113 protein-coding genes (1 of these 113 running past the window's edge) are annotated in these 114,032 nt (G+C 57.1%); 43 read left to right on the top strand and 70 right to left on the bottom strand.

Translation table 11 applies throughout. The annotated features are described in order from the left end of the window. Window positions 1–18 precede the first annotated feature (18 nt). Window positions 19–927, bottom strand: coding sequence for an amino acid kinase family protein (locus EDC23_RS09900; RefSeq protein ID WP_134084083.1), 909 nt, complete (start codon window positions 925–927; stop codon window positions 19–21). A gap of 90 nt (window positions 928–1,017) precedes the next feature. Here EDC23_RS09900 and EDC23_RS09905 point away from each other — a divergent pair, with 90 nt between their 5' ends. After that, window positions 1,018–1,224, top strand: a complete 207-nt coding sequence (locus EDC23_RS09905; protein ID WP_134084085.1) for a dodecin — start codon at window positions 1,018–1,020, stop codon at window positions 1,222–1,224. A gap of 105 nt (window positions 1,225–1,329) precedes the next feature. Here the strand turns inward: EDC23_RS09905 and EDC23_RS09910 are convergent, their stop codons facing one another. Genes EDC23_RS09910 through EDC23_RS09920 form a run of 3 tightly spaced genes read right to left on the bottom strand, consistent with a single transcriptional unit; the run spans window position 1,330 to window position 3,188 of the window. Further along, on the bottom strand, window positions 1,330–1,587 hold the full coding sequence (locus tag EDC23_RS09910; protein WP_134084087.1) for a hypothetical protein: 258 nt from the start codon (window positions 1,585–1,587) through the stop codon (window positions 1,330–1,332). A gap of 52 nt (window positions 1,588–1,639) precedes the next feature. Next, window positions 1,640–1,909 (bottom strand): RNA recognition motif domain-containing protein, encoded by a 270-nt coding sequence (locus EDC23_RS09915; RefSeq protein WP_134084089.1) that lies wholly within the window; start codon window positions 1,907–1,909, stop codon window positions 1,640–1,642. A gap of 16 nt (window positions 1,910–1,925) precedes the next feature. Beyond that, window positions 1,926–3,188, bottom strand: a complete 1,263-nt coding sequence (locus EDC23_RS09920) for a DEAD/DEAH box helicase (RefSeq protein WP_134084091.1) — start codon at window positions 3,186–3,188, stop codon at window positions 1,926–1,928. 401 nt (window positions 3,189–3,589) lie between these two features. Between EDC23_RS09920 and EDC23_RS09925 the strand changes: the two genes are divergently transcribed. The 6 genes from EDC23_RS09925 to EDC23_RS09950 all read left to right on the top strand — a co-directional run bounded on the left by EDC23_RS09925 (window position 3,590) and on the right by EDC23_RS09950 (window position 7,244). Next, window positions 3,590–3,793, top strand: a complete 204-nt coding sequence (locus tag EDC23_RS09925; RefSeq protein ID WP_134084093.1) for a cold-shock protein — start codon at window positions 3,590–3,592, stop codon at window positions 3,791–3,793. Between the two features lie 135 nt (window positions 3,794–3,928). Continuing rightward, window positions 3,929–4,585, top strand: coding sequence for a TetR family transcriptional regulator (locus tag EDC23_RS09930; RefSeq protein WP_134084095.1), 657 nt, complete (start codon window positions 3,929–3,931; stop codon window positions 4,583–4,585). A gap of 51 nt (window positions 4,586–4,636) precedes the next feature. Beyond that, window positions 4,637–5,446: an alpha/beta hydrolase gene (locus EDC23_RS09935; RefSeq protein ID WP_134084097.1), complete on the top strand. Its 810-nt coding sequence runs from the start codon at window positions 4,637–4,639 to the stop codon at window positions 5,444–5,446. Window positions 5,447–5,532: 86 nt separating this feature from the next. Next, the gene (locus EDC23_RS09940; protein WP_134084099.1) at window positions 5,533–6,084 is read left to right on the top strand and encodes a hypothetical protein; all 552 of its coding nucleotides are present in this window, start codon (window positions 5,533–5,535) and stop codon (window positions 6,082–6,084) included. After that, the gene (locus EDC23_RS09945; RefSeq protein WP_134084101.1) at window positions 6,066–6,599 is read left to right on the top strand and encodes a TlpA family protein disulfide reductase; all 534 of its coding nucleotides are present in this window, start codon (window positions 6,066–6,068) and stop codon (window positions 6,597–6,599) included. Before EDC23_RS09940 ends, EDC23_RS09945 begins: the two co-directional genes overlap by 19 nt. Window positions 6,600–6,734: 135 nt before the next feature. Beyond that, on the top strand, window positions 6,735–7,244 hold the full coding sequence (locus EDC23_RS09950; protein WP_134084103.1) for a GlcG/HbpS family heme-binding protein: 510 nt from the start codon (window positions 6,735–6,737) through the stop codon (window positions 7,242–7,244). A 34-nt stretch (window positions 7,245–7,278) separates the two neighbouring features. On the opposite strand, the gene EDC23_RS09955 is transcribed toward EDC23_RS09950, so the two are convergent. Together EDC23_RS09955 and EDC23_RS09960 are read right to left on the bottom strand one after the other, a co-directional pair. Then, complete coding sequence (locus EDC23_RS09955; RefSeq protein ID WP_134084105.1) at window positions 7,279–8,661, bottom strand: ATP-binding protein; 1,383 nt, start codon at window positions 8,659–8,661, stop codon at window positions 7,279–7,281. Continuing rightward, window positions 8,661–9,341 carry a response regulator transcription factor gene (locus EDC23_RS09960; RefSeq protein ID WP_134084107.1) on the bottom strand — a complete coding sequence of 227 codons (681 nt, stop codon included), beginning with the start codon at window positions 9,339–9,341 and terminating at the stop codon, window positions 8,661–8,663. Before EDC23_RS09960 ends, EDC23_RS09955 begins: the two co-directional genes overlap by 1 nt. 193 nt (window positions 9,342–9,534) lie before the next feature. Here EDC23_RS09960 and EDC23_RS09965 point away from each other — a divergent pair, with 193 nt between their 5' ends. Further along, window positions 9,535–9,996, top strand: coding sequence for a Spy/CpxP family protein refolding chaperone (locus EDC23_RS09965; RefSeq protein WP_134084109.1), 462 nt, complete (start codon window positions 9,535–9,537; stop codon window positions 9,994–9,996). A 352-nt stretch (window positions 9,997–10,348) separates the two neighbouring features. Here the strand turns inward: EDC23_RS09965 and EDC23_RS09970 are convergent, their stop codons facing one another. Then, on the bottom strand, window positions 10,349–10,969 hold the full coding sequence (locus tag EDC23_RS09970) for a cation transporter (RefSeq protein WP_134084111.1): 621 nt from the start codon (window positions 10,967–10,969) through the stop codon (window positions 10,349–10,351). A 189-nt stretch (window positions 10,970–11,158) separates the two neighbouring features. Between EDC23_RS09970 and EDC23_RS09975 the strand changes: the two genes are divergently transcribed. The 3 genes from EDC23_RS09975 (at window position 11,159) to EDC23_RS14415 (ending at window position 12,201) form a co-directional block, all read left to right on the top strand. After that, a complete protein-coding gene (locus EDC23_RS09975) occupies window positions 11,159–11,605 on the top strand; it encodes an Rrf2 family transcriptional regulator (protein ID WP_134084113.1) in 447 nt (148 codons plus the stop codon). Then, window positions 11,602–11,961: a CBS domain-containing protein gene (locus EDC23_RS09980; protein WP_134084116.1), complete on the top strand. Its 360-nt coding sequence runs from the start codon at window positions 11,602–11,604 to the stop codon at window positions 11,959–11,961. Before EDC23_RS09975 ends, EDC23_RS09980 begins: the two co-directional genes overlap by 4 nt. A 69-nt stretch (window positions 11,962–12,030) precedes the next feature. Further along, window positions 12,031–12,201 carry a CBS domain-containing protein gene (locus EDC23_RS14415; RefSeq protein ID WP_166668829.1) on the top strand — a complete coding sequence of 57 codons (171 nt, stop codon included), beginning with the start codon at window positions 12,031–12,033 and terminating at the stop codon, window positions 12,199–12,201. 237 nt (window positions 12,202–12,438) lie between these two features. Here EDC23_RS14415 and EDC23_RS09995 read toward each other — a convergent pair whose 3' ends face one another. The 3 genes from EDC23_RS09995 to EDC23_RS10005 form a co-directional block, all read right to left on the bottom strand. Continuing rightward, the gene (locus EDC23_RS09995) at window positions 12,439–12,936 is read right to left on the bottom strand and encodes a bacteriohemerythrin (protein WP_208321343.1); all 498 of its coding nucleotides are present in this window, start codon (window positions 12,934–12,936) and stop codon (window positions 12,439–12,441) included. A gap of 202 nt (window positions 12,937–13,138) precedes the next feature. Further along, window positions 13,139–15,220 (bottom strand): elongation factor G, encoded by a 2,082-nt coding sequence (fusA, locus tag EDC23_RS10000; RefSeq protein ID WP_134084120.1) that lies wholly within the window; start codon window positions 15,218–15,220, stop codon window positions 13,139–13,141. Window positions 15,221–15,704: 484 nt separating this feature from the next. Further along, window positions 15,705–16,565: a tetratricopeptide repeat protein gene (locus tag EDC23_RS10005; RefSeq protein WP_134084122.1), complete on the bottom strand. Its 861-nt coding sequence runs from the start codon at window positions 16,563–16,565 to the stop codon at window positions 15,705–15,707. A 314-nt stretch (window positions 16,566–16,879) separates the two neighbouring features. On the opposite strand from EDC23_RS10005, the gene cspE reads away from it, so the two are divergent. From cspE to EDC23_RS10025, 4 genes are all read left to right on the top strand, one after another. Further along, entirely contained in the window at window positions 16,880–17,083 is a 204-nt protein-coding gene (gene cspE / locus EDC23_RS10010) for a transcription antiterminator/RNA stability regulator CspE (RefSeq protein ID WP_134084124.1), read from the top strand. A gap of 211 nt (window positions 17,084–17,294) precedes the next feature. Next, window positions 17,295–18,239 carry an MBL fold metallo-hydrolase gene (locus EDC23_RS10015; RefSeq protein WP_134084126.1) on the top strand — a complete coding sequence of 315 codons (945 nt, stop codon included), beginning with the start codon at window positions 17,295–17,297 and terminating at the stop codon, window positions 18,237–18,239. A gap of 230 nt (window positions 18,240–18,469) precedes the next feature. After that, complete coding sequence (locus EDC23_RS10020) at window positions 18,470–19,021, top strand: cytochrome b (RefSeq protein WP_134084128.1); 552 nt, start codon at window positions 18,470–18,472, stop codon at window positions 19,019–19,021. A 14-nt stretch (window positions 19,022–19,035) separates the two neighbouring features. Further along, on the top strand, window positions 19,036–19,614 hold the full coding sequence (locus tag EDC23_RS10025) for a YceI family protein (RefSeq protein ID WP_134084130.1): 579 nt from the start codon (window positions 19,036–19,038) through the stop codon (window positions 19,612–19,614). Between the two features lie 57 nt (window positions 19,615–19,671). On the opposite strand, the gene EDC23_RS10030 is transcribed toward EDC23_RS10025, so the two are convergent. The 6 genes from EDC23_RS10030 to EDC23_RS10055 all read right to left on the bottom strand — a co-directional run bounded on the left by EDC23_RS10030 (window position 19,672) and on the right by EDC23_RS10055 (window position 25,609). After that, window positions 19,672–21,153, bottom strand: a complete 1,482-nt coding sequence (locus EDC23_RS10030) for an SLC13 family permease (protein WP_134084132.1) — start codon at window positions 21,151–21,153, stop codon at window positions 19,672–19,674. 168 nt (window positions 21,154–21,321) lie between these two features. After that, on the bottom strand, window positions 21,322–23,562 hold the full coding sequence (locus tag EDC23_RS10035; protein WP_134084134.1) for a TonB-dependent receptor family protein: 2,241 nt from the start codon (window positions 23,560–23,562) through the stop codon (window positions 21,322–21,324). Window positions 23,563–23,668: 106 nt separating this feature from the next. Then, the gene (gene hemP / locus EDC23_RS10040; RefSeq protein ID WP_134084136.1) at window positions 23,669–23,848 is read right to left on the bottom strand and encodes a hemin uptake protein HemP; all 180 of its coding nucleotides are present in this window, start codon (window positions 23,846–23,848) and stop codon (window positions 23,669–23,671) included. 11 nt (window positions 23,849–23,859) lie between these two features. Next, a complete protein-coding gene (locus tag EDC23_RS10045; protein ID WP_134084138.1) occupies window positions 23,860–24,270 on the bottom strand; it encodes an ExbD/TolR family protein in 411 nt (136 codons plus the stop codon). Beyond that, entirely contained in the window at window positions 24,270–24,983 is a 714-nt protein-coding gene (locus EDC23_RS10050; RefSeq protein WP_134084140.1) for a MotA/TolQ/ExbB proton channel family protein, read from the bottom strand. Before EDC23_RS10050 ends, EDC23_RS10045 begins: the two co-directional genes overlap by 1 nt. A gap of 5 nt (window positions 24,984–24,988) precedes the next feature. Then, the gene (locus EDC23_RS10055; protein ID WP_166668830.1) at window positions 24,989–25,609 is read right to left on the bottom strand and encodes an energy transducer TonB; all 621 of its coding nucleotides are present in this window, start codon (window positions 25,607–25,609) and stop codon (window positions 24,989–24,991) included. 432 nt (window positions 25,610–26,041) lie between these two features. Between EDC23_RS10055 and EDC23_RS10060 the strand changes: the two genes are divergently transcribed. After that, window positions 26,042–27,763 (top strand): sensor domain-containing diguanylate cyclase, encoded by a 1,722-nt coding sequence (locus EDC23_RS10060; RefSeq protein ID WP_243830766.1) that lies wholly within the window; start codon window positions 26,042–26,044, stop codon window positions 27,761–27,763. Window positions 27,764–28,275: 512 nt separating this feature from the next. On the opposite strand, the gene EDC23_RS10065 is transcribed toward EDC23_RS10060, so the two are convergent. From EDC23_RS10065 to aceA, 3 genes are all read right to left on the bottom strand, one after another. Next, window positions 28,276–28,530, bottom strand: a complete 255-nt coding sequence (locus tag EDC23_RS10065) for a hypothetical protein (protein ID WP_134084333.1) — start codon at window positions 28,528–28,530, stop codon at window positions 28,276–28,278. A 65-nt stretch (window positions 28,531–28,595) separates the two neighbouring features. Continuing rightward, complete coding sequence (aceK, locus tag EDC23_RS10070; RefSeq protein WP_134084144.1) at window positions 28,596–30,338, bottom strand: bifunctional isocitrate dehydrogenase kinase/phosphatase; 1,743 nt, start codon at window positions 30,336–30,338, stop codon at window positions 28,596–28,598. Window positions 30,339–30,342: 4 nt separating this feature from the next. Beyond that, window positions 30,343–31,674: an isocitrate lyase gene (aceA, locus tag EDC23_RS10075; protein WP_134084146.1), complete on the bottom strand. Its 1,332-nt coding sequence runs from the start codon at window positions 31,672–31,674 to the stop codon at window positions 30,343–30,345. A 383-nt stretch (window positions 31,675–32,057) separates the two neighbouring features. On the opposite strand from aceA, the gene EDC23_RS10080 reads away from it, so the two are divergent. Continuing rightward, entirely contained in the window at window positions 32,058–33,263 is a 1,206-nt protein-coding gene (locus tag EDC23_RS10080) for an HD-GYP domain-containing protein (RefSeq protein ID WP_134084148.1), read from the top strand. A 125-nt stretch (window positions 33,264–33,388) separates the two neighbouring features. On the opposite strand, the gene EDC23_RS10085 is transcribed toward EDC23_RS10080, so the two are convergent. Next, the gene (locus EDC23_RS10085) at window positions 33,389–34,717 is read right to left on the bottom strand and encodes a GspE/PulE family protein (protein ID WP_134084150.1); all 1,329 of its coding nucleotides are present in this window, start codon (window positions 34,715–34,717) and stop codon (window positions 33,389–33,391) included. A gap of 187 nt (window positions 34,718–34,904) precedes the next feature. Here EDC23_RS10085 and EDC23_RS10090 point away from each other — a divergent pair, with 187 nt between their 5' ends. Then, entirely contained in the window at window positions 34,905–35,747 is an 843-nt protein-coding gene (locus EDC23_RS10090) for an amidohydrolase family protein (protein WP_134084152.1), read from the top strand. Window positions 35,748–36,023: 276 nt separating this feature from the next. On the opposite strand, the gene EDC23_RS10095 is transcribed toward EDC23_RS10090, so the two are convergent. Continuing rightward, window positions 36,024–37,064, bottom strand: coding sequence for a class I fructose-bisphosphate aldolase (locus EDC23_RS10095; RefSeq protein ID WP_134084154.1), 1,041 nt, complete (start codon window positions 37,062–37,064; stop codon window positions 36,024–36,026). Window positions 37,065–37,480: 416 nt separating this feature from the next. Next, a complete protein-coding gene (locus tag EDC23_RS10100) occupies window positions 37,481–38,560 on the bottom strand; it encodes a porin (RefSeq protein ID WP_134084156.1) in 1,080 nt (359 codons plus the stop codon). 284 nt (window positions 38,561–38,844) lie between these two features. On the opposite strand from EDC23_RS10100, the gene EDC23_RS10105 reads away from it, so the two are divergent. Next, a complete protein-coding gene (locus tag EDC23_RS10105; RefSeq protein ID WP_134084158.1) occupies window positions 38,845–39,894 on the top strand; it encodes a class I fructose-bisphosphate aldolase in 1,050 nt (349 codons plus the stop codon). 25 nt (window positions 39,895–39,919) lie between these two features. Here the strand turns inward: EDC23_RS10105 and EDC23_RS10110 are convergent, their stop codons facing one another. The 4 genes from EDC23_RS10110 to EDC23_RS10125 form a co-directional block, all read right to left on the bottom strand. Further along, window positions 39,920–40,390 (bottom strand): hemerythrin domain-containing protein, encoded by a 471-nt coding sequence (locus EDC23_RS10110; RefSeq protein WP_134084160.1) that lies wholly within the window; start codon window positions 40,388–40,390, stop codon window positions 39,920–39,922. A gap of 25 nt (window positions 40,391–40,415) precedes the next feature. After that, the gene (locus EDC23_RS10115) at window positions 40,416–41,690 is read right to left on the bottom strand and encodes an NAD(P)/FAD-dependent oxidoreductase (RefSeq protein WP_134084162.1); all 1,275 of its coding nucleotides are present in this window, start codon (window positions 41,688–41,690) and stop codon (window positions 40,416–40,418) included. 107 nt (window positions 41,691–41,797) lie between these two features. After that, entirely contained in the window at window positions 41,798–42,418 is a 621-nt protein-coding gene (locus EDC23_RS10120) for a class I SAM-dependent methyltransferase (protein WP_134084164.1), read from the bottom strand. A gap of 160 nt (window positions 42,419–42,578) precedes the next feature. Then, window positions 42,579–43,454 carry an ion transporter gene (locus EDC23_RS10125; RefSeq protein WP_134084166.1) on the bottom strand — a complete coding sequence of 292 codons (876 nt, stop codon included), beginning with the start codon at window positions 43,452–43,454 and terminating at the stop codon, window positions 42,579–42,581. A gap of 198 nt (window positions 43,455–43,652) precedes the next feature. Between EDC23_RS10125 and EDC23_RS10130 the strand changes: the two genes are divergently transcribed. The 3 genes from EDC23_RS10130 to EDC23_RS10140 all read left to right on the top strand — a co-directional run bounded on the left by EDC23_RS10130 (window position 43,653) and on the right by EDC23_RS10140 (window position 45,473). After that, window positions 43,653–44,396 carry a sulfite exporter TauE/SafE family protein gene (locus EDC23_RS10130; RefSeq protein ID WP_134084168.1) on the top strand — a complete coding sequence of 248 codons (744 nt, stop codon included), beginning with the start codon at window positions 43,653–43,655 and terminating at the stop codon, window positions 44,394–44,396. A gap of 265 nt (window positions 44,397–44,661) precedes the next feature. Further along, window positions 44,662–44,958 (top strand): hypothetical protein, encoded by a 297-nt coding sequence (locus EDC23_RS10135; RefSeq protein WP_134084170.1) that lies wholly within the window; start codon window positions 44,662–44,664, stop codon window positions 44,956–44,958. A gap of 17 nt (window positions 44,959–44,975) precedes the next feature. Beyond that, window positions 44,976–45,473: a hypothetical protein gene (locus EDC23_RS10140; protein WP_134084173.1), complete on the top strand. Its 498-nt coding sequence runs from the start codon at window positions 44,976–44,978 to the stop codon at window positions 45,471–45,473. A gap of 161 nt (window positions 45,474–45,634) precedes the next feature. Here the strand turns inward: EDC23_RS10140 and EDC23_RS10145 are convergent, their stop codons facing one another. The 5 genes from EDC23_RS10145 to EDC23_RS10165 all read right to left on the bottom strand — a co-directional run bounded on the left by EDC23_RS10145 (window position 45,635) and on the right by EDC23_RS10165 (window position 53,158). Further along, window positions 45,635–46,597 (bottom strand): GGDEF domain-containing protein, encoded by a 963-nt coding sequence (locus EDC23_RS10145; RefSeq protein WP_134084175.1) that lies wholly within the window; start codon window positions 46,595–46,597, stop codon window positions 45,635–45,637. Between the two features lie 534 nt (window positions 46,598–47,131). After that, complete coding sequence (locus tag EDC23_RS10150; protein WP_134084177.1) at window positions 47,132–47,992, bottom strand: DMT family transporter; 861 nt, start codon at window positions 47,990–47,992, stop codon at window positions 47,132–47,134. A gap of 257 nt (window positions 47,993–48,249) precedes the next feature. Continuing rightward, a complete protein-coding gene (locus EDC23_RS10155; RefSeq protein ID WP_134084179.1) occupies window positions 48,250–51,192 on the bottom strand; it encodes a GAF domain-containing protein in 2,943 nt (980 codons plus the stop codon). A gap of 113 nt (window positions 51,193–51,305) precedes the next feature. Continuing rightward, window positions 51,306–52,400: an alkene reductase gene (locus tag EDC23_RS10160; RefSeq protein ID WP_134084181.1), complete on the bottom strand. Its 1,095-nt coding sequence runs from the start codon at window positions 52,398–52,400 to the stop codon at window positions 51,306–51,308. Window positions 52,401–52,600: 200 nt separating this feature from the next. After that, on the bottom strand, window positions 52,601–53,158 hold the full coding sequence (locus tag EDC23_RS10165; RefSeq protein ID WP_134084183.1) for a carboxymuconolactone decarboxylase family protein: 558 nt from the start codon (window positions 53,156–53,158) through the stop codon (window positions 52,601–52,603). A 253-nt stretch (window positions 53,159–53,411) separates the two neighbouring features. On the opposite strand from EDC23_RS10165, the gene EDC23_RS10170 reads away from it, so the two are divergent. After that, window positions 53,412–54,008 carry a TetR/AcrR family transcriptional regulator gene (locus EDC23_RS10170; RefSeq protein WP_134084185.1) on the top strand — a complete coding sequence of 199 codons (597 nt, stop codon included), beginning with the start codon at window positions 53,412–53,414 and terminating at the stop codon, window positions 54,006–54,008. A 110-nt stretch (window positions 54,009–54,118) separates the two neighbouring features. Here EDC23_RS10170 and EDC23_RS10175 read toward each other — a convergent pair whose 3' ends face one another. From EDC23_RS10175 to EDC23_RS10185, 3 genes are all read right to left on the bottom strand, one after another. Further along, window positions 54,119–54,859, bottom strand: coding sequence for a peroxiredoxin-like family protein (locus EDC23_RS10175; protein WP_134084187.1), 741 nt, complete (start codon window positions 54,857–54,859; stop codon window positions 54,119–54,121). 70 nt (window positions 54,860–54,929) lie between these two features. Next, entirely contained in the window at window positions 54,930–55,412 is a 483-nt protein-coding gene (gene dsrE2 / locus EDC23_RS10180) for a sulfur carrier protein DsrE2 (RefSeq protein ID WP_134084189.1), read from the bottom strand. A gap of 15 nt (window positions 55,413–55,427) precedes the next feature. Beyond that, window positions 55,428–55,652: a sulfurtransferase TusA family protein gene (locus EDC23_RS10185; protein WP_134084191.1), complete on the bottom strand. Its 225-nt coding sequence runs from the start codon at window positions 55,650–55,652 to the stop codon at window positions 55,428–55,430. A gap of 272 nt (window positions 55,653–55,924) precedes the next feature. Here EDC23_RS10185 and EDC23_RS10190 point away from each other — a divergent pair, with 272 nt between their 5' ends. Beyond that, entirely contained in the window at window positions 55,925–56,722 is a 798-nt protein-coding gene (locus tag EDC23_RS10190; RefSeq protein WP_134084193.1) for a transglutaminase domain-containing protein, read from the top strand. Between the two features lie 292 nt (window positions 56,723–57,014). On the opposite strand, the gene EDC23_RS10195 is transcribed toward EDC23_RS10190, so the two are convergent. The 3 genes from EDC23_RS10195 to EDC23_RS10205 form a co-directional block, all read right to left on the bottom strand. Continuing rightward, window positions 57,015–57,500: a ClpX C4-type zinc finger protein gene (locus tag EDC23_RS10195; RefSeq protein WP_134084195.1), complete on the bottom strand. Its 486-nt coding sequence runs from the start codon at window positions 57,498–57,500 to the stop codon at window positions 57,015–57,017. 243 nt (window positions 57,501–57,743) lie between these two features. Next, on the bottom strand, window positions 57,744–58,658 hold the full coding sequence (locus EDC23_RS10200) for a lipase family protein (protein ID WP_166668831.1): 915 nt from the start codon (window positions 58,656–58,658) through the stop codon (window positions 57,744–57,746). Window positions 58,659–58,714: 56 nt separating this feature from the next. Continuing rightward, complete coding sequence (locus EDC23_RS10205; RefSeq protein ID WP_134084199.1) at window positions 58,715–59,515, bottom strand: AsmA family protein; 801 nt, start codon at window positions 59,513–59,515, stop codon at window positions 58,715–58,717. Window positions 59,516–59,738: 223 nt separating this feature from the next. On the opposite strand from EDC23_RS10205, the gene EDC23_RS10210 reads away from it, so the two are divergent. Beyond that, window positions 59,739–61,433, top strand: coding sequence for a BCCT family transporter (locus EDC23_RS10210; protein ID WP_134084201.1), 1,695 nt, complete (start codon window positions 59,739–59,741; stop codon window positions 61,431–61,433). Between the two features lie 178 nt (window positions 61,434–61,611). Here EDC23_RS10210 and EDC23_RS10215 read toward each other — a convergent pair whose 3' ends face one another. From EDC23_RS10215 to EDC23_RS10225, 3 genes are all read right to left on the bottom strand, one after another. Beyond that, on the bottom strand, window positions 61,612–62,835 hold the full coding sequence (locus EDC23_RS10215) for an OmpP1/FadL family transporter (RefSeq protein ID WP_134084203.1): 1,224 nt from the start codon (window positions 62,833–62,835) through the stop codon (window positions 61,612–61,614). Between the two features lie 216 nt (window positions 62,836–63,051). After that, window positions 63,052–64,227 (bottom strand): MFS transporter, encoded by a 1,176-nt coding sequence (locus EDC23_RS10220; protein WP_134084205.1) that lies wholly within the window; start codon window positions 64,225–64,227, stop codon window positions 63,052–63,054. A gap of 167 nt (window positions 64,228–64,394) precedes the next feature. Next, window positions 64,395–65,210, bottom strand: a complete 816-nt coding sequence (locus EDC23_RS10225; protein WP_134084207.1) for a rhodanese-like domain-containing protein — start codon at window positions 65,208–65,210, stop codon at window positions 64,395–64,397. A gap of 622 nt (window positions 65,211–65,832) precedes the next feature. Between EDC23_RS10225 and EDC23_RS10230 the strand changes: the two genes are divergently transcribed. After that, entirely contained in the window at window positions 65,833–66,777 is a 945-nt protein-coding gene (locus tag EDC23_RS10230; RefSeq protein ID WP_134084209.1) for a PDC sensor domain-containing protein, read from the top strand. A gap of 40 nt (window positions 66,778–66,817) precedes the next feature. Here EDC23_RS10230 and EDC23_RS10235 read toward each other — a convergent pair whose 3' ends face one another. The 4 genes from EDC23_RS10235 to EDC23_RS10250 form a co-directional block, all read right to left on the bottom strand. Further along, complete coding sequence (locus EDC23_RS10235) at window positions 66,818–68,242, bottom strand: GGDEF domain-containing protein (protein ID WP_134084211.1); 1,425 nt, start codon at window positions 68,240–68,242, stop codon at window positions 66,818–66,820. A 222-nt stretch (window positions 68,243–68,464) separates the two neighbouring features. Next, window positions 68,465–68,842, bottom strand: a complete 378-nt coding sequence (locus EDC23_RS10240; RefSeq protein ID WP_134084213.1) for a TusE/DsrC/DsvC family sulfur relay protein — start codon at window positions 68,840–68,842, stop codon at window positions 68,465–68,467. Between the two features lie 404 nt (window positions 68,843–69,246). Further along, window positions 69,247–69,525 carry a hypothetical protein gene (locus EDC23_RS10245; RefSeq protein ID WP_134084215.1) on the bottom strand — a complete coding sequence of 93 codons (279 nt, stop codon included), beginning with the start codon at window positions 69,523–69,525 and terminating at the stop codon, window positions 69,247–69,249. A 30-nt stretch (window positions 69,526–69,555) separates the two neighbouring features. After that, on the bottom strand, window positions 69,556–70,380 hold the full coding sequence (locus tag EDC23_RS10250; protein WP_134084217.1) for a class I SAM-dependent methyltransferase: 825 nt from the start codon (window positions 70,378–70,380) through the stop codon (window positions 69,556–69,558). 192 nt (window positions 70,381–70,572) lie between these two features. Here EDC23_RS10250 and EDC23_RS10255 point away from each other — a divergent pair, with 192 nt between their 5' ends. After that, window positions 70,573–71,262, top strand: a complete 690-nt coding sequence (locus EDC23_RS10255) for a winged helix-turn-helix transcriptional regulator (protein WP_166668832.1) — start codon at window positions 70,573–70,575, stop codon at window positions 71,260–71,262. A gap of 57 nt (window positions 71,263–71,319) precedes the next feature. Here EDC23_RS10255 and EDC23_RS10260 read toward each other — a convergent pair whose 3' ends face one another. Beyond that, window positions 71,320–72,132: a sirohydrochlorin chelatase gene (locus EDC23_RS10260; RefSeq protein WP_134084221.1), complete on the bottom strand. Its 813-nt coding sequence runs from the start codon at window positions 72,130–72,132 to the stop codon at window positions 71,320–71,322. Window positions 72,133–72,280: 148 nt separating this feature from the next. Next, window positions 72,281–72,745 (bottom strand): hypothetical protein, encoded by a 465-nt coding sequence (locus tag EDC23_RS10265; RefSeq protein ID WP_134084223.1) that lies wholly within the window; start codon window positions 72,743–72,745, stop codon window positions 72,281–72,283. Between the two features lie 362 nt (window positions 72,746–73,107). Between EDC23_RS10265 and EDC23_RS10270 the strand changes: the two genes are divergently transcribed. The 5 genes from EDC23_RS10270 (at window position 73,108) to EDC23_RS10290 (ending at window position 78,794) form a co-directional block, all read left to right on the top strand. Further along, a complete protein-coding gene (locus EDC23_RS10270; protein ID WP_134084225.1) occupies window positions 73,108–73,686 on the top strand; it encodes a DedA family protein in 579 nt (192 codons plus the stop codon). Window positions 73,687–74,111: 425 nt separating this feature from the next. Further along, complete coding sequence (locus EDC23_RS10275) at window positions 74,112–74,864, top strand: TVP38/TMEM64 family protein (RefSeq protein WP_134084227.1); 753 nt, start codon at window positions 74,112–74,114, stop codon at window positions 74,862–74,864. Then, complete coding sequence (locus tag EDC23_RS10280; protein WP_134084229.1) at window positions 74,861–77,113, top strand: hypothetical protein; 2,253 nt, start codon at window positions 74,861–74,863, stop codon at window positions 77,111–77,113. Before EDC23_RS10275 ends, EDC23_RS10280 begins: the two co-directional genes overlap by 4 nt. Next, the gene (locus EDC23_RS10285; RefSeq protein ID WP_134084231.1) at window positions 77,110–78,402 is read left to right on the top strand and encodes a glycosyltransferase; all 1,293 of its coding nucleotides are present in this window, start codon (window positions 77,110–77,112) and stop codon (window positions 78,400–78,402) included. The genes EDC23_RS10280 and EDC23_RS10285 overlap by 4 nt, the downstream gene beginning before the upstream one ends. Window positions 78,403–78,413: 11 nt before the next feature. Further along, a complete protein-coding gene (locus tag EDC23_RS10290; RefSeq protein ID WP_166668833.1) occupies window positions 78,414–78,794 on the top strand; it encodes a cation:proton antiporter domain-containing protein in 381 nt (126 codons plus the stop codon). 190 nt (window positions 78,795–78,984) lie between these two features. On the opposite strand, the gene EDC23_RS10295 is transcribed toward EDC23_RS10290, so the two are convergent. The 9 genes from EDC23_RS10295 to EDC23_RS10335 all read right to left on the bottom strand — a co-directional run bounded on the left by EDC23_RS10295 (window position 78,985) and on the right by EDC23_RS10335 (window position 87,059). Next, a complete protein-coding gene (locus tag EDC23_RS10295; protein ID WP_134084235.1) occupies window positions 78,985–79,599 on the bottom strand; it encodes an ABC-type transport auxiliary lipoprotein family protein in 615 nt (204 codons plus the stop codon). Next, window positions 79,596–80,411 (bottom strand): MlaD family protein, encoded by an 816-nt coding sequence (locus tag EDC23_RS10300; RefSeq protein ID WP_134084237.1) that lies wholly within the window; start codon window positions 80,409–80,411, stop codon window positions 79,596–79,598. Before EDC23_RS10300 ends, EDC23_RS10295 begins: the two co-directional genes overlap by 4 nt. Then, window positions 80,412–81,221, bottom strand: a complete 810-nt coding sequence (locus tag EDC23_RS10305) for an ABC transporter ATP-binding protein (RefSeq protein WP_134084239.1) — start codon at window positions 81,219–81,221, stop codon at window positions 80,412–80,414. It abuts the gene before it with no gap. Beyond that, complete coding sequence (locus EDC23_RS10310) at window positions 81,218–82,354, bottom strand: ABC transporter permease (protein ID WP_134084241.1); 1,137 nt, start codon at window positions 82,352–82,354, stop codon at window positions 81,218–81,220. Before EDC23_RS10310 ends, EDC23_RS10305 begins: the two co-directional genes overlap by 4 nt. Window positions 82,355–82,828: 474 nt before the next feature. Next, complete coding sequence (locus EDC23_RS10315) at window positions 82,829–85,039, bottom strand: xanthine dehydrogenase family protein molybdopterin-binding subunit (RefSeq protein WP_166668834.1); 2,211 nt, start codon at window positions 85,037–85,039, stop codon at window positions 82,829–82,831. After that, window positions 85,036–85,503: a (2Fe-2S)-binding protein gene (locus tag EDC23_RS10320; protein ID WP_134084245.1), complete on the bottom strand. Its 468-nt coding sequence runs from the start codon at window positions 85,501–85,503 to the stop codon at window positions 85,036–85,038. The genes EDC23_RS10315 and EDC23_RS10320 overlap by 4 nt, the downstream gene beginning before the upstream one ends. A 534-nt stretch (window positions 85,504–86,037) precedes the next feature. Next, window positions 86,038–86,205 (bottom strand): hypothetical protein, encoded by a 168-nt coding sequence (locus tag EDC23_RS14135; RefSeq protein WP_166668835.1) that lies wholly within the window; start codon window positions 86,203–86,205, stop codon window positions 86,038–86,040. Then, entirely contained in the window at window positions 86,195–86,647 is a 453-nt protein-coding gene (locus tag EDC23_RS10330) for a nucleotidyl transferase AbiEii/AbiGii toxin family protein (RefSeq protein WP_208321345.1), read from the bottom strand. Before EDC23_RS10330 ends, EDC23_RS14135 begins: the two co-directional genes overlap by 11 nt. A gap of 100 nt (window positions 86,648–86,747) precedes the next feature. Then, window positions 86,748–87,059, bottom strand: coding sequence for an antibiotic biosynthesis monooxygenase family protein (locus EDC23_RS10335; protein WP_134084249.1), 312 nt, complete (start codon window positions 87,057–87,059; stop codon window positions 86,748–86,750). Window positions 87,060–87,439: 380 nt separating this feature from the next. Here EDC23_RS10335 and EDC23_RS10340 point away from each other — a divergent pair, with 380 nt between their 5' ends. The 5 genes from EDC23_RS10340 to EDC23_RS10360 all read left to right on the top strand — a co-directional run bounded on the left by EDC23_RS10340 (window position 87,440) and on the right by EDC23_RS10360 (window position 94,665). Further along, on the top strand, window positions 87,440–88,540 hold the full coding sequence (locus EDC23_RS10340; protein WP_134084251.1) for an acetate/propionate family kinase: 1,101 nt from the start codon (window positions 87,440–87,442) through the stop codon (window positions 88,538–88,540). Between the two features lie 122 nt (window positions 88,541–88,662). Further along, window positions 88,663–91,044 (top strand): phosphoketolase family protein, encoded by a 2,382-nt coding sequence (locus tag EDC23_RS10345; protein ID WP_134084253.1) that lies wholly within the window; start codon window positions 88,663–88,665, stop codon window positions 91,042–91,044. Window positions 91,045–91,277: 233 nt separating this feature from the next. Continuing rightward, the gene (locus EDC23_RS10350) at window positions 91,278–91,604 is read left to right on the top strand and encodes a hypothetical protein (RefSeq protein WP_134084255.1); all 327 of its coding nucleotides are present in this window, start codon (window positions 91,278–91,280) and stop codon (window positions 91,602–91,604) included. Window positions 91,605–91,655: 51 nt separating this feature from the next. After that, the gene (locus EDC23_RS10355) at window positions 91,656–93,389 is read left to right on the top strand and encodes a chloride channel protein (RefSeq protein ID WP_134084257.1); all 1,734 of its coding nucleotides are present in this window, start codon (window positions 91,656–91,658) and stop codon (window positions 93,387–93,389) included. A gap of 208 nt (window positions 93,390–93,597) precedes the next feature. Beyond that, window positions 93,598–94,665 carry a thioredoxin family protein gene (locus tag EDC23_RS10360; RefSeq protein ID WP_166668836.1) on the top strand — a complete coding sequence of 356 codons (1,068 nt, stop codon included), beginning with the start codon at window positions 93,598–93,600 and terminating at the stop codon, window positions 94,663–94,665. 62 nt (window positions 94,666–94,727) lie between these two features. Here the strand turns inward: EDC23_RS10360 and EDC23_RS10365 are convergent, their stop codons facing one another. The 7 genes from EDC23_RS10365 to EDC23_RS10395 all read right to left on the bottom strand — a co-directional run bounded on the left by EDC23_RS10365 (window position 94,728) and on the right by EDC23_RS10395 (window position 99,329). After that, window positions 94,728–94,961: a thioredoxin family protein gene (locus tag EDC23_RS10365; protein WP_134084261.1), complete on the bottom strand. Its 234-nt coding sequence runs from the start codon at window positions 94,959–94,961 to the stop codon at window positions 94,728–94,730. A 31-nt stretch (window positions 94,962–94,992) separates the two neighbouring features. After that, window positions 94,993–95,307, bottom strand: coding sequence for a hypothetical protein (locus tag EDC23_RS10370; RefSeq protein WP_134084263.1), 315 nt, complete (start codon window positions 95,305–95,307; stop codon window positions 94,993–94,995). Between the two features lie 72 nt (window positions 95,308–95,379). Beyond that, window positions 95,380–96,339: a permease gene (locus tag EDC23_RS10375; protein WP_134084265.1), complete on the bottom strand. Its 960-nt coding sequence runs from the start codon at window positions 96,337–96,339 to the stop codon at window positions 95,380–95,382. Between the two features lie 58 nt (window positions 96,340–96,397). Then, window positions 96,398–96,799, bottom strand: coding sequence for a DUF2703 domain-containing protein (locus EDC23_RS10380; RefSeq protein WP_134084267.1), 402 nt, complete (start codon window positions 96,797–96,799; stop codon window positions 96,398–96,400). Between the two features lie 280 nt (window positions 96,800–97,079). Next, window positions 97,080–97,430, bottom strand: a complete 351-nt coding sequence (locus EDC23_RS10385; protein ID WP_134084269.1) for a DUF3147 family protein — start codon at window positions 97,428–97,430, stop codon at window positions 97,080–97,082. Window positions 97,431–97,498: 68 nt separating this feature from the next. Further along, window positions 97,499–98,524, bottom strand: a complete 1,026-nt coding sequence (locus tag EDC23_RS10390) for a sodium:calcium antiporter (RefSeq protein ID WP_134084271.1) — start codon at window positions 98,522–98,524, stop codon at window positions 97,499–97,501. Between the two features lie 49 nt (window positions 98,525–98,573). Then, window positions 98,574–99,329 (bottom strand): SDR family oxidoreductase, encoded by a 756-nt coding sequence (locus EDC23_RS10395; protein ID WP_243830767.1) that lies wholly within the window; start codon window positions 99,327–99,329, stop codon window positions 98,574–98,576. Between the two features lie 136 nt (window positions 99,330–99,465). Between EDC23_RS10395 and EDC23_RS10400 the strand changes: the two genes are divergently transcribed. After that, window positions 99,466–100,392, top strand: coding sequence for a DMT family transporter (locus EDC23_RS10400; protein ID WP_134084275.1), 927 nt, complete (start codon window positions 99,466–99,468; stop codon window positions 100,390–100,392). A gap of 51 nt (window positions 100,393–100,443) precedes the next feature. On the opposite strand, the gene EDC23_RS10405 is transcribed toward EDC23_RS10400, so the two are convergent. From EDC23_RS10405 to EDC23_RS10415, 3 genes are read right to left on the bottom strand one after another with little or no spacing between them, the layout of a single operon-like run. Next, on the bottom strand, window positions 100,444–101,568 hold the full coding sequence (locus tag EDC23_RS10405; RefSeq protein WP_134084277.1) for an ABC transporter permease: 1,125 nt from the start codon (window positions 101,566–101,568) through the stop codon (window positions 100,444–100,446). Continuing rightward, window positions 101,569–104,352 carry a ribosome-associated ATPase/putative transporter RbbA gene (gene rbbA, locus EDC23_RS10410; RefSeq protein ID WP_134084279.1) on the bottom strand — a complete coding sequence of 928 codons (2,784 nt, stop codon included), beginning with the start codon at window positions 104,350–104,352 and terminating at the stop codon, window positions 101,569–101,571. Next, entirely contained in the window at window positions 104,349–105,422 is a 1,074-nt protein-coding gene (locus tag EDC23_RS10415; protein WP_134084281.1) for an HlyD family secretion protein, read from the bottom strand. Before EDC23_RS10415 ends, rbbA begins: the two co-directional genes overlap by 4 nt. A gap of 317 nt (window positions 105,423–105,739) precedes the next feature. Here EDC23_RS10415 and EDC23_RS10420 point away from each other — a divergent pair, with 317 nt between their 5' ends. Next, a complete protein-coding gene (locus EDC23_RS10420; protein ID WP_134084283.1) occupies window positions 105,740–106,579 on the top strand; it encodes a mechanosensitive ion channel family protein in 840 nt (279 codons plus the stop codon). 49 nt (window positions 106,580–106,628) lie between these two features. On the opposite strand, the gene EDC23_RS10425 is transcribed toward EDC23_RS10420, so the two are convergent. Beyond that, window positions 106,629–107,327 (bottom strand): PEP-CTERM sorting domain-containing protein, encoded by a 699-nt coding sequence (locus tag EDC23_RS10425; protein ID WP_134084285.1) that lies wholly within the window; start codon window positions 107,325–107,327, stop codon window positions 106,629–106,631. Between the two features lie 540 nt (window positions 107,328–107,867). Between EDC23_RS10425 and EDC23_RS10430 the strand changes: the two genes are divergently transcribed. Then, window positions 107,868–108,620: a Crp/Fnr family transcriptional regulator gene (locus tag EDC23_RS10430; protein ID WP_134084287.1), complete on the top strand. Its 753-nt coding sequence runs from the start codon at window positions 107,868–107,870 to the stop codon at window positions 108,618–108,620. Between the two features lie 200 nt (window positions 108,621–108,820). Then, a complete protein-coding gene (locus EDC23_RS14420; RefSeq protein WP_399359296.1) occupies window positions 108,821–109,054 on the top strand; it encodes a DUF6316 family protein in 234 nt (77 codons plus the stop codon). Window positions 109,055–109,073: 19 nt separating this feature from the next. On the opposite strand, the gene EDC23_RS10435 is transcribed toward EDC23_RS14420, so the two are convergent. The 3 genes from EDC23_RS10435 to EDC23_RS10445 form a co-directional block, all read right to left on the bottom strand. Continuing rightward, window positions 109,074–109,880, bottom strand: a complete 807-nt coding sequence (locus EDC23_RS10435) for a Crp/Fnr family transcriptional regulator (RefSeq protein ID WP_134084289.1) — start codon at window positions 109,878–109,880, stop codon at window positions 109,074–109,076. A 777-nt stretch (window positions 109,881–110,657) separates the two neighbouring features. Next, complete coding sequence (locus EDC23_RS10440) at window positions 110,658–111,185, bottom strand: hypothetical protein (RefSeq protein ID WP_134084291.1); 528 nt, start codon at window positions 111,183–111,185, stop codon at window positions 110,658–110,660. Then, window positions 111,178–111,381 (bottom strand): hypothetical protein, encoded by a 204-nt coding sequence (locus EDC23_RS10445; RefSeq protein ID WP_134084293.1) that lies wholly within the window; start codon window positions 111,379–111,381, stop codon window positions 111,178–111,180. The genes EDC23_RS10440 and EDC23_RS10445 overlap by 8 nt, the downstream gene beginning before the upstream one ends. Here EDC23_RS10445 and EDC23_RS10450 point away from each other — a divergent pair. Continuing rightward, window positions 111,381–112,514, top strand: coding sequence for an NAD(P)/FAD-dependent oxidoreductase (locus EDC23_RS10450; RefSeq protein ID WP_134084295.1), 1,134 nt, complete (start codon window positions 111,381–111,383; stop codon window positions 112,512–112,514). The two genes, EDC23_RS10445 and EDC23_RS10450, sit on opposite strands and share 1 nt — an antisense overlap. Before the next feature lie 56 nt (window positions 112,515–112,570). On the opposite strand, the gene EDC23_RS14330 is transcribed toward EDC23_RS10450, so the two are convergent. After that, window positions 112,571–112,705: a hypothetical protein gene (locus EDC23_RS14330; RefSeq protein ID WP_279585922.1), complete on the bottom strand. Its 135-nt coding sequence runs from the start codon at window positions 112,703–112,705 to the stop codon at window positions 112,571–112,573. A gap of 445 nt (window positions 112,706–113,150) precedes the next feature. Here EDC23_RS14330 and EDC23_RS14140 point away from each other — a divergent pair, with 445 nt between their 5' ends. Next, window positions 113,151–114,032, top strand: partial view of a lysophospholipid acyltransferase family protein gene (locus EDC23_RS14140; RefSeq protein ID WP_166668837.1) — the 5' portion only. It continues 36 nt past the right edge of the window; 882 of the gene's 918 nt are visible here — the first part of the coding sequence; the start codon lies at window positions 113,151–113,153; its stop codon lies off the right edge, out of view.

Below are 114,032 nucleotides of genomic sequence, written 5' to 3' on the forward strand. Positions count from 1 at the left end.
GGCGATATTCAAACAAAATCACCACCATTCGGCAGCCAGATTACCGGCGACAATCCGCGTCCCCTGCTCACCCTGCAAAATGGCGTGCGCTTCGGTCAACGGGCCAATCCCGGCAAAGCCACCCGTACTGCCAACAAAGCGGCAAGCTGCCTCGACCTTGGGCGCCATGGAGCCTTGCTGTAACCCCGCGCTTTTCAGACTCTGACAGCCGACCCGACGTATCGCCCGCGCGGAAGGCTTGCCCCAGTCATAATAGAGCGCCTCGACATTGGTTAATAATAGCAGCGCATCCAGCTCCAGTTCCGCCGCCAGCAGGGCACTGGTATGGTCCTTGTCGATGACCGCGCTGATACCCCGGTAGCGGTCGTGTTCTTTAACCACAGGGATACCACCACCGCCGGCGCAGATCACACTGTAACCCTGTTTCGACAGACTGGCGATGGCCCGGGCTTCCACAGCCCGGATCGGTTGTGGCGCCGCAACCACGCGGCGTCTTCCTCCCGCCACAGCTGTGAATTGCCAGCCTTGCTGACGCCCCAGTCGCCCGGCGCGTTCTTCTTCCAGCACCGGTCCGATCGGTTTGGTAGGGTTGCTGAACGCCGGATCCGCCGGGTCAACCTCAACCCGGGTCAATAGCGTGACAGTGCGTTCGGCCTGACGGCAATTATCCATGGCCTGCGCCAGTCGATAGCCGAGCAGACCTTCACTCTGGGCATCTAGCAGGTCCATGGACATATTCGCTTCCACTTCCTGCATGGCCAGCCAGCCCACCTGGGGCCCATTACCGTGGGTAATAACCAGGGTATGTTCCTGTTCCAGTTCGATCAATGTGCGGGCAACGGCATTCACCTTGCTCTGATCGATCTGTCCCTGTTGATTGTTACTGTCGGTCAGGGCATTACCACCAATGGCTACCAGTACTTTCATCACATGGATCCGTCTAAAAACCGCCGGTTTTCTTCCGATCACATTACTGCTATGTTTTCCACGGAACAAGACCCCGACAGGAGATTCGAAATGTCAGATCATGTTTACAAGGTGATTGAGCTTGTTGGCTCGTCCAGCAAGAGCAGCGATGACGCGATTCAACAGGCTATTGCCAAGGCAGGCACAAGTCTGCATAACCTCGACTGGTTTGAAGTGGTGGAAACCCGCGGCCATATTACGGAAGGGAAGGTCGGCCATTATCAGGTCAAGATCAAGGTGGGCTTTCGCCTGGACTGAGCAAGCGGAAGATCCGGCGGAACCGTCAAAGCCGGATAATGTATATCAACAACAGGCCCGTCACCGGGCCGGATTCAAAATAAGCCGGCCCGGGTCAGGTCGGCACTATTTCTTGTTACGCGAAGACCATTGCGATGGACCATTGCCACCGCTGCGGGAATTGACATCCTCGGCCAACTCCTCGGCATAACGGGTTACCTGATTCAGCGTCCCCTGACGCTGTCCAACCAGGGTCGAGCCGTTACGTTCCAGCACATAACGATACCAGTTATTGCCATCGCAACCGTCTGGCGTGGTCGTCTTCTCCACCGCCTTGACCATATAGCGTGCGTTCGTCAAATCGATCGTGTTGATGGTATCCATCCTGTTCACCTCGGTTGCCGACGGGTTGCTGGGCAACAACCCGCCGGAATTTCTAACGTCGGCCCCGCGTTTTGCCCTTCACTCGCTTGCGCTCTTCACTCACACGCAAGGCGTTGCCTTTAAAGTCACGACCATTCAGCCCGGACATCGCCGCCCGGGCCTCGTGCCCTTCCATGTCCACTGTAGCATGACCCCGACACTGACCACTGAAGACATCCATGGCAATCTTGACCCCGCGCACAGTGCCGAACTCGCCGAACAACTGTTCAATCTGACCGTCATCTGTATCGGGGGTCAAATTGGACACAAATAGGGTCTTCATAATCTCCCCCTGTATTTCAGGTATGCCGGTTCTGCGCTCTGGCAGGACGACGCTTGCCCCTGTCCGGCTGGCCGGCCGGTGGACCGCCACGACGGGCCCGGTTCTGGTTCGGTTTATTCGCCGGTCCGCGCTCATTGCCGCCGCTGCGTACCTGCGGTTCAAACCCGGTCATGGTCTTGCCGGGAATCTTGGTATTGAGCAGCCGCTGGATAGAGCTAACCCGCTGACGCTCGTCGGAACCGACCAGGGAGATCGCCGTGCCGGATTTACCGCCGCGACCGGTCCGACCGATGCGGTGCAGGTAATCTTCCGGATTGTCGGGCAGTTCAAAATTGATCACCAGCGGCAGGTGATCGATATCCAGTCCGCGTGCCGCCACATCGGTGGCAATCAGCGCCGTCACCTTGTGATGTTTGAAGTCACGCAACGCCCGGGTACGGGCATTCTGGGTCTTGTCGCCGTGGATGGCCGTGGCACGCACGCCGTCGGCCTGCAACTGTTTGGCCAGTTTGTCGGCACCCCGTTTGGTGCGGGTAAAGACCAGCAACTGCTGCCAGTCACCTCCGTCGATCATGTGCGAGAGCAGCTCACGCTTGCGCGGACCATCCACCCAGTAAAACGACTGGTCGATATTCAGTGCCGCGCTGTTGGCTTCGGCTACCTGGATATATTCCGGCTTGTTGAGAAAGCGTGCCGACATCTTCTTGATTGCCGCAGAGAAGGTCGCGGAAAACAACAGGGTCTGGCGATCATTGGGCACCAGCTTGAAGACCTGTTCGATCGCGGGCAGAAAACCCATGTCCAGCATGCGATCGGCCTCGTCCAGCACCACGGATTCCACGCCGGAGAGATCCACGGCACGCCGGTTGACCAGATCCAGCAGACGGCCCGGTGTCGCGATCAGAATATCGACACCGTCTTTCAACAGCTTCATTTGCTTGCCGATGTTCGTGCCGCCGTAGACCACGGTACTGCGCAAGGGCAGATGCTTGCCGTAGGTGCGCACGCTGTCGGCAACCTGCTGGGCCAGCTCCCGGGTCGGGGTGATCATCAGCGCCCGGATACGCCGGGGCGACGCCTCGTTCTGGCTCAAACGCTGCAATACCGGCAAGGTAAATGCCGCCGTTTTACCGGTCCCGGTCTGGGCGCCGGCAAGAATGTCCCGGCCCGCCAGTATCGCAGGCACAGCCTCGGTCTGGATCGCGGTCGGAGAAGAATAACCTTGATCTGCAATAGCAGAGAGTAGCTCGGTACGCAGACCGAGATCAGAAAACGACATAAATTTCGCCTTATTTGAAATGAAAAAGCCAAGCATCGAGCCTGGCAGAAAAATGCGTGACAGGACCGAAACGGTTGTGCGGGGAATGGCCCGAGAGGTCATACCACGGCAGGTTTGTGCCGATCCGGGTAGACTACACCGGCCGGCAACTGGATCCCGCCGATGGTTCATGAGCGAGAAGTCAGACAAACTAATAAATTTAAGTATACCACAACTCCCCGCATGGCGTCCCATCCGATCCGGATATTTACCCTGAAACGGTGGCAGGGCCCCGGAAAGTGTCGTACATTCAAAAAGGCGGCAGAAATGCCCGGGGTGTTTACCCGCCCCGAAGGCTCTCAAATTGCAGTGCCTGACAGCGGTGCCGCCGTATCCGGTTTGATTTGCAAAGGTCACGTATCATGGCGACAGGTAAAGTAAAGTGGTTTAACGAGCGCAAGGGGTATGGTTTCATCGCCCGGGATAGTGGCGAAGGCGATGTTTTCGTCCATTTTCGTGCCATTCAGGGTGAGGGTTTTCGGACGCTGGCGGAGGGGCAAAGTGTCAGCTTTGATGTGGAGGACGGCCCCAAGGGCCCCCAGGCGACCAACGTGGTCCCCCAGTAATTCCCCCGACAAAACCTCCGCAAGCCCACCCCGCCCCGGCGGGGATTTATCATGCGGCGATTCCATCAGCTGTCGCTTTGAAATCCGCCCCGCCTGTTGACTATGCTTGATCCCGGTCCATTCAGAGACACCCGCATGCCAAACCCGACTGCCGATACCCTTCTCGATACGGCCATGCGCCTGGCCAACGAGCGCTCCTGGGAAAAACTCTATCTACACCACATCGCCCGGGAGCTGGATGTCCCGCTGGAGGCGATCCACCAGCACTATCGACAAAAGGATGATCTGGTCGAGGCCTGGTATGACCGCGCCGATCAGGCCATGCTGAAAGCGGCCCGGGCGCCGGGGTTTACCGAACTCACCCTGCATGAACGGCTGCATCTGTTGATCATGCGCTGGCTGGACAGCCTGGCTGAATACAAGACCGTCTCCCGCGACATGTTGCTGTACAAACTGGAACCGGCGCACCTGCATCTGCAACTCCAGGGCTTGCTGCGCATCAGCCGCACGGTGCAATGGCTTCGCGAAGCGGCTCTGCGGGACAGTACTCATTTGCAGCGCATTATCGAGGAGCTCGGCCTGACCAGCCTGTATCTGCAGACCTTTCTTTACTGGATGGGAGACAGCTCCGCAGGGCAGAGCAAGACCCGGCGGTTTTTACAACGCCGGCTCAAACTGCTGGATCGCTGCGAACACACGCTGGAACGTTTCAAGAGCCGGCTACCCGGTTTCGGGCACCGCAAAGCGCCGCGTCCGGCAGCCAAAGCGGCCGACGTGGTCCCCCGGACATAAGCCGCCAGCTGTTTTCTGCGACATGCCCGCCATTTCGCCATGCCGCGCTTGATGATCTCATCGCTGCTGACGCTCCTCGCGGCATACCTGCTGTTGCTGGTCGGCATCTACTTTTATCAGCCGCATCTGCTGTTTCTGCCGGAGATTCCCTCGCGTCAGCTTGAGCGGACGCCGCAGGCGATCGGCCTGGCTTATGAGGATGTCCGGCTGACTGCCAGCGACGGCACAGAACTGCACGGCTGGTGGCTGGCACATCCCGAACCGGCGGGCAACGTGCTGTTTTTTCACGGCAATGCGGGCAATATCAGCCACCGTCTGCACACTCTGCGTCTGTTCCATGAGCTGGGGTATCAGAGCCTGATCATCGATTATCGCGGCTACGGGAAAAGCGGCGGCAAGCCCTCCGAAGCGGGACTGTATGCCGACGCCGAAGCGGCCTGGCGCTATCTGCGGGAGACGCGCCGGCTGCAGCCCGGGGAGATTGTGATCAGTGGCCGTTCCCTGGGGGCCGCGGTCGCCCTGTATCTGGCCCATCGACATCCACCGCGGGCGCTGATCCTGGAATCGCCGTTCACCTCGCTCCCCGACCTGGCCGCGGCGCATTATCGCTGGCTGCCGGCACGCTGGCTGACACGCTATGCCTTCGATAACCGCCAACGTATCCCGCAGCTCGACGCGCCGCTGCTGATCGTGCACAGCGAAGAGGACGAAATCACGCCCGCGCAACAGGCCCGGACACTCTACGCCCTGGCGCCCGAACCCAAACAGCAGCTGGTCCTGCAGGGCGGACACAATGACGCCCGCCTGGGGGATGAACAAACTTACACTGACGGCCTGCGCGCCTTTCTCGCGCGCCACTGAGCACCCCGGCGCCGCTATACCGGGCTCTGTCCCCCATGCTATTGTGCTGTCCGGCATTGACCCCGATGGTATTGATGATCTTGCGAATGAACAGTCTGCCTGCCGCCGGCCGGTCCGGGATCCTGCTTCTGCTGTTGCTCTGGCCCCTGTCGGCCATGACGGAGGAGCCGGCCTATGAGTCGGCTGAACTCGAGGTCAATCTCACCCCGCGCACCCCGCAGCAAATCGCCGCCTTTTACGAAGGCCGGGGGTTTTCCGAGCCGATGATCGCGATCTTGCGCGAGCAGTGTTTTATCACCGTGTTTATCCACAACAAAAGTGACGACATCATCTGGCTGGACCTGGCCGACTGGGAATTTGCCGACAGCGACGGACCGCTCCGCCGGCGCGATCGCGCCGACTGGAAAGCGCGCTGGCAGAAGCGCGATATCCCGCTGGCCCATCAGTCGACCTTTCGCTGGACCCTGCTGCCGGAGAAACTTGATTTTCTGCCCGGTGAGCGCAAAGGCGGCAATATCACCCTGCCGCGTCACAACCAGCCGTTCACCCTGCACGCCCGATTCGACACGGGCGAGGCGCGTGACGGCGATCCCATCGAGATCACCCTGGAGGAGCTGCAATGCGCCGACAATCCCTGACCCGTTGGCTCTTCTGGCCCGGGTTATTACTGATCGCTCTCTCCGCCAGCGCCCAGTCGCCCGAACTGCCCGCGGGGATCATTAAACACGATCCCTACCCGGCGCCACCGCTGGCCTTGCGCGATCTGGACGGGGAGCCCTATGCCCTGAAAAATCAGCGGGGAGCGCCCGTGTTTGTCCATTTCTGGGCCAGCTGGTGCGGCCCCTGCCGCGAGGAGATGCCCGCCATCCAGCGCATGTGGGATACCCTGGAGGAGGAAGGCCTGAAGATTGCGCTGGTCAACACCGCCGAGGACGAGGATACGGTCTTCAGCTTTCTCGCCGCTCATGCGCCAACGATTCGCCCCCTGATGGATCGCGACGGACAGGTGACCGAAGGCTGGGAACCGCGCGGCCTGCCCGCCACCTATCTGGTGGATGCGCAGGGCCAGGTGCAGTATCAGGCCATCGGCGGCCGCCCCTGGGACGAGCCGGCGTACCTCGATTTTCTCCGTTCTCTGATCAAAGCGCCCTGATCAAAAAGGCCGAATCACACTCCGGTGATTAACCCGAAACGGGTCGCACTTTTTTCACTGATAATGGTCTACAGTTTCACGTACGCACCAAGAATCGTTCACTCACAACCAATAATGCGACGAGGAGTTCTGTCAATGAAACTGAACATCAAACCCCTGTTTGCCACCCTGTTGGGCCTCTCCCTGCTGGGCCCGGCGGCCGTACAGGCCGAAAAGATGACCATCGGTATCAAGCAGCTGAAGATGCAGACCGCGCTCAAAATCGCCGAGGCGACCATTGAGCAGTGCCGCAAGGAAGGGGTTCAGATCGCCGTCACGGTGGTCGATCGGGGCGGTAATATCCAGGCCGTGCTGCGCGATGATCTGGCCATGGACATCACCCTTCCTATCAGCAAACAGAAAGCCCATACCGCCATGGCCTTCAACAGCCCGCTGTCCCAAATGGAAGGGCGTTTCGAAGGCGCCTATTCGGTGCCCAAGATTGACGGCCTGGTAATCAGTGCCGGCGGGATCCCGATCAACGTCGGCGGCAGCATCATGGGCGGCATCGGTGTCAGCGGCGCCCCCTCCGGCGAGATCGACGAGAAATGCGCTCAAGCCGGCCTCAAAGCAGTGGAAGCCGATCTGGAAATGGAAGGCATGTAACCCAAACGCCCCGACGGTGTGATGCCATCGTGCATCACGCTGTCGGACGTTTTCCTTTGTCCACACTGCTCGACAGCGGCAAATAGAGCGCAATACACAGGCCCCCCTCTTCCCGGTTACTCGCCGCCACCCGTCCGCCGTGGGCCATCACCGCCCGCTTGGCAATCGCCAGTCCCAGACCGTAACCGTCACGCCCGCCGGTCGCCCCCTCGCCCGCACGGACAAACGGTTCAAAAATCGTCGCCAGATCCGCCGACGCCACCCCCGGTCCCCGATCACAAACCCGAATCACCATCTCGGCCGCGTTCAGATCCGGTTTAACGCTCACCGACACGCTCGTCCCGGGCGCGGTATAGCGCACCGCGTTGCGAACCACATTCTCAAATGCCCGGCGCAGTAATTCCGGTTTACCGACCAGGCTCGCCTCGCCATCGAGGCTCAGCTTTACGCCGCGCCCGGCCGCCTCGGCTTCGAAACGGGCGTCTTCGACCACCGTCTCCAGCAACGCCGACACATCCACCGGCTCATCGTGCTCACTGTCCACATGGGCTTCCAGTCGCGACAGGGTCAACAGCTCACCGACCAGCTCATCCAGCCGCCCGGTCTCGTGCTCGATCCGCGCCAGCATCTCGGGCAGTTTATCCGGCTGCTGATGGCCCAGTCCGACCGCCACCTGCAGCCGCGCCAGCGGTGAACGCAATTCATGCGAGACGTCGTGCAGCAGCCGCTGTTGCGCCGAAACCAGCGCCTGCAATTGCGCCGCCATGTGGTCGAAATCCCGGCCCAGATCGGCAATCTCGTCGCGACGACCGCCGATCCGGGGCATTACCCGGGTCGCCAGTTCGCCCCGGGCCAGGCGGTTGGCGGCCGACTGCAGATGACGAACCGGGCGGGTCAGATACCAGGCCAGGACCGCACTGAACAACAGGCTGGCGATCAGCGCCGCTACCAGCTGGAAGCTCAGCGAGGTGGAACGCGAAGCTTGCTGGGCCTGCTCCTGCGCCTCGCGGTTGGGCTGGGGGATAAAAATGACATACTCATGGCCATTATGCCCCAGCACCCGGCGCACCCCGGACAACATCTGCGCGCCGCGCAACTGTTCCCGAGCCCGCTCCAGGGCCACCGACGGCACCGGCCGCTCGAAGATATCCTTACCCGCCTCATCCACGATCAGCACCAGCGGCAGACGCCGCCCCGGCCAGCTGCGAAACAGCGATTCCACCGACTCCGGCCCGCCCTGGGCCAGCGCCAGGGCGGTCGCGTTGACCACAAAGTTGGCTCGCGGTCCCGCCGCCAGATCGGTGATCGCCTCGATCCGGCTTTGATTATAAAAATGGACAGCCAGCCCCACCCCGATGGCGATCAACACCAGGGTCAGCCAGAAACCCAGAAAGATTTTCCAGAACAGGCGACCCATCAATCGTCCTGCAGTAATTGATAGCCAACGCCACGGACTGTCTGGATCGGTGAACGCCCGTCGGACAGGCTGCCCAGTTTGCGGCGCAGATTACTGACATGCATGTCCAGGCCGCGATCATAGCGTTCCAGCTCCCGGCCCAGCGCTTCATCGGAGAGATCCGCCTTGCTCACCACCTGCCCGGCGTGACGCATCAGGCTCTCAAGAATATTGAACTCGGTACTGGTCAGTTCGAGCCGTTGCTCTCCCCAGCAGGCCACCCGCCGGGCCGGGTCAAGCGTGATCCGGCCCACTGTGCGCTGTTCTCCGGCGTCGACCTCGTGCGTACGCCGCAAAATGGCCCGCAAACGGGCCGCCAGCTCGCGCGGATTGCAGGGTTTGGGCAGATAATCATCGGCGCCCAGCTCCAGGCCGACGATCCGATCCACATCATCGCCGCGGGCGGTCAGCATCAATACCGGGATACGCGACTGCTGGCGAATCTGGCGCAACACCTCGACACCGTTCAGCCGCGGCAGCATCACATCCAGCACCACCACATCGTATTGCGCCGTCAGGGCCGCGGCCACGCCGCTCTCGCCGTCGTACACGGCATCCACCGTAAAACCCTCGGCGCCGAGATAATCGCTCAGCATCCCGGTCAACTCGGTATCATCATCAATCAGCAGTATCCGGCTCATTCGTACAGGGGTTCCGTTATTAACAAGCGACGCTTATGTTGCCACAGACCCGCTTTCAGGATCAGGGATTTACCTACCTTTACATTGATTTACCCGCCCGTGACCCAAGCTTGCAATCAGTTTGCCCATACTCTGCACATCGGATGACGGCACAGCGCCCATCCGCAGAGGATGAATCTGCGAGGAACCGGTCATGAAAACGAAATCTTTTTTAGCTAACACTGTCATCGCACTCAGCCTGCTGGCCGGCAGCGTACCGGTGCTGGCCGGCGGCGGTGACGTCTGTGACAAAGACGCCAGACAGGCCGCCTCCAGTTCGCCCGGGCACGGCGAAAAGCCCCTGCGCCGGCTAATAGAGAGACTGGATCTGAGCCCGGCCCAGCGGGAACGGATCAACACTATTGTTGCCGGGCAACGCAACACGCTGCTGAACAAACGCCAGTCCCTGCGGGACATCCACCAGCAGCTGTATCGGGCCGCCAGCCACGAGGATTATGACGCCGCGCAGGTCGATCAGCTGCTTGAACAGCAATCCCGTCTTGCCGCGGAGATGACGGCTCAGCGGACTGATATGGTGCAAAAGATCTACCAGCAGATAACACCGCAACAACAGGCGACGTTTCAATCAATGCGTCATCGCCACCACAGAGGCTAACCACTTTCTTGTTCATGCTCTCTCTCCCCTGAGTGTGCTTTGCGGGCCATCTTTGGCCCGCTTTTTTTTGCCTGAATCACGCCACCCCGGTCAGGTATAACATCTCTCTCGTTTTGCCAGGCGCTTCTCACCGGCTTCAACCCGGCAATCAAACCCGCTGACCGATCTCCCGTTGTCCGCTCAGCATAGATAGGCATGAAGATGCTGTTACAGCCCCTCTCAACCGGTTGTCGCCGTTCACCGGGCAAACACCGCGACCTCTGCCCGTCTTTGGCAGGCAAGGCGTCCCGCCCGCGCATTGATAACACGAGCGCTTTGTATAACGACGAAGCGGGCGGTGGGCGGAGTTTTATTACCCTGTCCCGGCCTGCTGCAGCTCCCGCCAGGCCGAGCTAATCACCCGCCAGGCGGAGCGTAACAACAGGAGCACCAGCGCCAGTGCGACCACGATATCCGGCCAGCCCGAACCGGTCAGCCACACCCCGCCGGCGGCCAGGAACACCGAGATGTTGGCGGCAATATCGTTGCGCGAACACTCCCACACCGAGCTCATGTTCACATCCTCGTGCCGGTGTCGCCACAGCAGATACAGACAAAGGCTATTGGCCAGCAGCGCCAGCACGCTGAACAGCCCCATCAGTTCAAAGACCGGCACGCTGGGCACGCTCAGCCGGTAAATAATCTGGCCCGCTACCGCGCAGGCCGCCAGCAGAATCAGCACCCCCTTGAACAGGGCCACTTTGGCCTTGACCGTCGCCCCGCGTGACACGGCATAGAGACTCAGGGCATAGGTCAGCGCATCACCGAAGTTATCCAGACTGTCCGCCAGCAGGGCACTCGAACGGGCATACAGGGCCCCGATCACGATCACCACGAACATCACGGCATTGATCGCCAACACCGCCCGCAAGGTCGTCCGCTGGCGCTGTTGCACCGGTTGCAACCCACAGTCACTGTCACAACATCCGCTCATGCTCTCTCCTGTTATTGCGGGCCCGGTTTTGGCGCAGCGGCTTGTCCCGCTGTAAAACCATAAACTTTTAATTACTTTTAGCTGTCGGCTTTTATTCTACCCGCCGAATCCGGCGGCTGTCGTGGTGTGACTTTTGCGACTCTATGTAGTAAATTCAATACTAGATATACACCACAGTAGCCTGGAATCATGCACCTGAAACGGTTTACCGATTTTGCCCTGCGCGTTCTGATTTATCTGGCGTTGCACCCGGGAAAGACCATTTCGATCAACGAGATTGCCCGCGCCTTTGATATGTCCCGCAACCACCTGCTCAAGGTCATTAACGAGCTGGTGGCCAGCGAAATGATCACCACCTATCGCGGCAAAAGCGGGGGAATCCGGCTGGCCCGGGATCCGGCTGCTATCAATGTCGGTCATCTGGTCCGACGTCTGGAGGGTGAAACCCCGCTGATCAACTGTAACGAACCATTGTGTCCCATTCTGCCGGCCTGCACATTGAATCAGGCGCTGGATGAGGCGCAAAGTGCCTTTTTCGAGCAGCTGGAACGCTATACGCTCGCGGACCTGATTGGCAACAAACAGGGGAGACTGGTCAATCTACTGGCCCATGCCCAAGCCGGAGGCACCCCATGAGTCACTCCTCATCATCCCGCGATCTGCGCCGGGAGGATTTTCAAAAAGCCCTCAGGGATTTCGATACTTATATCGATATTACGCTGGAGGATCTGATGCAACTGGACAAGATGGCGCAAAAACACGCTCGCCTGCGCGAGACGGAAGGCCTTCCGCTGCGGGAAATCATGACAAGCGAGGTGATTACGGTTAACCCCGATACCCCCCTGTCGGATGCGGCCCGGATTCTGGTGGAACAACGGATTAGCGGCTTGCCGGTCACCGCGGATGACGGCAAGCTGATCGGCGTGGTAACCGAGGCGGATTTTCTCTGTGCCATGGGGATCCCCTGCCACCATCCGACACACAACGTCTAGCAAACGCTGGAGAATATGTTCCGCCATCCTCCCCGCACAACTGACATGCCCTCAAAAGTGGGCGATATCATGATTCAGCAGGTTGTCAGCATTAACGAGAACCGGCCCCTGCAGGACGTGATCGAACAGATGAAAAAACATCATATCAAACGGGTTATCGTAACCGGTGATCAGGGGCAGGTCAGCGGTATCGTCACCCGGTCCAATCTGGTCCAGATCCTGCTCCAGCAGATATTGTAGGACCTTGTCCGCCATGGAATGCAGATGGCTGCGTTGTTCCATGCGCTGCAGCCGTCCGCAAGACTCGCCGCGTCACTTTGCCGGGTTACCCCCCTGCCGTCCGGTTGGCTTTCAGGGCGGCGATGCGTTCGGCCAGGGAGGATGGGACATGAACAGACGCGAAAAGCCCTGCCCGATTCTGCCCGAAATTCCAAACGCCGCCAGCTCACCCGGTCCAATAGCCCGCCATGGCCTGTTCTATTTGTGTTGCAGGGAATTCCAGAACTTACCCACCCAGGAGCGTTTTTCATAACTTTGCTGGACGCCCCGGGAAATAAAGTGCGACGTATATTGCCGATCCTCCTCCATGATGTGCTTGGTCAGCCACATCTTGAGAAAATGGAGCAATTCAAAGTTGACCGACTTTTTACCTTCGGCCAGCTTCTGGCTCAAGGTATGGACCTCATTGAGCAATAACTCATGATGGTGCTTGTGCTCGTCATACTCGGGATAACCGAGAATTCGCATCAGGCTCTCTTCGACTGCAAAATGAATTCGGGTGTATTCCAGCAGCTCCGCCAGAATCCGTTGCGCCGCTTCGGAGCCGTGGTGCTCCACAATCGCCTTGTGTAGATCATTCAGCAAATCCACAAGAATTTTATGCTGATCATCGATCTCCTCGATACCGACACTCAGCTCATCGGACCACTCGACCAGTTTCTCTTCCGAACCCGTGTTCATGGCAGGTTGCGACATAATACTCTCTCCGAAAAAATGCCACGCCTTACGGCGTGACAAGGGGCTTGCGATGACTTGATTTGGCTAACGCGACTGATCATACCAAAGCCCATTGGACACATTCTGATCCAGATCAAACCCGACGCAATCAAGCCAATAATAAACAGGCACAAAAAAAGGGGCCCGAAGGCCCCTTTTTTACCACCGCATAACGCCCGCTTTATTTGGCGTTGCGCTCCTGGGCTTCCTTGATCACCTCGTCGGCGACATTCGCCGGACACGGCATGTAGTGCGAGAACTCCATGGAAAACTGGCCACGGCCGGAGGTCATGGTCCGCAGATCGCCAATGTAGCCGAACATTTCGCTCAGCGGGCAGTCAGCCTTCACGCGCACGCCGGTGGGACCCGGTTCCTGGGACTTGATCATGCCGCGGCGACGGTTGAGGTCACCGATGACATCACCCACGTTATCTTCGGGTGAGAACACGTCAACCTTCATCACCGGCTCCATCAACTGCGGACCGGCCTTGGGCATGGACTGACGATAGGCGGCATTGGCGGCCAGTTCATAGGCTACCGCGGAGGAGTCCACCGGGTGATAGCCACCATCGACCAGGGTCACTTTGAAGTCCAGGCAGGGGTAACCCGCCAGCACACCCTTGACCGAGCTCTTCTCAAAGCCCTTTTGCACGGCCGGCCAGAATTCACGCGGCACGTTACCGCCGGTCACCTGGGATTCGAATTCGAATCCGCTGCCCGGTTCGCCCGGCTCGATGGTGTAATCGATCTTGGCGAACTGTCCGGAACCGCCGGTCTGTTTCTTGTGGGTGTAGGTGTCTTCGATCTTCTGGGTAATGGTTTCGCGATAGGCCACCTGCGGCTTGCCGACCACGACTTCCACGTTATGGGTCCGCTTGAGGATGTCGACCTTGATATCCAGATGCAGCTCGCCCATGCCCTTGAGAATGGTCTCGCCACTGTCTTCGTCGGTTTCGACGCGGAACGAGGGATCCTCGGCCACCATCTTGCCGATGGCGATCCCCATCTTCTCGGCCGCCGCCTTGTCTTTCGGCGCGACCGCCACGGAGATGACCGGATCGGGGAAGACCATCGGTTCCAGGGTCGCCGGCTTGTTGGGATCGCACAGGGTATGACCGGTCTGGGTGTGCTTGAGGCCAATCAGAGCCACGATATCACCCGCATGGGCGGAGTCGCGCTCTTCGCGATCGTCGGCGCTCATTTCCACGATACGGCCGATACGTTCGGTCTTGCCGGTGGCGGTATTGAGGACGCTGTCACCTTTTTTGATCTTGCCCGAGTAAATCCGGGTAAAGGTGAGGGCGCCGTAACGGTCGTCCATGATCTTGAAGGCCAGCGCGCGGAAAGGCTTGTCGGTATCGACAATCGCATACTCGCCGGTTTCGTTGCCTTCCAGATCGACTTCCGGCTGCGGCGGGACCTGGGTCGGATCGGGCAGATAGTCCACGACCGCGTCCAGCACCAGCTGCATACCCTTGTTCTTGAAGGCTGAACCGCAATAGGTGGGGAAGAAGTCCAGATTGATGGTGCCCTTGCGGATACACCGCTTGAGGTCCTCGACTGACGGTTCCTCGCCATCCAGGTATTTTTCCATCAATTCGTCGTCCTGCTCGACGGCGGTTTCGATCATCTTTTCGCGCCATTCTTCGACCTGGTCGACCATGTCGGCCGGCACGTCCTGGAGTTCATAGTTTTCCGGCAGGCCGGTATCGTCCCAGACCCAGGCTTGACGGGTGAGCAGGTCCACCAGCCCGCTGAATTTGTCCTCGATACCGATGGGCAGCACCATCACCAGCGGCGTGGCGGCCAGCACTTTTTCCACCTGGGCGACCACCCGATAAAAATCGGCGCCGACGCGATCCAGCTTGTTGACGAAAATCAGGCGCGAAACAGCGGATTCGTTGGCATAACGCCAGTTGGTTTCCGACTGCGGTTCGACGCCGCCGGAGCCACAGAACACACCAATACCACCGTCCAGGACTTTCAGGGAACGGTACACCTCGATGGTGAAGTCCACGTGACCGGGGGTATCGATGATATTGAGGCGATGATCCTTCCAGGCACAGCTGGTGGCGGCGGACTGGATGGTAATCCCGCGCTCGGATTCCTGGTCCATGAAGTCCATGGTGGATTCGCCGTCATGCACCTCACCCAGCTTGTGGATTTTTCCACTCAGCTTGAGGATACGTTCGGTGGTGGTGGTTTTGCCGGCATCCACGTGCGCGAAAATGCCGATGTTTCTGTACTTGCTCAAATCAATCATGTTTCTACCTGTAATCAATTCAGTTGCCCGCGACTGTCAGCCGGGCCGGTTGTGATGGTATATAAAGCCTGGACCACCACCAGAAGTCTGCCTGTGCGGCTATAGCGCCAAAAACAGCCGCGCATTATACCCAAAGTGACAAAAAATGTGCATGACAATCGGGACCGGGAGAGCGATTTTACGGAAAAATCGCCGGGTTCGGGCGGGTAAAACGCCGACGCGGCGTTGTCAGCCCGATATGGGGCCGGAATCGACCGCTTCAAGTGTGCACCATTGAGTCAGCCGAATCAGGTTGTCTATATATAAAGTTGGCGTGCCTGCCGGCAATCCGGCGCCGGTAAAAGCCCCCCGACTGCCCTGAAATGCCCCGACAAGCCCGCATCAAGAGCCGGTGAACCGAGTTTTGTGTTTCCTGGTGTCATTGCGGTGAAACCGGTGAGCATTGCCCTATGGCGCTGTTCCCCGAACCGACCCGGCGGGCCTGTCACCGCAAGTGGCGACGATACGCCAGAACAAGCGGGTGCTCGTCGCCCAGCAGGTTGAATAGCCGCCGCATCGCCTGTGGGGCATAACCCGCATCAAATTCCGCCGCCTGCTCACGCAGTGTCGCCAGCTGTTGCAACGCCGGGGCGTAGTCTTCACTCACGACGTAGTGGGCGACCAGTTGCTGGCGGGGTTCCAGCGCGCCCGGATCGGCGGCCACCTGCGCCTCCAGGACAGCCGGATCCCGGGCCGGATCCCGGACCGCATAAAACGTCAGCAGATCATGCAAGTGACTGATTTCCGGATGCTCGGCCAGATGGGTCGGCAGGCTGTCGAGCACCTTCAGCGCTTCGGCATAGCGCTGCTCGTGCTTGAGCAATTTGCACAGGGTCAGCGGCAGGCGCGGATTGTCGTGATCGGCCGCGACCGCTTCGGCAATCTTCTCGTACGCGGCCTGCTGTTCGCCGCCGGCATACAGATCGACCGCGTCGGCCAGCGCCAGATCCGAATCGCGGGCCACGTATTGCTCCAGCAATTTGCGCAGCGCCGCTTCCGGCAGGTCGCCCTGGCGGGTCGCCACCACCTCGCCGCGGCGGAACAGTTTCAGGGTCGGGACGCGGCTCACAGCATAATGCCGGCAGAGATCCCGCTCGGCATCCGCATTGATATGGACCAACAGGGCACGACCGGCATACTGCTGAATCAGCTTCTCCAGCATCGGCGACAATCTTGCACACCTGTCCACTGCGGGCGAGCAGAAATTGACCAGCACCGGCCCCCGATGGGAGTTTTCCCGCACCCGCGGCGCGAAATTCTCGCCATCGGCGCTCAGGATGTAGGGGGAATCCGGCGTCTCATTCATCGTCCGCGGTACTGTCTCTGCAGGAATTGGGCCATCTACTGAAACATATCCCCCCACCCGGTTCAATTCCTCTCGCCCGCCGCGCCGGTCAGGGTGAATTTTTTGTTGTTGTACTGACTTGAAACGGGGTATGATGGATCCACTTTGAAAGAAGTCATGGCTGCGAAAGGCACCATGTTATTAACTGCATATTATTAAGGTTCTTCAAGAAATACCGGCGCGACCTCAGTTGTACCTTCCCGATTTTTCCTGAATTCTGCCTCAAATGATTTGCACGACCATTATTTACATATAGAAAGATTGAGGTATTTTCCATGGTTAACGGTACCGTTAAGTGGTTTAACGAATCCAAAGGTTTTGGCTTTATCACTCCGGAAGACGGCGGCAAAGACGTCTTCGTTCATTTCTCCGCCATTGTCGGTGATGGCTTCCGGACCCTGGCTGAAGGCCAACAGGTCAGCTTTGAAGTCGAAAACGGCCCCAAGGGCCCGCAGGCAGCACGCGTTACCGCCGCCTGAGCCGGATTTCCAATCCGCACCCCGAAACGGCAGCCCCAGGGCTGCCGTTTCTTTTTTCCCCTCCCGAAAATTTTCAGCCCCGTCCAGACCTTCCCCTGCGAAATTCGACGTCAGCCAATACAGCTGGGCCGCACTTGCCCGCCCACGACGGCTTGATAAAATGCTCCTGTCAGCATTGGCTGAACGACTGCCCCCACAAGGACCCGTTGCGATGGTTCACTTTATCCTGCGCGTTATAGCTGTCATCACCTTGTTATACGCCTCCACGGCACAGGCGGAACCCCGGTTTTCGATGCAGCCGGAACAGGTCGCCTCCGGTATTTACGCGGTTATCCCGCCGACAAGAGAGCTCCCCAATCCCCAAAATCGTGGCTGGAATTCGAACAGTGCCTTTATCGTTACCGGCGACGGGGTGCTGGTGGTGGATACCGGCAGTTCCACCGAAATCGGCGAGTCCTTGAAAACGGCGATTGCCGGGGTCACCGATCAGCCGGTCCGCTGGATTCTCAACACCCATGCCCACGGCGATCACTGGCTGGGCAACGCGGCATTCGAGAACAGTGTGGAAAAAATCTATGCCACCCCCCCGGTTATCGATCAGATCCGCTCACAGGGAGAGAACTGGGTCGCCAATTTCAAGCGCCTGACCGACGGTGCCACAGGCAACTCCCGGATTGTCCCGCCGGACACCCCCATTGATTCACGCCAGGAACTGCAACTGGGTAACAAAGCGATCGTGCTGTTTCCCTCCGGCGACAGCCACTCCCCCGGGGATCTGCTGCTCTGGTTGCCGGATGACAAAGTGTTGATCAGCGGCGATGTCATCTACTCGGATCGCATGCCCTCGACCAACAATTCAAACCTGCAGCAGTGGATCAAGCTCCTGCCCGAGCTGGAACAATTGCAGCCCGAAGTGGTCATACCGGGACACGGCAGCATCACGGATGTGCGAGGCATTGAACAACTGCATAAACTGCTCACTGCACTGTGGCAGAGCGTGGAAGAGGGTTATCACGCCGGGCTGGCCGCTTATGAAACCGTGCCACTGGTCCGCGAGCGGCTGGCCGACTTTGCCGAAACCTACCCCGGGATGGACGAAAAACTGCCCCGGGATGTGCCGCGGGTCTATTTACAGGTTGAGGCCGCGACTTTTTAACACGCATGCCAAATACCAGGCGTAGGTCAGGTTGCGCACAGCGCTACCTGACATTCTCCGTATCGCAGGATGTCACACAGGCTAACGCCAGCGTGACCTACAGGACTAGCCAGAATATAAAGTGTGCATAAATTTTGAATAGTTGTTAAGAATAATCGATCACGAACAAAAACATGGAGTTATCACCACTGATGACACTCTCCCTCACTCGACTGGAGTCATAGAAACACATGCGCCTGGGTAACAGTACAACCTGTTACGGTCCCGTTGCGATACTTTTCCACTGGTTGACGGCACTGGGAGTCATCGGGCTGTTCGGCCTGGGGCTGTGGATGGTGGAACTGACCTACTACGATAACTGGTACAATGAAGCGCCTGCCATTCACCGTTCGGTCGGGATATTGCTGTTCGCGCTGGTCGCCCTGCGGCTGCTCTGGCGGCTTATCAACCCCCATCCTGAACCTCTTGGCCAGCCACTGGAGAAACGGCTGGCTATCGGGATGCACTGGTTGCTCTACCTGTTCCTGTTTGCAGTCCTGATCAGTGGCTATTTTATCTCCTCTGCCAAGGGGAGACCGGTTGGAGTATTTGACTGGTTTTCGGTGCCGGCGACCCTGCACGACCTGCCCAATCAGGAAGATATTGCCGGCGTGATTCACCTGTGGCTGGCCTGGGGGCTGATTATCCTGAGTAGCGGCCACACCCTGGCGGCACTCAAGCACCACTTAATCGACCGCGACGCCAGCCTGCGTCGCATTTTACGTTTCACTAATGATAAATAACCAAGGAGTTCAACATGTCACGTACGCGCATCACCTCATTTCTGATCGGTCTGCTATTGCTTGCCAGTGGCCCGCTCATGGCCGCCGAGTACAAACTCGATACCGAGGGGCAGCACGCCTTTATCCAGTTCCGCATCCAGCACCTGGGTTACAGCTGGCTGTACGGACGGTTTAACGATTTCGACGGCAGTTTTACCTACGATGCCGACAACCCGGACAAATCCGAGGTCGAAATCACAATCGATATGGCCAGCATCGACTCCAATCACGCCGAACGTGACAAACATCTGCGTGAAGAAGACTTCTTTCATGTCAAAAAATATCCCGAGGCCCGCTTTGTCAGCACCTCCTTCGAGGAACATGACGATGATACCGCCACGCTCAAGGGTGATCTGACTATCAAGGATGTAACCCGCAATGTAACCATTGATGTGGAACATGTCGGCCACGGCGAGGACCCCTGGGGGGGATATCGCCGGGGTTTTCAGGGCACCACGACTATTAAGCTGAAGGACTTCAATATTGATTACGACCTGGGGCCGGCCTCAACCCATGCCGAGGTCACCCTGGCTATCGAGGGGGTGCGTCAGTAACACCTGGTTTTACGAAACCGCCGGACCGGTGAACCTTTAACCGGGCCCGGCGGCCATTTATTGCACGCCCAGATCCAGCAGCCACGGCAAGGCCAGGCTGATAAAACCGGTGATCATCACCGCGCCAATCAGATTGAGCCAGATCCCGACCCGCGCCATTTGTGGAATAGTCACCTGGCGACTGGCGAACACAATGGCATTGGGCGGTGTGGCCACTGGCAGCATAAAGGCAAACGAGGCCGCCAGTGCGGCACTGGCCATCAGGGCCAGTGGCGCCACTTCGGCCGCCAGGGCAAAGCCGGACATCACCGGCAATAACAGCGAAGCGGTCGCGGTGTTGGAGGTCACTTCGGTCATAAAAATCACCAGCAACACTACCGCACCCACCAGAACAACCGTGTTCGCACCTTGCAACAGGGACAGCTGCCCACCGAGCCATTCGGTCAGACCACTGGCAGCAAAGCCGCTGGCCAGGGCAAAACCGCCTCCGAACAGAATAATAATATCCCAGGGAATGCGTACCGCCGTCTTCCAGTCGAGCAGGAACTCGCCCTTTTTCAGATCGGCCGGAATCACGAATAACAACAGGGCACCAAGAATCGCCACACTGGAATCGGTAATCTCGCTCAATGCCGGAATATCAGTCAACAGGCCACGGAACAACCAGGCAGTCACCACCAGGCCGAACACGATCAACACCCGCTTTTCCTGCCGGTTCATCGGCCCCAGAGCCGCCAGTTGCTCACTTATCACCGTATGCCCGCCCTGAAACTCTTTGGCCATAGTCTGGCGAAACGCCACCCGGGTCAGGAACCACCAGGTGATGACCAGCATCACCAGCGACAGTGGGGCGGCGAACAACATCCATTCGGCAAAACCGATACTGTAGCCGTACTGTTTTTCCACCACGCCGGCGAGAATCGCATTCGGTGGCGTGCCAATCAGGGTCGCGATCCCGCCAATAGAGGCGGCATAGGCAATCCCCAGCATCAGTGAAATCCCGAACCAGGTAGGCGGCAGGACATCGTCTTCACCCGGCTGGTCCGGTGACAACTGGCGTAATACCGCAATACCAATGGTCACCATTAACATGGCTGTGGCGGTGTTGCTGATCCAGCATGACAAAAAGGCGGTTGCCAGCATAAAGCCCATCAAGACCCGGCTCGGTGTTGTTCCGACCAGCCGGATGGTCTGCAGAGCGATTCGCTTGTGTAACCCCCAGCGCTCGATCGCCATGGCAATTAAAAATCCACCCATGAACAGATAGATCAGATGGTTGGCATAGGAGGACGTCACTTTGGCGGTTGGCATCACCCCCAGCAACGGGAATAATGCGATCGGGATCAGGGCGGTAGCCGGAATCGGGATCGCCTCGGTAATCCACAGGGTCGCCATCAACAGGGTGACCGCAGCGGCCCTTTGTCCTTCCGGCGACATCCCTTCCGGTGTCGGTATCAAAAGCATCACGACAAAAAGCAGGGGCCCCAATCCAAGGCCGATCAATTGCCGTCGGCTAAAGCCGATTTCCTTCAGTCGCATGATGTCTCCCTGTTTTCGCCCGGTACCAACCCGGATGAGCCATTACGACAACCCTACTCAAACTTCCCGGAGCCGGCAATCATCGCGCCTGCATGGAGATAAAAAAACCCGTATCCAGGACCGGATACGGGTTGAGGTACACCAATTGCAGAGGAGTTTTTCTAAAGTCTAGAAGTCGTGTTTCAGACCCAGCATGAACGTCTGCGGCTTGCCCGGACGAACACCGGCCGGGCGCCGGGCCACGGCATAGGTTTCATCCAGCAGGTTCTCGACAGTCAGGTAGACTTTACTGTTTTCGGCAAACCGATAATCACCGCCAAGGTCGACAACCATATGGGAGTCGACTTTTTCATCCGCCGGGATTCCGCCCTGCCCGGCCACGGTCCGCATTTCGCCCATGTACTTGGCGGCCAGATCGACACGCCAGTTGCTATGTTCCACACCGATACCGGCTGTCAACTGATGCTGCGGCAAATAGGGCATCTCATCACCCGGCTCGACCGTGCCCCATTCACCGAAGCTGCTGGAAAAGCCGTTGTCAAAGGTAGCATCGGTATAGGTGTAACCCAAGCGCAGGGGCAGTGCATAAGACTTGTCACTGTTTGCCGCCAGGTCCCAGCTCAGTGATGCTTCCAGACCCTGCACGGTAACCTCGCCAGCCTGGAATTCATCGCCGATGGAGCAGCCACTACCACTGGAAGCGGTACAGGTCCCCAGCAAATTGCTGTAATCATTATGAAAGGCAATCGCCTCGCCTCGCATTACACCGTCGTCATAACGCAGCCCGGCTTCGAAGTTGACACTCTTTTCCGGATCCGCATCGGAGCCCGGTGACGGCGGTGTAAATCCGCGATGCACACCGGCCAGCAGGCTGATCCTGTCATTATACTGATAGGTCGCGCCCAGCCCCGGAATCCAGATATCCACAGAGTGTTCGGTGACAGTCAGGTTACTGCCGGTACGGTTGGGATCACTGGTGCCGTAATCCATCCGCTTGGTATCGATGGATTCGTAACGCAGTCCCGGCTGCAAAGTCCATTTGTCGAACTGGATGGTATCCTGAACAAATGCCGCCCAAGCTTCGGCACCCGACACCCGGTTACTCTCGGAACCCGGCGCACCGGCTGTAGTCAAGACCATAGTGCCGTTATCCATTTTGTACTGATCAACATGCTGGAAACGGTCGACCTCATCCTCGTGATAGCGCAGGCCATACTCGATATCGTGCCGAGTGTCGCCCTGATCAAACGACATGCCCAGTACGGACTGGATACCCTGAGAATAATATTCCCGGTTATTGGCTTTGACCTCCAGATAGTCATCCGCGCTGTCCCCACCGCGAATTACTGCCATTTCGGCCGAATGGCTATTCGGATCGTCCAGAATCCCACTGATGCCGTTGCCGTTGACCTTGCCCAGTTTGTACCAGTTACGCGCGAAGTCCTGGCGATAAAAGGTTGTGGTTACGTCCATTTTCGGTGACAGCTCGGCAAAATGGCGCAGGCTGTACTGCTCCTGTTCGGCATTCATCTGGTCCCGTTGCGAGGCCGCATAACGACGGAACGGCGTGGCATCAAAATCGTCCTGGGTGAGTCCCAGATAGGTTTCATTGGACACTTCATCATAGGCGCCCAGCTTGAGTTCCAGCTCCTGATAGGTATCCGCCTCGGCATCGGTATTGATACGGAACTTTGTCAGGTAATCCTCGGTATCGAAACCGGTGTTGCCGCCGTTATCCAGGTTTTTGAAACCGTCGGAGCTGTACTGGAAGGTTTCCGCCATCCAGCTGAACTGTTCACCGCTGTCACCCATATGGGCATGGGTGCGACGGGTGGTATCACTACCCTGGCTCACGTCGACCTGACCGCCGAATTCGTTGGGAATTGAGCGGCTGATCAGATTCAAGGCCCCGCCGGTGGTATTGGGCCCGTACTTGATGGAACTGGATCCCTTGCGAACCTCGACGGACTCCATTCGCCCGGCAGAAGGGAAATAATAAGCTGCCGGTGCGGAATAGGGCGCGGGTGCGGCCAGCACACCGTCCTCCATCAGAGTAATGCGAGCGCTACGATCCACCCCGGTACCACGCATGCCGATATTCGGACGCAGACCGTAACCCTCTTCTTCCTGCAGGTTGACGCCGGGCACTTCGCGCAGGATGCGGTTGATATCGCTGTATTCGTGTTTTTCCAGCTCTTCCTCGCTGATAAAGTGCGCAGACCCGGCTACCTCCTGTGCGCCCTGCTGACCGCCGACGACAGTCACCCGGTCAAGAGTACGCGTTGAAGCCGAGCTGCTGTCAGCGGCGTAAGCCGACTGCATCGACGCCATGGCCACCGCCACGGCGGCCGCCAGTGGTGTAAACCCTCGTGAAGTATTGCGGGTATAGCAGGATTGTTTATTGTGCATGTCAGTCTCCCATTGATTGAACGACTTGTTTTGGGCTGGCTGACTGGTACTGACAGGTACACAGCTGGCTGGCGGTAATTAAGTTAATGTTGAATTTTGAATGCCGTTATTTGGTTAATATCAGTTTGCCGCTGCGGGTTTTGCGCAGCATGTAAATCTCGCCCCGGTGTTCGATATGTAGCGTGCGACCTGCCGGCAGAAGGGCCTCGCTGCTCACCAGGCGGACTCCCGGATCTCCCACTGTACCGGTTGGTACGTTACGGTCTGTTTGTCGCTTCTCGTTCATATTCGTGCCTGTTATCTGGACTCCGGCTCGGTAACAAAACCAATATTTTCAACCCCATGGCGGCGTGCCACGGCCATGACTTTGGCAATCTGCTCATAGGTTGCGGAGCGATCCGCCTGCAAGTGCAGTTCCGGTTGCGCTCTGCCCAACCCCTGAACCCGGTTAACAAACTGCTCCCAGGAGACCGGTTCCTCTTTCCAGATCAACTGGCCATCCGCCTCGATACTGACAATTACAGTCTCCTCATCCTGCTCGCTCGGTGTCGAAGAGGCCGCCGGCAACTCCACTTTGACCGCGTGAGTAATCACCGGCGCGGTAATAATGAACACCACCAGCAGTACCAGCATCACATCCACCAGCGGGATCATGTTGATCTCCGCCATAGGTTGTTCACTCGACTGGCCGAATCCACCAAAGGCCATTACGCCCCCTCCGCGGCCATGCGCAACGGCAGCGTGTTCGACGGCAGCCGGGAGACGCCCGCCCCGGTCATCAAAAAGGCATGCAGATCGTGGGCAAAGGCATCCATCTCATCCATCAATACCCTATTGGCTCGCACCCGGGCGTTGTAGGCCAGCACTGCGGGAATCGCTGCGGCCAGACCGGCGGCGGTGGCAATCAGCGCCTCGCCCAGCGGCCCGGCCACGACTTCCATACTGGCCGACCCCTGCGCCGCAATATCCAGCAGGGCGTGGTAAATCCCCCATACCGTGCCGAACAGGCCGACGAACGGCGCGGTACTGCCGATGGAGGCCAGCAGGGTCAGACCCGACTGCAGACGGGCACTCTCACTGTTCATGGCATTGCGAATGGTACGCACCAGAAATTCATCGCTGCTGCAGGCATCGCCCAGCCGGACATGCTCCCGATCGCGGTAATGACGCAGACCGGTGATACCGGCAACCGCTATCCGACCGAGTGGACTGCGCGACTGTTCGGCAATCTGTTCCGCTTCGGCCACATCGCGGGCATTCCAGAAGTCAGCCACAAAACGGCGGTTGGCTTTACGCTGACCCCGCACCAGCACGATACCGGCCAGTATCAGATACCAGGTGGCCACGGACATCAGTACCAGGATCAGGAACACGGCAATCAAAACCCCGTCGCCCTGCGCAAAAACATAATCCAGTGACATAAACGTCAACTCTCCAGTTTGAATGTAATGGGGACGACGACCCAGGCCGCCACCGCTGATCCGCCACGGCGGGCCGGCTCAAAGCGCCAGCGCTTGACCGCCTTCAGAGCCGCCCGATCCAGCCGGGTCGATCCGCTGGAATCGGCCAGTTCCACCTCGCGAGGCCTGCCATCGGGCCCCACGCGTACTCGCAATTGCACATCGCCCTCTTCGCGCCGCCGCAATGACGCGCGCGGATAGGCCGGGGGGCGATTGTTCAGATAATCCGCCTCAAACACCGGTTCGCTGCTGATCGGCTCCGGTTCTCCCGCCTCGGCCGACTCGGGTTCCTGCTCCGACTGCGCCTCTTCCTCCGACGGCTCGGGGTCGGGGTCGGGCTCCGGTTCCGGTTCCGGTTCCGGTTCCGGTTCCGGTTCCGGCTCCGGCTCCGGCTCCGGCTCCGGCTCCGGTTCGGGCTCCGGTTCGGGCTCCGGTTCGGGCTTTGATTCTGTTTGCGGCGCCGGTTTTCGCTCCACCAGACTCACCTGCATGGTCCGGGTGGTACTGCTGACCGGCGACACTTGCGGATCGCTGCTCCCCATCATCCAGGCCAGCGCCGCCCCATGAGCGGCCAGGCTCACAACCATTAACAGGCCCTTGAGGGGAGGACACAGGAGACGCTCCCGGCACCGGGCTATCCACCAACCTGCTCCAGTTCTTCCCATGCACCAACGGCCCCATTGACTCAAACCTCTCCGGCAGATATTCGGCCGGTCACCAGGCACGAATCGTAATGGTAATGAGAATCGTTGTCAATTAGATAATCAAAAAATTAAAGCCACCATGCAAATTACCGATATTAGCCGAAGAGAGTGTTGAATCCCGGGCACGTCCGGCCCCACCGGGCCATGTGGCCAGCAACACAGCTCCAGGAGCTTTACCCGGACATACCTGCCAGTCAGCCGACAGTGGCCGACCGCCCAGGCAGGCAGTGGCGGGATCGTTATGAATATTGGATTGGGTAATTCATGCCATACAGCCAACCAGCGCCCGTAACCAGGGCGGCATCCGGTCACCGGATGATCCTTTGTCAGCGTTTCATTGCGGTGTTATTGATTTCTCTGCTCCTGAGTACCAGCCCGCGTTGCGCTACCGCCGAGGGCGGCGATATGCCGGAAATTGAGATCAGTTCACTTGAGAGCAGGTTGTTGCGCGATCCTGTCCAGCACTGGACGAGCGAGACACAGACCCGTATTGACGAGTTGCCGATCGACGCGTTTCGCCCACTGACCGACGAGCAAGTCAATCAGGGAATCACCGATCGTGACTACTGGATTCGTTTCAGAGTATCCAACGCTGACAACAACAATCCGGTTCGCTGGGTTCTCCATCACGAGACCAGTTATCTGGATGAGATGAGCGTCTATTACGCGGATAACGATCAACCTCTGCAAAAAGTTACCCTGAGCGACAGAGAGCCCTTCACTGAGCGACCTGTGGATTATCGCACCCTGGCGTTTGAGCATACCACGCGACAAAACAGTTACACCGATCTTTATCTGCGCCTGCGCTATGAAAAACCTGACGCCATGTCGCTGAATGTATATCTCAGTCGTGCCGATATTTTCTACAACAAAAGTCGTAAGGAGTACTTTTTATTTGGCACCTATTACGGCGTGATGGGTTCACTGCTGATTATTGCTCTGGTTTTTGCCAGCATAATGCGGCAGGTTGTCTATCTTTATTATGCCGTATTTCTTGCCTCAAGCATTCTGATGTGGGCATTGTTAAACGGGTTTGCCTTTCAATATCTATGGCCAGGATCTGTCTACTGGCAAAATGAAGGGTTTCATATCATATTTTTAGCGACTGCCATCACAGCCCTGCAGTTCTCGCGTCATTTCCTTCAGACCGCCCGCTGCTGTCCGCGAATCAACAAAATAATATACCTGGCGCAATGGATTATGATCGGCGGCATTTTGTTGCGTTTTGCCGGTTTATATACACCAGTTCTGTACCTGTCGTTTGTTTCTCTGGCTCTGCTGGCTCTGCTACCGTTACTGGGGTATTTCGCCTATCAATACGGCATGCGTTATGCCCGCTGGTACAGCATCGCCTGGCTGTTCTATGGTATCAGTCTCGTATTCAGTGTACTGAGCGCGGGCAGCAACCTGTTATCCTGGGGCATGACCCCTCTGATCTTTACCCAGATCGGGGGTGTACTGGAGTCGGTCTTCCTGTTGATTGCATTAGGCGAACGACTGGTCGGCTGGGACCGGGACAGACTGCATGCCCTTGAGATCGCCAACAAGGACCCCCTGACCGGCCTGGGCAACCGCCGTGCTCTGGAAGAGGCCTTTGACAGCCTGAAGATTCAGCTTCGTTCGACCGACAAACCGGTTTTTCTGCTCATGATTGATCTGGACCATTTCAAGGAGATCAACGACGAGTATGGCCACGATGCCGGGGATTATATATTGCAGCACCTTGCCCGGATTTTATCCCTCCTGTGTCGGCCGGAAGATATCTGTATACGTTACGGCGGCGAGGAATTTGCCGTCCTTACCCGAATGGATAACGTCGAGCAGGCATGTCAATTTTCAGAGCGTATTCGTACCGAATTTGCCAATCAACCAACCACCTATGAGGAGACGCCGATCCCGCATACCCTGACAATCGGTGTTGCGGGGCCCATCGAGTCCGGGCATGAAATCAAGCGTGCTGAACTACTTCGCCAGGCTGATGCGGCACTCTATCGCGCCAAACAGGCCGGACGGAACCAGACTGTCGTCTATGCGTAACTCAGGTTAGCTGTGCTGTCGCCTGATACCCGGTTCCGAGAGAAGGCTACGTCACATTAACTCGTTTAATAAGCAAGCTATACTTATCATCCGGGGATTGTCATATATGTTCGACGCCTCGATTATCATGGCGTTGAACAGGCCAACCTTAAACAGTCAGCCAGAAGGCTCGGGGTGTCTGTTTCAATTACCCTGCAAAAATCGACCGGGAAGAGTAATCGTCGACATAGGTGAGCATGATCGGCATCAATACCAGTTGCATAGAGCATTTGTACATTGACATCACAACACCTTATTTTTATAAGCAATCAATCGTAATGCTTTCCAGATCGCATCGAGCAACATCATCAAATGATGTGCTATAGAATGCTATAGATAGAAAAGAAAAACTCGGAGGGGATCGTATGCACAAAGCCGGAAAATTGCTGCTTGCGTGCCTTATTTGTTTCTCAGTAATAGGGGGAGCAGTCTGGCTGGTCCAGCAATTACTTTAGAGCCCACCCTGATCAGGGTTATGCGATTTTAATTCTGACCACGCTCATCACCTCCATTTGTATACCGGCTACGCTTATTTGATCCGGATAGTAAGTCAGGTTAACTCGTGCGCCGCTCAGATCTTTGTATTTTTTCTTGCGTTTATAGCGAAACGGGACATCAACGCCTTCAATCATCACTGTATTGATAATCCATTCACCTTCCTCTCGTTGCACATGTGAGACAACCTTGACATCCTCCGAATGAACAAGTTTGTCATGCCTGGCCAGCATTTTTTTCGGATTGGTGGCGGTTTTTTTTCGCACAAATACACCCTTGATCTGGACAGTGTCCGTTATTATTCGGGAAAACGTTCTTCGGCAACGTAATGCTGGAGCTTTTTCCAATACTCGGCATCAAGCAGTTCGGGATGCAGTTGCTCAAACAATTCACGCTGTATGGGATCCGGGAACAGGAACGTCGCAAATTCTTCCGGAAAAACGTCATTCGGACCAACAGAATACCATGGCTCGGAGGCAAGTTCATCCTCGGGGTAACGGGGAGGAGGGATCTTGCGAAAATTACATTCAAGCAGAGGCTGAATTTCATCATAATCGTAAAAAATCACCCGCCCATAACTGGTTATACCAAAATTTTTCGGCAGTAAATCGCCGGGAAAAATACCGGCTGCGGCGATATCCCGAATAGCGTCGCCATAGTCCTGTACTGCATGGCGCAGGGCCTCGCCACTGACTCGCTTGATATACAGATTAAACGGTTCAAGCCGGCGCTCGATAAACAGATGCTTTACCACCAACTGATTATCTTCTTCCGATATTTGTGACGGTGCCTCGGTATACAATTCTTCAAGTAACTCGGTAGTAAACCGTTTCACCGGCAGAGCTGTGTAGGAGAACTCCCAGGCATCTGACAGTCGTCCGACACGGTCATGCTGCTTGACCATATGATAACGGTCGATGACCTTCTGACGAGTCGTATCCTTCGGCGGCCGAAACTGATCACGAATCAGTTTGAATACATAGGGATAGGACGGCAGGGTAAATACCATCATGACCAGACCTCTACTCCCCGGCGCGGTCTCAATCGGATCCGAGGAACGTTGCAAATGATCGAGAAAATCACGATAGAATTCCGCTTTACCCTGTTTGTGAAAACCAATCTGTGTGTACAGATCGGCGGCGGTTTTCTCCGGGAGAAATCCCAGAAGAAAACGGATCAGTGCGGATGGGACCTCTGTATCGACCAGAAAATAGGCTCGTGCCGAGGTAAACATACTGGCTACTTCGTCGCGTTCACAGACCAGTCTTTCGACATAGGCCGTTCCGTTCGTATTGCGCCGGATGCGCAGAATAAACGGCAGCCGATCCGGACCATTGATGATTCGTCCAACCAGATAGGCAGTGCGATTACGATAAAACGGCTGGTACAACATCTGGACTTGAAAATGTCGTGCCAGCTTCTGTGACAGACCGGCGTATTGACGCATATCTGTCGTAATCTGGCGCAGGTCCGCACGCAGGTCGCTGAAGGGCAAACCGACATCAGCTTCTTGCAGAATTCTCAGTAATGTAGTGCGCCAGCCCTCCCGCAGCGGGTAAAAACTGTGATAGACGGGTTCATCACTGTCCAGACGCTCCGTCGAGACCGAGGGCCTGACAAATATAAAATCATTATTGTAATAATGCCGCTCGAACAGTCCGACAAAAACGGAATTGTAGAAAGTTTCAGCAAGCTCGGGTTGACGATGGCCGTAAAGCAATCCCATATAATGAAACTTGATCTCCTGCCACAATTCGGTATTAAGCACCTCCACATCGAATCGTTGGCGCAACTCACTGATCGTTTCACGCACCCGACTGTCATACAGATTAATACGCCGGATTGCCGCATACCGGCTGGCCATCCAGTCACCGTGAATGAAGTTATCCCGTGCTTCACGGGTCATATCCCGGAAAATAACAAAATGCCGGTTAAACCCTTCCAGAATTGTCTCGGCAATTTCCGTCACCAGCGGTTTGCTATGACCCGGTATCGGGACGGCGTGCAGGGGCGGGTTCCGGTCGTCTTGCCCGGTTTTCACATCCTCAGGACCTGGTGTTTTTCGAGTCGTCGAACTGCTCCTCTTCGGTTGATCCGGTTAACGCGGTCACCGACGAAAACCCGCCCTGAATAGTGCTTGTCACATCATCAAAATAACCCGCTCCCACTTCCTGTTGATGTGATACGAATGTATAACCTTTCTCCCGTGCGGCAAATTCGGGCTGCTGCACTTTGTCAACGTAATGCCTCATACCTTCACCACGGGCATAGTCGTATGCCAGGTCAAACATGTTAAACCACATGCTGTGTATCCCGGCGAGCGTAATAAATTGATACTTGTAACCCAGCTCCGCCAGGTCATCCTGAAAACGGGCAATGCTTTTCTCGTCCAGGTTCTTGCGCCAGTTAAAAGAGGGTGAACAGTTATACGCCAGAAACTTGTCGGGATTATCCGCAAGCACCGCCTGGGCAAACTCACGCGCAAAACCGATGTCCGGGGTACCGGTCTCGCACCAGACCAGATCCGCATACGGCGCGTAGGAAACACCGCGTGAGATGGCCTGCTCCAGGCCATTTTTGACCCGATAAAAACCCTCGGCTGTACGCTCTCCTGTCAAGAATGGCTGATCATGAGGATCAATATCCGAGGTAAGCAAATTGCCCGCTTCAGCATCGGTGCGCGCCAGAACGATCGTCGGTACATTGCAAACATCGGCGGCGAACCGCGCGGCAATTAATTTGTGAACCGCCTCCTGGGTGGGAACCAGTACCTTGCCGCCCATGTGACCACACTTTTTAACCGCGGCAAGCTGATCTTCGTAATGCACCCCGGCGGCACCGGCCGCGATCATGTTTTTCATCAGTTCAAAAGCGTTGAGTACGCCGCCAAACCCCGCTTCGGCATCAGCGACGATCGGCAGAAAATAATCAATATAACCGGCATCCTCCGGCCCCAGACCGTTCGCCCACTGGATTTCATCGGCTCGCTTAAAAGTGTTGTTGATACGCCGCACCATGGTCGGCACCGAATCGTAGGCATAGAGCGACTGGTCGGGATACATGGTCTCCGAGGTATTGCCGTCGGCCGCCACCTGCCAGCCGGACAGGTAAATGGCTTCAACGCCGGCCTTGGCCTGCTGCATGGCCTGTCCCGCGGTAATCGCCCCCATGCAATTGACATAACCTTTTTTTGCCTCCCCGTGTAGCTGCCGCCAGAGTTTATTCGCCCCCTGTCGTGCATAGGTATATTCCGGTTGTATCGAGCCGCGCAGACGGACGACATCGGCGGCTGTATAGCCCCGCTTTACCCCCGCCCAACGGGAATCCTGAGCCCATACCTGCTCAAGCTCACGAATCTGCTCTTCGCGTGTTTTCATTTCGGCTCCCTTACGGCCAATCCGGGTGAAGTCGGTTACCTGTCATCATGAACTGTAATTAAACAGAACCACGTACTATTAGTTAAAGATAGATGCAGATTGCCTCGCCTGCCAGCGCCCGGGTTCCCCTCTGCCTGTACCCCGCGCCGGAACGCCTAAAAATAGCACACAAAAAATTGGGTTATTTAAACCGCCGACAATCCACGGCGCGAAACCGCCTTCCCGGATCACAGGGCGGCTCCCCCTGAAAACGACTCGTACTCGAAATCCTGCGATCCCGGCCAATTCAGCGGTGCTTCTATCTTGTTTCGGGACTTTGCTCTCGTCTAAAATTTGCCACACAATTCATTGATTTTTGTAGAAACATCCAACAGAGTAAGCACATGCCAATCAAAAAAATCCGGTCAGATCACGTCGAAATCGGCATGTACGTCTCCAGCCTTGACCGCCCCTGGGTCGAGACGCCATTCCTGTTTCAGGGTTTTGTCATTAACGACCAGAACGATATAGATGAGCTGTGTCGCCACACTCAACACGTCTACGTGGTCGTTCCCGATGAGGAGATCCAACTTACCCGTAGAGAACCCAACCAACCGGAGGCGTCTGCGCAATCGGAGCTCCCTCGCCAGACGAACTATAAGGGCGAATCAAATGTCGATGATGAGATCAACAAAGTCCGGCATTCTCACGCACTCTTCCCGGAACTTTTCTCCGAAGTCGAGTCGATAATTCGCACAGGAGGACCGTTACCCTTCGAACTTTTCAAACAACCCGCCCAGAATCTGGTGCAGAGCGTCACCAAAACCCCCGACGCTTACATCTGGCTGACACAGCTGAAAAAGTTTGATTCTTATATTTACAAAAGCGCGCTTACAGCGGCTATCTGGGCAACCGCCCTGGGCAACAAGCTGGGTATTGTTGAAGAGGAGCTGCAAAATCTGGCGATCGGCTGCATGCTGATGGATATTGGCAAACTCAGTTTGCCGCCAGAAATTTTACACAAGCCCGGACGCCTCACCAATGAAGAGTGGGAGCAGATGAAAACACATGTTGACCTTGGCTTGGAGCGTCTCCAGAGCAATGCCCAGTATCCGTCGAGTGTTCTGGATATCGTACGCACCCATCATGAGCGACTTGACGGTTCCGGCTACCCGAACGGTTTGAAAGGCGATCGCATCTCACTTTTCGGACAGATTGCAGGTATGGTGGACCAGTATGTCGCAGTGACCAACCCCCGCCCCTATGCGGAAACCATATCACCCTCGAAAGCCGAAGAGATGCTGTATAACCAACGTGGAACGTTATTTGATGAAATGCTGGTGGAATATTTTATCCAGGCCTTGAGTACGTATCCGACTGGTTCGCTGGTTGAGCTGAGCTCCGGTGAGGTCGGTATTGTCAAAGCCCAGAAATCCGGACATAACCTCAGACCGGATGTCATCCTACTGCTTGACCCGGATAAACAGCCTTATGGCAGCTTTACCTTGATCAACCTGGATAATTACAACCATAACGGAACTCCGGTCAGAATCGCCAAAACGCTTGCCGATGGCGAGTATGGCATTGATATCGAAGAACTGTCGTTATAACAGACCGGATACGGCTGCCTTTTGCAATCTGCTAACGGTAAATGGATCTGACTTAACCTGTTCCTTGTCCCCGAATGCACATCATGATGGCGCCGTTGTTTATATTTTTAACTACCAGGATTATTTCACAGCATATCAATATGGGGCAGTGTACTGAGTCCGCCCATTGCCTGCAATTCAGTCAGGCTGGTCACACCCTCGGCAACCTTTTCCAGACCGTCATCAATCAGAAAACGGTGTCGACGATCATTGAGTCGTCGGTAGAGCGTTCGGCGATCGGCACCTTCCAGGAGTAACTGATATTCCTGCGGGTCAATGCGCCAGAGTTCGAATATGCCGGTGCGCCCGTGATACCCCGTATTATGACACTGCTCGCACCCCTCGGCGCGCCAGACACGGGAAGGTGGCCGACGCCCCAGTTTTTCCAGCCAGTTCTGGGCGCTCTCATCGGGTTCGGTTTCTACCCTGCAATGCGGGCATAATTTGCGAACCAGTCGTTGAGCAATGACCAGCACCAGTGTAGAGGAGATATCCTGACCACTCAGATCATAATTACGCAACGTATCGATAACCCCGACCGCATCACGACTGTGCAATGTCCCCATCAGAGCCCGACCACTGGTCGCCGCGGTAATCGCAGCACGGGCTGAGGCGGCTTCACGAATTTCCCCGAGCATCAGATAATCGGGATCCAGGCGCAACATCGCCTTCACACCCGAGGCAAAATCCAGCCCATGGCGCAGATCAACCTGGATATGGTTAATGCCGTCAATTTCGTACTCCACCGGATCCTCGATAGTCACGACATTGCGTTGTTGCAGCTTGAGTTTGTGCAGCAGGCTATAGAGCGTGGTGGTCTTGCCGCTGCCTGTCGGGCCGGCCACCAGCAACATTCCGCTGATGTTGTCGATCCACTCCTGAATCTGCTCCAGCCCCTGTTCATGCAGACCGAGTTCCTGCAGATACAGCACATCCTCCAGCGGCTGAAAGATCCGGATACTGAGTTTATGACCGTGCAGTGTGGGGGCGTAGGTCAGGCGCATGTCGATCGTCTGATCCTGTAGCACGTAGCTGATCCGGCTCTCCTCGGGCGTAAAACGGCGTTCGATGTTGAGTCGGGCCATCGCCTTGAACTGGTTGATCAGGCGCAGTCCTTCCCGCTCCGCCAGCAACGCCCCGTCCAGTATCCGGCCATCCACCCGTAAACGTACCAGGATACCGCTGGAACTGGCATCGATATGAATATCCGTGGCCCGCTCCCGCATGGCATCGAGCAGTAATGCCTCGGCCTCGAGCGGCAGATCCTCAACGCTCTCTTCCCGATCCTCATCCCCCTGTTCGAGGACCCGCCGAAGCTCCCGAACCAGACGATAATGCAGAGTACGCGGCCAGTTATCTGATACGGCCAGTCCGACACTCTGCGCTTCGCGCTCCTCATCATGCTGCTGGTTCATAGGCACACCTTACGAAAACTCCGACCGAACTCACAGACTGGCTGCGGTCAATGCTTGATGGGTGATACTTTATTTTGCCGGGGTTTTGGTGGAATTTACAAGCCGGATCACTCATTCTGTATTGACCGCCAGGTAAGAGGAATCGAATAATAACCAAACCCGACCGTTTGACGATGGAGAGTACAACATGGTGCGGTCTTTCTCCCGGCTGATCCCGGCACTGTTACTGGCAACACCTGTTGCGCAGACACTCCATGCCGGCCAGCAATACTTCGACGTGCATATTCACTACAGCCAGGACGTCTGGGACAGCCTCTCCCCGCAGGCGGCGCTCGACAAACTGCGCGCGGCGGGCATTACCCGGGCCCTGGTCTCCAGTACCGGCGATACCGGAACACGGCGGCTGTACCGTGCCGCTCCGGAGATGATCATTCCCGCCTTGCGGCCCTACCGTCAGCGCGGCGAACGTTCCCAGTGGATGCATGACGAAAGTGTCATCCCCTATCTGGAACAAAAGCTGGCCGAGCATTCTTATATCGCGATCGGTGAATTTCATCTGCAGGGCAGGGAGGCTGATCTGCCCGTGGTCAGGAAAATGGTCCAGCTGGCACGCGAGAACAATCTGATACTCCACGCCCATGTTGACGCCGACGCCATCCACCGACTGTACGCGCACGATCCCGATGCCCGCATCCTCTGGGCCCACGCCGGTTTTGAAAACGCCGCAACGGTCAGGGAGCTCATGGAGACCTATCCCGATCTGTGGGCCGATCTCTCATTTCGCCGGGATATTTATCCCGCCAGCCGTTTTCTACCCGACTGGGAGGCGCTGCTGGTCAAACACGCCGATCGCTTTATGCTCGGTGTCGACACCTACCGGCCCGAACGTTGGGAACGAATCGAAGCGACACTGGCATGGTACGAAGGCATGTTTTCCGCCCTGCCCGACAGCGTGGCCGAGAATATTCGCTACCAGAACGCCGCGCGTCTCATCGGCCGAGCCTTCGAGAACAGGGCAGCAACCCCCTGAGCGCATTGATCATCGCGCTTATCCCGGGACGGTCACGCCCGGTTGCGGGCCACTCGCCCCGGGAAGAACCCTCGGCAGGCGCCCCCCGACTCATAACCGGCTTGCGCATCAGGAGCCTGGCGGATCGTGACGCGACTCTCCGACGCCACGGCATTCCTGTTCCGGAATACCCCACGTCACACTGATCAGCAAATAGCCGGGGAATAGAATCAAAAAGGCCGGACGGTGGCGTCATCACCGTCCGGCCAGGCCCTGAGACACGATTGTCGGTCCCGTTCAGGCGGCTTCCTGCCGTTCCATTTCATCCCTGTATTCGCCTTTACTTGCCAGCGAATTCAGTTTGGCCCGATGCAATAACGCCTTGCGGGCGGCTTCGACCCGGGCGGGATCGCCCTTCCAGGTTGTCAGTGCCTGATGTTGCAGGGCACGGGCATAGGAGAAGGTGAGCCGCCAGGGCAGCGCCAGCTCCGCCGCCAGCCGGTTCATGGTATTCAGATGCTGGGTGGCCTGCTCGTCACTCTGCCCGCCGGAGAGAAAGGCGATTCCCGGCACGGCCGCGGGCACGGTCTGTTGCAGGCACTCAAGGGTACGTTCGGCCACTTCCTGAACACTCGCCTGTTTGGCATTTTCCTTGCCGCTGAGCACCATGCTGGGTTTGAGTACCATGCCTTCGAAGAAAATATTCTGCCGATACAGCTGCTCGAAGACCGTGTGCTGGGTTTCACGGGTGATGGCAAAACTATCCTCGATGGAATGGCCGCCGTCCAGCAACACTTCGGGCTCGACGATCGGCACCAGCCCGGCTTCCTGGCACAGCGCCGCGTAGCGTGCCAGGGCATGAGCATTGGCCTCAATGCAACCGCGACCGGGCAGGCCTTTTTCCATGTCGATGGTAATCACAGCGCGCCATTTACAAAACCGCGCACCAAAACCCCGGTACTCTTCGAGCCGTTCACGCAGGCCATCCAGTCCTTCGGTTACCTTCTCGCCCGGATGCAACGCCAGATCCTTGGCCCCGGTGTCGACCTTGATACCGGGAATAATGCCCTGCTCCTGCATCAGTTCCGTAAAGGCGCGCCCCTCCGGATTTTTCTGGCGAATGGTCTCGTCGTACAAAATGGCGCCGCTGATATAGTCACCCAGCCCCGGCGTACCGAGCAGCAAATCCCGATAGGTCACCCGGTTGGGCTCGGTATTCTCGACCCCCACCGCCTGCAGGCGCTTGCCGCAGGTTGGATTGCTCTCATCCATTGCCAGAATGCCCTGACCGGGTGCCACCATGGCAGTGGCGGTCTGTTTCAGTGCAGCGTGATCCATTCCACGACCTCCTGTTACTGGTTGCGTTTAACGCGCCACTCCCGGCACCGGCACATCAAGCGACGGTCCGGGATAGCGGCAACGGGTTGAATGTCTCGTGTAAAGCTAGCGCAGAAAGTCGCTCACGGCTAAAAAATATTGTTTATGTCACAACCCGGTATTCGATAGTTGCACTCATAGTGCACCATAAAAGCGGCGCAAGCGCGCTCGTGCCGGGCATTTACAAACTGGTAGAAAATAGAAGGGAATAAGCTATGACAAAAAATGCAGGATCAGGCGTGCTTTATAACTTCAGTTTATTAAATAAACAACCAGGGAGAGACGCAACAGCGTCAGAGGTAATGTCCGAATAAAAACGGATCTGTCACGGGATGACAGATCCGTCTGGTGTTACACCCTGTTAAAAGCAGCCGGCCTCAGAACTTGTAGACCGCACCCACAGAGATGGCGGAGGGACTGCCACCGGCTTCGGTGGTCAACTCGTCACCGTGACCGCCGTCGATCCCCTGATAGTTGGCGTTGGCGTCATTATCGGTCAGGGTATAGGCCGCATAGATCTGGGTTGCCTTGTCCAGCTGGTTGAATACCCCCAGCGCCAGGTGCTGGGCGCCGGAGTCGGCCTGCCCGCTGTGATCGTCCGCGACAAGATACTGCACGCGCATATCCAGCGCCTCGTCGAACCGGTATTTGGCATTCACCCCGTATGCGTCCCGGTCGTAAGTCGTATCATCACTGTCGGTGGACTCATAGATGGCACCGAACTGAAGTTGATCCAAGGTGTAGGTAGCCGTTAGACGCAGGTTGTCGACTTCTTCTGTCGCACCATCAGGTGCAGGAGCAATTGACCACTGTTCCAGTGCGGCACCGACGCTCAGCTGACTCGCGCTGTAGGTGAGCGACACGCTGGTCAGATCATTGTCGTTGTTATCCTGCCCGCCGCTAACATTGTCAGAATAGGGATCGGCCGAATACATGGCACGTAATTCCAGCGCATCAAACTGGTTGCTGTATAAAATGGCATTCTCCGCCCGATCATTGAGCACATTGCCATACCCATCACTGTAGGCGCCGAGAATCGCGCGTCGATCGCCAATCGTGTCACTGAACATCGCCCAGCTCGATCCAAGTGACTTGGAAGGCGTGTCGTAATGGCCGGCAAGCACCTGACCGAAGCGACCTTTCAGCCCCAGGAAACTATTACGCGAGCCAAATCTACTGCCTTCGCCGCCTTCGGCAATATCTACGTTCTGTTCGTACTGCCACAGCAGCGTCATGGTCGGATTGATCTCATGCTCGCCCTTGAAACCGATGCGGGTCGAGTTGTTCGATACACTAAACTGACTGTCCTCGCCCGTCGCATCCGGATCGCTGTAATCGAGCGAGACATGCGCCTTGCCATACAGTTCAAGTTTTTTGCCGATCAATTCAACCGCCTGCCCCATCCCGGGCAGGGTAAAAAAAAGGATGGATCCGGCAAGTAAATGCTGTTTTTTCATTCAATGACTCCTCAGAGCGCTGTGTTTAAACTTGTGGTACACGAATTACGAGACAATGTTATTCAGTATCATCCGTTAATTCTGTGAACCTGAATTGTGATCTCACATTCTTTCAATTGAAAATGATAATCAATTTCTCCCTGACTCTCCCTTGTCGATAATTCTGAAGACAATTTCCAAAAATTGACTATGCTTGTAGTTAACAGTGCGTTTCCGCTGCCTTAGCGCAGTCAATTTCATGTGGCATGCTGTTCGGTACACCAGAGGCCACCACGGGAAAGATAATGACCGATATTACCGCTTTTCTCGGCGACGAGTCCGACGATCTACTCAATCACCATTGTACCACCCTGCCCGGCGCGGACCTGCATCTGCCCGGCCCCGATTATCTGGAACGGGTTGTGGCGCGCAAGAATCGCAAACCGGCGATGTTGCGCAACCTCAATGCCATATTTCAACAGGGTCGCCTGGCCGGCACCGGGTATGTCTCGATTCTGCCGGTGGATCAGGGCGTGGAGCATACTGCCGGTGCGTCGTTCGCGCCCAATCCCGCCTATTTTGATCCGGCCAACCTGTTTGAGCTGGCCATCGAGGGAGGCTGCAATGCCATTGCCTCCACCCTCGGTGTGCTCCAATCAGTGGCCCGGGACTATGCCCACAAAATTCCGATGATCCTCAAGATCAACCATAACGAGCTGCTGAGCTACCCCAAACATTATGATCAGACCCTGTTTGCCAGTGTCGACCAGGCCTTTGACATGGGCGCCGTGGCCGTCGGTGCCACAGTCTACTACGGCTCACCCGAATCCCGTCGCCAGATCATGGAGATCAGCGAGGCCTTTGAACATGCCCACTCGCTGGGGCTGGTGACGGTCTTGTGGGCCTATTTGCGTAATGACGCTTTCAAACAGCAGGACCATGACTATCATACCGCGGCGGATCTGACCGGCCAGGCCAACCACCTGGCGGCCACCATCGATGCCGATATCATCAAACAGAAGCAGGCGACCCTTAACGGCGGCTTCAACGCCATCGGTTTTGGCAAAACCCACCCCGGTATGTATGACAAACTGGCCTCCGAACATCCGATTGACCTGGTCCGCTACCAGGTCGCCAATTGCTATATGGGCCGGGTCGGCATGATCAATTCCGGCGGTGCCTCCGGTGAAAATGATTTGCACCAGGCCGTACGGACCGCGGTGATCAACAAGCGGGCCGGTGGTATGGGCCTGATCAGCGGCCGCAAGGCATTTCAGAAACCGATGGCGGAAGGCGTCGCGCTGTTGAATGCCATCCAGGATGTCTATCGGGACGCGGATGTCACTATCGCCTGACCGGTCCTGGCCGGCCAGGCCGTAATCAAAACTCCCAGTTACGACTCACACCGGGTTTGATGGACTCCAGTTGCTGAACAATCCTGTCGCGATTGGTCAGCAAGGGCTCATCGCCCATGCGCTTGAGCACCTCTTCTTCGTGCGCATTGTGCTCGACCATCGCCTGATAGAGCGGCTCCAGGGAGGTCTCAAAGTGATCGAAATTGCGGTTTTTTATCACCTTGGCCAGATCGTTCAGCAAGCGTTCCAGATTGTCATGCTCATACATCAGATCCCCGAGATCATCGTCCGGATCCGCAACTTCCTGTTTGAAAAACGGGTAAATCACCTCGTCTTCCATTTGTATATGTAATTTAAGATCATCACTCACGCTATTGAACAGCTGCACAGCCGTTTTCCAGTCTTCGGCACCGGCAGCAAGCTCACATTGCTTGACGGTCTCCTCAAAACGACGATGATCGTGTACCAGCCAGTTATCGGTACTCTTTTGTGGCATATCTCCTCCCCCCGGGTAAATCTGCCTACTTTTTCAGGCGGACGACCCCCATCATTTTCAACGCCCATTTTTCAAACAGGGGCTCGGAAACGCCCCGTTTGATCTTGTAGAGAAAATATTTCTCAAAGCCAATCTTGGCCCAGTGGACCCACTTGCCTTTTTTGAACCAGGTCACATTGCGTGGCGGAATCTGTGGAATCGCGACAAATGCGGCTCCGGTATCCCCCAGATCCGCGAGACAAAAGGCGTTCCAGCTGCCCTTGGACTCGACCGGCTGACCTTCCAGCTCGGCATGGATATTGTTCACAATCGCGGTCACCATGGACTCGATCATGTAACCGGTCTTCGGTGCACCGGTCGGAACCGGTGTCGGCTCCACCGGTGGAATGGCGATACAGACCCCGGCCGAGAAAATATTCGGATATTTTTTACTGCGCTGATGCTCATCCACCATAACAAATCCACGCGGATTACACAGATCCGGCACATTGGCTACGGCATCGACCCCCTTGAACGCGGGCAGCATCATCGCATGGTTGAATTCCAGCTCGTGCTGCTTTTTGACTTCACCCTCTTCGTTTAACTCATCGACATACATCTTGCCATCCTCGACCCGGGTCGTTTTGGCATTGGTGATCCAGTTTATATGTCGATTGCGGAATTCGTGCTCCAGCATGCCTTTGGAATCGCCGACACCACCCAGGCCGAGGTGGCCGATATAGGGTTCACTGGTCACAAAGGTGATCGGCACCTTGTCCCGGATTTTATGTTTCTTCAACGCGTGATGCAGAATCGCCGCATATTCATAGGCCGGTCCGAAACAGCTGGCAAACGGCGCGGCACCCACAATCACAGGGCCAGGATCCTCCAGCAGCTTCTGAAAATCGGCATAGGATTTTTCCGCGTGGTCGACCGTGCAGACCGACTGGGTAAACCCACCGTCCGGTCCGGACCCCTCTACTTCGTCAAAGGCAAGCTTTGCCCCGGTGGTAATCACCAGGTAATCGTAATTGACCGTCTCGCCATCCTGGAGTTTGAGTACATTGTTGGCCGCGTCGATCTCATCGACCTGCCTGGCAATAAAACCAATCTGTTTTTTCTTCAGATACTGCCCGATCGATACGGTAATCTTCGGTCGGGTTCGCCAACCGACCGCCAGCCAGGGATTGGAGGGAACGAACTGAAAATAATCGGTGGCGTTGACGACGGTGATCTCATGCGCCTTGCCCAGCACCTCGCGCATCTCGTAGGCGGCGGGTACGCCACCGATACCAGCACCCAGTATCACGATATGTGCCACAGTAAGCCTCCAGAATTTATACTATATCTATTGAATAGTGGCACAAAAAACCGGAAATGGAATTGACCAAGATCAGAATTGATGAAATTTTCCAATTTTTATGCCGTTCAACCCCGGTAGACATATAAATAGAAACAGAACTGCTGCATCCTGCCCGCCGGGGTCTGATGCCCGTCCTCGCGACTGCCAAGCAGCTCGAACCCGTCACTCAGTGTCTGGCCCATCAACTCGGCATTATAGCGCCGCACCGGCAGACCACTGCACATCTGCGGGCCATCGAGCGAGAAGGCCCCGATCACCAGATGACCGCCCACCTGCAGCCCCTTGCGCAGGGCGGCAACATACGCCGCCTGTTCCGCGGTCTCGGTCAAAAAGTGAAACACCGCCCGATCGTGCCAGAGAGAGTATCGGCGCTGGGGCGCAAATTCGATGATATCGGCCGTGATCCAGTCAACATCCGCCGCCCGGGGACCCAATCGCTGCTGCGCCGCCAGCAATGCCGGTTCGGCTATATCCAGCACGCTTAGATCCGTATAACCGGTTTCCAGCAGGCAATCCACCAGGGTGGACGCGCCACCGCCTATATCGATCAACGGGGCGTCGCGACCACAACCGGCGCGCCGGATAAGCGCCAGCGAGACCTCGGGACGGGGCTGATACCAGCTCACTTCCCGGGCATCCCGGTCCCGGTAAATCTGCTCCCAGTGCTGGCGTCGTGAAAAAGACATGCTGTTTTGATACCCGTTTGACCGTGGTTAGCTGACGTGCATCGGCTATCGCCGGTGGCGATTTACTCTTGTTGATCAAAGGGCACCATCACACCTTGATCAGGATCAATTACGAGCGGGATGAGAAGGCAGGTTAAGGCGGGTTATTGAAAAACGCCGGTTAATCGACGCGGTTGTTGTCCGGGTTGGCCTGTTCGCTGGCCAGGGTCGTACGCAATGCCCGAATGTCGTTTCGCAGGGCGCGGATCTCCTCCTCGATCGCCCCGCCTTCCTGATGGATTGTCTCCTCGATCTCGCCGCGATCCCGGGCATGGTCGGCCTCATGCATGGTCTGCATCGTATCCACAATAATCCCGATGAACAGGTTGAGCATGGTAAAAGTGGCAATCAGGATAAACGGCACAAAAAACAGCCAGGCATGGGGATACTGTTCCATTACCGGACGAACGATACCCATCGACCAGCTCTCCAGGGTCATGATCTGGAACAGGGTATACATCGACGCGCCAATCGAACCGAACCATTCGGGAAAGGAGTCACCGAACAGACCGGTTGCCATCACCGCGAAGACATAAAACAGCAACAGCATCAATCCGGCGATCGAGGCAATCCCCGGCACGGCATGCAACAGCGCCTCGACGATAAAGCGCAGCTTGGGCACCATGGAGATTAAACGCAGGACACGTAATACACGCAACGCACGCAGTACCGCCAACGGTCCACTGGCCGGGATCAGGGCAATAGCCACCACGACAAAATCAAACACATTCCAGGCCACGCTGAAAAACCGCAGCCGGTAGGCGAACAGCTTGACGGCAATCTCCACCACAAATACGCCCAGGATAATCCTGTCTGCACCGATCAGAAACGGTCCCATATGTGCCATCACGGTACCGGAAGTCTCCAGCCCGAGGATCACCGCATTCACAATGATCAGCGCGATGATCGCATACTGGGTGCGCGACGATTCGATCCAGCGTCCGGCACGAGCACGTAGTGAGTCGGGATCCAGGTCCCGGAGAATAACATCGACCATGGTAATAACAGATTCGAAGAGTTTTGACTGACACCCCGGCCTGCCGACAGTGACAGACCGCACCTGTCCCGAAGCCTGTGGCCCGGGGCGGGCGCAGTTTACCAGCTTTTGCCTCCCGGCCGGTAATCCCGTTTGTGCAGCCAGCCATTTCCGCGCAAAACAGATGCCCCGGTCCGGGGAGTGATAAACTCCCCGTCCATGTTCCCCTCAATTCCGTTAGAACTGCTGCTGACGACCGGCGCCATCCTGCTCGCGGCCTATATCTTTCGTGGCATCACCGGTTTCGGTTCCGGCTTAATCGCCATTCCACTGCTGGCGCTGTTTATGCCGCTGACCTTCGTGGTCCCCTATATCAGTTTTGTGGATGTGGCAGCGTCCCTCGTGCATGGCTGGCGCCACCGTCGACACACCGCCTGGCGGGAGGTGTTGACGGTCCTGCCGTTTACCATACTGGGAGTCGCGCTGGCCCTGTACCTGCTGAAAAACCTGGACAGGTCGACCCTGAGCAATGCGCTGGGAGGCTTCGTTTTACTGTTCGCGCTCTACAGCCTTATCGGCCCGACCCTGAATCGCCACCAATGCAGCGCCCGCTGGTCCGTTGCCGCGGGCTCGCTGGGCGGTATCGTCGGCACCCTGTTCGGAACCGGCGGTCCCCTGTATGTTATCTATTATCAGTTGCGCGGCCTGTCCAAAAATACGTTCCGCTCCACCATCGCCACGGTATTTCTCATCGAAGGCGGCATCCGCCTCGTCGGTTACGCGGCGGCGGGGCTATATCATCTGGAAATTCTGTTCTGGATCACGGCCTCATTGCCATTGATGGCAATCGGTTTGTATATCGGTGGCCATATTCATACCTCGATTACCCAGCGCCAGTTTCAACATGCCATCGGCATACTGTTGATCATCAGCGGCGTCGCGCTGTTGACGAAAACCTCGTAATCCCGTCGGTGCACCAAAAAACTAACCGGGCGGTTCAGTACCGGGCGAGATGGTTTCCGGCAAGATAAAACGCGTTACCACTTGCTTATATGCTGAATCCGCTCCCTCAAGACAGGCGACCCGGCTGTTTTGTGACTTGTAACACATTCTATGCGTACTATTATTTAAAATAACAACATCATTAATTTCCCTGTGGTTTATCAGGGAAAGCAGGCCTGCTACATCGGCCAGAGTCACTTAACACTTTTCCGGAGGGGCCCCATCCATGGAAAATATCAGCTTGATCATCACAATACTGGCCGTCATCACCATGTTGTATGCCTTATGGCAGGTCTTTGCATTAAAAGAACATATACAGGGCGGAATGGTTGGCCGACGCTGGAGAATCCTGGCGGCACTGGTTGTGCTGTTTGCCCTGGGGTATATAGCCATGCCGTTTATGGGGCAACTGCCCGTGAATACCCTGCACAGCGTGGTTGCGGTGATTTTCCTGTTCGGGGCGATCTATGTCGTGGTAACCATTTCACTCATCAAACGCATTATTCTTGCGCTCAGCGAGTAACACGGGAGGGGTCTGTCATGGATACATCCATTGTCTTCTCGAAAACCCGATCTGGTGAGCAGGCGATCGCCACACGCCGCGCAAATCTCGATCGAAAACTCCGCATGGTTCTGATTCTGGTGGATGGCCAATCGGACATTAATCAGTTGCACAACAAAGCTGCGGGATTAGACGGTCTTGAGCAAGCGCTGGAACGCCTCGCACTGGACGGTTTTATCGAGGCCAATAACAAGGCCTGGCAGCAACTGAATACCAGGCCGGAACAGAGCGAAGATCTGGAAAGTGACGGATCCTTCGATGCCCAGGCCGTCAAGGCGAAACTGGTGGATGCGGCGATTCTCGTGCTGGGCAATGATGCTGAAAAAATCACCCGGATGCTGCGTGAAGCCCCGGATACGCCGGACGGCCTGGAAGCGGCCATTACCCGTTGCAAGAAAATGGTGGACCTGACTATCGACGAAAGTCGCTCTGCAGAGTTGAGGCAGAAGTGTCTGGAAATCATCGGCAGGATATAAGCCCAAAAACTCAACCGCCGTGTAGTATACGTTTACCTTTTTGGATGCGCTTAAAACCAAACGGGTAACAGAAAGCCTGTCGTACATCTCAGCCGCCGACTGACTGGTTAGAACCAATAACACGCGTCCGGATGTATAACAACTCCGGAAAGACAGTTGCGTCATGCCGCGCCCCATATGACAACTCTATCGCGCCCCGCTTTTTTGGCCTGATACAACGCGGCATCAACCCGGCTGAATATCTTCTCAGGGGTGTCGTCCTGACATATTGTATAAATACCAATGGAGACACTGACTGCGGGCAACGCCTCGCCATTACAGGTTTCGATTTTATTCTCACGAATAAGCATTCGTAGACGCTGTGCAATCTGTTCCGCATTTTGAGAACTTGTATCAGGAAGAACGAGAATCAGCTCTTCGCCCCCGTAACGAACAGCCGCATCATGTTCGCGCAGGTTATCCCGAATTACGTTTGCAACACGCTGCAATACACTATCACCTGCCAGATGACCATACTGATCATTGAACTGCTTGAAATGATCAATATCCAGCATAATTATGCTGCTTGGCGGATAACCTACGGCCTGCTCCCGCATAATTTCCGGTAGCTTTTCTTCCAGCCAGTGGCGGTTGCGTAATCCCGTCAGCGAATCGGTCTGCGCCTTTTCCGAGAAAACACGCTGTTTCTCCATGCCTTCGGTAATCAACTTGTTATCTTCACGCAAGCGAAAGGAAACAGCGCGCAGGAAATTCCGCGCGGCAACATGTGAGCGCTCGATTAAATTCCACCATACACTGGCATGTATCGCCAGCAATTTGACATCGGTATCGGTTATAACCGTCGCTGAGGGGCGCATATTGTCGATTACCGACATTTCACCGACCCATCCGCCCCGCTCAACATAGGTTTGTATGCCACCTTGCTGCTGACTGAACTGAACGATTAGCCGACCATCCAGCAGAATATAGATTGTTTCGTTATCCTGATCCGGAGAGAGCAAAACCCGGTTTTTTTTCATGTGAATCAGTTCACACTGGTTAAGCAACCAGTTCAAATCGGCCTGCTTCACTCCCCGTAAAAGGGACAGTTCAGCCAGCTCATCAATAGAAACCCTGTGGTTCATACAACATCAGTTCATAACATAGTCTATTCCTTACTATATTCGGTTTTCGATGCGCGGGCAGGAACACTTTTGCTACACACTACGCAAATCTCGCCGCCTGATTAACCAGCCACCGGGTCAAATACCCGCATCGAAATCCGGATCACTCAATCTTCGGCTTATGCGTTATACCTGCCGGGTCGCCGAGCACAGGAACGTATGCCCCTGCGTCTCCCGGAAAGTGCAGGGAACACACCCTGTACCGGTATCCGGAATGTTCATTCAGCTGTTCACCCTGGCCGGTTTACAGGGCGTGGATTGCCAATACCCCATTATTTCATGAGGGTGTTTCACCGGGCGTGAGGCGCGTGACATTCAAATGGCCTGTTGGATAGCCTCCGGCAAGACGGAACCGAAAAGAGCAGGATTGATAAGTCGGTTATAACCAGCCTGAATACAGCAGTCAGGTTTTGATGCGAACAGGCTGATTATCCAACCCACCCACGACAGGCATACCAGGTCGCATGTTCGAGAAGCAGCGTGTTATCCTGCGGCTCAAACACGCCGTCCGGCCATGTATGTTTCAAACATGGCAGCAGAAACAACGATCAAGCCGCCGAGGATCGTGGTTGCCGTCGGCCATTCCCCCAGAAGTAATGCAGCGAACAGGCTTGCATAGACTACCTGCAGACAGGCGACCAGGCTGGCGGTTTTGGCCTTGAAGTTACGCAGACTGAAAGCGAAAAGCGTATGCGGCAAAGCGGTGAATATCACGCCCAGCAGTAGAAGCTGACTCCATTGAGCAGTGCTGACTTGCGGAATGACCGCCGAACCAAACGGCAACAGCACCAGGATGGTGATCAGTATCTGATACATCAATGCCTGCTTGGCCGGATAACGGCGGAAGTAGCGTCCCTGGACGATATTACGCAAGGCGAACAACAGGGCCGAAAGCATGCCCCACAACACCCCCTGTGTCGTGGCATTATCGAGGCGAAACTCGGGAACCAGCAGATAGATTCCAAATACCACCCCGATGCCGCTGATCACATCCACCCAGTGAGGCCGATCACCATGAAACAGCGGCTCCAGAAACACCGTCATCACCGGGAAGGTATACAATGCAATTACACCAACTGCGATGGAGGAGACCTGCATGGCATGAAAGTAGGTTACCCAGTGACCGGCCAGCAGAACGCCGAGCAACAAAACGGTCGCGTAATCACCCCGTGTTTGTAACTTTACCGGATCACCCTGCCAGCGGATCACCGCCCATAGCGCCGCCACGGCGAACAGGCTGCGTAAAAGGGTAATCTCCAGCGCCGGCAGGGCGATGAGCCTGGAAAACAGTGCCGTCAATCCGAACAGAAAAACGGCGGAATGAACGGCCCACAGGCCTTTATGAGTCGGGTGCATACCGTTTCCTGTCGCGCCGAATCAATAATGACTAAACATTAAGCTAACATAAACCGGCAGGCAACGAATCCTGCACCTGATACTATTGTATCAAAATCAGGCAATGCTCAATCGTGAACACCTGACAAGGATAAATAAGTATTCCGAATATCAATACAGGAAAGCGGAGCTGTTATCCCTGGCAGGCACGGCAGTCCCGATTAACGTTAAATAATCCGTCATTCGTAACGCCTGTTTAGTGCTTTGCGCTGATTATCTCAAAGGCTCTGTCGATCTCCGGCAGGCAGCTCAAATCCTTTGTCTCTGAAAAGACGTATGCAGGCATCAACCACGTCCGGCTCGTACTTGCTTCCACTTAGCGCCTGGATCTCCTCCAGTGCCGCATCGAGTCCCAGCGCCGCGCGATAGGGGCGGTGCGAGGCGATCGCCTCTACCACGTCGGCCACCGCCAGTATTTTTGATTCGAAAAGGATCTGCTCGTCACGCAGAGCGTCCGGATAACCGGTACCGTCCAGGCGTTCATGGTGTTCCCGTATCATCCGGGCAACCGGCCAGGGAAAGGGAATGTCCTGGACGATCTCATAACCGACGGTGGTATGGGCCTTGATAAGCTCGAACTCCATCGCGCTGAGCCGGCCCGGCCGGGTCAGGATCTCCGCCGGAATGTAGATCTTGCCGATATCGTGGATCTGCCCGGCCAGTCTCAGTCCTTCGATACGCTCCGGCTCCAGCTCCAGCTCGGTGCCGATCGCCGCCGCCAGCATCGCCACACGGTACTGGTGGCCGGCGGTATACGGATCCCGTTTCTCGATGGTCAGCGCCATGGCCTCGATGGTGGCATAGAGCATCTCCCGAAGCCTGTTCACCGCCTGTTCCCGATCCGCCTTGGTTCGCAGTGCGCCTATGCCGTAGCCCAGGTCGTTGGCCAGTTCCTGTAACAGCTCGAACTCTTCTTTATCAAAGGCATCGGGGGTCGATGAATAGAGCGTCAGCGTGCCCAGCACCGCGTCATCGGTCATGATGGGCAACGCCACCAGTGACGCATAATCATGTTCCCGTGCCGCCTCCCGCCAGGGGCCGAAATTCTCGTCACTGGCCACATCCTGAACCGCGATCGCCTTCGCCTGTCGGATGGCCTGTCCGACCGGGCCCTGGCCGCGCGGCGACGCCTCCGCCCAGCTGGCCGCCACCCGGTCCACATAGCCGGCGTCGTAGCCGGCACGGGCTACCGGCTGCACGCTTTTGTTCTCATCGCTTTGCGCATAGCCCACCCAGGCCAGACGGTAATCGCCCAGCTCGACAATGATCCGGCAGATCTCATCCAGCAACTGCTGTTCATCCTCGGTGCGCACCAGCGCCTCGTTACAGGCACTGAGCGTTCTCAGGGCACGGTTGGTCCGTTGCAGGACCATCTCGGAATGGCGCAGTTCGGTCACATCCTGTACCGTGCCGACCATTCGTACCGGTTCACCCTTTTCATTGCGAAAAAGCTGCGCCTGCTCATGCACCACACGCTCGGTACCGTCCGGGCGCAGGATACGGTGATCGATACTGTAGGGCTCGTCGTTCTGAAGCGCCCTGTCGACGGCATTCATCACCGCTTGACGATCCTCGGGATGGATGCGTTCCAGAAAGGCCTCGTAGGTCGCTTCGAACTCCTGCGTCTCAAGCCCGAAGATGCGATAAATTTCGTCCGACCACCACAGCGATCCCTGCACAATATCCCAGTCCCAGTTTCCCAGCTGGGCGATACGCTGGGCCTGCTCAAGGCTCTCCCGGGTAGCCTGCAACGCCAGTTCCGCCTGTTTATGCCTGGTGACATCGTTCAGGGTAAATACCAGCCCCTCGACCTTGCCCTCGTCGTCCTTGATCGGTTGCAACCGCCAGTCCCAGTAGGTGATCCCCCACTGTGGGTGATCGGGGTATTCAAACGGTTTTGCCGTTGCGGTATAGGGTTCCCCCGTTTCCACGACCTGACGAAAGATCGCTTCGTTCTCTGCATCCGGATAGAGATCAAAATGGTTTTTGCCGGGGAAAAAATCGGCCGTCTTCTCATCACCCCGGGCATACTGCTCGTTGACCCGGATGAAGTTGAATTTGGCATCGAGGTAAGCCACCTTGATGTCGATGGCCTCGAACATGGTCTCGAGCAGTTGATTATTGTTCGTCAGTTGTTGTTCATAGCGGGTGCGACGAATGGCCGTGGCGAGCAGATGGGCGATACTCTGCAGGAAATTGACTTCATCATCGCTGAACACTCTGGTCGTGCGGGCCAGAACTTCCAGTACGCCAAAGGGCGCCTCCACAGCGGGAATAAGCACCCCGATGCCGCTGACCACCTCATCTTCGACCAGTAAACTTGTCGCCTGGAAACGACTATCGGCGCGCAGGTCTTCGACATTGACCGGTTCCTGCCCCTCAAGGACCCGGGCCGCCAGCACATCGTGGTCAACAGACATGGTCGCCGGCACAGACACGTCGCCGGCCGCTGCACGCAGACGCAGTGCCTCCCCCGAAGGCAACCGTTCCAGCACCCGGCAATCTTCCACCGCCAGGGCATCGGCAACCGCTTTGACGGCCTGCTGCATGAGTTCATCGGAATCGCTGCGTTCCAGGGCGTGACCACCCAGCGCAACCAGGACCGCCTGACGCCGATCCCGGGCCTCGAGGGTTTCCCGTGCCTGCTCGGCCGCGGTCACATTTTCCAGCACATGAACGGAAAAACGGTACTCATCGTCCTGACTCGAAACCACAAAACCCCGGGAACGGTAGATCGCCCCTTTGGCCGTGGTAAACAGTTCGTCACTGAGCCCACCCGGCTCCTGCGCGCTGGCGCAGCCCGACAGGGGGCCATCGCGTCTGGGGAAGACCTCCCAGTAGACCCGGCCGACAAGCTCGGCGAGTTCGCGCCCGGCACAATCGGCGTAGGCGCGGTTTGCATGCAGTATCCGGTAGTCCCGGTCATGGAAAAACATGGGATCGGGCACCGCATCGAACGCCTGGATCCATTCCAGCCGGGTCGTCTCGCAATCCGCAAAGGCCGCTTCCAGCTCGGCAAGAATCGAATCCGGAACAGCGGACCCGTCCCCGGCGGAGGATGACGCCGGCACGTTCTCTTCCAGCCATTGGCGCAGACGGGCTATTTTGGCGTCAACAGCCCCGGACGTCTTCTCGCGGGAAACGAGTTGATCCCGACTCACAAACTGCCCCTTTTATCGCCTTACAAGAAACCTTGTCTGCTCAAGGGTAAGGCGCCGGGCACCTCGTGTCCAGATACAATCATACAGGGTACGCTACCGGTATACTGTCTGTGTCAGATAACCCCGGCTTTGTGCGCTTCCTCGTACAGAGGATAATCGGTATAGCCTTTTTCATCACCACCATAAAATGTCGATGGGTCCGGTTCATTCAACGGCAGATCCTCCTTCAGGCGACGCACCAGATCCGGATTGGCCAGAAACGGCACGCCAAAAGCGATCAGATCCGCATCCCCGTTTTCTATTGCCGTCTGCGCCCGTGCCTTGTCGTAACCATTGTTGGCCATGTAAGGGCCGTCAAATTGATCGCGCAACGCGCGATAATCCAGCGTGCGACTCTGGTTTAGCATGTCGCCCTCAAGCAGATGCAGATAGGCCAGACCGCGTACATTCAACTGGCGGATGAAATAGCTGAAATGATTTTGCGGATCCGAGTCGCGCATGTCATTGAAGCTGTTCTCCGGCGTCAGCCGTACCCCGACCCGGTTTGCTGGCCAGACGGTGCACACCGCATCGAGTACTTCATTGAGTAACCGCATGCGGTTCTCGACACTGCCGCCATAGGGATCCTCACGCTGGTTGGTGCCGTCGCGCAGGAACTGATCGATCAGATACCCGTTGGCACCGTGTACCTCGATACCGTCGAAGCCGGCCTGTTTGGCCATCTCTGCGGCATGTTCATACTGGGCGACAATTCCCGGAATCTCATCGGTCTCCAGGGCACGCGGTTCAATAAACGGCTTGGGGCCGTCATAGGTAAACGCCTCCCCCTCGGGGCGAATCGCTGACGGGGCCACCGGCGTGGCATGGTCCGGTAACAGATCCGGATGGGAGATGCGTCCGCAATACCATAACTGGATGAAGATCCGGCTGCCGGCCTCATGTACGGCATTGACGATGCGGCGCCAGCCATCAACCTGCGCCTCGCTGTGAATGCCCGGTGTGGCCGGGTAACCGATCCCTTCGGGGGAGACTTGTGAGGCCTCGGTGATGATCAGCCCCGCCCCGGCGCGTTGCTGATAATAGGTCACCGCCAGCGGATTGGGCACATTGCCCTCAATCGCCCGGTTGCGGGTCATGGGCGCCATGACAACCCGGTTGGCCAGGGTCAGATCCCCGATTTTTGTCGGTTCAAACAGATTGGCAGGCATTGAAGACTCCTTATGCGGTTCGTGTCGGTTCGTTATTCGTTGTGTCACGTTGTTCAGGGGATTATTACCCGGGTTCAGAATGAACCCGATCGACACGGCGTCTACCCCATGGCGTCGATCGGACTCACACTATCCCCATAACTGTACGCCATTTCCAACGTTTATGGGTAGAATGAAGGCCCGTAATACGGTTGCCTGATTCACGTTGCGGGACGTTCCCAGGCGTACTGAGTCATCGCCTCATCGAGCGGAGTCTGCGCGATGTGGTTGAAGTAGTTGCTCAGAGTCTTCATGCCGACAGCCAGGATCACATCGCCCACCTGCTGCATCCCGAAACCGGCATCGAGAAAGTCGCGAATATCCGCTTCACTCAGCCAACCGCGCTTGTCCACCATTTTGGCGGTAAAGGTGCGCAGGGCTTCGAGTTTGGGATCGTCGATGGGGCGATCATCACGCAGTGCCGCGATCGCCTCGGCCGGGACCTGCGCCATGTCGGCGATCATGGAGTGAGCGGCGACACAATAGTCACAACCGTTGTAGCGGCTGACCGCGAGCAGGGCAACCTGCTGCTCCTGCGGGCTCAGGCTGCTGTTGGCGTAGAGCCCGGAAAGGGTCAGATACCCCTCGGCCAGCGCCGGTGAATTGGCCATGCCGCTGATCAGGTTGGGGACAAAGCCGAAGGCCTGTTTGGCCTGGTCCATGGTCGGCAGTGCGGCTTGCGGGGCGGAATTTTCATCGTGAAAGGTAAACTGGGTCATTGGAGCGCCTCCCGGTTGATTTTGAATGAATGTTCAATATCGACCAGTATGGCAATACTTGAACGTTTGTTCAAGTATTGCTATGATACTTTATACACTGACCTGACAAAGTCATGAAGATCTCGGTCGGGTGACTGTATGCCAGGTGCCTGATCGCAGGAAAGGTCATGATTGGCCACGGTCCGGCCTGCATTCATCGGACAAAGAAGGTCCCCGACACAGCAAGCGACACGACATAGAGTGAGACAACACCATGCCACGCCCCATTGAATTTGATCGCGAGGAAGCCCTGCGCCGCGCCATGAGCGTTTTCTGGCGCCAGGGCTACCACGCCACCTCGGTCAAGGACCTGAGCGCCGCGACCCATCTGCAGCCGGGCAGCCTGTACGGCACGTTTCGCAACAAACGCAGTCTGTTCATCGCCGCGCTGGATGCCTACTTCAGCGGTATCCGCGAGCGTATCCAGTCCTGTCTGCATGGCGATGGAGCACCGTTGACGCGGCTACGTACCTTTTTTGACATGTTAATCGAGGAGATGGTGGGCGATTCGGACAACAAGGGGTGTCTGCTGGTCAACACGCTGCTCGAGACGCCGGCGGATGATACGGAAATCAACCGGCGGGTAAGCGACATGTTCGCCGAGGTGGAAGCGGAGTTTGCTCGCGTACTGCGTGAGGCGCAATCCCGCGGCGAACTGGACGCCAGCCGCGATCCGGCCGCCCTGGCGCGTCTGCTGGTGGCCGGTATCTACGGGCTGCGGGTCTATCACAAGACCCGGCCCGACGCCGAAAAAGTCCACGAAATCATCGATAACCTGTTTTATGCTCTGGGCACGCCGGCAAAACATTGAACCGGCGTGGCCGTACTTCAATAGCATAGACGCTCCGACCAGCCGATCACTGCGGGTTCGCGAAATGCCCCTGCGCCTCGCAGTGGGTACCGGTATTCAGCTTCGCATGTTCAAAGCTGTTGCAAGGCCTCGACAATCGCCGCCGGTTCCATCCGTTCCTTGTAGTCCACATCGGCGGCGCCCGCCCGAATGACACCCTCGCGGTCGATAATATAGGTCGCCGGTACCGGCAGCACATAGCGACCGTCACCGTTATAGTCGGCCAGATCGAGGCCGAAATTACGCCGGTAGACATCAACCAGCTCCATCGGCACCTCGAAGTAGAGGTTGTAGGCTTTCATCGCCGAGCTGTCCAGATCGCTCAGAATCTCGAACGGGTAATCGTCTTCCTTCACCTGCTTCAGCGACTTGTCCGGCTTTTGCGGTGTCACTGTGATCAACTGCGCCCCCTCGGCCTTGATCGCCGGCAGGCTTTCGCGCAGGGTATGCAGTTGCAGATTGCAGTAAGGACACCAGGCACCGCGATAGAATACGAGCACGACCGGCCCCTTCTTCAGCTGTTCATACAGACTGACTGAGTCGCCAAATGCATTCGGCAGGGTAAAGTCCGGTGCCTTCTCGCCTATCTTGAGTCCCGGATCCGGCATGTTTTCCGCCAGATCCTCGCCGGCCTGTTGCATGATCCGTTGATCTTCGGGGCTCAGTTTGGACCCTTTCGACTTTTGCTTGCGTTCAGCCTCAAATTGTTCCCGTGCCTGTTCGTAGCTGGGAACGGATTCGGCCGCCGCCGGTGGCAGCGCCAGAGCGGTGAGCAGAAAAACAGGCAGTGCCACTTGGTACAGGGTGCGCATAATTCGTCCTTTTTAATCTCAAAGAGTTAACTGCCCGTCATCAATGGACAGTGCTTGTGCCAGAGCCTTATCAGGTAAACAGGCAGATATCCGAGTCGCCGGCGAATTCAAAGAACATCGCCGCGCCGCCGTATTCAATCCCTTCGATAAAACTTGTCTGTTCCATATCAAACAGATCCACGGTCATCTGACAGGCGATCATTTTCACATCCGCCTCCATGCAGAGACCGCGCAAATCCTCGACACTCGCCACACCCTTGCTTTTAAGTTTGCTTTTCATCATCGAGGTCATGAGCGACTGCATGCCGGGGATGGCTGTCCCGAGTACCGGAAACCATTTATCCATGCCCAGGGGCATCGGCATGCCGGGGTTACCCAGCGGCGAGACCTTCAGATCCAGATCCCGGCGTAGCAGTTGCAATCCATAGAAGGTGAAGAAGATCTGTACCTGGTAGCCCAGTGCCGCGGCAGTGGAGGCCAGGATAAACGGCGGATACGCCCAGTCCAGCGTACCCTTGGTGGCAATAATGGCCAGTTTCTTTTCATCACTCATGGTCTTCTCCCGTCTTCAGGCTTTTTGAATCAAAAAGTGAAACGTCCCGTTTTCCTCGCGAGACTCCTGCAGCTGATGCCCGGTCTGCCTGGCAAAGGCTTCAAAATCCCTGACCGCTCCCGGGTCGGTCGCCTCGATGTGCAGCACCTGGCCGGCGTCCATTTGCGCAATCGATTTTTTGGCACGCAAAATCGGCAACGGACAATTGAGCCCTTTGGCATCCAGTTCCTGATCGGCCATAACGTCCTCCTCGGGTTGAATGGGGTTCAGCGCGCATTATTCATGAACGAGCGCTCAATAATTAACTTCACTGTAGCTGTTATTGAGCGATCATTCAAGTACTCGGCAATCTTTTCCCCGGCAACCGAAAAGACCCACATCAGGTTTGGCTTTTGCAGAATAAAATGAGTTAAAACGAGAGGTTGGCGAGTGCTAGCCCTTCTATACTGTCCCTGTTACGCTGGCCAGCAACGGGTTGATTCAGACCCGACCAACCCGATCGAGGCACCCGCATGTGGATGCGAACAACCTGCAATCTTGAGTTCCAACTGGCCTACCCCACGCCGTTGATTCTCATGCTGCGTGCTCGCAGCGGACCGCGGCAGTGGATTGCGCGGGAGAGCTATACCCTTGCACCCGTTCTGCCCGTGCAGGAGTATACGGACATCTTCGGCAATCTCTGCCAGCGCCTGACCGCACCGGCCGGGGAGTTTTATGTCCGCACCTCCGCGGATGTCATCACCCGCGACAGCCTTGAAGAAGCACCGGGCGGTGGTTTTGTCGACATCCCGGATCTGCCGGACAACGTGCTCATGTACCTGCTGCCCAGCCGCTATTGCGAGTCGGACAGGTTCGGCAACATGGCGCGGGAGATCGTCGACGGGCTGCCACTGGGCTACGACCAGGTGGCGCAAATCACCCACTGGCTGCGCGAGTCAATTCGCTATGCGCCGGGCACCAGCGCCTTTCCCCTTTCGGCGGTCGAGGTCAATCTGCAGGGCGAAGGCGTCTGCCGGGATCTCTCCCATCTGGGCATCAGCCTGTGCCGGGCACTCAGTATTCCGGCACGGCTGGTGGTCGGATATCTGCACGCCCTGGAACCGATGGACATGCACGCCTGGTTCGAGGCCTATGTGGACAACCACTGGTACACCTTCGATCCCACCGAGAGCACCCTGCGCGGCGGACGACTCGCTGTCGCCTACGGACGCGACGCGGCCGATGTGGCAATCTACACCCAGTTCGGCCCGCCGGCCACTTACAGTGATATGCAGGTCGGTGTCGAACTGCTCGAAGTCCCGCCCGGTTGATGCCGGCAACCCCGTATTACACGGTTATCCCACCTGCCCAACAACGGTATCTCTCCGCTCGTCATCACCCTGCCATCCAAAGGACTTCACTCGCGTGTTGCAGTATGGCGTAGCGGACAAAGTCCGTTGTATCGAGAAAGCAAGCACCCGTCTTGCCCGATCAGGGCTCGTCCGGGATATCGCGAAACCCGTATGAAAACCGTCTGTTCTCACGATCTGTATTATTGAGCTCAAAGGTGGCAGCAGACTTGTAACACACGACAAAGCGCCGTCCACGATTGTCCATTTCTACTCATAAAGCATTCCGGGACGATACGCCCCCTCCGGAATCGGGTCGGATAATAAGGCGTTGGTGATAGTTATCAATACACTCATAGCAAATATATGAGCCATCACCGAACACCAGCTGATCTGAACTGGAAAATGTTTTTCTGCAAAAATCGCAACGGGGAACCAACTCATGCTGTTCCCTGCGTTTTGCGGCCTCCTGGGGTTTCAGCCAGCTGATCGACACACCGGCGTACTCGGTTTGTGCGTTACGCCTGGCTTCATCAATACTTTCAAAGTGTCGGGTGTGCAGGGTTTTCCAGTCATCATCACAATAATACAGCGCAAAACCCGTCCCCTCCCTTTTTTGGCATATCGCCAGTTGGGTGACACGACAGGCGTAATGCCTTGGCCGGTTCAAAATCCCGCCTGGCTGCGGCGATTGATCACCTTCCAATACAGCAAATGCCTTGACTGTGGAGCAATTCAAAATTCGCGGTATATTTCTCATCACTACCTCCTTGAGAAGACCCGGTGGAGAGCGAATAAAAAGTATAGACCCGTTCAGGCGAATGCTGAAAAATAAAAACAAACAAAGATAGTGTGATCAATTCTGCTTGCCTGCCGACCCGCGAGACATTGATCTTGTTGATAAAACGGCATTTCAGCAGATAATGGAAAGCAGAAATACTTATATTAGTTATTTTTTATATCGACTACAACCTCATTAAAGACATCGCTATTCCATGGTGAGTCATTCCTGCTCGCCATTACCAAACAGATTGAACAGGTTCAGATCCACCTCGAATGGCACCTCTTTTGCCGCATCAAGCTTTGACTCAAGTCTGCCAAAGTAATAAGCCATTTGGTGGTGTTGCAGATTACTTTCCGAGGGAATCTGTTTGCTGAAGTCGGTAACACGTAGCATGCTGGCAACGCCTTCCAGTATCGCGTAGTGATTATCCGGCAGCAGGATCACTTCCTGGCCGATGTGCCAGTATATATCCAGCTTATAAATGTCCGAATAATCCAGAGGCGGCAAAAGAGGCACCATATCCCTGGGTGTTACCACGCGAAGAATGTTCAGATGAGAAAATTTTTCCGCCCCTGCAATATTGGTAACTTTCGGCTGACCAAAGGTCACAACTCGCGTCACATCAAACTGATCCAGGTCCAGATACATAGCCAGAATCAATGCCACAGCACCACCCAGGCTGTGTCCGGTGGTACTGAGTGCATAATCAGGTTTCAAATTCGGTTTGACTTCCCGGTATATTCTTTCCGCCGCCAGAGAGAATCCCCGATGCAGACGCACTCCTGCATGCGCATCGGTGACGAGTTTAAGGTCCATATCCAGCATGGTGTTTTCAACATTCGATGTGCCTCTTACTGCAATAACCTGGGTTTTGTCCTTATCATTTGTCAGCAGGTAATAGGCAACGGACAGTTTCGGGATATCGCCGTAATGAGTGAGAGAGTAATCACTTGACTGCCCGATCTCGTCAATTCGGGACTTGCCGAGATAGGCGGCATTTGAAAAGCGAGCATAATCCTTTACCAATTCGAAATCGATCGCATCCTGTCCCGCGACCGTTACGCCGGGAACCACGCCAAGGGAACCCAGAATGATCAGAAAAAATAATAATCGGGCCTGATTGAGAAAGCGCAATAGAAACATTCGTTTTGTTTATAAATCCGCATGCATCTTCATTAATCCTTAAACCCCTACTGCAACATATTTTTCAGCTTGTCTTCCGCTTTTTTCTTCTCTTTTTCGATTTCGGAATCCGCCTTGTCCTTCATTTTGGCTTTCTCTTCTTCCACTTTTTCCCTGGCCTCGGTTTCAAGTTTATCCAGTTCCGCATCGATCCCTTTTTTCCTGATTTCCTTGTTTGCTGTATCAATCAGACGTTGCAGAATCTCTCTGGTGAGCTCACTCGCGGTTGCCCCCTGGCTGCCGCCCAGATCGGTCATGTGGATAGCTGGAAGTTCCAGATCGTAGTCCTTGTCAAGTGGTGTCACTTTTGCGGTGATACGACCCTGTTCAAAGATCAGGCGTCGAATAATCAGCCTCGGTCCCTGTGCATCGGCTTTTTCCGAGCCGGATTTATCCTCCCCTGCAGCCCTGCTGGCAACAAGATTTTTCTTCAACTCATACAGATTGGCTTTTTTGTCCGCGTTGATTTCAAAAAATACGCCGGGCTCCCGTACAGTCACATGATTGATAACATAAGGCTCCTCCCTGACCGATTTAAGATCAATCCCCATTCCCGTTTCACCCAGGGTAATGGCATTCGGCAGATCAAAACCTTCGGGGTTGGCGACGCTCAGTTCATAAATCGCACCATCTCCCTCGGTAAGTTTGATTCGGACTCTGTCCACCCGAACGGCAGTCTGCGTCGCCTCGGAACCGTATTTTTCGATGGCGCCTTTGACGATCGCATCAAGATTGGTGAACAAATAAAACAGACCGGCGGTGATCGCTATCACTACCAGTACAACCAGGCTGAGAATAATTTTTTTCATTTCTGATACCGGATGGATACCCTGTTGGCTATATACTTGATTCTACTAACATAGTGGATTGCCCGGGCCTATTCAACGACTTATACTGGCTTCTGGATACCATTATTTATGTTGATTTCTGTTACATTCAGGTACTGGTTAGCATCTGCATGATTATCCGGCAATTTCCTCTGTTGCTGTTTTAGCCGGCAACTATCGATACCAACAGACGGCGGGGAACACTATGTACAATGTCGCCACCCGGGGCCCCTTCAAAGGGTTGAATCCACGCGCGGCCTTTCTCTCCATGCTGGGTGTGCTCATCATCACCTTGCTGGCGATCTACCGCACCGCCGAGGTTGAGCAGGCAGTCGTTGCCAGCCGCGCTTTTCTCACCCCACTGCTGGAGTGGTATTATGTGGTCGTGATGGCATTTTTTCTTGCCATGGTAATCTGGCTGGGAACGGGTCGTTACAAAAACGTGCGCCTCGGTCACGATGAGGAAGTCCCCGAATTCACCACCCTCTCCTGGCTCGCCATGCTGTTTGCCGCCGGCATGGGTGTCGGGTTGCTGTTCTGGGCGGTTGCCGAACCCTTGAGTCACTACGCAGGTAATCCATTTGTGATCGGCGATAACAACCCGATGGCAGCGGATATGTCGATGGTTCTTACCTACTTTCACTGGGGCTTGAATGCCTGGGGTGTCTTTGCCCTGCTGGCGTTAATTCTTGCCTACTTCGGTTTCCGCAAGGGGCAGCCCCTGGCCCTGCGCTCCGCCCTGCATCCCTTGCTCGGCAAGCACACCCACGGGTGGGCCGGGGATATGGTGGATCTGCTCGCGATTCTCGCCACGGTCTTCGGCATCGTCACCACGTTGGGACTGGGCGTACAGCAGTTCGGCGCCGGGCTGGAGCATATTACCGGTCTGGTTAACAGCACGACCAGCCAGCTTTTCATCACCTTCGCCCTGACTCTGATCGCGATTATCTCGGTCGTTACCGGCTTGCATGTCGGCGTCCAGCGGATCAGTCAGGCCAACCTGTGGCTCAGTGTCGCACTGCTGGTCCTGTTGCTGATCTGGGGCCCTACCCAGTATCTGTTGTCACTGGTTGTTCAATCCACCGGCACCTACTTTCAGAACCTCCTGTCTCTCTCCTTTTATACCCATGCCAACCAGCCGGGTGACTGGCATGCCAACTGGACAGTGTTTTACTGGGGCTGGTGGCTTGCCTGGGCGCCTTTTGTGGGGCTGTTCATTGCCCGTATTTCCCGTGGTCGCACCCTGCGGGAGTTCGTCTTCGGCGTATTACTGATACCCACACTGATCACCTTTGTCTGGCTCGGTTTGCTGGGTGGTACCGCGCTCTACGCCGAAACCACCGGCCTGGCCAGCATTGCCGAACAGGTGGCCGAGAATCTGACCCGGGCCACCTTTATCACCATGGCAACCCTGCAACCGGCGGCCATCGGCTGGGCCGGTGCGATCCTGATTACCGTACTCATTGCCACCTACCTGCTGACTTCGGCCAACGCCGGCATCATCGTCATCAATACCCTGCTGGCCCACGGCGCCACCGATCATCGTCCGGTTCATCTGATCCTCTGGGGTCTGGCCATCGGCCTGTTGACCGCAGTGTTGTTACTGGGTGGCGGACTGGAAACCCTCCAGGGTGCCGTGATCATGGCCGCCCTGCCGTTTTCCCTGGTAATGCTGGTAATGGCGGTAGGCCTGCTGCGCGGCCTCCAGGATGAACGTTATGCACCACGCCCCGGCGAATACAACATCATCCCCAGCGAGCCATGGCAAATCCCCGATCGTTTACCCGAATCTTATGATGAAGAGGACAGTGCGCCATCGATCGCTGACAGCGAGGGTAGTCCGGAACAGGAGGAACATCGGGTCGGATCGGGAGCCGGGGAACACCCGTCAAACAACTGAATCAGCCTCGCCGCCGCATTAACTCCGCGCCCGGGAACCGGGAAGTGTAATCAGGCAGGTTTGATTCATTGTCTCAAGGTAGTCGGCTCACGCCAGCCCCGATCCATCCACATCCCTGTGAATGTTGCTTTAGCAGGACCGGACAAATTACCTCTCCTCCGGCAGGCAATAATCGGACTTAGAAACGATAACCGATATTGAACCCCATGGACTGCTCCGAGAGGCTTATTTTCGTGTTGTTGGGACCGGTTAACGTCTTCTCCGGAACCAGCATGTAGTGCCAGCCCAGATCCCAATGGTTATTGAGCGCGACGTTCATGCCCACGGTGTAATGGGTCTCGACAATGGCAGGCAAAAGCAAATTGTTACCGACCTCGTCTTCGCCGAAAGGCGATTCAGCATAATTGTAACCGGCGCGCAGCGTCACCCGCTCGCTGGCATCGTAGGCGACACCCAACGCGTAAACGATCTGATCGTCCCAGCCTGGATCCATCGCAAACTCAGCCTCGCCCGGTCCCTTGACCGACAGCTTGTCCATGGTATCGGACCAGTTGAGCCACTTGATGTCGGTGGAGACCGTCAGGCTCCGGGTCGCCCGGTACGCCAAGCCGATTGCGGCCTGCTGGGGATAATCGAGATCCAGCTTGTAGGTACCGGCCGGAAAATCGTCACCCTTCACGCTGATATCGCCTTCCGCCAGCTGGTACTCCATCGGATCGAAGAACTGCTTGGACTTGTAGTTAAAGCCCAGGGTCAGTTGATCGTTCACATCGTACAGGATGCCGATTCCCATCCCGAGACCAAAGCCACTGGCGCCCCGGCCCAGGTCAAAATTTATGTCGCGGTATGAGTCACGCTGCTTGAAAGCCACCGACTGGTAATCGATATTCAGGGTCACGCCCACGCTGTAGCGCTCGTTGACGTTCCAGGCAAACCCGGGCGCCATCTGCCAGAAAGAAATGTTGCTGTAGCCGTCCCAGTCTTGATTTGGCATCGTCGTGGTCGGCGCGTAATCCACGCCCATCCCAGAAGTGCCGTACATGCCGCCGCCGAAATAGACATCGCTGCCCCCGGAGGTGGGCGCGGTCCAGCCGATGGCCGGCACGCCGTATATATCAACCGCACTGTTCGCCACATCGCCGCCGTTGGCAGTGAAATCGACGTCACGATCCGGCATAAAGGCCTCCATGGAAAAGTCAGCCCGGGCCCCGACGCGGGCCATGCCGGCCGGATTGGAGACCGCGGTCATGGCGCTGCCGGGATTGGCGGTCACGGCACCGCCGAGGCTCTTTTGATAGGCGCCGACCCCGATCAGCTGGTAACCGTTGGTGGCATGGGCGGAAAATGAAAAGGTCGCGGTCAACAGTACGACGAGCCGCAGAATGTTCTGGATAGGTTTCATAACAGACTCACTTTTTTCTATTTTTTACAACAAGTTACCTCCCTGATAACTCACCAGCGCCGCTCGGGCAGCGCGCATGGTACCGCACCATAGCAATAAATTGAAAATATTCTAATATATTAACCTTAAGAAACAGGCAGGTATGCCCCAGACCCGGAACCGGGACGCAAGCGGCAGCCGCCAGCCACAAACGGGACCCATCAAGCCGGCCGGGGGTTATGCCGGGGCTCGGGACTCGCGCAGGGCCAGCGGCAAGAACAGCAGGGCGCAAAGCACTTCCAGTCCGCCGATGATCGCAAACGCCATCGGATAGGCCGGCAGACTGCTGTGGCTGAACAGTGCCAGCAGGGCGCCGCCACTGAGCGGCCCCAGCACGAAGCCGAGCGAACCGGCGAAGTTGAACCCGCTCATCGCCAGCGCCTTGTGTTCCGGGCGGGAGAGATCGGCGACCAGCACCAGCGAAGGGGCGTACATCAGGGAGGCGGTCACCCCGCCGGCGAACATCAACCACCCAATCGCGCCGCCGGGGGCAAAACCGATGGCAATGAGCATGATCCCGTAGGCCGCGCTGCCACCCAGCATCATCAGTAACGGATTCCAGCGCTGCGACAACAGCCCGGCCGGATAGGTGAGCAGTGAGAACGGGATCAGAAACAGTGCCATTACCATGCCGATCGCCGCCGCACCCAGACCGATGACATTGCTCAGGTAGAGCGACAAGGTGGAAACGATAAATCCCACTGTGAGCCGATCGACAAAGGCAAAGGTATAGGGCAGCAGCAGGCGGCGATTCTGCGGCAAGGCGCGCAGCAGAGCGCCAATCCGCTGATGGGTGTGTTGCGCGGGCCGGTCACGCAACAGCAGCAGGGCAAACAGTGTCAGTCCACCCAGCAGCCAGAAGCTCATTTGCAACACCTGTTCGGCGCCCTGCTGTTCGCCGATAAACCCGCCCAGTGGCGCGCCGCTGGCGACGCCCAGCCCGACCGCGGCACCGACCAGCCCCATGGCCCCGCCGGTACCGCGCTGGCGTACATGATCCACCGCCAGCGCCATCAACAGGCTCAGACTGGTGATATGGGCGCAGCCTTCGACAAAGCGCCAGAGCAGATAGATCGAATAGTCCCAGTTCAGGGTCAGCATCAACAGGGAAAGTGCATTCACCGCCAGAGCCGCGACAATGATCGCCTTGCGCCGTCGCCACCAGTCGGAAAGCAGCCCGGCGATCGGAACAAACAGCAATGCACCGAACATGTTCGCCGCCATGAACAGGTGCTGTTCAAAATCTCCCAGTTGCGGGTAGCGGCCCAGAGTCAGCTCGCGCAACACAGGCACCATCCCCGTAACCGGCAGCATCAGCAGGTAAATGGTCAGAACGATAGGCGGTAAGGGCATGGAGAGATAATTTACAGATTCAAGCCAGCTTGACTTGCCACTGACAGAGCAGCGAACAGTTGATACTCAAGTGACCCACACAGAATAAGGGGCGATGATAAGTCGAAGAACTCATATTAATCACCGCCCCTTCCGGTTTTATTCAAGGCCGCAGTCAGGCGACAAGATTATTTTATACCGAATTCTCGCATCATCTCGGCATAATAGGCCTCGGCGCCTTCATGCATGAAATAATAATCCTTGAGATTGACCCGCTCCAGCATATATTGTAACCAGCGAACCTGCTTGCCCACTTCATCGTATACGAGCAGTGTCTTGCTCTCCTTTTTCGCCTTCTCGATATACTGCTCAAGTTTCTGCCGGTCGTCCAGGCTCGCCCAGCGCTCCACGCCCGGAAACAGTCCCGTTGCACCACGCTGGTATTTATCACGTACATCAATAATCAGGCTTTGTGAATCCTGGCTGTTGGCTTCATGACTGAATTTGTCGGGATCCAGCAGATGCTGCTGAAATTTGTTACGGGAAATAATGTCTTCCGGCTTGACCGGACTTTTACCCAGCAACTCGGCATGCTCGGGGTACGCCTGGGCCCATTCGAACACCCCGGCATCATAGGCGTAGGTATCGGTGATCCCCTCGCTGGCCGCCTTCTTTGCAGCAAGATAGGACTTCATACAAGTCCGCCCGTTACAATAGAAGACAATGGGCTTGTCGGTACGATCCCGCAGCGCCTTGATCTCCGCCTCGAAGGCATTGCCGGCAACCGGAATATTCACCGCGCCGCTAATCCGCAAGGTATCGAACTCCAGGCTGGACCGGGCGTCCACCACCGTGACCTCATCCAACCTCTCCAGCAGCTCGCTCTGCTCAATAACACTAATAGCGGGAAATTCGGCCCGGCCGGGAAACCCCTCGTCATCGGCATACACGGCTGAGATCCAGAGCAGCCCGCTCAGGGCGAAGATAAAGACACGTCGAAACATCAAAACATCCTCTATTAGTATATGGTCATATTATAATTGACTCTTTTCGAAAAGTCTTCACTCCACTTCCTCAAGGCGATTCATCCAAGGTCCTGATGCATTAACTGTCGGGGTGGTCGGGTAGAGCCGTCTGCTGTACGCCGTTAATACCGGATAACTTGTGCGGTTACAGAGTTGATGTGTACAGAGCTTTACCGCCACCCTCGCCTCCAGCACTTCGGACCGAGGGATTCGACACAGCCGGTATAGGATCAATGATCCGGGCCCTGGCCATAGACGGGGTCGATCCAACTGTGTGCAGAAATCCTGCTCCGCGGCTTTCGCAGCAAACTGATACAGGCCAATCTGCAAAGTCAGCCACGCGATAAAACAGCCCCGATGACTCGGGCGCATCGCCATGCGCCGGTGTTTGTCGCATCTCCGATGAGTGGCATATTGAGGTCTGCCCTTTGCTTTCAGCCAATCGTCCACCGAGGGATGTCCCCGAGCCGGGCCGGGTCACCTTGCGCGGCTAAAGCGACACATTGCGAATTGTGTCTGATTTCAGGTTCACAATGGCTTGTATAGTAACCATTAGCCGCGCTCGAAGACCCTGCAACTGAAAACGGGAATATCAGTTCATATGCCATGGAAACACAGTATTCGCCGCCAGCGTGCAGAGCTTGCGCGCGCATTGCGCCAACCCATGGCACAACTGGCACCACAACTGGTTCCCATCTGGGGCAACCGCCGCCGGATGGAGACCCTGCTGGCGCGGAACATTTTCAAAATTCCCTATTGCTTGCAAGTGTACGTCCTGAAAACCGATGGCATACAGATAACCGATAACATCGGGCACGGAGGAAGTATGCCCGGCCATTACCATCGGGATCGTTCCCGACGCCCGTACATGAAAGAGCTCGTACCGACACAGGATTTCCTGATTTCCGACGCCTACATGAGCCTCTCGGAGCAACGTCCCTCATTAACCGCCCTGCAGATCATTCGCAACGAACACGCAGTGCTCGGTTTCCTGGGTATCGACTTTGATTTGCGCGACTTGCCCGTCACCGCCGGGCTTTTCCGGCAATCCGCTGAATGGCGTCAGTTCAAGGGGGATCCGGCTATCAGGAACCTGGTATTTCAGCAATCCCGTGTAGAGAGTCCGCTGGACAGCAATATAGATCAGGTGATGAGCATCCTTGAGGAACTGCTGACCCAGAACGGAATATTCCAGGTGCAAATTCATTTCTCCAGTAGCCAGGCGATTATCTGGCTGACACTCGATCCCTATCGCTATCGCCTGCTGGATATCGATGCCCTGACTGATCCGGATATCTGCCTCGCCTATCCTCACGAGCCCTATCCGTCGCTTGTCCTGATGGAACCGGAAAAAATCGCCGGGATTCTCAATACCTTCAAGGCTCTGCGCACCACTGATGAAACCTTTTATCTGCGCCAGGCGTCGATCAATATTTTCAGCGGCATGGTCAGCGTTACTTTCTCATGCGATGGAACACACTATATGCGTTATGATGAATTCCTCGAAAAAAATACCGCATTCTGGTTTGGGAACTCTGCTGCCTGAGCCTCCAGGGAGAGGAGAGGCTTGAGAGAGGGGGAGCGCTTCAGACTGCTTCCAGCGTAAACCGGGTTACCTGATTCCGGCCGTTCGCCTTACTGGTGTACAACGCGTTGTCAGCGACTTCAATCACATCATGTTTTTCATAGCAGGAATTGCAGGTCGCCACCCCTACGCTGATAGTTACGTGAACTTCTCCGGCGGAGGTTGATACCGTTTTCTGTGAAATGGCGCAGCGCAGCCGCTCAGCCAGCACCTGGGCTCCCTCAGCGTCGGTTTCGGGCAATATCACCATAAACTCTTCACCTCCATAGCGCGCGGCAAGATCAATTTGGCGAATTTCACTCAATATGACTTCCCCGACATGTCGTAACACCTTATCGCCGGCCTGATGACCGTAGTTGTCGTTGACTTGCTTGAAATGGTCAAGATCAAATAATAGCACTGACAGAGGGCGTTCGAAACGCCGCGCACGCTCAAGTTCGTTATCAAGCAGTGTTTGCATATACGCGTGATTAAACAAACCTGTCAGTCCATCCTGGTGCGACAGCTCAAAGAGTTCTTTCTCACGCAACAATGTTCGGATAATGGGACGTAGCGCGATTACCGATAGAAGAATAACAACCAGCAGCACTACTAACAGTATACCGATGAGAATTAGCAGCTGACGATCGATGTCGGCAAAAAAACGATCCCTGTTTACAACAGCATACAATTGCCAGTTGTGTCCTTCCACGTATCGGGATTTGACAATATGAGCCTCATCGACCTCTCCACTGTCAAGGTATGTTTCAAGAACATCGACTGTGATTACATTGTGGCCTCCGTGCGGCCAGTAGATGATCTCCCCATCTTTGACAATGGCATAACAGCCCTGTTCATCCAGGGTCGATTCGACAATCTTTTCGATGCCGACATCATCCATCACCAGTATGTCTGCCCCGACCTTCCTTTCCCCTTTGTCGGCAATATTTGAGCAATACACTAAATATTCTTCATTCCCGACTTGCCTGCGCCCAAGCATACGGATTTCATCCAGTTCCCGGAGATTGCATTCGTTCACAATATGTTCGGGCAACGCCACCCCTACGGAAAACAGTAAATTACCGCCCGGGTCGAAGCGACTGATACCGACCGCCTCTCGATTTGCACCGAGGGCATCGGAAAGTTTGGGGGCGCTGAATGCAACAAGCTCTTCCTTGCTGACTTTCCCATCCAGATAGGCGATTTGCCTGTTGCGGATAGCCGTCCGGCTGGCACTCTGTCTTGCTAAATCGTAATGCTTGTCGAGCATACCCTGCAGCAACCAGAGCCCACCGTCGAGGTAATGGACGATTTCTTCCTCATGCTCCTCATGCAGGCGATCCACCAGCGGGCGGAAACCGAATAGATAGAAGGTGAGAATCAGTGTCAGGCCACTGACTACCATCACAAGGTATAATTTGGCGATATCCCGACGAAAATTTTCCATTACTTTACACAGGAACTGGGTTAAGGTGGGCTGCTAACCATCGGATAGATAATTGGGCCATACCTGTCCGTCGGCAGAAGTGTGACGACCTTTAACTAGTTTGTGACTCACCGGTTTACTGGGCACATAATGGCACGCTCTTGTTATCAATCGACACAAGCGAGATTGCATCCTGCAATAATAATTCAGGATTCCCCGGCCTCTGCTTATGACCTACCCACGTTACATATCATTGAGATAGGACTTGGCTTCTTCACCGGGATTGGGTAAACCCGCGATACGCCAGGCGTTGAGACAGCTCTGAAACAGATCGTGAACCCAGAATTTGTCTTTCCCCAGCCGATGGCAGACGCTGTTCATGGCCGGCGCCACGCCAAACTTCTTGTAGTAATCCCGCAGACTGTAGATCACCAGCCAGTGGTCGTCTGTCAGCGGCGCCACTTTCAGTTGCTCCGCAATCGTGCTGGCCGTCTCTTCCGTCCACTGCGTCGGATCGACGATGAGGCCGGCTTCATCCATCTCCGGCAAATCTGTATTTTGTCTCACGGCGGTCATACGTTCCTCCTTGCGGTATTTACCGGGGAACTGTGTGGGCTTCATGATTCCGCTCTTGCTTCAAGTATAGACGACCACAACGTGAGTAAACGCGCAGACAAAAACATTTCCTGTGCAGGGATAACAACAACGGGACTGACCGGTTTCAGCCCGTCAGTCGGGAATGGGCCGCACTGTTCACTTCCCGGGAAGGTCCCTTTCAGGCTGCAGCCATCGACAGCACAGCCGATCAGATGAATAGCGGGGCATACACGACTCCCGGCCGGATCCCGCCCCAGCAGCACAGCTAATCCGGCAACATTATTAAACATAGAGGGAGATAGACCATGGTACAGCCCATCATCCTGTACAGCCGGTTACTGCTCGCACACGGCATGGCGTGGTGCTGTTGCCGGGTAAACCCTGATTCGCAAAAGCAGCGTAATCGACAGCAAAGCGGACGATCGGGTTTATTTATCCCGGGTGGAGTCCCGGGTCCGCTGCAACCGGGTCCGCTCCAGCGGGATAATCCGGCTATAACCGTGAGCAACATTGCTCAACACACATTTTTGTTTATCACGGTAACAGCAGATATAGATCGCCGATTTGCCGGTTTCACTGACTGTGCCATTCGTCGCCTGGCAATAGGCGCGCGGGCTGAATTCGGCAGCCTGCTGTGCCGTAACAGATGATTGACCGAACAACAGCAGTGCGCCTGTCACGACGAGGGATAACCATGCCTTGTTCATAACCATTCTCCTCTGTTCGGTCGCCGCCTCTTATTGCGGGACGGCAACGATTTCCAGAACTTCTCCCTGGGTATGGGTCGTGCCGTCGTCGGCCAGATTGTAATCCCGCCACAGCTGTACAAGATCCGCGTGCAACGCTGCCTGCCCCGCCGCATCCAGGGCGGCAAAGGCCCGAACCACCGGTCCGAAGTTTTGTCGATAAAACCCCACGACCTCCTCGGGCGTATAGGGATAGCGGAATTCAAACAGCTGTCTGTCGAAATGCAGATCCACCGGCCTCTCGGCAAAGCGTTCCCTGACCCGGGATTCGGTACCCCACATCAGCGGCGATGGCATCGGCGGCGGGGGCACATGCCGGGCCACGGTCTTGAAGAAGTGTCCAACGAAACCTTCCGGTGTCCAGTTGGCCATCACGATCTCGCCACCGGGACGACACACGCGCGTCAACTCGGCAACCACCCGTTCCGGACGCGGCGCAAACATCGCGCCGATCACGCTGTAGATCTGATCGAAGCTGTTGTCCCCATAGGGCAGGGATTCGGCATCGCCGACCTCGAACCGCGCCGCAAGCCCTTCCTGCTCGGCATGCCCCCGGGCCTCCTCGATCAGATTCCCGGCAATATCGATACCCCAGACCTTCGCCCCGGCCCGTGCCGCCGGGAGGGCTACCTGGCCGCTGCCGCAGGCCACGTCCAGCACCATCGCACCGGCGCGAACAGGATGGCGGGCCAGAAACTGCAGCGCGCTGGGTTCCAGTGTCCGGGCCACACTACTGTAGTTGCCGGCACACCAGGTATCGTGAAGTTGTTGCTTTAAGCCCTGTTCCTCAATGGATAACTGTTCAGCGATGTCCATCTCATTTCCCTCCTCTTCGTATCAGAATTAATGGGGCGGTGTTGCACGAAGTATGGAAATCAATCACCACTTTCTCCAGTACTAAATCTGTACTGGCTCTGAGGATGAAATCGACAGTACAGAATTTATACTTGTTATTCATCTTGCTCACAGACAGCAATGACGGCAAATACAACCATAAGGAGCGCGGTTATGAAAGGCTACGGACAATTTTGCCCTATCGCCAAGGCCTCGGAGGTACTGGGCGAACGCTGGACCAACCTCATCATTCGCGAGCTGGGCAGTGGCAGTGAAAGTTTCAATGCGCTGCGCAGAGGCCTGCCGTTGATCTCACCAAGCCTCTTGTCGACCCGGCTGAAATCGCTGGAACGCGCCGGCGTGGTACAGCGGGATGAAACGGATCAGGGCGTCAATTATCGACTCACCCGCTCCGGCAAGGAGTTGTTCCCAATCATTCTGGAGTTGGGCGCCTGGGGACACCGTTGGGTACGCAGCAACATGTCCCAGGAGGATCTCGATCCATCATTATTGATGTGGGACATTCATCGCAACGTCGATGTCGATTATTTCAAGAGAATCAGTAATAAGGATCGCAACGTGTTGTTGTTTGAGTTTACCGATTACCAGACCCGCTACCATCGCTGGTGGCTGGTAATTCAGGACGATGATGTGGATGTCTGTCTCAAGGATCCCGGCTTCGAGGTGGATCTGCACATCATCACCGACACCAGGACCCTCACGCACTACTGGATGGGCGATATCAGCATGGCCAAAGCAAAGCAGGAAAAACATATAACAATCGATGGCGATACTACCCTGAAAAAAGACATTACCACCTGGCTGGGTCGCAATTATTTTGCAACGATCGAATCAGCAAGTTAGAAAGCAACCCGTACCCGATACAACAAGCCACTAATCATGTTTTGATATATTGTGGTATTAACCTGACGCCGCTGCCAGTCGCGCCTTGAGAATATCCAGCAGCAACGGGTGATGACAGATAAGCGGAGTGATCGTGTAGTTGAGCTGCGGATAATCTTTCACCACGGCTTCACAGATTTCCTCCACATCGCCGCGCGGCCCTGCGTGGCGACCGGGCAGGAAGAACTGCATGGCGACGATCACCTCTGTCACCCCCTGCCCGGCCTGTTGCCGCAACCAGGTCGCCAGAAGATCGCCATTGAAGTCGTACTCCTTGCCTTCGCGGCGTTCCATCACCGCCTGATCCACCTCGAGTCCGTACTCTTCCAGCAATCTCCGGGCGATCCCCTTGCGCACGTCTGTGATCTCCGGGCTCGGCGAACCGTGATCGACCAGTACGATCCGGGCATCAGCCCCGTTCTGTTGCCGGGCCTGATGAATATGATCGAACACGATTCGGGCCAGCCGCGGCTCACCTTCAGGCAGAGGCCAGGCGACGGGAGCCACCTTGACCGTCAGCTCGGGATACCCCGCCCGGAGCGTCGCCACCTGGTCGGGAATGAACGAGGTCAGCGCCTTGCTCAATCCGAAAAACAGCGGCACAACAATGAACTCGTTTTCACCCTGGGCCAGCCGGGCTTCGAGAAATGCGGAAAAAACCTGCGCAGGCGTGCCATCGAGCTCGTCGGCAGGAATGGTATCGGCGTGCTGGAGCGAGACCGGATGAATCGTCTTGCCGGTATGACGACTCAGTTCAGTCGCCAGACGGCGCAGATATAACGTGGCGTCAGGTTGCCTGGAGCCGTTATCAATAAGCAGGTAGACCGGCATGGGATTTAACTACAGGTTGTCAGGTGAAATCCCATCTTAGCAGCTTTTACCCGGCAGCCAAGACCGGACGCCGCCCGTTTAAACCTCAAAAAGTGACCAGGAAGTGCAAAAACCGGTATTTATTATCGTTCTTTATTGATTGCTGTCATCATCTTGCTTTGCGACGGCAATACTCTTTGCCAGCCTGGGTCAGATAGTACTTCGTACCGCTGACCCCGGTTACCTCCTCCACCATATTTTTATCCATCAGTTTTTGCATTGCATGTTGCGCATGAATCATACTGATGCCCATCCTGTCGGCAATGGTTTTCATCAAGACCCCCTTCTCACCTTCCTTGATTAATATTTTCAGAATCTGGGCCAGTTCCGCCTTCTTCTCGCGCTCCTTCTCTTTTGCTTGTTCCTGATCAGAAGCGCCCCTGGGCGTTTTGGGTGCACGAACCCGGTTTTGAACTTTCCAGACGACCGTGTCGCCCTCCTCTTCCCTGACGATCTCGCCCTGTTTGAGCCGATAAGCCAGTTTGCCCAGCTTTATCAAGGTCGGAGCCATGACCGCGATCATGAGGATCAGCAGCCACAACGGAATCGGTACGCTGTATAAAAGAAATGACATAGTAAATTGCCCCAGGCGGTAATGCTTTCAATATTCGTCTGACTGAATTATCGAGCCACGCCAGAATACGTCCTGATTACAGGGAAATCTGTGCGCTATCCCCGGTTTTCCTCATCGGTCAAGGCCCGGCATGAATACAATGCCGTGATTGACGGGTAGCAAAACCCTGGCCTCCGGGGAGCGAAAGCCCCGGGCCCTGCCCGGACGGCTCTTGCGGCTATCGGGCATCTTTACAAAGTATAGACACCGCTTGCTGGAAAATACCAGCCGATCCCGCCTCTGGAGCGGTTCGCCGGGCCCCTTGCGCAGGCGCAAGTCGGGGCCGATCCCTGTTATTATTCCCGGACGCAGAGGAGTTCCCTATGACGATCGAATCGGCTATCACCTCCTACGGCTATCTGGCCGTCGCGTTCGGTATTTTTATCGAAGGTGAGGTGATCGTACTGACCGCCGGCTTCCTCGCCCAGCAAGGATTGCTGGAACTGCGCTGGGTGATGGCCGCCTCGGTCATTGGCTCGATCATGACCTATCAGTTTTACTTTCTGCTCGGCCGCCTCAAGGGACGGGCCGTGCTGACAAAACGTCCCGGCTGGCAGTCGCGCGTGGCGCGCATCCGCAGCCTGCTCGAACGTTACGACACATTGATCATTTTCGGTTATCGGGGGCTGTTCGGCCTGCGCGCCATCACCCCTTTTGCCCTGGGCATGACCGACATCAGCCACCTGCGCTTCACCCTGCTGGATCTGATCCCCGCCACAATCTGGGGGCTCGGTGTCTCCTGGGCGGGCTTTGTTCTGGGCAAGGGCGCGGAAACACTGCTCGACAATCTGGGGGACTACCAGCTGTGGCTGGCCGGAGCCGCGCTGCTGATCGGGCTGCTGGTCATCAGCCTGTATGCCCGCCACCGGATGATGAAAAGCGGCGATAACGGGCCGCTGTAACGGCTTTCGTTCTCGCTTCCCTCCCGACTCGCCCGGTTCGTGGAATCACCATTCAGCTTGATACAACTGAAAAACAGCGTCATAACCTGCGGCACAACCGCGTAACATTTCCTGACGAGTTTCTGCACGCTCCGGCTATCCTCCTGCAATCTGAACACGCCGCAAAAGCGACTCACCCATCACTCTGCCGGCCTCTTGCTTGAGCTCCCCTCCGCCCGCGAAGCGGGTTTTGTAGGGCTTGCGTTTTTGGACTATATAGACTCTCCTGTAAAGGCGGTATCGTCTTTTACAGGAAAGTGTCCGTTAAACAGGTAGGGGTTCACAAACCCCGCCCGATAGCGAGGAATCGTCAAGGGGCCTTCAACCGGCCCTGTTATATGGCTCACAATTCGGTGATCTGCCCAGGTTACAGGGATATTGCAAATATGTTGAATTCAGCGCAAACCAGCCATTCCAAAAGAGTCATCCGTTCGCCGCTGTGGGGGATTGCCGGCAGCATTTTGTTTGTCGCCGCAGTACTCGCCGTGTTGATCTATTTTGGCGTGGATGAACAGGTAAGACACTTGCTGCAATGGTTTGAAGCCCGGGGCGCATGGGTCTCGCTGCTCTTCATTCTGCTGATGGCGGCGGTGGTCCTGCTGCTGCTGCCGGGTATCTTGTTTACCACCGGCGCCGGGTTTGTTTTCGGTGTCGTGGAAGGTTCGATTTACGTGGTGCTTGGGACGACACTCGGCGCAAGCCTGGCATTTGTGATTGCACGCTATCTGTTCGGCGCACGTGCCAGGCAATTCATCATGGCCCGTTCCCGGCTTCGGCTGGTAAGCGAGGAAGTGAGACCGCATGGCTGGAAAATCGTTTTGCTGACGCGGCTGATCCCGTTTTTTCCCAGCAAGATCTCCAACTATTTTTTCGGGCTGACCCCTTTTTCCCTGCGGGGTTATATCGGCGGTTCCCTGGTCGGTTTCATTCCCCTCTCCGTGCACAACGTCTATCTCGGCTCGATTGCCGCCGACCTTTCCACCCTGGGCGCACACGAACTCGGCCGCACACCCCTGGAATGGAGTCTCTACGCGGCAGGCTTCATTGCCGCCGTGATCGCCGTTGTCACCCTCAGCCGGCTGGCACAAAGGGCGTTGGCCCGGTATGAACAGAAAGGCGAAATCGAGGAGGAACCATGAGCTGGATGAAATGGCTGCCGTGGCGCTTTATCGTGCGCTATGTGGCGCGCAAACAGGGGTTTCTCGATCCGATCGCCCTGCTGGCGCGGCTGCACAGCTTTGCCCAGCCTTCCGAGGTAGGCGAACCCATCGAGCTGCTGCGCGCGGGGGTGGTTTTCCATGCCCGCGGTCTGATCAACAGCCGGGTCATTCAGCACAACCTGGACTGGGTGTGGCCCTACTGGATCGAGCGTCAGTTCGATCCCACCGATATGTCCTTTATCCCGCGTGCCTTTTCCTTCACCCATATCAATCTCAGCCATCGCAACTGGACCGCGATCGGTTATCCGGAGTGCCCGGAACTGCCGATCGTCGATCCCCGCGGATTGCTGACCCCCCTGCTCGATGGCTGGTCACTGGACGGCTGGATCATGACGGAGGACGGCCGCACGCTACTCCCCTCGCGGAGCGCCGAGTGCCGGCAGCGGCAGGAGATGGCATCGGGTGTTTGCATTACCACCGACACACAAACGGAGGGGCTGGCCCTGACCAGCCGCGCCTGGGTAGAGATCGAGTCGGGCATCCCGGTCTGCAAACTGCGTCTGCAGGCACGCGCCGATACTCGGGCCTCGGTAGTGCTGGCGCTGCGTCCGTATAATCCCGAAGGGATCAGTTTCATCAATCAGGTCAGTCTCTCCCCCGGGCGCGATGCCTGGACCATTGACGACAAACAACAGGTCACCTTCAGTACCGCTGCCGAACGGCATCATGTCGCCGATTATCGCAGCGGGGATGTGTTCATTCATCTTGGTGACCGGGAAGATCAGACCGAAGGCCGCTGTGAGGTGGGCATGGTCACCGCGGCGGCGCTGTTTTCCTGCAACGCCGGTGAAACAACCGACATCACCGCCAGCATCCCGCTGGCGAGTAAACCGGACGAGCGGCTGGTCGCCGAGGCCTGGCCCAACGTCCATCAGGATCATTGCCAGCTCTCCTGTCCGGAGGCGCATTACCAGTTTCTCTACGATGCCGCGATCACCTCACTGATTCTGCATTCACCCGGGGATGTCTATCCCGGGCCCTACACCTACAAGCGCTTCTGGTTTCGCGATGCCGCCTTCATCATTCACGCCCTGCTCTGTACCGGCCTGACCCACCGCGCCGAACGGGCTCTGGCGCGCTTTCCGGCACGCCAGACCGGGCTCGGCTATTTCCGTTCCCAGGAAGGCGAATGGGACTCCAACGGCCAGGTGTTGTGGATCCTGGAACGCTTCTTTGCCCTGACCAACCGCAAACCCACACTCGACTGGCACGACCCGGTTGCGCAAGGCGCGCGCTGGATTCTGCGCAAGCGACTCAACGATGATCTGGCAGCCCCCCACGCCGGTCTGCTGCCGGCGGGATTCAGCGCCGAACACCTGGGGCCCAACGACTATTACTACTGGGATGATTTCTGGGGAATCGCCGGCCTGCACGCGGCGGCGGCGATGTTCACGGAGACGGACCCCGATCGCAGCCGGGATTTCGCCGCGGGAGCCGACAACTTTGCCGCCGCGGTGGATCGCAGTCTGATCGCCTGCGCGCAACGGCTGAACCGTGCGGCCATGCCGGCCTCCCCCTATCGCCGGCTCGATGCCGGGGCCATCGGCTCGCTGGCGGGGGGCTATCCCCTGCAACTCTGCGCCCCAGACGATCCCCGGCTGCTCGACACGGTCGAGTTTCTGCATCAGCACTGTTTCGTCAAAGGCACCTTCTATCAGGACATGACCCATTCCGGTCTCAATGCTTACCTGACCCTGCACGTTGCCCAGGTAATGCTACGCGCCGGCGATCCCCGCTACCTGGAACTGATGGATGCCGTGGCGGACCTCGCCTCACCGACCGGACAGTGGCCCGAAGCCTGCCATCCTTTGACCGGCGGTGGCTGCATGGGTGACGGTCACCATGTCTGGGCCGCCGCCGAGTGGGCGTTGATGATCCGCAACTGTTTCGTGCGCGAAGAGGCGGAACGGCTTATTCTGATCAGCGGCATTCCCGGGCGCTGGCTGGAACAGTCAACGCCGATCCGCTTCGGGCCGGCGCCGACCCGCTTTGGCACGGTGTCGATCACCCTCACCCCGGATCCCGGCGGAGCGCCGCGTCTCGACTGGCGGGGCGACTGGCATGACGAAGTCCCCCCGATCGAGATTCGACTACCCGGCTATGTCCCGCTCGACACGACCCGGGGCAGCGGCTCGGAACTGCTCGTGAAAAGGAAGCCTGACGCATGAACATTCTCATCCTCACCAACACCTTTGCCCCCCACGTGGGCGGCGTGGCCCGCTCCGTGGAGGCGTTTGTCAGGGAATACCGCAAGCGGGGGCATGAGGTGCTGATCGTGGCGCCCGAATTTCCCGGCGCAGAAGAGGACGAAGCCGACGTGGTACGCATTCCCGCGATTCAGAACTTCAACGCCAGCGATTTCTCCGTGGTGTTGCCGGTCCATCCGCAACTCAGCGCCCGGCTCGATGCCTTCCAACCGGACATCGTCCACTCCCAGCACCCTTTCCTGCTCGGCATGACCGCCGTGCGGATCGCCCGGCGTCGCAACCTGCCGCTGGTCTTCACTCATCACACCCTGTATGAGCAATATACCCACTATGTGCCGGGTGATTCGCCGGTGCTCAGGCGCTTCGCGATCGAGCTGGCCACCCGTTACGCGAACCTCGCCGATCAGGTCTTCGCCCCCAGTGAAAGCATCCGCGAGCTGCTGCTGCAACGCGGCGTCACCACGCCGGTTAGCGTGGTGCCGACCGGGGTCTACCTGGAGCACTTCGCCCGGGGCGACGGCCCCGGCTTTCGCGAACAGCGGGGTATTCCGGCGGAGGCGTTTGTGGTGGGCCATCTGGGCCGCCTGGCGCCGGAGAAGAATCTGGCATTTCTGAGCCGCGCCGTCGCCCGCTTCGCCGCGGAGCACCCGCAGGTCCATTTTCTGGTTATCGGCTCCGGCCCCTCCGAACAAAGCATGCGCGAAATTTTCACCGAAGCGGGACTCGACGATCGCCTGCATATCACCGGCATCCTGCAACAACCTGCTCTGAGCGATGCCCTGCACGCCATGGATCTGTTCGCCTTCGCCTCGTTAAGCGAAACCCAGGGCATGGTGCTGACAGAAGCCATGGCCGCCGGCTTGCCCGTCATCGCCCTGGATGCGCCCGGGGCGCGGGAAGTGGTCCGGGATCAACAGAACGGACGCCTGCTGCGGGAAGAATCGATCCCGGCTTTCAGCGCGGCCCTGCAGTGGGTTGCCGGGCTCTCTCCCGAAGCGATCGGTGATCTCAAGCGTAGCGCGCTGGAGACCGCCGAAGCTTTTTCCATGCCCCGTTCGGCGGACAAAGCACTGAGCTGTTATGCCTCGCTCGAACCCGGCCCCCGGGATGAATCGCTCAAGCAGGAAACCGGGGTGCAGGAAGTGATGACCGCCATCAAGACGGAGTGGAATATTCTGAAAAGCATGGCCGACGCCGGTAACGTCGCGCTGGGGAGCCAGCTGTTTTCCGACAAGGAGGAGGATGGATAATACACCTCAAAGTGATCGGGCGCATCGCGCGGCAATCCGCCGATCACGAAACTGATTGCCCCGTGTCTGGCCGAATAGCGGTCTTTACCGGGCAGGCACATTATCCTCTCCCTTGTCACATTTGCGGTGCCCTGATCTGCGCAACGGATCCTGCCGCCGTTATCGATATATTCAAACACTTCAGAATAGACGAGCGCCTGATCACTTTACTGGAAGGCGAAAGCCTGTTTAACGACGCCATCGCAATTGTATTATTCGGCCTTTTATTATCCCTGGTGATCAAGCCCGCGCAACAACGGGCACGGCACTTACCTGTAGTATCGTTCCTCTATGGCCTGCTTGGCGGCATTATTACACGCCTGAGTAACCCTGGAACTGTCACTGCCGCTTGAACTGAATGCCTGGCACACGATTCAACCCATCACCTACGATGTTGTGATCTTTTCCGTATTGATCCAGGTGCCGGCCCTGTACCTGATACTGAACCGCCTGATAATAAAAACAGACGGGGACACACCGGTATAACTGAAGAGGTAGCGGGGCGAAGTGTGTTCTGCTTGCTCTCTTTCACCCGATGCGAAACTAATTCATTTGCGCGACTGTCCAGTCGATCAGCTCGGCCGCCAGCGCATCACTGGCTCGCCCGAAGGCGTCGACCACCGCCGGGACCTGTTCGCCTTCCACCGCCTCCCGGACGGCAAAGCGCCGCGTAGCGATAATCCGCTTGCCGCTGATCTCGACCAGGTGGGCATCCAGGCGAATGCGCACCTCCGGGACGCCCGCCGCATATTCGACCTGGAATGCGCGTAGTGTCCCGCCGAGTTCGACATCGGCCCGCAGTTGTTCGCGCCCGCTGCTCAGCCGGGTAATGCGCCCGTCATTAGCAAAGGCCTCCAGCAAGTGATCCCGCCATAATGCCGGCGCCGGCGAACTCCAGCGGACATTCGGATAAACATTCAGCTGGTGACCCTGCGGTACGACCACGATCCGCGTGGTGCTCAAAAGCTCATTGGCCGAGGGACGCTGAAGACGTAAGGAGAGTTCTCTGTGTTCAGCGCCGCCATCCGCCACCCTGGAGGGCGGCAACCGGTAAATGTCCTGGGGCGCCGGTTCGGGAAGGATGCTGCAGCCACTCAGGCCCGTTATTACGAGAAGCCCCAGCCCGATCAGCCTGCTCCCTTGCACCAATGATCTCATGGCTGAAACTCCCTGACAGGTTCACGATTGAGCAGATAGCCGCCCGGATTCTGATCGAAACGCTCCACCGCTTTGCGAACGGCGGCCGTGGAACGGCGCAGCTCATCGAGTGCCGGGCCGAGTTCGTCCAGCCCCTGCATGCCATCCGCCAGCGCCGCCTCGTTCTCGCGCAGTAAGCGATCGATCCGCGTGCTGGCCCGCGAGAGGTTCTCGACCCCCTGGCGCATTGCCTCGCTCTGACCGGCCAGCGTTCCGGTAAACCGGTCGAGGTTCTCAAGGCTGCGCGTCAGATGGGCGGTATTCTCTTTGGACAGCAGCCGATTGCTGTTCTCAATCAGCCGCGAGGCATCGTCGAGGATTTCTGTCAGCGCCTCGCTCAGCCGGCCAATTTGCGACGCTCTTGCCGTAATTTGCGGCACGCCGCCATCGGCCCGCTCCAGCGGCGGACTCTGCGCCGCCCCCCCAAGCAACTGGATCTCGCTGGCGCCGGTAAGGTTGGCCAGAACCAACTCGGCCAGGGTGTCCTGGCGGACCGGCGTGCTGGCGCTCACCCTGATGCGGGCAATGACCTGCCGCGGATCGTCCGGATCGATCCGGATCTGCTCGACCAGCCCCACCGGAATGCCGTTATACAGAACGCGGTTGCCGCTCGACAGGCCGGTAACCGACTGGCGAAAAACGACATCGTAGAGCGCGGTTTCGCTCTCCTCGGTCGGACCGCCGTCGGCCAGCCACAGCACGAACCACATACCGCCCGCGACCACCGCCATGGTGAACAGACCAATCAGTATATGGTGGGCACGGGTTTCCATCTAACTAACCTCGTCGGTGGTTTGGGTGGCCTGTTGCGCGGTACGACCGCGCGGTCCATGAAAATAGTCCTGCACCCAGCTATCCGGGGTCGCAGCCACCTCCTCGAGGGTGCCGGTAACCCGTACGCGTTTGTCGGCTAACACCGCCACCCGGTCGCAGACAGCATGCAGCGTATCAAGATCGTGTGTCACCAGGAACACGCTAAACCCGAAAGCGTCGCGCAGGGTTAATAATAACCGGTCGAAGGCCGCCGCGCCGATGGGATCGAGCCCGCTGCTGGGCTCGTCGAGAAATAACAAGGGGGGATCGAGCGCCAGCGCGCGCGCCAGAGCCGCGCGCTTGACCATGCCGCCGGAGAGCTCGGCGGGATAGCGGAGGCCGGCCTCCGGCGCCAGGCCGACCAATGCCAGCTTGACCCAGGCCAGCGACTCGGCCTGGGAACGGCTCAGCCCGGCATGTTCGACCAGCGGCACCCCGATGTTTTCAAGGACCGTTAACGATGAGAACAGTGCCCCTTTTTGAAACAGCACTCCGCTGCGGCATATCAGCCGCGCCCGGTCCATCTCGTACAGGGCATACAGATCCTCGCCCAGAAAATGGACCGTCCCGGCGGCCGGTTGCAGCAGTCCCACGAGGCTGCGCAACAATACCGACTTGCCGGTGCCGCTGCCGCCCACCACACCGAGAATCTCGCCGCGATAGAGATCCAGATCCAGCCCGTCATGCACCACCTGCTCGCCAAAGCGGTTCACCAGTCCCCGGACCTGCACCAGCGCTTCACGCCCCGTGTTGTCACTCGCCTGACTCACCAGCCCGCCTCCATGAAATACAGGGCCGCCACGGCATCGAGCAGGATCACGATGAAGATCGACTGCACCACACTCGAGGTCGTATGCAACCCGACCGACTCGGCGCTGGCGCCGGACTTGAAGCCCTCGAGACAGCCGATCAGGCCGATGATAAAAGCGAACAGCGGTGCCTTGGAGAGGCCGACCCAGAAGTGTTGCAGGGGCACCGCATTGACGATCTCCAGATAACGTGAAACAGAGATATCCAGTGACAGGTGCGACACCAGCCCGCCGCCGGCCACCCCGGAGAGAACGGCAATAAATGTCAGCAGGGGCAGGCTCACCATCAACGCCAGTATCCGGGGCAATACCAGCAACTCGATCGGATCCAGCCCCTGCACACGCAGGGCATCAAGCTCCTCGTTGGCCTTCATCGAACCGATCTGCGCGGTGAAGGCGCTGGCGGTCCGCCCGGCCAGCATGATCGCCGTAAGCAAAACGCCAAACTCGCGCATGAATGAATAGGTCACCAGATCTACCGTGTAGATGGTCAGCCCGAGATCGACCAGCACCGTGGCACCCAGCAGAGCCACGACCGCCCCGACCAGGAAGGTCAGCAACGCGACGATGGGCACAGCATTGAAGCCGATCTGTTCGATGTGACTGACCAGCGGCGTGAGACGCCAGCGCCGCGGTCGCGGCAACACCCTCAGAAAGGTCAGCAACGTTCGCCCCATAAAATCGAGCAACGTCACCAGATCCCGACCGATGATCAGGCTCGCACGTCCGATGCGCGCCGTCACATCGCCAAAGACATAGCGGTTTTGGCGGGTATCCAGAACCGGATGCAACAACGCATTGCAGACGGTCAGCAACAGCTCGCGGCGTTCCGGGGTCAGCCCCGGCACGGACTCCGGCAGAGCCTGGGTCCGTTCGGTCCCCAGCAACCGGACCAGCAACGTGGCCCCGGCCGAGTCCATCTCACCAACCCCCTGAAGATCCAGTCGCACCGGCGTCGCGTTATCCAGGGTCAGTTTTCCCACCGACCGGCTTAACGCCGTGTAATGCAGCAGCGTCCAGTCGCCAGTGAGGAGCAGCGCGACGCCCTCCGGCCCGGCTTCCTGGCGCACCTGCCCCGGCGCGGACGCGGTCATATCCGCCACCACTCCCCACTCATCCGATAGCGATAACGAAATCGGGAACCTGAAACCACCTGTCGTTCACACATACTCATGTCCGGGATAACATCCTGTTCACTAATAGCCCGAAGTGTATCGGTATCTCACTGTACCACTACAACGGCCCTTCGGGCAGTTCAGGGCCGAGGTCGAGTTACGAGGGACGAGGTCTTGCAGGACGGGCTTTCAGCCACAAAAAAAGTCGGCAGTTGGCAGCATTTGATCGGCGTCCCTCGGACGCAGGACCGAGTTACGAGGGACGAGGTCTTGCAGGAGGGGCTTTCAGCTACAAAAAAGTCGGCAGATGGCAGTCACAGTTAGCAGCATTAGCAGGAGCGCCTCCGGCGCGATAAGCCCGGGCAGCCCGCACGATCTATCGCGGCGCAGCCGCTCCTACCGATCCATCAGTAAGGTGTTCTCCTCGTCACTCGTACCTCGTACCTCGGCCCTTCACGAAGCAGCCAGCTGCTGCGTGATCGGCACACGTCGAATCCGCTTGCCGGTGGCGGCGAAGATCGCGTTGAGCACCGCCGGGGCCGCGACGGCGATGGTGGGCTCGCCGATGCCGCCCCAGAAACCGCCGGAGGGCATGACGATCGTTTCCACTTCCGGCATCTCGTCCATCAGCAGCGACGGGAAGTCGTGGAAGTTGGTTTGCTCGACACCGCCGTCCTTGATGGTGCACTCGCCGTAGAGCAGGGCTGACAGACCATAAACGAACGAGCCTTCCACCTGTGCCTCGATCTGTTGCGGGTTGACGGCATGGCCCGGATCGGTGGCGGCGACGATGCGATGTATTTTCAACTTGCCTTTGTCATCCACCGACACTTCCGCGCAGGCGGCCACATAGCTGCCGAAGGTCTTGACCACCGCCAGGCCGCGATGCACGCCGTCGCCGGCCGGTTTGCCCCAGCCAACCTTTTCGGCCACGACATCGAGCACCGCCCGGCTTTTGGGCTGATCGGCCATCAGGCTGCGGCGAAATTCGAGCGGGTCCTTGCCCGCGGCGTGGGCCAGTTCATCCAGAAAGCACTCCATATATATAGCATTCTGGTTGATGTTCACCCCGCGCCAGAAGCCCGGCGGCACCGGCGGGTTGCGCATGGCATGCTCGACCAGCAGGTTGGGCACCGTGTAGCTGATGGCGTGATCGCCCTCGGCATGAAAGCCCTGGAAAGTGACGGGATCCATGCCATCCTGCAGCCCGTCGGGCATCACCGTGGCGAGGATCGACTGGCCCGAGATGCGCACGTTCAGGCCGGTCAGGTTGCCGGCCTCATCCAGGCCGCCGACCAGCTTGCAGTGAGTGATAGGATGGTAGTGGCCGTGGGCCATGTCCTCCTCGCGGCTCCAGAGCAACTTGACCGGGCTGCCCGGCAGTTGTTTGGCAATGTTCACCGCCTGGGTGACAAAGTCGTGAAACGCGCCGCGCCGGCCGAAGCCGCCGCCCAGGTGGATCTTGTACACCTCACACTTGTCCACCGGTAACCCGGATGCATCAACCGCCGCTTTCAGGGCCGCCTCGCCGTTTTGCGTGGGGCACCAGACTTCACACTTGTCTTTGCTCCACAACGCGGTGGCGTTCATCGGCTCCATGGTGGCGTGGTTCTGGTAGGGATAACGGTACGTCGCTTCGACCGTTTTGGCCGCGCCCTTCAACGCCCTGTTCACATCGCCGGCTTTGTTCCCGACAAAGACCTCCTTGTCGGAACTCAGCCCCTCTTCGAGCATTTGGTCGATGGCGGCACTGTCGAGTTTGGCGTTCGGCCCGTGGTCCCAGGTGATTGGCAGCGCGTCCAGTGCCTGGTTGGCCTGCCACCAGGTATCGGCCACCACGGCGACGGCGTCCTCGCCCACACGTACCACCTTGCGCACGCCGGGCATGCCGGTCACCTTTTTCTCATCGAAGGACTTGAGCCTGCCGCCAAAGGTCGGACACGCCTTGATGGCCGCGTTGAGCATGCCGGGTAGCTGCAGATCGGTGCCGAAGATCTGCTTGCCGTTGAGCTTGTCGTCGGTATCCAGGCGCGGGATCGGCTTGCCGATGATCTGCCACTCGTCCGGATCCTTGAGCTCGACATGCTGGGGCGGGATCAGCTCGGATGCCGCCTCGGCAACCTGGCCGTAGGTGACCGTGCGGCCGCTGGGCTGGTGCGTAATCACGCTGTTGGCCGCGCGACATTCGCCTTTGGGCACATCCCAGCGATCGGCCGCCGCCTGCAGCAGCATCTCCCGCGCCACGGCCCCACCCTTGCGCACATAGCGGTGGCTGTCGCGGATTCCCCGACTGCCGCCGGTGGAAAAGCTGCCCCAGATCCGATCCCGCGCACGATTCTCGCCGGGGGTCGGGTATTCGGTGATGATCTTGTCCCAGTCGCACTCCAGCTCCTCGGCCACCAGTTGCGCCAGGCCGGTCAGGGTGCCCTGCCCCATTTCGGAACGGGCGATACGGATGATCACCGTGTCATCGGGCTGGATGACGACCCAGGCGCCAATCTCGGGCAAACCTTCGGAGGGCAGCTCATCCCACTCGCCGGCGACGGCTGTCGTGCTCATGGGCAAGTAAAGCCCGAGGGAGAAGCCCACGCCCAATCCGGCCGCGCGGGTGCTGGTGATCAGAAACTCGCGCCGCGAGACGTTCAGCGTATCGTTTTTCATCACGACCTCCCGCGCTTGTTGATGTCGACGGCCAGATGAATCCCGCGCCGCACCCGGTTAAAGGTGCCACAGCGACAGATGTTGGTGATCTGTTGATTGATCGCCTCATCATCGGGTTCGGGATTCTTGTTCAGCAGTGCCGCCGCGGCCATGATCATCCCCGGCTGGCAGTAACCGCACTGCGGCACATCCAGCTCTTTCCAAGCCTGTTGCAACGGATGGCTGTTATCCGCCGAGAGCCCCTCGATGGTGACGATCTTTTTGTCGGCATCCATGGAAGAGACCGGCACGGTGCAGGAGCGCACCGCCTCGCCATCCACATGCACCGTGCACGAACCACACAGGCCGATGCCGCAGGCATACTTGGTGCCGGTCAGTCCCAGTTGCTCACGCAGTACCCAGAGAAGCGGCGTCGAGCCATCGACCTCTACCTCGACCGTCTCGCCGTTGATGTTCAGTGTCGCCATGCGAAACCCTCCAAAAATCCTGCCAAAAGTCTAGACCGGGCAGGCGAACTTAACAACAGGGTTTTGACGTAGTTTTTGTGGGAAAAGAAAAGTAGGCAGCTTTCGAACAGAACAGGTAGGCCGGACATAGCGAAGCGGTGTCCGGCAATCTGGATGGACCCGAGGTATGCCTCCCACGCACCGATGCTGAGTTCTGAGTGCTGAGTTCTGAGTGCTGAGTGCTGAGTGCTGAGTGCTGAGTTCTGAGTGCTGAGTGCTGAGTGCTGAGTGCTGAGTGCTGAGTGCTGAGTGCTGAGTGCTGAGTGCTGAGTGCTGAGTGCTGAGTGCTGAGTGCTGAGTGCTGAGTGCGTGCTGAGTGCTGAGTGCTGAGTGCTGAGTGCTGAGTGCTGAGTGCTGAGTGCTGAGTGCTGAGTGCTGAGTGCTGAGTGCTGAGTGCTGAGTGCAAAGTTTAATCGCTATCCTCAATCGTTCAAGTGAATGGGCCTCGTGATCAGGCCTTATTCCTGATGTTTTCGATAAAATCATAGAATATGATTATTCGCGAGTTTTGTTCCGGCTCTGTTGCAACGCACCAGACTGATACGCGATCCGCTGCGCCTCCTCCAGCCAGGCCAGACGCTGGGCGGGGGTTGCGCTGGCCCACAAACGCAGATGCGCTTCTTCGTCTGCGGTCAGTTTGTCGAATTTCGTTTCACTGTTCATTATTGTTTAACAAGCTCTGTAGATATTTAATGTCTTCTTCATCTTTGGCTCTGCCGGTATTCGATTTCATGGCGATGAGATCGTTTATAGAACATACCGGAACGCTTTCTCCTCCGATATCCATCAGCACAGCTCGCTTTTTCATACCCTGAAATGGAAAGGGTTCACGTACAAATATGTCGACCACCATCATAGGGTTATCAGGATGGTAGAACGAAAATACCATCATATTTTTTTCGTTTACCCAGGATTCACGGATTGTCTCATCCGCGAACTGCATTGGATCGACCGGTAGCCGGGGCTTCAGACCAATTGACAGCAAGACCTTGAGGGCCTGTTCTGATTTCTTTTTATCAAGATTAATAACCAGATCGATGTCAGCAGTCAATCTGGCATAGCCATGCAGTACTGTTGCAAGCCCGCCAACGACAATATATTGCACGTCCGCTACATTCAGGGCTTTGAATAGTGGCAAATAAACCGACATAGATTGATTATAGCTCTGATTTTTCCCGCGTCATGCCTGATCCGGCTTACGGCTGTTAACCGGATTGTTCGCTTGCCACGATCACCTCGTGCATTTCCAGCTTGCCCTCGCCGTCGAACGCCTCCTTTGGCATGGGGTTGCTGTGGGCCAGTTTGAAATCCTCGCTGCCCACCCAGGCCTCGAATGACGCCTTATCCCGCCAGGTGGTCAGCACCACATAGGGCGCCTCGTCACTCTCTGGCCGGAGGACTTCCATGCGCACAAAGCCCGGTTGCTGGTCGATCTGACCGGCCCGTTTTCGAAAACGTTCCTCAAAGGTCTCTTCCCAGCCGGCGGCGACCGGCACGCGATTGGCGACAATAAACATCGTGTTAACTCCAGGTATTGGCATATTTATCAATAAGCGGGAGTTTAGCAGAGACACAGGCGGTAAATAACAGGTTGTTTTTGTCACAGGGTCTGTTTCATAAGCAGGGGAAAGTGGACGCTATGGCGGGACAGGGTTATCCGCAGCGATTAAAATTAAAACCACGCATTTTTCCACGCCCTTATTCACATCTCTCTTGCGTGTAGCCATCTCCATAATCCTTATATGTTGATTTTAATCGGGGTCCCGGCAACGCAATGTTTCGAATAACACATACCGAACATCCGCCCTTTGTGCCATCTTACCCTCTTTAATGGCGCATTCTGTTTTATGTCATCGCAGTCATACAGAATGCGTTCAGGCCTGCTACAGTCAATCATATGTTCCTGACTATCAACAGCGGCAGTTCCTCACTGCGCCTGGCAGCGTATCGGCGCGAGGGCGGGGAATTACAACAGCTCGCCACTGCCCGGCATGAGACGGAAGCCGGGGCCTGCGACGAACTGCTGCGACAATTCATTGACGAGCACAACTTGCAGGATGTGCGCGGCGTAGTCCATCGGGTCGTGCACGGCGGCAGTTATTTCAGCGACGCCTGTCACATCGATACTGAGGTCGAGTCCCGTATCGAAGCGCTGGCGCCACTTGCCCCACTGCACAACCCGCCGGCACTGGCGCTGATCCGAACCGCGCGTAAACTGCTGCCGCAAGAAACAGCGCACGTGGCGGTGTTTGATACCGGCTTTTTCCATTCGATGCCCGGGCGCGCCGCCCGTTATGCCCTGCCCTCTGATCTAAGTTGCGATCATGAACCGCGCCGCTACGGTTTCCATGGTCTGGCGCATCAGGCCATGTGGCAGGCCTGGCTTCGACACGAATCGGGACATTCGAAAACACGCCTCATCACTCTGCAGCTGGGTGCCGGTTGTTCCATCAGCGCCATTCGTGGTGGCAAGCCGCTCGACACCTCGATGGGGTTCTCCCCGCTGGAGGGTCTGGTGATGGCGACCCGCAGCGGCGATCTCGATCCCGGCCTGCTGCTTTATTTACAGCATCAGCAGGGCATGACGCCGGAACAGCTCGATAACCTGCTCAACCGGCACAGCGGCCTGCTCGGTATCTCCGGGCTGAGCGGCGACATGCGTGATCTGCTGGATTCGACGGAACCCCGGGCGCAGCAGGCCGTCGACCTCTACTGCTACCGGGCGGCCAAATACATCGGGGCCTATCTGGCGGTACTGGGTGGCGCGGACGGGATTGTATTCGGCGGCGGGGTGGGCGAGCACGCGCCGCCGATCCGGGCCCGCATTCTGGGCTACCTGGGCTGGGCGGGAATTGATCTTGATCCCGATGCCAACCAGGCAACCCTCGGCGAAGCCGGTCGGATAAGCCGTTCCGACAGCCGGATCGCCGCCTGGGTATTACCGGTCGATGAAGCGCGACTGATGGCGGAACAGGCCTGGCAACTACTGGACACCTGACCCGAGAGGTTGCCGCACAAACATTTGCAGTCAGGCAAACCCGACTATCGGCGATGCTGATCAAGCATCTGTCGCCACAACGGCATTGGAAGCAACATCCAATCTTGTTCCAGGAGGAACTCATGGACACGAACACCATTAACGATCCCTTGAGCCAGCAGGAGCTGGAGCAGCTGCACGCCTGGTGGCGTGCCTGTAACTATCTGGCCGCCGGCATGATCTATCTGCGCGACAACCCGCTGTTACGTGAGCCACTTAAACCCGAGCATATCAAGGCACGGCTGCTGGGGCACTGGGGTTCCAGCCCGGGACTGAGTTTTGTGTATACCCACCTCAACCGAGTGATCAACCGCTATGATCTGGACGCGATTTTTATCGCCGGGCCGGGTCACGGCGCACCGGGGGTGCTGGGACCGGTCTATCTGGAGGGGACCTACTCGGAAATCTACCCGAACAAGGCCGAAGACGAAGAAGGCATGCAACGCTTTTTTCGGGCCTTTTCCTTCCCCGGCGGTATCGGCAGCCACTGCACACCGGAAACGCCCGGCTCGATTCACGAAGGCGGCGAGCTGGGTTACAGCCTGTCTCATGCGTTTGGCGCTGCCTTCGATAATCCCGATCTGCTGGTAACGGTGATGATCGGCGACGGCGAGGCCGAAACCGGCCCGCTGGCCACCGCCTGGCATGCCAACAAGTTCCTCAATCCGATACGCGACGGTGCCGTGTTGCCGGTGTTGCATCTCAACGGCTACAAGATCAACAACCCCACGGTGCTGGCGCGTATCGACCACGCAGAACTCGAAGCATTGCTCAAGGGTTACGGCTGGACACCTTATTTTGTCGAAGGCGATGATCCGCAACAAATGCACCAGAAGATGGCCGCTACTCTGGAGAACTGCATTCGTGAGATTCGGCAAATCCAGGCCGAGGCGCGGGACAATAACCGGCCGCAGCGTCCGCGCTGGCCGATGATCGTGCTGCGCAGCCCCAAGGGCTGGACCGGCCCCAAAGAAGTCGACGGTCACCAGGTCGAAGGCAGTTGGCGCGCCCACCAGGTCCCGCTGCCGCAGGCACGCGACGATGCCAAACAACGCAAACAACTGGAAACCTGGTTGCGCAGTTACAAACCCGAGGAGCTGTTCGACGAACAGGGCACCCTGATCCCGGAACTTCGGGCACTGGCACCGCGCGGCATCCGCCGCATGAGCGCCAACCCGCATGCCAACGGCGGCGTACTGCGCCGGGACCTGCGCCTGCCGAGTTTTCGCGACTACGCTGTCGAGATCAAACGCCCCGGCGCCACCCTGGCCGGTAACACCTTCCCGCTGGGGCAAATGCTGCGCGACATCCTGCGGGCCAACCCGCATAACTTCCGCGTGTTCGGTCCGGACGAGACCAGCTCCAACAAACTACAAGCCGTCTATGAAGCCAGCGGCAAGACCTGGCTGGCCGGAACCCTGCCGCAGGATGACGACGGCGGTGAACTGTCGCCCGACGGTCGGGTCATGGAACTGCTTTCGGAACATACCCTGGAAGGCTGGCTGGAAGGCTATCTACTGACCGGCCGGCACGGTTTCTTTTCCACTTATGAAGCCTTCGTGCATGTCATTGACTCGATGTTCAATCAACACGCCAAGTGGCTGGATATTGCCGAGGATATTCCCTGGCGCGCACCGATCGCCTCCCTCAATCTGTTGATCACCTCCACGGTCTGGCGACAGGATCACAACGGTTTCACCCATCAGGATCCCGGTTTCCTCGATCTGGTGGTCAACAAAAGCCCTTCGGTGACGCGCATCTATTTGCCGCCGGATGTCAACTGCCTGCTAAGCGTCGCCGACCACTGCCTGCGCAGTCGCAATGACGTCAATGTGATCGTTGCTGACAAACAGCAACATCTGCAATATCTGGATATGGATGCCGCTGTTCGCCACTGTACCAAAGGGCTCGGGATCTGGGACTGGGCCAGTAACGATCAGGGCGGCGAGCCCGATGTGGTGATGGCCGCTTGCGGCGACATCCCCACCAAAGAGGCGCTGGCGGCCGTGCAGCTGCTGCGCGAACATTTTCCCTTGTTGAAGATCCGTTTTATCAACGTGGTGGATCTGTACACCCTGTCAGGGGAGAGCGAGCATCCGCACGGACTCTCGGATCGTGACTTCGACAGCCTGTTCACATGTAACAGGCCAATCATTTTTAACTTCCACGGTTATCCCTGGCTGATTCACCGGCTCACTTACCGACGGACTAACCACAGCAACCTGCATGTGCGCGGCTACAAGGAAAAAGGCAACATCAACACCCCGATGGATCTCGCCATTGAAAATGAGATCGACCGCTTCAGCCTGACTATCGATGTCATCAACCGGGTCCCCGGCCTGCTGGTCAGCGGCGCGCACGTAAAGGAAAAAATGCGTGACCTGCAGATCGATTGCCGTAACTATGCCTATGAATATGGCATCGACAAACCGGAAATCAACGACTGGCGCTGGAGTATGGACTGAGCTCGCTTTTATCGAAGCAACAGGCCGGCGCCTCAACGGGGTGAGTCCGGGTGACGCCTTGTCGCTCAAAAAGTCACTCGCCGCGCGGGCGTCAGATCCCGCTTTCAGAATTCAGCCCTTTGCCGCTGCTTGATAGCCGCGTCCAGGGATGCAAGACTGGGCTGCCGGGCGCCGCCCGGGGATGACGTGGCAGGGCCTGCCGATCCGATGAACTGTGACAACGGGAGAAACTGATGGCGGAGATTATTGAATTCCCCGACAATTTTTTCGGCAAGCACGATCGCGAACGCGTGGAAAGCTTTGCCGGCCATGAAGTCGCCCACGGTCGGGCGACGCGCTGGCACTGGGCCAAAGACGACGATGATGACGATATTTTTCAGCTGTTCGCCGGCGGCGCGGACGAATATCTGATCCTCTCCCTCAGCCGGGATCGCGAACAGGATGCCTACTGTGCCCATGACGGCGAGGGGCGGCATCTGGTCAGCGGTTCGCTGGATCATCTCATGGCCGAGGTCGACGCCTATCTCACCGCGCTGCATGGCGAACCGCCGGCTTCCTGAGCGACGCCCGCCCGGGCAACACTCGCCCTTTGCCACTGACCGAGACAATCCATGATCCCGTCGACGATGCGCGAATGGCTGGAGGGATTCCGGATCCAGCTGGCCCGCCCGGACGCGGTATTGCCCCTCTCCTTCCTCGGGCTGATCGCCGGCATCCTGGCGGCCCTGACGATCATCGCCCTGCGCCTGCTGGTCGACACCGCGCAGACAACCCTGTATCCGATGGCGCAGGCCGGGGATTTCGAGTCCCTGCCCTGGCACTGGCGACTGGGGATCGCCCTGACAGGCGGGCTGCTGGTCGGAGGGTTGTTTCGCCTGGTGTCCGGTCCGGCCCAGACCGTGGGCGTGCTGCACGTGATCGAACGCCTGGCCTATCATCAGGGCCGCCTGCCCTGGATTAACGCGGTGGTGCAGTTTTTCGGCGGCGCGATTTCGATGATCGCCGGTCACTCGGTCGGCCGCGAGGGGCCGAGCGCCCACCTGGGAGCGGCCAGCAGTAATCTGCCGGCCCAGGCACTGGGCCTGCCGCATAACAGTCTGCGGGTATTGACCGCCTGCGGCGCCGCCGCCGGCATTGCCGCCTCTTTCAACACGCCACTGGCCGGGGCGGTATTCGCCATGGAAGTGCTGATGCTCGAATACACCGTCGCGGGTTTTGCCCCGGTGATTCTGGCCACGGTCAGCGCCACCGCCATCAGCCAGCTGATCTTCGGCGACACCTACGCCTTTTCCGTGCCCGAGGTGCAGTTGGGCAACGTGGCGCAGCTGCCTTATATATTGGTATGCGGGATCCTGATCGGCCTGCTCGCCGCCGGCTTCAATGCCCTGTTTCAGCAGGTCGCCCTGCGCGGGCGCAGCCTGCCACAGTGGTCGCGGCCCGTGCTGGCCGGCCTGCTGGTCGGCGTCTGCGGGCTGTTCGTCCCCGAGGTGATGGGCATCGGCGATGACACGGTCAATGCCATCCTCAGTGGCGAGACCGCCCTGCGCCTGTTGCTCGTGGTATTGATCGTAAAAGTGCTGGCCACCGCCGGAGGCATCGGCCTGGGGCTGCCCGGCGGCATCATCGGCCCGACCTTCTTTATCGGCGCGGCCGCCGGCGGCCTGCTGGGGGTGATCGGCATTCAGCTGGGCATCGTCGAGGCCGGCAGTGTCGGCCTGTACGCGATGATCGGCATGGGCGCCATGATGGCCGCCACCCTGCAGGCGCCCATGGCCGGGTTGATCGCGATCCTCGAGCTGACCGGCGAGCCGGGCTTTATCCTGCCGGGGATGCTGGCGGTGGTGACCTCGACCATCGTCAGCGGGCGGATCTTCCGGCGCGAATCCCTGTTCCATACCCTGCTGCGCGGCCGCGGCCTGGACTACCGCAGCGATCCGGTGGCGCAGTCCTTACGCCGGATCGGCGTGGCCGGCGCCATGAACCGCAAGATCGCCGTCCTGCCCAGGCAGGTCGAGGCGGACGAGGTGGATCGCGCCCTGCAGAATGAGCCGGTCTGGGTATTGATCCGGGAAGCGGACTCGCCGCAACTGGCACTGGCGGGGGTGGATCTCGCCCTTGCGCGCAAGCAATCCCCCGAAGCCGAGCAGTTCGATCTGCTGGAACTGCCCGGCGAGCGCCGCACCCTGGTGGCTGTCGATATGCGCGCCACCCTGGAAGAGGCGCGCCAGCTCCTGCACGACAGCGGCAAGGAGATGGCCTATGTCATCAGCCAGAACGTGCCGGGGCTGCCCCGTATCTATGGGGTGCTGAGCCGCGACGAGGTGGAAGGCAGTTATCGTTATTGAGCTGTCGGCCGGCAACCGGATCGGCCTGTCCTGTCCGTTTGCCGCGAAATAATTCAAAAGCCGGCGTTCACTGATTAGACCGCCTTGCACGAATAGACGTTACCGATTTACCAATCGGCCTTTCTTCGAGACAGCCCGTTTCGCTTTTGTTATAAAAGGGACCTACCGAACTCCGGGGAAAACCCGACAAAGGCGCCTGGGTAAAACAGTGATTGAACAACCGTCTGTTCTCAAGATCGTTAGCCGGTATATTCGCCGCTGTCTCCTTTTCCTGTCATTTGCCACCGCCGCGGCCGGCCTGCAGGCGCAAAACGATTTGCTCGAACCTTTTTCCGACAGGCCTCTGGAGGAGCCCGTCACCCATCCTGACTGGTTCAAGCTCAGCTTTCTGGATCTTTACGATGATATCGAGGAAGCCGTCGCGGCGGGCAAAGAAGGGATCATCGTCTACTTCGGCCAGGAGCACTGCCCCTATTGCAAGGCACACTTGCAAAACAACTGGGAAAATCCGGAGATCGTCAAATATACCCGGGATAACTTCGATGTCATCGCTGTCGATGTCAAAGGCGCCCGCAATATCACCGCCATTGACGGCAAGGTTTACCAGGAGAAGTCCTTTGCCATCAGGCACCAGACCGACTTCACACCTTCCCTGTTATTTTACAACGCGCAAAAAGAAGTGGTCCTCAAACTGCAGGGCTATCATCCTCCATACCAGTTTCGCGCGGCGCTGGAATATGTCAACGATCAACATTACGCCAACGAGCCCTTTGGGGACTACCTGAGCCGGGCCGAGCTGGCGGAAAGCTACGGCAAGGACCGGCTCAATGCCCACCCGGCATTTGCATCTCAACCCTATGTGCTCGACCGCAGCAGCATGTCGGCTGCGCGCCCCCTGGCTGTGTTTTTCGAACAACCCCGCTGCCATGCCTGTGATGTACTGCACGCCGGTCCGCTCGACACCGACAGGATCACGGCCCGCCTGAAACAGATGGATGTGGTACAGCTTGATATGCAATCGGACACCCGCCTTATCACACCCGACGGCCGACGACTCACTGCCCGGCAATGGGCTGACGAACTCGATCTCTACTATTCCCCAACCGTTATATTTTTCGATGAAAACGGCAATGAGATCCTCCGTATCAACTCGGTCGTCTGGGTCTATCGTTTGAACAATGTCCTGGACTATATTCTAACCGACGCCTACAAGCGCCATGACACCTATCAGGCATGGCAGCAATTCAAGGTGCGAAAGAAAAGCGGCATGGACTGAACAAGCGTTCCGAATACTTTTTCACTGCCCGATAGTTGAGACCGGACGCTTTTAGCTGGCGATCAATCCAGCCAGCTTTCAACCTTCTTGCGATCCGGTACACCGCCGGCATGCACCACCTGGTCGTCGATCACCACGCCGGGGGTGGACATGACACCGTAGCCCATGATGGCAGCGATGTCCTTGACCTTCTCCAGTTCGACTTCCACGCCTTTCGAGTTGACGATCTCCTCGATCAGGGCGAAGGTTCGTTTGCAGTTGGCGCAACCGCTGCCGAGTACTTTGATATTCTTCATGGTTCTATCCCCCTATATATAAAGAATCATGCTAGCAACAGGACTGACCGCTGGCGGTCGGCGTGCAGCAGGTCTGTTCGCTCACCGGTTTGCCCTTCTCTACTTTAGGTTTGCCGGCGGCCGCGGCGCCGGCTGCCGCGTCGAAGGCGGCGTCGAGTTTTTGCGCCGCCTCGTCACGGATGTGGCGGGCGATCTCGATCACCGTGTCGATCTGCTGTTGCGGCACGCCGGCCTGGCGCAGGCGATCCAGCTGGCACTGGCCCCTATCCGGATGATTGGACGCGATCCCTGACGCCAGCGAGACCATGGCGACAATGGATGAGTGCAGTTGCGGGGCATCTTGCATGCGAGTCTCCTTGTGTTAATTAATCGGGTTTATGATTTGTCGTGGTTTACGCACGGTTATATTCCTGACACGTTACAGGGCAAACAGGTTAAAGCCCCAGCCCACCAGCATGAAGGCGACTGCCAGTACGCCGGCATACAATGCCAGCGCCGGCCACTGGATCACCTTGCGCAGAATGATCATCTCCGGCAGCGACAGCGCGGCGATGCTCATCATGAAGGCCAGCGTGGTACCGATGGCCACGCCCTTGCCGAGCATCGCTTCGGCCACCGGAATCACCCCGGTGGCATTGGAATAGAGTGGCACGCCCAGCAACACTGCGCCGGGCACGGCCAGCCAGTTGTCCTTGCCGCCCAGATGTTCACTCACCCAGCCCTCGGGCACATAGCCGTGGAACAGCGCACCGACAGCAATGCCCGCGATCACCCACTTCCACAGGCGGCCGACGATCTCCCTGACTTCGCCCCAGGCGTAACGATGGCGACCGGCGAGTGAGGTGTCGGGCGCTTCCTGCGCCATCTCGCCCATCTGGATCTGCCAGACATAGGATTCCACCCAGCGTTCGGGCCTGAAGCGTTCCATGATCATCCCGCCCACATAGGCCACGGTCAGGCCGGCGACGACATACATTAACGTCAGCTCCCAGCCGAGAATACCGAGCAGGATCACCACCGCGACCTCGTTAATCATGGGACTGGCGATCAAAAACGAGAAAGTCACACCCAGCGGAATGCCCGCCTCGACGAAACCGATGAACAGCGGTACCGAGGAGCAGGAGCAAAACGGTGTCACTGCGCCGAGGGTGACCGCCGAGGAGCGTGCCAGCCATCTGGGTTTACCGCGCACATAATCACGTACCTTTTCCGGCGACAACATCGCGCGCAGCAGGCCCATGATATAAATGACGATCACCAGCAAGGCGAAGATCTTTGCCGTATCCATGACAAAGAAGTGCAAGGCCGCGCCGGCATGCGAGGCCCGGTCAAACCCGAGTCCGCCAAATACCAGCAGATCGGCGAGATACTCAAACATGTTTCACCTTGATCCTCATTGGCAGGCACAATGCCGGTGAAAGTTCACACCGGCCTCGTCAACCACAACCACGGCCACAGCAATCGACGAGACGGCAGGCCGCCTCGCGAATCAGCTCAGGGGGGATTGTCTCGAAGCGCTCCTCGCCCTGTTTTAATGTGCGACACGCAGCGGTCTCGTCACCGACCAGCGTAGCGCAGCTGGCACAATCGCTGCTGCCGACGGAGGTATCCGGCAATAACGCGTCGATGTGCCGCCCATCGATGCGGATCGCGTTGGACTGATCGAGGTCGGCGCAGGAAAGCGGTGTGTCGCGCAACAGAAACACCACCTCCTGCGCTGCGCATTCACAGTTCAAAGCGCGGATGGCATCGTTCAACGCATTACCTGTATCGCCGCAGCGCTCACAGGTCTGACCATCGACATCAAGATGACGCCATTCGATCGTAACTTGTCTCATAGCCGCTCTCTCCTGTGGCCGTGGGCAGACTCAGGCATGGACGTGGCGACGGGACAACGCACCAGAACCGATGGTTCCCGTCTTTGCAACAGGCTATAATATATGATTTATCATATATATCGTCAATCATATATTTAGACTGAAGAAAATAGTGGGTATTGAATTACATAGTGATAAGGAGGGTTGGACAATCAACCGCTCAAGGAAATACTGAAGCCAGACAGGCAACTGGCCTGCAACACCCGCCGCCCTGACGCGGCGTGCCCCTGAACACGAGTTGTTATAACTTTATGCCGAAATAGTGCAGCACATGGACCATCAACCAGTAACAGCCGACTGTCACGGTAATCGCGGCGCCCAGACTCAAATAAAAGTTCAGCCCCTGCTTCAGTAAAACCGGCAGAACGATAAACAATACCAGGGAAGGGAGGACCAGCCAGAACACACTGGTTGCCAGGGTACTGATCCGTTCAACATCCCGGGTATCGATATACAGCCAGACCATGGCCAGTACGGACACGATGGGAACCGATGCCAGGATGGCGCCGATTAACGTACTGCGCTTGGCGATTTCAGAAATCAGCACAATCAACAGCGTCGTCACGGCAATTTTAACAAGGTAATACGCCATACGGTTCCCCTCCTGAACCCGGGCAATGGAGTGGTCAAAGGGGCCGCCCCTTTCCCTGGCATCTCGGTTCACAATACCAGGGTGATCAGCCCCACGCCCCCCAGATACAGCACGATCAGCGTCGCACTCTCCAGACCGATATTGCCGATCCCGTGGCGTTCGCGTTGAATCAATCCCATGATCAATACCGCGCACATCAACAGGGTCAGTGCCAGCCAGAAGGTCTCGTAGTGGCTCAGCGCCGCGTAGATGGACCCCTCCCGGTAGACAATATCGGACAGGGCGATAAACAGGGTATCGAAGGCGTTACCGCCGATAATATCCCCCACCGCCAGGGTCAGGGCACGCATGCGCACGGCGGTCACGGCAATCACCAGCTCGGGCAGGGAGGTGGAAACGGCGATAAATATCCCGCCCACGACCCCTTCGGCCAGCCCGGTTTCCCGGCTGATGGTGACCGCCGCGTGGGTCAGGAACCAGCCGGCCGTGGCGACCAGGGCTGCCAGCGCCACAAAGCGCAGCCAGAGACCGGACAGCGTCGCCCCGCGCGCGCGTCGGGAATGCGTCTTCTCCTGCCGGGTATCGCTGGTCCGTTTGGGATACCACATGGGCATCTCGTGGGTACGGTTGAGCAGCCACATGCCGAACAGATAGGTAATAATCAGCACCGGCGTCGCCGGATGGACGCCCAGCAGGCTCAACTGCGGGACAGACAGCGCCACCAGGTGAATCGACAGCAGGATAATCAAAAAGGCGGTCATCATCAGATTTTCCACCGAGGCGGCGGCATGCTCGAGATTGGCCCGCCGGTAGAAAAAATCGGCAATGGCCAGAAAGGCCGTTTGTGCCGCGATACCGCCCAGTGAATTGCTCACCGCCAGGGAAGCGTGCCCCGACCAGGCGGCGGTGACCGAGGCGGTGATCCCCGACAGCGAGGTCGCCGCACCGATGAACAGGGCGCCCATGATCGCCTCGCCCATCCCCGTGCGCCGTGCCAGCTCCCCGGCCACGTGGGTCATGCGCACGCCAAACACGGCAATGAACATCGCGGCAAGCGCGAAAACCAGAACCGCGGGCAGCAGGGCGTCAGTCATTGCAAAAACATAGCAGAATTAACGGGAGCAGACTTGTTCAGATAGCCGGTTACGGTGCATACATCATCTTGCGCGTCATCCCGCCGTCGATAATGAAATTCTGGCCGGTGACAAACCCCGCCGCCTCGCTGATCAGATAATCGACCATGGCCGCAATATCATCGGGTCGGCCGACCCGCCCGGCCGGGTGCTGGTGGTGATCGATCTCGCTCAGTTGTGGCGCCTGACGCCGGGAAGGGGCCTGCCAGTCGTCGGTGGCGATCCAGCCCGGACTGATACAGTTGACCCGGATAGCCGGCCCCAAACTCACCGCCAGTGCATGGGTAAACGCCACTACCCCACCCTTGCTGGCGGCATAGGCTTCGGTATGCGGCTCGGACTGAAGGGCCCGGGTCGAGGCGATATTCACGATGCTTCCCCCGCTTTGGCGCAGCGCCGGGATCGTGTGCTTGGCCACCAGGAAATAGCCGGTCAGGTTCACCTGCAGGCGCCGTTCCCACTGTGCCAGATCCAGCTCCTCGATCGGGCCGGTTTCGGGATCGGCAATAGCGGCGTTGTTGATCACCGCATCGATCTGTCCGAACTGATCGCCCATGGCCGACACGGTGTTGCGAACTCCGGCCTCGCTGGCGGTATCGCAGTGCTGCACCAGCAGCTGCTTGTCGAACTTTGCATACTCCTCACGACAGGCGGCCATGGCCTCTTCATCAACATCGGCAATGACCACGTTGTGTTCCCGCCCCAGAAAATAGTCAGCCAGCCCCTTGCCGATACCCTGCGCGCCGCCGGTGATCAGAATATTCATCGTCATAGCCTGTTTTTTTTGAGATTTTGATTGTCTCTTGCGCTGATGGCACATAATCTAGTGTGACCCCGACCTGATTGCAACGGCGGTCTTTTCATGACATACACATTTTATTGATCTTCAGGTTAATCGCTTTATGAAACAGATGATGCTTCGCCTGTTCGGACTCGAGTTGCTGTTCGTGCTGCTGTGGAACTCGGGTTTCATCGGCGCCGAATACGGATTGCCGTTTGCCGGGCCCTGGACCCTGTTGTTCTGGCGTTATCTGATTTTAACTCTCTTGCTCGGCATATGGCTTGGCCTGCACCGTCGGCTCACCTGGCCGGGCAACGCCGCGGCCGGTTACACGGCAACAGTCGGGATACTCGCGCATGGTGTCTGGCTCGCTTGTGTGCTGATCTCGCTTGATATGGGTGTACCGGCAGGCATCGTTGCACTGGTCACCGCCCTGCAACCCCTGTTGACCGGCGCCCTGTCCGGTCCGGTGCTTGGCGAGCGTACCGATGCCTGGCAATGGCTGGGATTGATTCTCGGATTTTTTGGCGTGTTGATTGCCGTAGGCGCCCGGATATCCCAGGACACCAGCATCGGGATGCTGGCGTATCTGATCCCCTTCGGTTCCGTGGTGGCGATCACGGTGGCGAGCCTGTTGCAACGCCGCCGCGAGCGACACAGCCTGGCGCCCCGCCTGGGGGACGATACCACGCTGTTTTATCAAAGCGCCGCCACAACCCTGGCTCTGCTGCTGCCGGCCTGGTTGGTCGAGGACTTTGCCACCGACTGGACCCTGCCGTTTATTGCCACGATGAGCTGGTTGATCCTGGTGGTATCGCTGGGTGCTTACTGGAGCATGTGGCGACTGCTGGTCCGCCACGATGCGACCCGCGTGGCCAGTCTGTTCTATCTCAGCCCGCCGGTGACCATGCTGATGGCCTGGGCCTTTTTTGGCGATCGGCTGATTCTGACTGATGTGATTGGACTGGTCGTGGCTGCTGTGGGGGTCCTGCTGGTTTACCGGCTGGGCTTTCGCCGCCCCACGATCCGGGTGTTGCCACCGAGATAATTTCCTCTTGCCCGGCCTGAAACCTTTCCAAGGCATCAGGGATAACAACACTCAGGTCATGGTTCCCAGTGTTTTGCGAAAACGTGCCAGGGAGAACGCAAACAGTGCGCCCCCGATGGCAACCAGGGCCAGCAGTTGCGGCCAGACCACATCAAACCCCGCGCCGCGGAACAATATGGCCTGGGATAGGGAGACAAAATGGGTATTGGGTGCCGCGAGCATGATGGTGCGCACGATCTCCGGCATGCTCTCGCGCGGGGTGGTACCGCCCGACAACATCTCCAGCGGCAACAGCACCAGAAACAGCAGCAGCCCGAGCTGGGGCATGGAACGGGCAACGGTGCCGAGGAAGATTCCCATGGAGGTGGTGGCGAACAGATGCAGCGCCGTGCCGAACAGAAATAACCCGAGCGATCCTTCAATGGGCACGGCCAGTATGCCGCGTATCAGCACCTGCAGGGCAAACGCCGAGGCAAGCAGCACCACCAGCATCATCGCCCAGACCTTGGCGCTCATGATCTCGAAGGGCGTGACCGGCATGGCCAGCAGATGTTCTACCGTGCCATGTTCGCGCTCGCGGATCAGTGCCGCGCCGGTCAACACGATCGCCAGCATGGTGATGTTGCCGATCAGTTCAACGACCGCGCCGAACCAGGCATCGTTCAGCTCGGGGTTGAAGCGTGCACGCAGGGCCAGCTCCACCGGCATGCGGGGGGTGGCACGATAGTCCTGCACGAAGGTGTTAACCTCGCCGCTGACGATCGCCTGGACATAACCGGTGCCGATAAAGGCCTGACTCATGCGCGTGGCGTCCACGTTGAGTTGCAGCGCGGGAGTACGTCCGGCCAGCACATCACGCTGGAACCCGGCGGGAATATGCAAAGCGAAGGTGTCGAGCCCGGCGTCCATTCGAGTGTCCATCTGTGCCGCGTCGATCATGATCGGCGGCAGGAAATAGGGTGGATAAAAGCCGTCGGTAATGCGCTGCGACAGCGCCGAGCGATCCTCGTCAACCATCGCAATGGGCGCCTTGTGCAGTATCTCGGGAATGGCGGTGGCGGCGGTATAGATCGCAAAGGTAAAGGCATAGACGATCAGTATCAGCATGATCGGATCACGTGCCAGGCTGCGCAGCTCCTTGATCCCCAGATGTAAAATATTGTGCGCGGCCCGCATTTAGCGCTCCTGCTTCTTCAATAATAACGCGCCGAGGCCGAGCAACACCGGAATCGCCAGGATCAGCGGCAGGAAACTGGCCTGCAGATCGGCAAAGCCCAGCGCCTTGGAGAAGGTACCGCGCGCGATAGTCATAAAATGGGTGGTGGGGAACAGTTCACCGATGATCCGCCCTGCCCCTTCCAGCGAGGTGACCGGGGTAAGCATTCCCGAAAGCGTCACCGCCGGCAACATGGAGAGGATCGCAGTACCGAACAGCGCGGCGATCTGGCTGCGTACGAAGGTGGAGATCAACAGCCCGTATGCCGTCGCCGCCATCACGTAAAACACCGCGCCGATGCCCAGGGCCAGCAGGCTGCCGGTGAACGGCACGCCAAAGGCAAAGATAGCCAGCAGGGTCAGCAACACGAAACTGAACAGCGACAACACCACATAGGGAATCTGCTTGCCGATCAGAAACTCCAGCCGGCTCACCGGGGTAACGTAGAGGTTGACGATGGAGCCCAGCTCCTTCTCGCGCACAACGGCCAGGGCGCTGAGGATCGCCGGGATCAGGATCAACAGCAGCGGAATCACCGCCGGCACCATCGCCGGCAGACTTTTTACATCCGGGTTGTAGCGAAAGCGCGTTTCAATGATCGCCGGCGTGGCCAGCGCCGCATCGCCATAAATTTCGCGCATTCTGCCGGCGATCCAGTGTTGATGGATGCCCTGCACATAACCGCGCACGGTCTCGGCCCGTTGCGGCATGCTGCCGTCAATCCAGGCGCCGATCTCGACCCGATCGCCGCGCGCCAGATCGCGCGCAAAGTCCGGCGGGATCTCGATGGCCAGGCTGAGCTCGCCGCTGCGCATGCGCCGATCCAGTTCGGCATAGCTTTGCAGGGGCGCCTGCTCATCGAAGTAACGCGAGCCCGACAGGTTGAGCGAGTAATCCCGGCTGACCGTGGTCCGATCACGATCAAGCACGGCGAAGCTGAGATCCTCCACATCCATGCTGATACCGTAACCGAGCACCAGCATCAGCAGGGCGCTGCCGAGCACGGCCAGGGTCAGACGGATGGGATCGCGTTGCAGCTCCAGCCCCTCGCGCCGGGTATAACTGAACAGGCGACGCAGACTGCGGCGCCATCTGGCGTCGGTCGCCCCGACTCGCTGCTGCGTTTGCCCGGCCTCGTTTTGCATGGTCTCACCCAGCGCATCCGATTCCGGGGTTGTCCGGGCGACGGCGGTTTCGAGGTGATGGATAAAGGCTTCCTCGAGGTTATCGGCACCGGCTGCCTGGGTAATGGCGGAGGGTGTATCTGTAACCAGCACCTTGCCGGCATGCATCAGCGAGATGCGATCGCAACGCGCGGCCTCGTTCATAAAATGGGTAGAGATGAAGATGGTCACATTGTCGCGCCGGGCCAGTTCGATCAGCTCATTCCAGAAATGGTCCCGCGCGATGGGATCTACACCTGAGGTAGGCTCATCCAGGATCAATATTTCCGGATCATGGATCAGCGCGACCGCCAGCGAGAGGCGCTGGCGCTCGCCCAGAGGCAATGCGCCGGGCAACGCATCCATGTTCCGGGTTAACTCGAAACGGCCGGCCATCTCCTGCACCCGCGCGGCGATCATTTCGGCCGCCATGCCAAACAGACGGGCGTGCAGCACCAGGTTCTGGCGTACCGTCAATTCGTTGTAGAGCGAGAAGGACTGGGTCATGTACCCCACCCGGCGGCGGGTATCGATGTCATGCGGATCCACCGGGTGGCCGAACAGCCATGCATCCCCCTCGCTGGCGGGCAGCAGGCCGGTGAGCATTTTCATGGTGGTGGTCTTGCCGCAACCGTTGGAACCGATGAAGCCGAATATCTCGCCGTGCCGAATCGTAAAGCTGGCATGATCCACGGCCGTGAAATCACCAAAGCGCATGGTGAGATCGCGCGCCTCGATGGCGATCTGCTCCGCGTCGCCTGACTCGCGCGGGATGCGCTTCACCGGTTGATACGCCGCCTGCAGGGTGTCAGGCAACAGATGAATGAAGGCCTGTTCGAGGTTATCGGTCGCGGTCTGCGCCAGAAGTTGTTGTGGTGTGCCGGTAGCCAGCACCTGTCCGGCGTTCATCGCCACCAGGTGATCGAAGCGCGCCGCCTCTTCCATGTAGGCGGTCGCCACCAGCACGCTCATGCCGGGGTGATGGTGACGAATGCTGGCGATCAGTTTCCAGAACTGGCGGCGTGAGAGAGGATCGACGCCGGTGGTCGGTTCATCGAGAATTAGCAAATCAGGGTCGTGGATCAGCGCGCAGCAGAGCCCCAGTTTCTGTTTCATGCCGCCGGAGAGTTGTCCGACCGGGCGGTCCTTAAAGGGCACCATGCCGGTCGCCTGCAACAACTCGTCGATGCGACGCTCGCGTTCTTCTCTGGCATGACCGAACAGACGGCCAAAGAAGTCGATGTTTTCAAACACCGACAAAGTGGCATACAGGTTCTTGCCCAGTCCCTGTGGCATGTAAGCGATGCGCGAACAAACCCGACGCCGATGGCGTGCGCGGGCCATGTCGCCGTCGAGGACCTCGATGCGACCGGTCTGGATCTTTCGGGCCCCGGCGATGAGGGCAAACAGACTCGACTTGCCGACACCGTCCGGGCCGATGACACCGACCATGCACCCGGCCGGCACATCCAGCGTAACGGAATCGAGCGCCCGCAACTTGCCGTAACGCAAACTCACTTCGTGCAGCCGTGCGACAGGCCCGGTCTCCGGCGATCGCTGCACGTCGCCGGCTCCGCTCATTGCACCAGGTTGTGCTGCAGATGATCCGGCCAGGGCGCCTCGGGATCGAGTCGCACGTAGGCGACGCCGGGCAGGCCGGTTTTGACCCGCTCAATGTATTTGTTCAACAGTTCGCGGGGGATCCGCGCGCGCACGCGAAACATCAGCTTTTCTCGTTCGCTGGCCGTCTCGACCGTCTTGGGAGTGAACTGCGCCACGTCGGCGACAAAGGAGATATGGGCGGGGATCACATACTCCGGTGCCGCATCGAGCACGATGCGCGCCTCGGTGCCGATCGCCAGGCGTCCCGCCACGGCGGTCGGCAAGAAGAAGGTCATGTAGACGTCCGTGAGATCGACCAGATTCAATACCCGCCCGCCGGCGCCAATGACCTCACCGGGACGGGCCACGATAAACTGCACCCGTCCGTCGCGCGGGGCAACCAGCGTGCTGTCATCAATGTCGCTCTGGATGCGCTCCACCGCGGCACGCGCCGCCTCCACGGCGGAGCGGGCACTGTCGATCTGGCTGCGCGCGGTGGCAATGGCTGCCTCCGTGGCCGCCACCTGGGCGCGGGCGGCACTCAGTGCCGCAGCGGCGCTTTGAACATTGGCATTGGCATCGTCCGCCTCCTGTGCCGAGACCGCGCCTTTTTCAGCCAGCTCCGCAATACGCCTGGCGCGCTTTTGCATTGCGCTCAGTTCCGCCTGGCGCTGGACTACCAGCGCCTCGGCGGCCGCTTTTTCGCTTTGTCGCTGGACAAGCTGGCTGCGCGCGTTGGTGACCGACTGTTCGGCCTGATGCAACTCGGCCTCGGCCTGCCGATAGCGGGCCTCCAGCGAGCGGCTATCCATCCGTGCCACTGTCTGGTCGGCGCGGACGAACTCGCCCTCCTCCACCAGGATCTCGGCAATGCGCCCGGGCGTCTTGGCCGCCACATCGATCTCCACCGCCTCGATCCGGCCGTTGCCGCTGACCAGGCCGTCGTGGACATCTTCTGCCGCATAACGTTGCCAGGCGTAGATCGCCAGAATTCCGAGCACCACCAGGGCGGCAGCACGAAATAACCATTTTTGCTGTTGTGATGCCATTATTATTTTCAATCCGACGTGGTTACAGTGCCCAACATAAACAGACAGACATTAAAAGTATATGGCGGGCACCCTGCCAACACCAGCAGGCCGGGCACTTTTAAAGCAAGGAATTTTCGGACCCGAAAGGGCGGCGGGTTGAGACGGCATCATGCCCGGGCATCACAGCAGAAGGCTGTGACTTTTTTCCTGGTAATTTATCGCCTACCATTTCAGACTGTATGGTAGAAAATAGACAGAGTCACACAGTACGATCGCCTGTGTGCAGACCACTTCAACAGAAGCCACGGCAGCGCCGCCGATAAGGAGTCAGTTCTATGGACGACCTCATTAACCCCGAGCAGGTTTCAATTTACACCGCCAGGGCCGTCGAACTGCTGATGCTGTACGTACCCCGGTTCGTGCTCGCCATTGTCGTGCTGCTTGCCGGACTGTGGATCATCAGCCGCGTGGTCAAGGTCATGAACAAGGGCATGCAACGCAGCAAGATGGAACCCACACTGGCCCACTTCCTGCAAAGCCTGGTGAGTATCGGCCTGAAAGCGCTGCTGCTTATCAGCGTGGCCTCCATGGTGGGGATTGCCACCACCTCCTTCATCGCCGTACTCGCTGCCGCCGGGCTCGCTGTGGGACTGGCGCTGCAGGGCAGCCTGGGCAACTTCGCCGGCGGCGCGTTAATTCTCATGTTCCGGCCTTTCAAGGTCGGCGACTACATTACCGCCCAGGGCGTGAGCGGCACGGTGACGGAAATGCAAATCTTCAACACCATCCTCACCACACCGGACAACGTGCGCATCATCGTTCCAAACGGCGCCCTGTCCAACGGCACCATCACCAACTTTTCGGCTGAAACAACCCGGCGACTGGATTTTGTCTTCGGTATCGATTACCGCGATGATATCGCCAGGGCACGTGAGGTGATCATGTCGATCATGGCCGATGAGGAAAAAATCTTCAATGTTCCGGAACCGCAGGTGCTACTGAGCAATCTGGGTGACAGTGCCGTCGAGCTGACCGTGCGTGCCTGGGTCTATGCCGACGATTACTGGCCGCTGAAGTTCGAACTCACCGAGAAAGTCAAAGCCGCCTTTGACCGCGAGGGCATCCGCATCCCCTTCCCGCAACGGGAGCTGCATGTTTATCAAAGCACAGGCTAATCGTCATCAAACACAAAATCACCGGGCCGGCTATTCTCGGCCCGAATTTTTACATTGATCTTTGCCTGCCGCTAACAACCCCGAAACCGATGAGTCCCAGCAAGATGAGAAAAATACTGGCGGGCTCGGGAACACTTACCGCACGCGTCGTAATGGCACCTACGGCATCAATATCCGCCCCGACACTCGCACCACCCGTGCCTCCCTCCAATGGGTCATCCATCAAACGGAGATAACTGAACGTATCCGCCGAAGTAAACCCGAAACTGTCAATATCAATACCCGAGGTAGTGCCAAATACCTTCCCGACCGAAAACCAGTCAACACCGTTCGAACTGATATCAACATAGGTATCTTCTACATCCGGTCCGACTTCGAAGATCCATAAATCCAGGTCAGAACTATCGCTGCCGGTTAATACATTATCGACAAACTCCAGGACAAGTTGGCCGCCACTACCAAGCGAAACGAACGGACAATCTGAAGGATCACCGGAGCAGGCTCCGATGGAGGTATTGCCGGGAACCTCCGGCAGCCCCAGGGCATTACTCGGTTCACTGTTGGATGGCGAGGGTATTGCACCTCCGGAATAGGCGGGATCATATGACACGACTCCATCAGCAAAAGAAATCTCCCCTTGCGGAAACTCCACGCCGCCAATAATCGCGGCAAACGAAACCCCAGGGAACAGAGCACAGGCCAGTATCAGTGCAACAGAAATATTGCGTGTAATGCTGTGTAAACTCATATCAGAACTCCTGAAAAACAACGGTTTAACGTCATGCCCAGGAAAGCAAGCAACTCACATGCCAATAAAAATAACGGCGTCTTATCAAGAGTTTAAAATTATCTATCTGCGAGCAACTGAAAAAATGTTAAATTTTTCGACACCTGAAAATCAGGTCCGGAGTCAATTTTCCTGTTAACAAACAATAATTTTTAACCTATCCTGCCTTTAATCAGCTTTTCATTTTTCCCGTCACAGTAAAGTATGGATACAACGCGCATAGATCAATTAAAGACATCACGGGCATCGAGGTCCCTCTTTGACCTGCAAAATCTCTACTTATCTCACGAAGGAAGACCAGAGTGGCGGCTGGACAGCCGATGGAGCAGGACCAATAAACAATTTAAAGCAAGCTGACAAATCGGGTAGAACAGCATCGGCAGCGCAGAATGTTTATTCAAAACGGCTTAAAATTATATGTTCTATATAGAACATAATAATGATAAAACCCTGCTATAGTTGGAAAACAAGACTTAACCAAGGAAGGAGGCTGAGCCAACAATGCATGAGACAAAAGCGGATAAACTAGCTGAGATCTCACCGGCACAGAACTACCTGCTTGCAGCTTTGCCAGCAGGAGTAAAACAGCGTATCTACCCGCAACTTGAACTGGTAAAAATACCATTGGGTAAATCATTGTATGAGTCCGGCTATGCCATGCAGCATGCTTATTTTCCGACAGATTCGATCGTGTCATTACTATATGTAATGGAAAGTGGCGCCTCGGCAGAAATTTCCATCGTGGGAAATGAAGGCTTACTTGGGATCCCGCTGTTCATGGGAGGAAGAAGCACGCCCAGCCGGGCTATCGTACAAAGTGCGGGGTGTGCGTATCAATTACACGAAAAAGGACTGCAAGAGGAGTTCAACCGAGGGGGAGATTTTCATAACCTGTTGCTTCGCTATACACAATCACTGATTACGCAAATGGCACAAACAGCAGTGTGCAACCGCCACCACACGATTGATCAGCAACTATGCCGCTGGCTACTGTTGTCTTTGGACAGGCTGGGAACAAATACGCTGAACATGACCCAGGAACTGATTGCAAACATGCTGGGGGTACGCCGGGAAGGTGTTACCGAAGCAGCAGGAAAATTGCAGCGCGCAGGAGTGATTGAATATAAACGGGGCCATATCGTTGTACTCGACCGACCCAGGCTGGAAGAACTTAGTTGTGAGTGCTATGCGGTAGTCAAAAGGGAAACCGATCGGCTGCTACGTTATCTCCCTTCCCGGGCACTCCACCACTAAACGGGCTGCGCTTTGTCCTGCCTCCTGCCGTACAATGTGCGATAGCGTACAGAATGACCCTGCGCCTACGGGCATACTTTAGTCAGTGAATGAGTGACCTGGCAGGCAGCCTGGTTATTGAGTTAGGACGCGTAATTCATTACGCATCTGGCCACGGACGGCCACCCATTTATTATCCGCCCGATGTCCGGAGACCTGACATGTACCAGTTACGCAATCGCCATGGAGAAACAGGTACTGTTCAGCCCCGTATTGAGCGGTTTTATAACATAAGCGACGAGTGGTGGTTCGCGATTCGGCGCGGACCGGATCAGGGGCCCTACCCGACCCGGGCTGCGTCCAGGAAAGCATTGATCGAATACATTAATGACCAGATTGCGTTTGAAAAAAGAATGCAACAAGATTACGTACAACTCAATTACCAACACTACTAATCACTGTATTTTATATCCATTAATGAGCCCGCTCCGGTCCGGAACTGCGAGGCTTAAAAATATCCTGATTTGATGTAGTATGCATATCATCTTCACAAATCGTCATATTCTGAAGCTTTTCACCCAATATGTCGTCATAGGTCGTCCTGTCAGCCCGGTAACAATTACACGAAGCAGCCTCAAGGCCGCGGCGATCGAGTACTGTGATTATCCCGCGTCTGTAACTTATCAAGTTGCGTTTCTGTAACGAACCCGCTGCCCTGGTGATACCGACCCGGCGCACACCCAGTATAAAGGCGAGAAATTCATGGGTTATATGCAGCTCATCCGAAAACGCCCGATCGTGCGTCATCAGCAACCAGCGAGCAAGGCGCTCCTCGACGACATGAAAGCGCGTGCAGGCTGCCGTTTGTTCGAGCTGGCACAGACGCACATAGATATAACGGTTCAACAGCTGTTGCAGAGCCTGGCTAAGTCTGAGTTCGCGACGAAACGACGCAACATCCATCCGCATAGCGAGACCTTCACCCTGCACCAGTACATGCGAGTATGAACTATCGATCCCAAGTACAACAGAAATACCGTGCATGCCTTCATTGCCTACCAGCGCCACCTCCAGACCAGTATGACCCTGGATCGGTCTCACCAAAGAAATGAAACTATCCGTGGGAAAGTAAATATGGCGCAAAGCCTCACCGGGTTCACCGATCACTTCAGACAGCACAAGCTTGACTTTCTCGCAACCTGCCAGAAAATGTCGCCGGTCCTTTTGAGGCAAGGCTGCAATAAGACTGTTGTTTATAGGTACGCGCTTTTCATGTTCCATTGAAGTTTCCGCCGGGTTGATGGAAAGAGGTTTCCCTGCCTAAGATCGAACACCTTTCTGGTAGCATTTGATTTTTTGAATCCAAACACAACACGGATAAAACTGATGTACGTTAACGAACATAGAGCACAGTATTTTCGTTACAAAGTTCCTGATGAATTCTCAACTTGCCGAAAATTACAAGTCAATCAACTCCCAACTACTGGAAATAACGTTGTTCGAAAGAACATGTACATAATACTGACTCAGGCTCACAAACATTTCCCATTACGGTAAAATCATCAAATTCTGACTATCGCATACGCACTGCAATAACACTTGAACGCCTCAAACGCAGGCATCACAGCCTGTTCCAGCAGGATTAATCAGCCGGCAGCGTCCCTTATCCATCTAATCCGCATTATTGACTTTTTCAAGCGGGATTTTTCCCGCCGCCTGTTCAATCTGGCCACGAAGAAAACGGGACAGTTAAGCTTACTGAAATATGTATCCTGAATCTGCATAATCGAGTTAAATTTTCAGGCCACGACTCTGTCATACCGATCTACCGACACATAGATAACATGAATAGCACCGCAATGCTTTTCTCGCTATCAGTGAAACACTGGCGACAGCTCAAAAAAAACAGATAACGTCGTAATTGATGCCTGTCTGAAAATGGTTATCCGGCCGTGCCGTCTTTCGAAGCTTTTCGCTACAGCATCCTTTTCAGGACAGGCGACCCGATCCAGTGCGGCTGAACAGGCTCATCAGATACCCGGCCACAAAACGAGCTTATCAGTGCTTGATAATCCGGACTAACCGGCTCAGTGCCTGTTGTATTTCACGTACATTCAGATGCCGGCCATAGACATGATCATCATCGTGCTGACATACCAGTGAATAAACTTCAGGCTGCTTCTCTGACTGCAGACGCAGAGTAATCTCATAGTTAATAAATTCGCCCCCGGATAAAGGAACTCGGACGTCCGGTGCCACGAAATCTTCCCAATAGCGCACATTACTCACCCGAAATTCGCCAGGCGCAATCTTTTGTGGGGCATTCCTGATCGCCTTCATCACGAACCGACAACTGGCCTCGAAACGGTCGACGGATTCGTTGATAATACGACCATGCTGCAACATTACACTTGCTTTATGCGCAGGCACGCTCAATTCGCTCACCACCCGGACCCGGTCCCCATTGAGAATCCGCTCAGCCGGATCGGAGGACACATTCGCTGGCATGTCCTGGCACGAAAAAAGGACAACCACAAAGAGAAGCAATATCAGCCGATGTATGTGACGAAGTGGAAGTTTATTCATGTCTGTACTCCCCTTCTTGAGACGCAAAAATAATAGCATAACCCGATATTGGCAAGGATATCAGACTGGTTTCTGCTTCAGGACGTAACAAATACAGGCGGTAAAGCCCTTGTCCTGCGTATTTATCAACATTCCCATTCGTTGTATTATTGCGCACTACAACCCCTACACCCACAGCAACAATGGTGGTTTGCAATGAGTGATCAGGCAATTACGGTTATCGGTAGCGGCTTTGCCGCGCTGACGGCGGTACGCGAGTTACGCAAGCGCGACAAGAGGTCCCCGATCACGGTGATATCACCCAGGCCGGAATTTATCTATCTGCCAAGTCTCATCTGGATCCCGTCCGGCATCCGCCAGGGCGAGGACCTGCGCATCCCGCTGGAGAAATTTTTCGCACGCATGAAGGTCGACCATATCGCGGCCGAGGTGACCGGCCTCAAAGATGGCGGACGGACGGTTGAGACCAGCGCGGGCGATGTGCACAACAACGCCCTCATCATCGCCTCGGGCGGGCGCTTCATCAAAAAACTGCCGGGCATCGATCACGCCATCACCCCCTGTGAGGGAATTGCGGCCGCCGAGCGGATCCGCGACCGCCTGCGTGAAATGGACGGCGGCACCATCGCGATCGGTTTTGGCGGCAACCCCAAGGAGCCCTCGGCCATGCGCGGCGGCCCGATGTTCGAATTTCTCTTCGGCACCGACACCCTGCTGCGCAAGCAGAATCGGCGTGACCGGTTCAAGCTGATCTTCTTCAGCCCGGCGCCCGAACCCGGCAAACGTCTCGGCCCCGGGGCTGTGAAGGGCCTGCTCTCGACCATGCAAAAACGCGGCATCGAGACCCGGCTGGGACACAAGATGAAGGGTTTCGAATCCAACAAGGTGATCACCGAGGGCGGCGAGTTCGAGGCCGATCTCATTCTCTTCATGCCCGGTATGACCGGCAACCAGTGGTTCGACAACAGCGAGCTGCCGCGCTCCGAAGGCGGCTTGGTCAAGGCCGACCAGTACTGCCGGGTCCCCGGTTTTGAAAAGACCTATGTGGCCGGCGATTCGGGCAGTTTCCCCGGCCCCGACTGGATGCCCAAACAGGCCCATATGGCCGACCTTCAGGCCAGCGCGGCAGCAACCAACCTGCTGGATGAACTGGCCGGCAAGGAACCCCGCGCGGGCTTCAAGGTGGAACTGATGTGCATTGTCGACAGCATGAACAGCGGCATGCTGGTAGCACGCACGCCGAAGCGCAATATCCGGCTCCCCGCCAACCCCCTCGCCCACTGGACGAAGCGCCTGTTTGAATGGTGGTATCTGCGGCAGTACCGTTGATTCAAAATCTGAAAGGATTTTGCGCCTTTTAAATTAAGGGATCAGCCTGTTTTCTCTCAGTCCCGGTTACGATGCTGATAGACCGGGCCACCTTTGGCGATCGTCTGATTCCAACCGACGTGGTTGGCCTCGCCGTAGCCGGCCCGGGCATCATACCGGTTTATTTGGTTGGGATCAGACCAACACGGCATCCGGGTTCTGACTCCGAGAAGCTCAAAACAAACAAGTGACGTGTATATCGGATATCAAGCTAAATAATGTCCGAGAACACCACTTCTAAACATCAGGAATAATCGGTATCTGAACACTTTTTGCGGATGCACGGGAAAGCCGGTCCAAGCTGATCTGTTTCCTTTTTCATCGCATCTACCCTGTTATTCATTCCCCTTACTTTTTGAATTCATTGAAAGAAAAATAAATCTGCCCGGTTTTTCAACCAGTATTTTCTAATATACAGGAGAACTGTTTGCCACCCGATTTTGCCAGATGAGATTTTTGTCACAAATTATCATCAATAAAAGCCATATAAATCATGCACACTACTGACAGTCGCCTTGCAAAATCTCTGGGAAACTACTTTGATCTCGGGGATGCCAGATAATTTTTCATTACCCAAGTATTTTTCGTGGTTAGTTCATGTCGCTTACTCAAAAAACCGGGGCAAAACGCCGTTTTGAAGCTCGCCTGGCGCGCTCTTTGCTCAAAATATTCACTCGCCTCCCTCTCCGGCGCTGTCACCAGATCGGTAGCATCATCGGCTGGCTGGCCTATCTCATGCCCACAAAGCTTTACCGTCACGCCATCGCTAATGTGCGAGTCTGCTTGCCGCATCTATCTCAAAAACAACAAGGCGCCCTGGTCCGAAAAAGTATTATTGAAACAGGCAAAACCCTGGCAGAAGCCGGCCCTCTATTGTTCTGGAAAACAGACTATATCGAGCAGCACATCAATTCTGTAGAGGGCGAAGATCTGATCCGTCAGGCGATGCGACAACGCAGCGGCGTTATCATTGCCTTTCCGCATGTTGGCGCCTGGGAATTACTCTCATTATTTTGTTCGCGCCGCTATCCAATGACCACGCTATACCGCAAGCCACGTCTTCAGGAACTGGATAGCATTGTGAAACAGGGACGCGAGCGGTTTGGTGCGCGCCTCGTTCAAACCGATGCCAGCGGTGTACGGGCGCTGTTAGAAGCTCTCAACCGCGGGGAGACGATCGGTCTTCTGCCTGACCAGGAACCCCCGCAGGGCTGTGGTGTTTTTGCCCCATTCTTTGATGTTTCCGCCTACAGTATGACCCTGGTCTCTCAACTGGCCCGCCGGACCGGCGCCAGTGTCGTCATCGGTTATGCCCGGCGCCTCTCCCGGGGCGCAGGCTACAATATCTATTTCCGCATGGCCTCCGATGACATCCATGATCCATCAACGGATAACTCTGTCAACGCATTGAACAGGGACATCGCACAATGTATACGCGAAGTCCCCGAACAATATCAGTGGATTTACAAACGTTTCCGC

The organism is Thiohalophilus thiocyanatoxydans (assembly GCF_004366735.1).
GTDB lineage: Bacteria > Pseudomonadota > Gammaproteobacteria > UBA6429 > Thiohalophilaceae > Thiohalophilus > Thiohalophilus thiocyanatoxydans.

Excerpts from the sequence above, each read along its gene's own strand:
- EDC23_RS10080 (WP_134084148.1), top strand. The coding sequence starts at position 32,058 with ATGCCAATCAAAAAAATCCGGTCAGATCACGTCGAAATCGGCATGTAC.
- EDC23_RS10285 (WP_134084231.1), top strand. The coding sequence starts at position 77,110 with ATGAACATTCTCATCCTCACCAACACCTTTGCCCCCCACGTGGGCGGC.
- EDC23_RS14415 (WP_166668829.1), top strand. The coding sequence starts at position 12,031 with ATGATTCAGCAGGTTGTCAGCATTAACGAGAACCGGCCCCTGCAGGAC.
- rbbA (WP_134084279.1), bottom strand. The coding sequence starts at position 104,352 with ATGAGCGGAGCCGGCGACGTGCAGCGATCGCCGGAGACCGGGCCTGTC.
- EDC23_RS09905 (WP_134084085.1), top strand. The coding sequence starts at position 1,018 with ATGTCAGATCATGTTTACAAGGTGATTGAGCTTGTTGGCTCGTCCAGC.
- EDC23_RS10385 (WP_134084269.1), bottom strand. The coding sequence starts at position 97,430 with ATGGCGTATTACCTTGTTAAAATTGCCGTGACGACGCTGTTGATTGTG.
- EDC23_RS10425 (WP_134084285.1), bottom strand. The coding sequence starts at position 107,327 with ATGAGTTTACACAGCATTACACGCAATATTTCTGTTGCACTGATACTG.
- EDC23_RS10030 (WP_134084132.1), bottom strand. The coding sequence starts at position 21,153 with ATGCGACTGAAGGAAATCGGCTTTAGCCGACGGCAATTGATCGGCCTT.
- EDC23_RS10185 (WP_134084191.1), bottom strand. The coding sequence starts at position 55,652 with ATGGCCGATCAGGAACTGGATGCCAAAGGGCTCAATTGTCCGTTGCCG.
- EDC23_RS10005 (WP_134084122.1), bottom strand. The coding sequence starts at position 16,565 with ATGAATGAGACGCCGGATTCCCCCTACATCCTGAGCGCCGATGGCGAG.
- EDC23_RS10230 (WP_134084209.1), top strand. The coding sequence starts at position 65,833 with ATGCCATGGAAACACAGTATTCGCCGCCAGCGTGCAGAGCTTGCGCGC.
- EDC23_RS10295 (WP_134084235.1), bottom strand. The coding sequence starts at position 79,599 with ATGAGATCATTGGTGCAAGGGAGCAGGCTGATCGGGCTGGGGCTTCTC.
- EDC23_RS10370 (WP_134084263.1), bottom strand. The coding sequence starts at position 95,307 with ATGCAAGATGCCCCGCAACTGCACTCATCCATTGTCGCCATGGTCTCG.
- fusA (WP_134084120.1), bottom strand. The coding sequence starts at position 15,220 with ATGATTGATTTGAGCAAGTACAGAAACATCGGCATTTTCGCGCACGTG.
- EDC23_RS10095 (WP_134084154.1), bottom strand. The coding sequence starts at position 37,064 with ATGGATCACGCTGCACTGAAACAGACCGCCACTGCCATGGTGGCACCC.
- EDC23_RS10265 (WP_134084223.1), bottom strand. The coding sequence starts at position 72,745 with ATGTCATTTCTTTTATACAGCGTACCGATTCCGTTGTGGCTGCTGATC.
- EDC23_RS10400 (WP_134084275.1), top strand. The coding sequence starts at position 99,466 with ATGAAACAGATGATGCTTCGCCTGTTCGGACTCGAGTTGCTGTTCGTG.
- EDC23_RS10175 (WP_134084187.1), bottom strand. The coding sequence starts at position 54,859 with ATGCGCACCCTGTACCAAGTGGCACTGCCTGTTTTTCTGCTCACCGCT.
- EDC23_RS10280 (WP_134084229.1), top strand. The coding sequence starts at position 74,861 with ATGAGCTGGATGAAATGGCTGCCGTGGCGCTTTATCGTGCGCTATGTG.
- EDC23_RS10060 (WP_243830766.1), top strand. The coding sequence starts at position 26,042 with ATGATCCTTTGTCAGCGTTTCATTGCGGTGTTATTGATTTCTCTGCTC.
- EDC23_RS10065 (WP_134084333.1), bottom strand. The coding sequence starts at position 28,530 with ATGCTGGCCAGGCATGACAAACTTGTTCATTCGGAGGATGTCAAGGTT.
- EDC23_RS10085 (WP_134084150.1), bottom strand. The coding sequence starts at position 34,717 with ATGAACCAGCAGCATGATGAGGAGCGCGAAGCGCAGAGTGTCGGACTG.
- EDC23_RS10235 (WP_134084211.1), bottom strand. The coding sequence starts at position 68,242 with ATGGAAAATTTTCGTCGGGATATCGCCAAATTATACCTTGTGATGGTA.
- EDC23_RS09950 (WP_134084103.1), top strand. The coding sequence starts at position 6,735 with ATGAAACTGAACATCAAACCCCTGTTTGCCACCCTGTTGGGCCTCTCC.
- EDC23_RS10300 (WP_134084237.1), bottom strand. The coding sequence starts at position 80,411 with ATGGAAACCCGTGCCCACCATATACTGATTGGTCTGTTCACCATGGCG.
- EDC23_RS10450 (WP_134084295.1), top strand. The coding sequence starts at position 111,381 with ATGAGTGATCAGGCAATTACGGTTATCGGTAGCGGCTTTGCCGCGCTG.
- EDC23_RS10190 (WP_134084193.1), top strand. The coding sequence starts at position 55,925 with ATGTGGATGCGAACAACCTGCAATCTTGAGTTCCAACTGGCCTACCCC.
- dsrE2 (WP_134084189.1), bottom strand. The coding sequence starts at position 55,412 with ATGAGTGATGAAAAGAAACTGGCCATTATTGCCACCAAGGGTACGCTG.
- EDC23_RS10340 (WP_134084251.1), top strand. The coding sequence starts at position 87,440 with ATGTTCCTGACTATCAACAGCGGCAGTTCCTCACTGCGCCTGGCAGCG.
- EDC23_RS10405 (WP_134084277.1), bottom strand. The coding sequence starts at position 101,568 with ATGCGGGCCGCGCACAATATTTTACATCTGGGGATCAAGGAGCTGCGC.
- EDC23_RS09965 (WP_134084109.1), top strand. The coding sequence starts at position 9,535 with ATGAAAACGAAATCTTTTTTAGCTAACACTGTCATCGCACTCAGCCTG.
- EDC23_RS10380 (WP_134084267.1), bottom strand. The coding sequence starts at position 96,799 with ATGAGACAAGTTACGATCGAATGGCGTCATCTTGATGTCGATGGTCAG.
- EDC23_RS10345 (WP_134084253.1), top strand. The coding sequence starts at position 88,663 with ATGGACACGAACACCATTAACGATCCCTTGAGCCAGCAGGAGCTGGAG.
- EDC23_RS10055 (WP_166668830.1), bottom strand. The coding sequence starts at position 25,609 with ATGGTTGTGAGCCTGGCCGCTCATGGGGCGGCGCTGGCCTGGATGATG.
- EDC23_RS10150 (WP_134084177.1), bottom strand. The coding sequence starts at position 47,992 with ATGCACCCGACTCATAAAGGCCTGTGGGCCGTTCATTCCGCCGTTTTT.
- cspE (WP_134084124.1), top strand. The coding sequence starts at position 16,880 with ATGGTTAACGGTACCGTTAAGTGGTTTAACGAATCCAAAGGTTTTGGC.
- EDC23_RS10395 (WP_243830767.1), bottom strand. The coding sequence starts at position 99,329 with ATGAATATTCTGATCACCGGCGGCGCGCAGGGTATCGGCAAGGGGCTG.
- EDC23_RS10100 (WP_134084156.1), bottom strand. The coding sequence starts at position 38,560 with ATGAAAAAACAGCATTTACTTGCCGGATCCATCCTTTTTTTTACCCTG.
- EDC23_RS10390 (WP_134084271.1), bottom strand. The coding sequence starts at position 98,524 with ATGACTGACGCCCTGCTGCCCGCGGTTCTGGTTTTCGCGCTTGCCGCG.
- EDC23_RS09945 (WP_134084101.1), top strand. The coding sequence starts at position 6,066 with ATGCGCCGACAATCCCTGACCCGTTGGCTCTTCTGGCCCGGGTTATTA.
- EDC23_RS10110 (WP_134084160.1), bottom strand. The coding sequence starts at position 40,390 with ATGCCACAAAAGAGTACCGATAACTGGCTGGTACACGATCATCGTCGT.
- EDC23_RS10320 (WP_134084245.1), bottom strand. The coding sequence starts at position 85,503 with ATGGCGACACTGAACATCAACGGCGAGACGGTCGAGGTAGAGGTCGAT.
- EDC23_RS10250 (WP_134084217.1), bottom strand. The coding sequence starts at position 70,380 with ATGGACATCGCTGAACAGTTATCCATTGAGGAACAGGGCTTAAAGCAA.
- EDC23_RS10430 (WP_134084287.1), top strand. The coding sequence starts at position 107,868 with ATGCATGAGACAAAAGCGGATAAACTAGCTGAGATCTCACCGGCACAG.
- EDC23_RS10415 (WP_134084281.1), bottom strand. The coding sequence starts at position 105,422 with ATGGCATCACAACAGCAAAAATGGTTATTTCGTGCTGCCGCCCTGGTG.
- aceA (WP_134084146.1), bottom strand. The coding sequence starts at position 31,674 with ATGAAAACACGCGAAGAGCAGATTCGTGAGCTTGAGCAGGTATGGGCT.
- EDC23_RS09970 (WP_134084111.1), bottom strand. The coding sequence starts at position 10,969 with ATGAGCGGATGTTGTGACAGTGACTGTGGGTTGCAACCGGTGCAACAG.
- EDC23_RS10420 (WP_134084283.1), top strand. The coding sequence starts at position 105,740 with ATGGACGACCTCATTAACCCCGAGCAGGTTTCAATTTACACCGCCAGG.
- EDC23_RS10050 (WP_134084140.1), bottom strand. The coding sequence starts at position 24,983 with ATGTCACTGGATTATGTTTTTGCGCAGGGCGACGGGGTTTTGATTGCC.
- EDC23_RS10195 (WP_134084195.1), bottom strand. The coding sequence starts at position 57,500 with ATGAGAAATATACCGCGAATTTTGAATTGCTCCACAGTCAAGGCATTT.
- EDC23_RS10225 (WP_134084207.1), bottom strand. The coding sequence starts at position 65,210 with ATGTTTCGACGTGTCTTTATCTTCGCCCTGAGCGGGCTGCTCTGGATC.
- EDC23_RS10015 (WP_134084126.1), top strand. The coding sequence starts at position 17,295 with ATGGTTCACTTTATCCTGCGCGTTATAGCTGTCATCACCTTGTTATAC.
- EDC23_RS09920 (WP_134084091.1), bottom strand. The coding sequence starts at position 3,188 with ATGTCGTTTTCTGATCTCGGTCTGCGTACCGAGCTACTCTCTGCTATT.
- EDC23_RS10375 (WP_134084265.1), bottom strand. The coding sequence starts at position 96,339 with ATGTTTGAGTATCTCGCCGATCTGCTGGTATTTGGCGGACTCGGGTTT.
- EDC23_RS10335 (WP_134084249.1), bottom strand. The coding sequence starts at position 87,059 with ATGTTTATTGTCGCCAATCGCGTGCCGGTCGCCGCCGGCTGGGAAGAG.
- EDC23_RS10025 (WP_134084130.1), top strand. The coding sequence starts at position 19,036 with ATGTCACGTACGCGCATCACCTCATTTCTGATCGGTCTGCTATTGCTT.
- EDC23_RS10355 (WP_134084257.1), top strand. The coding sequence starts at position 91,656 with ATGATCCCGTCGACGATGCGCGAATGGCTGGAGGGATTCCGGATCCAG.
- EDC23_RS09940 (WP_134084099.1), top strand. The coding sequence starts at position 5,533 with ATGAACAGTCTGCCTGCCGCCGGCCGGTCCGGGATCCTGCTTCTGCTG.
- EDC23_RS10310 (WP_134084241.1), bottom strand. The coding sequence starts at position 82,354 with ATGACCGCGTCCGCGCCGGGGCAGGTGCGCCAGGAAGCCGGGCCGGAG.
- EDC23_RS10160 (WP_134084181.1), bottom strand. The coding sequence starts at position 52,400 with ATGCCTGCCAATCTGTTTGAACCGACAAAAATCGGGGATCTGACCCTG.
- EDC23_RS10255 (WP_166668832.1), top strand. The coding sequence starts at position 70,573 with ATGAAAGGCTACGGACAATTTTGCCCTATCGCCAAGGCCTCGGAGGTA.
- EDC23_RS09935 (WP_134084097.1), top strand. The coding sequence starts at position 4,637 with ATGATCTCATCGCTGCTGACGCTCCTCGCGGCATACCTGCTGTTGCTG.
- EDC23_RS10135 (WP_134084170.1), top strand. The coding sequence starts at position 44,662 with ATGGAAAATATCAGCTTGATCATCACAATACTGGCCGTCATCACCATG.
- EDC23_RS10090 (WP_134084152.1), top strand. The coding sequence starts at position 34,905 with ATGGTGCGGTCTTTCTCCCGGCTGATCCCGGCACTGTTACTGGCAACA.
- EDC23_RS14330 (WP_279585922.1), bottom strand. The coding sequence starts at position 112,705 with ATGCCGTGTTGGTCTGATCCCAACCAAATAAACCGGTATGATGCCCGG.
- EDC23_RS10170 (WP_134084185.1), top strand. The coding sequence starts at position 53,412 with ATGCCACGCCCCATTGAATTTGATCGCGAGGAAGCCCTGCGCCGCGCC.
- EDC23_RS09925 (WP_134084093.1), top strand. The coding sequence starts at position 3,590 with ATGGCGACAGGTAAAGTAAAGTGGTTTAACGAGCGCAAGGGGTATGGT.
- EDC23_RS09995 (WP_208321343.1), bottom strand. The coding sequence starts at position 12,936 with ATGTCGCAACCTGCCATGAACACGGGTTCGGAAGAGAAACTGGTCGAG.
- EDC23_RS10215 (WP_134084203.1), bottom strand. The coding sequence starts at position 62,835 with ATGAAACCTATCCAGAACATTCTGCGGCTCGTCGTACTGTTGACCGCG.
- EDC23_RS10210 (WP_134084201.1), top strand. The coding sequence starts at position 59,739 with ATGTACAATGTCGCCACCCGGGGCCCCTTCAAAGGGTTGAATCCACGC.
- EDC23_RS10020 (WP_134084128.1), top strand. The coding sequence starts at position 18,470 with ATGCGCCTGGGTAACAGTACAACCTGTTACGGTCCCGTTGCGATACTT.
- EDC23_RS10365 (WP_134084261.1), bottom strand. The coding sequence starts at position 94,961 with ATGAAGAATATCAAAGTACTCGGCAGCGGTTGCGCCAACTGCAAACGA.
- EDC23_RS10435 (WP_134084289.1), bottom strand. The coding sequence starts at position 109,880 with ATGGAACATGAAAAGCGCGTACCTATAAACAACAGTCTTATTGCAGCC.
- EDC23_RS10105 (WP_134084158.1), top strand. The coding sequence starts at position 38,845 with ATGACCGATATTACCGCTTTTCTCGGCGACGAGTCCGACGATCTACTC.
- EDC23_RS09900 (WP_134084083.1), bottom strand. The coding sequence starts at position 927 with ATGAAAGTACTGGTAGCCATTGGTGGTAATGCCCTGACCGACAGTAAC.
- EDC23_RS10240 (WP_134084213.1), bottom strand. The coding sequence starts at position 68,842 with ATGAAGCCCACACAGTTCCCCGGTAAATACCGCAAGGAGGAACGTATG.
- EDC23_RS10035 (WP_134084134.1), bottom strand. The coding sequence starts at position 23,562 with ATGCACAATAAACAATCCTGCTATACCCGCAATACTTCACGAGGGTTT.
- EDC23_RS09980 (WP_134084116.1), top strand. The coding sequence starts at position 11,602 with ATGAGTCACTCCTCATCATCCCGCGATCTGCGCCGGGAGGATTTTCAA.
- EDC23_RS10220 (WP_134084205.1), bottom strand. The coding sequence starts at position 64,227 with ATGCCCTTACCGCCTATCGTTCTGACCATTTACCTGCTGATGCTGCCG.
- EDC23_RS14420 (WP_399359296.1), top strand. The coding sequence starts at position 108,821 with ATGTACCAGTTACGCAATCGCCATGGAGAAACAGGTACTGTTCAGCCC.
- EDC23_RS09975 (WP_134084113.1), top strand. The coding sequence starts at position 11,159 with ATGCACCTGAAACGGTTTACCGATTTTGCCCTGCGCGTTCTGATTTAT.
- EDC23_RS09910 (WP_134084087.1), bottom strand. The coding sequence starts at position 1,587 with ATGGATACCATCAACACGATCGATTTGACGAACGCACGCTATATGGTC.
- EDC23_RS10120 (WP_134084164.1), bottom strand. The coding sequence starts at position 42,418 with ATGTCTTTTTCACGACGCCAGCACTGGGAGCAGATTTACCGGGACCGG.
- EDC23_RS10245 (WP_134084215.1), bottom strand. The coding sequence starts at position 69,525 with ATGAACAAGGCATGGTTATCCCTCGTCGTGACAGGCGCACTGCTGTTG.
- hemP (WP_134084136.1), bottom strand. The coding sequence starts at position 23,848 with ATGAACGAGAAGCGACAAACAGACCGTAACGTACCAACCGGTACAGTG.
- EDC23_RS10270 (WP_134084225.1), top strand. The coding sequence starts at position 73,108 with ATGACGATCGAATCGGCTATCACCTCCTACGGCTATCTGGCCGTCGCG.
- EDC23_RS10350 (WP_134084255.1), top strand. The coding sequence starts at position 91,278 with ATGGCGGAGATTATTGAATTCCCCGACAATTTTTTCGGCAAGCACGAT.
- EDC23_RS10260 (WP_134084221.1), bottom strand. The coding sequence starts at position 72,132 with ATGCCGGTCTACCTGCTTATTGATAACGGCTCCAGGCAACCTGACGCC.
- EDC23_RS09955 (WP_134084105.1), bottom strand. The coding sequence starts at position 8,661 with ATGGGTCGCCTGTTCTGGAAAATCTTTCTGGGTTTCTGGCTGACCCTG.
- EDC23_RS10045 (WP_134084138.1), bottom strand. The coding sequence starts at position 24,270 with ATGGCCTTTGGTGGATTCGGCCAGTCGAGTGAACAACCTATGGCGGAG.
- EDC23_RS10145 (WP_134084175.1), bottom strand. The coding sequence starts at position 46,597 with ATGAACCACAGGGTTTCTATTGATGAGCTGGCTGAACTGTCCCTTTTA.
- EDC23_RS10205 (WP_134084199.1), bottom strand. The coding sequence starts at position 59,515 with ATGAAAAAAATTATTCTCAGCCTGGTTGTACTGGTAGTGATAGCGATC.
- EDC23_RS14135 (WP_166668835.1), bottom strand. The coding sequence starts at position 86,205 with ATGAACAGTGAAACGAAATTCGACAAACTGACCGCAGACGAAGAAGCG.
- EDC23_RS09960 (WP_134084107.1), bottom strand. The coding sequence starts at position 9,341 with ATGAGCCGGATACTGCTGATTGATGATGATACCGAGTTGACCGGGATG.
- EDC23_RS09930 (WP_134084095.1), top strand. The coding sequence starts at position 3,929 with ATGCCAAACCCGACTGCCGATACCCTTCTCGATACGGCCATGCGCCTG.
- EDC23_RS10130 (WP_134084168.1), top strand. The coding sequence starts at position 43,653 with ATGTTCCCCTCAATTCCGTTAGAACTGCTGCTGACGACCGGCGCCATC.
- EDC23_RS10440 (WP_134084291.1), bottom strand. The coding sequence starts at position 111,185 with ATGAATAAACTTCCACTTCGTCACATACATCGGCTGATATTGCTTCTC.
- EDC23_RS09915 (WP_134084089.1), bottom strand. The coding sequence starts at position 1,909 with ATGAAGACCCTATTTGTGTCCAATTTGACCCCCGATACAGATGACGGT.
- EDC23_RS10165 (WP_134084183.1), bottom strand. The coding sequence starts at position 53,158 with ATGACCCAGTTTACCTTTCACGATGAAAATTCCGCCCCGCAAGCCGCA.
- EDC23_RS10125 (WP_134084166.1), bottom strand. The coding sequence starts at position 43,454 with ATGGTCGATGTTATTCTCCGGGACCTGGATCCCGACTCACTACGTGCT.
- EDC23_RS10140 (WP_134084173.1), top strand. The coding sequence starts at position 44,976 with ATGGATACATCCATTGTCTTCTCGAAAACCCGATCTGGTGAGCAGGCG.
- EDC23_RS10275 (WP_134084227.1), top strand. The coding sequence starts at position 74,112 with ATGTTGAATTCAGCGCAAACCAGCCATTCCAAAAGAGTCATCCGTTCG.